Here is a 114,721-nt window from a genome sequence, read left to right as displayed (position 1 = left end):
AGTCCTCGCCGGTGTTCGCGGAGCGGTTCGCCGAGTGTGCTGAGGCTTTGAGTCCGTTGGTTGATTTTTCGGTGGTCGATGCGGTGCGTGGCGGGGTGGGTTTGGATCGGGTGGAGGTGGTGCAGCCGGTGTTGTGGGCGGTGATGGTGTCGCTGGCCCAGGTGTGGCGGAGCTTCGGGGTGGAGCCGGTCGCGGTGGTGGGGCATTCGCAAGGGGAGATCGCGGCTGCGGTGGTGTCGGGGGGACTGTCACTGGGTGATGGTGCGCGGGTGGTGGCGTTGCGTAGCAGGTTGCTGGCTGGGGTGGCGGGTCGGGGTGGGATGGCGTCGGTTGCTTTGTCGGCGCGGCAGGTGGAGGAGCGGATCGGGGCGTGGGGTGGGTTGTCGGTGGCGGCGGAGAACGGCCCGGCTTCGACGGTGGTGTCGGGGGAGGCGGGGGTGTTGGCGGGGTTTGTGGCCGAGTGTGAGGGAGCGGGGGTGCGTAGCCGTCTGATCGCGGTGGATTACGCCTCGCATTCGGCGCAGATGGAGGAGATCGGGTCTGAGGTGATGGAGGCGCTGGCGGGTATTTCACCGCAAGCGCCCCGGGTGCCGTTCTTTTCCACGGTGAGCGGGCGGTGGTTGGACGAGCCGCTGGATGGCGGGTACTGGTTCCGGAATCTGCGCGAGCGGGTGCGGTTCGCGCAGGCTACCCAGGGGTTGATCGAGGCGGGGCATCGGGTGTTTGTGGAGGTGAGTCCGCATCCGGTGTTGACGGTGGGGGTGGAGCAATCCCTGGAGGCGGCGGGGGTTGAGGGCGCGGCGGTGGGGACGTTGCGCCGCGACGAAGGGGGCATGGACCGCTTCCTGCTGTCGCTGGGTGAGGCGTTCGTCCACGGGGTGGAGGTCGACTGGAGTCCGGCGTTCGGGGACGCGCTCCCGGATCTGGACGCGGACCTGCCCACCTACCCCTTCCAGAGAAAGCACTACTGGCTGCGGCCGGTCGAGCCCGCCGTCGCGCAGGACACCTGGGGGTACGACGTCGCCTGGCATCCGGTCACGGACACAGCGGACACAGTTGACACGGCGGACACACCGGCCGGAGGCGCGCTGACCGGCGAATGGCTGGTGCTCGCCCCCGCGGGCGACCACGACCCCGTTCTCGTCCGGGCGGCGGCCAAGGCGCTGGAACGGCACGGAGCCCGGCCGGTGACCCTCGTCCTGGACGGCGCCGCGGACCGCGACGAGGTCGTGCGGACGCTCACCGGTCGCGACCGGCCCGCGGGCATCCTCTCCCTGCTCGCCTTCGACGAGGACCCCCACGCCCGTCACCCGGCCGTGCCCGCCGGGGTGGCCGGCCTGCTGGCCCTGGTCCAGGCGCTGGCCGAGACCGGATGGACCGTCCCGCTGTGGTCGATCACCTCCGGTGCCGTGTCCACCGGCTCCGGAGACCCGGTACGGCGCCCGGTCCACGCCGAGACCTGGGGACTGGCCCGGGTGGCCGCCCTCGAACAGCCCCGCGTCTGGGGTGGTCTCGCCGACCTGCCCGAGACGCTCGACGACACCGCCTGGGACCGGCTCTGCGGAGTGCTCGCCGGGCTCGGCGACGAGGACCAGGTCGCGATCCGCGACACCGGCGTCCTGGTCCGCCGCCTGGTCAGGGCGCCGCTCACCGCGCCCGCGAGGTTCCGTACGTCCGGCACCGCGCTGGTCACCGGCGGCACCGGCGCGCTGGCGCCGCACCTCGCCCGCTGGCTCGCGGCACGCGGCGCCGAGCACATCGTGCTCGCCTCCCGTCGCGGCACCGGGGCGGAGGGGGTGGACGCGCTGGCGGGCGAGCTGGCGGAGAGGGGAGTCACCGTCACGACCGTGAGCTGCGACGTCGCCGACCGGGACGCGGTCGCGGCGCTGCTGGACCGGCTGCGGGCGGACGGGCACTCCCCGCGTACGGTGGTGCACGCCGCGAGCGCGGCGCGGCTGGCCTCGCTGGCGGAGACCACGGTCGGGGAGTTCGCCGACGCCGTCGCCGCCAAGGTGCACGGCGCGACGCACCTGGACGAGCTGCTCGACCACGACCGGCTGGACGCGTTCGTCCTCTTCTCCTCGATCGCCGGGGTGTGGGGCAGCGGCGACCACGGCGCCTACGCCGCCGCCAACGCCTTCCTCGACGCGTACGCCGTGTACGGCAGAGGCCGTCCCGGACACCGCCCGACCTCGGTCGCCTGGGGCGTCTGGGACAGCGAACGCCTCTCCGAACAGGTGGACGCGGAACGGCTCCGCCGCCAGGGGCTGCCGTCCCTCGACCCCGCGACGGCCCTGGACCGCCTGGACCGGGTCCTGACCGGCGGCGCGGTCTTCGCCGCGGTCGCCGACGTGGACTGGGAGACGTTCACCCCGGTCTTCGCCTCCGCCCGGCCTCGGCCCCTGGTCGCCGACCTCGCCGACCTCGCCGACCTCACCGGCACGCGGCACCGCACCGACGAGTCTGAGAACCCGGACGAGACGTACGCCCGCCGCCTGGCCACGCTGCCGCCCGCCGAGCAGGAGCGCGAGCTGCTGCGGATGGTGATCGGCCACGTCGCGGAAGCGCTGGGCCACACCTCGCCCCGGGCGATCGGCGCGGACCGGGCGTTCAGGGAACTCGGCTTCGAGTCGCTCACCGCCGTGGAGCTGCGCAACCGGCTCAACGCCGCGACGGGCCTGCGCCTGCCGGTCACCGTGGTGTTCGAGCACGCCAACCCGGCCGCGCTGGCCGGGCACATGCGATCGCTGCTCGTCGGCGCCGAGCCGTCCCCGCACGCCGAGCTCGACCGCCTGGAGGCCGCGGTCACCTCCCTCAGGGGCGAGGAGCGTGCGGTCGTCGCCGAAAGGCTCACGGCTCTGCTGGCGAAACTCGGCACCGACGACAGCGCCCCGGGCGACAGCACCCCGGGCGACGAGGAAGACGACGACCTTTCGTCCGCGACCGACGACGAGATCTTCGATCTCATCGACCGAGAGCTCGGCGCCTAGGAATCGGGGGGATCACGGTGGTGGACGAGGACAGGCTGCGCGAGTATCTCAAGCGCGTCACCGGTGAGCTGCGCAGGGCGAACCGGAGGTTGAAGGAGACCGAGGACAGGAGCCGGGAGCCGATCGCCGTCGTCGCGATGGCCTGCCGGTACCCCGGTGGCGTGCGCTCCCCGGAGGACCTGTGGGAGTTCGTCCTCGCGGGCCGCGACGCCGCCGGCGACTTCCCCGCCGACCGGGGCTGGGACCTCACCTCCCTGTACGACCCGGACCCCGCGACCTCGGGGAGCACCTACGCCCGCGCCGCCGGCTTCCTGGACGACGCCGACCGGTTCGACGCGGGGTTCTTCGGGATCTCTCCGCGTGAGGCGTTGGCGATGGATCCGCAGCAGCGGTTGCTGCTGGAGACCTCCTGGGAGGCGTTCGAACGGGCCGGGATCGCCCCGTCCTCCCTGCGCGGCAGCCAGACCGGCGTCTTCGTCGGGATCAACCACCACCAGTACGGCCCCCTCTTCGAGCAGGCCCCGGCGAACCTGGAGGGTCACTTCGCGACCGGCGTCGTGCCCAGCGTCGCCTCCGGGCGGATCGCCTACGCGCTCGGCCTCGAAGGTCCCGCCATCACCGTCGACACCGCCTGCTCGACGTCGCTGGTCACCCTGCACCTCGCCTGCCAGGCCCTGCGCCAGTCCGACTGCTCCCTCGCGCTGAGCGGCGGCGCCACCGTGCTGTCCACCCCCGGGGCGTTCGTGGAACTCAGCCGCCAGCGCGTGCTGTCCCCCGACGGCCGGTGCAAGCCCTTCTCCGCGGACGCGGACGGCATGGGCATGGCCGAGGGCGTCGGCGTGCTCGTCCTGGAACGGCTGTCCGACGCCCTGCGCAACGGCCACCGCGTGCTGGCCGTGGTCCGCGGTTCCGCGCTCAACCAGGACGGCGCCTCCAACGGCCTGACCGCGCCCAACGGTACCGCCCAGCAGCAGGTCGTACGGCTGGCTCTGGCGAACGCCGGACTCTCCGCCGCCGACGTCGACGCGGTCGAGACCCACGGCACCGGCACCGCCCTCGGCGACCCGGTGGAGGCCCGCGCCCTCATGGCCACGTACGGTCGCGAACGGCCCGCCGACCGGCCGCTCCGGCTCGGCGCGCTGAAGTCCAACATCGGCCACACGCTGGCCGCCTCCGGCGTCGGCGGGGTAATCAAGACGGTCATGGCGCTGCGGCACGCCACCCTCCCGCGCACCCTCCACGCCGAGAACCCCACCCCGCACGTCGACTGGGCCGGTGGTGGGCTCGCCCTGCTGACCGAGACGATCCCGTGGCCGGAGACCGGGGCACCCCGGCGGGCGGCGGTGTCGGCGTTCGGGTTCAGCGGCACGAACGCGCATGTGGTGCTGGAGGAGGCGCCCGCGGAGGAGGAGGTCGTCGCTCCTGGTGAGAGCCCCGGGCTGGTGGTGTGGCCGTTGTCGGCCAGGAGCGGGTCGGCTTTGCGTGCGCAGGCCGAGCGGTTGTACGTGAAGGCTGCGCGGCTGTCGGCTGTGGATGTGGCGCACTCGTTGGCTGTGGGTCGTGCGGTGTTGGAGCACCGGGCGGTGGTGGTCGGTCGAGGCAGGGATGAGCTGGTGGGTCGGCTGGCGGAGCTGGCGGCGGGAGACGTTTCGGCCGGGGTGATCTCCGGGACGGCCGGTCCGGGTGGGCTGGGGTTTCTGTTCACCGGCCAGGGTGCGCAACGGGCGGGGATGGGCCGGGAGCTGTATGAGGCGTTCCCGGTGTTCGCGACCGCTTTCGACGAGGTCGACGGTCATTTCGGTGGGTCGTTGAGGGAGTTGGTGTTCGCCTCGTCGGATGCGGATCTGGATCGGACGGAGAACGCTCAGATCGCACTGTTCGCCATCGAAGTGGCGTTGTTCCGGCTGCTGGAGTCCTGGGGGATGCGGCCGGATCTCCTGCTGGGGCATTCGGTCGGTGAGTTGGCGGCGGCTCATGTGGCCGGGGTGATGTCGTTGCAGGACGCGGTTGGTCTGGTGGTGGCGCGGGGTGGGTTGATGCAGGCGCTTCCCGCTGGTGGGGCGATGGTGGCGTTGCAGGCCACCGAAGCCGAGGTCTTCCCTCTCCTCCCCGAGACCGTTTCGGTGGCGGCGGTGAACGGCCCGCAGGCGGTTGTCATCTCCGGCGACGAGACCGCGGTGGCGGAAATATCGGCTCATTTCACCTCCCAAGGCCGTAAGACCCGTCGCCTGCGGGTCAGCCACGCCTTCCACTCACCCCTCATGGAGCCGATGCTGGAGGACTTCCGCCAGGTCGCTCAGGCCGTGACCTACCATCCCCCGTCGATCCCGGTGGTTTCCAACCTGACCGGTGAACCGGTCACCGCCTTCTCCGCCGACTACTGGGTGCGACACGTCCGCGAGGCGGTGCGGTTCGCCGATGGCCTGGCCTACCTGCACTCCCACGGGGTGGAGACATTCATCGAGCTGGGCCCGGACGGTGTGCTGTCCGCGCTGGGTGAAGAGGGATTGTTCATTCCGGTGCTACGCAAGGGCAAGCCCGAGGTCGAAAGCCTGGTCACGGCGTTGGCGAAGGCATTCGTGGCCGGTGCGGAGGTCGACTGGAAGGCGTACCAGGCGGGCAGCGGCGGAAGGCTGGTGGACCTGCCCACCTACCCGTTCGAGCGTGAGCGTTTCTGGCTGTCGTCGTCGGGGTCGGCCGATCTGGCGGGTGCGGGTCTGGGGTCGGCGGATCATCCGCTGCTGGGCGCGGCGGTGTCGCTGGCCGATGGGGACGGGCTGCTGCTGACCGGGCGGCTGTCCCTGGACGACCAGCCCTGGCTCGCCGACCACGCCGTCCTGGACACGGTCCTGTTGCCCGGCACCACGTTCGTGGAACTGGCGCTCCGGGCCGGTGAGCAGGTCGGCTGCCGCCGGATCGAGGAACTCACGCTGGAGGCGCCGCTGACGCTGCCCGAGCACGGCGGGATCCAGGTGCAGGTCTCCGTGGGCGCGGCGGACGACGCGGGCCTGCGTACGGTGGCGGTCCACTCCCGGCCGGAGAGCGGTGAGGACGCCTGGGTGCGGCACGCCTCCGGCCTCCTCGGCCCCGGGGTCCTCGGGCCGCGCGCCGACCTGGCCGACTGGCCGCCGCCGGGTGCCGAGCCCGTCGATCTCGACGGCTTCTACGACCGGCTGGCCGAGCGGGGGTACGCCTACGGGCCCGCGTTCCAGGGACTGCGCGCCGTGTGGCGGCGCGGCGACGAGGTGTACGCCGAAGTCGGCCTGCCCGAGCGGGACCGCGCCGAGGCCGCGAGGTTCGGTGTGCATCCCGCGCTGCTCGACGCCGCCCTGCACGCCGGTGGGGCCGCCGCGCCCGAGCGTGTCGAGGAGGTACGGCTGCCGTTCTCCTGGTCGGAGGTCACGCTCCGGTCCGCGGGGGTGGGCGGCCTGCGCGTGCGGCTGGTACCCACCGGCGCCGACTCCCTGACGCTGGATCTGGCCGACGAGACCGGCGAGCCGGTGGCGTCGATCGGCTCCCTCACCCTGCGGCCGGTCTCCGGGGAACAGCTCCGCGCGCCCGACTCCCTCTTCCGCGCGGAGTGGACCCGCGTCACCGTCGAGCGGGAACCCGTCGGGGAAACCGTCTGGGAATCCGCCGCCACGGTGCTGCGCGTCCGCCCGTCGTCGTCAGGCGACATGCTTTCCTCGGTCCGTACGGCGACCCTGGAGGCACTGGCCGCGGTACAGAGCCGCCTGGCCGACGAACGGCCCGGCCCCGGCCCGCTGGTCATCGTGACGAGCGGCGCGACGGCCGTACGCCCGGACGAGAGCGTGGATCCGTCGGCCGCGGCCGTGTGGGGCCTGGTGCGCTCCGCCCAGCTGGAGCATCCCGGAGCGTTCACCCTGCTTGACCTGCCCGAGGGGGACGAACCGCCCGCCGCTCTGCCCTCCGGCGAACCCCAGCTCGCCCTCCGCGCAGGCGCCCTGTACGCGCCGAGGCTGGTCCGGGCTCGGGTGCTCCCCGCCCCGTCCCCCTGGAAGCCCGACGGCACGGTGCTGGTCACCGGTGGTACGGGGGCGTTGGGCGGCCTGGTGGCTCGTCATCTCGTCACCGAGCATGGGGTGCGTGATCTGCTGCTGGTGAGCAGGGGTGGGGAGAAGGCGCCGGGTGCCTCGGAGCTGGTGGCGGGTCTGGAGGAGTGTGGTGCCCGGGTCACCGTCGCGGCCTGTGACGTGGGTGATCGGGGAGCGTTGGCCGGGTTGCTGGGGGATTTGGATCGGCCGTTGAGTGCTGTGGTGCACGCAGCGGGGATCGTCGATGACGGGTTGATCGGTGGGTTGACGCCGGAGCGTTTGGATCGGGTGCTCGGGCCGAAGGCGGACGCGGCGTGGCATCTGCATGAGCTGACCCGGGAGATGCCGTTGGCGGCGTTCGTGCTGTTCTCTTCCGCCTCGGCGACCTTCGGCAACGCGGGGCAGGGCAATTACGCGGCGGCGAACGCGTTCCTGGATGGTCTCGCCGTGCGTCGTAGGGCTGAGGGGTTGGTGGGGGTTTCGTTGGGGTGGGGGTTGTGGGGGGAGCGGAGTGGGATCACGGGTGGGTTGGGTGAGGGTGATCTGGCGCGGATGGGTCGGGCGGGGTTCGGTGCGTTGTCCTCGGCGGAGGCGCTGAGACTCCTCGACGCCGCCGTCGGCGCCCCCGACCCGGTACTGCTCCCGCTGCCGCTCGACCTGGCCGCTCTCCGCGCCCACACCGGCGACGTTCCCACGCTGCTGCGCGACCTGGCGCGTCAACCGGCACGGCGTACGACGAGGCGGCCCGACACGCTCGTCCGGGGACTGGCCGACCTCCCCGACGCGGAACGGGCCGCCGGACTCCTGGAGCTGGTGTCCGGGAACGTCGCCGGAGTGCTGGGCTACACCGGCCCCGTCGACGCCCATCGGGCGTTCAGCGAGCTCGGCTTCGACTCCCTCACCGCGGTCGAACTGCGCAACCGGCTCGGCGACGTCACCGGCATGCGCTTGCCCGCCACGCTGGTCTTCGACTATCCGACCCCCACGAGCCTGGCCGCCCACCTGGCGGGCGAACTCTTCGGCACGTCCGCGAACGCCCCGGCACCGGACGCCCCGGTCAGGACCGACGACGATCCGGTGGTGATCGTGGGGATGGCGTGTCGTTTCCCGGGTGGGGTGTCGTCTCCGGAGGAGTTGTGGGAGCTGGTGGCCTCTGGACGGGATGCGGTGTCGGGGTTTCCGGTGGATCGTGGGTGGGATCTGGAGCGGTTGTTCGACGACGACCCTGATCGTGCGGGTACGTCGTACGCGCGGTCGGGGGCTTTCCTTTACGAGGCGGGGGAGTTCGACGCGGGGTTCTTCGGGATCTCCCCGCGTGAGGCGCTGGCGATGGATCCGCAGCAGCGGTTGTTGCTGGAGACCTCCTGGGAGGCGTTCGAACGGGCCGGGATCGACACGCCCTCGCTGCGCGGCACCGACACCGGAGTATTCGTCGGGCTGATGTACCACGACTACGCCGCGCGCCTGCTCACCACACCCGCCGATCTGGAAGGGCACATCGGCATCGGCAACTCCGGCAGCGTCGCCTCCGGCCGCCTCGCCTACACGTTCGGACTGGAAGGACCGGCGGTGACGGTGGACACGGCGTGTTCGTCGTCGCTGGTGGCGTTGCACTGGGCGATGCGGGCGCTGCGGCAGGGGGAGTGCTCGATGGCACTCGTCGGGGGCGTCGCGGTCATGGCGAAGCCCGACGCCTTCGTCCAGTTCAGCAGGCAGCGCGGCCAGGCCCCCGACGGTCGGTGCAAGTCGTTCGCGGGGGCTGCGGATGGTACGGGGTGGGGTGAGGGTGTCGGGGTGCTCGTGGTGGAGCGCCTTTCTGATGCTCGTGCGAAGGGTCATCGGGTGTTGGCGGTGATGCGTGGTTCGGCGGTGAATCAGGACGGTGCGTCGAATGGGTTGACGGCGCCGAATGGTCCGTCTCAGCAGCGGGTGATCGGTCAGGCGTTGGTGGATGCGGGTGTGGTGGCGTCGGGGGTGGATGTGGTGGAGGGGCATGGGACCGGTACCACGCTGGGTGATCCGATCGAGGCGCAGGCGTTGATGGCTGCTTATGGTTCGGGTCGTGAGCGTCCGTTGTGGCTGGGGTCGGTGAAGTCGAACATCGGTCATACGCAGGCCGCTGCTGGGGTGGCTGGTGTGATCAAGATGGTGATGGCGTTGCGGGCGGGGGTGTTGCCGCCCACGTTGCATGTGGATGAGCCGTCGCCGCACGTGGATTGGTCTTCGGGTGCGGTGTCGTTGCTGACGTCATCGGTGCCGTGGCCGGAGGTGGGGCGTCCGAGGCGGGCGGGGGTGTCGTCGTTCGGGATCAGTGGGACGAACGCGCATGTGATCGTGGAGGAGGCACCCGCGCAGGAGGTCGCCGTCCCCGTCGACGGGGTGCCGGTGGTGCCGCTGGTCGTGTCGGCCCGGTCGGCGGGGGCGCTGGCCGAGAGCGTGAGCCGGGTGTCGGGAGCGGCCGGGGATCGTGTGGACGTGGGGTGGACGCTGACCCGGCGCACGGTGTTCGAGCACCGGGCGGTGCTGCTGGACGGCGAGGTGGTCTCCGGGATGGCCGGTCCGGGTGGGCTGGGGTTTTTGTTCACGGGTCAGGGTGCGCAGCGGGTGGGGATGGGCCGGGAGCTGTATGAGGCGTTCCCGGTGTTCGCGACCGCTTTTGATGAGGTCGATGAGCATTTCGACGGGTCGTTGAGGGAGTTGGTGTTCGCTTCGTCGGGTGCGGATCTGGATCGGACGGAGAACGCCCAGATCGCGTTGTTCGCCATCGAGGTGGGGCTGTTCCGGCTGCTGGAGTCTTGGGGGATGCGGCCGGATCTCCTGCTGGGACATTCGATCGGTGAGCTGGCGGCCGCCCATGTGGCCGGGGTGATGTCACTGCGGGACGCGGTTGGGCTGGTGGTGGCGCGAGGCCGATTGATGCAGGCCCTACCCGCCGGTGGCGCCATGGTGGCGTTGCAGGCCACCGAAGCCGAGGTCCTGCCTCTCCTGCCCGACACGGTCTCGGTCGCGGCGGTCAACGGCCCGCAAGCCGTCGTCATCTCCGGCGACGAGAGCGCGGTGACGGAAATATCCGCTCATTTCACCTCCCAGGGCCGTAAGACCCGTCGCCTGCGGGTCAGTCACGCCTTCCACTCGCCCCTGATGGAACCGATGCTGGAGGATTTTCGCCGGGTCGCCGAGGCCGTGACCTACCATCCCTCGTCGATCCCGGTGGTTTCCAACCTGACCGGCGAGCCGGTCACCGCCTTCTCCGCCGACTACTGGGTGCGACACGTGCGCGAGGCGGTCCGGTTCGCCGATGGCTTGGCCTACCTGCATTCCCAGGGGGTGGAGACGTTCGTCGAGCTGGGCCCCGACGGGGTGCTGTCGGCGTTGGGTGAGGAGGGGGTGTTCCTCCCGGTGCTGCGCAAGGGCAGGCCGGAGGCCGAAAGCCTGGTCACGGCGTTGGCGAGGGCGTTCGTAGCCGGTGCGAAAGTCGACTGGAAGGCGTACTACGCGGGGAGCGGCGGGAAGCTCGTGGACCTGCCCACCTACCCCTTCGAGCACCGGCGCTACTGGCTGGAGGCCACCGTGGGCGGCGGGACGCGGCCCGGCGGGCATCCGCTGCTGGACGTGACGGTGCCGCTGGCCGACGGTGACGGTGTCGTACTGACCGGTGAGCTGTCCCGGACGGGTCGGCACGGATGGCTGGCGGACCACACGGTCGCCGGGAGCACGATGGTCCCGGCGACCGTCCTGGTCGAGCTCGCGGCGCACGCCGGTGACCGGGTGGGCTGCGAGCTGCTTGAGGAGCTGAACCTCGAACTCCCGCTGGTCCTCCCCGAGCGCGGTGCCCGCCAGGTGCAGGTGTCCGTGGCCGCGCCGGACGAGCGAGGGCGGCGGGCCCTGACCACGTACAGCCGCCTCGACGACGAGCCGTGGGAACGGCACGCGACCGGCACGCTGGCTCCGGCCACCCCGGTGGAGCCTGTCGAGCTGTTCGAGTGGCCTCCGCGAGGAGCGGAACCGGTCGACGTGGACGCCCTCTACGACGGTCTCGCCTCGGCCGGCCTCGAATACGGTCCGGCGTTCCAGGGGCTGAGGGCGGCCTGGCGGCGGGACGGGGTGCTCTACGCCGAGGTGACACTGCCCGCCGAGCGGGACACGACCGGGTTCCGCGTCCATCCCGCCCTGCTCGACGCGTGCCTCCACGTCCTCGCGGCGGATCGGGAGACGGCCGCGCTGCCGTTCTCCTGGCGTGGCGTACGGCTGAACGGCACGGACGCGACGTCCTTGCGTGTACGGATCGACGACGCGGGCGACGCGGGCGTGTCCCTGGTCGTGGCCGACGACACCGGGCGGACGGTGCTGACGGCCGAGTCGCTGCTCCTGCTGCCACCGGCCATGGACGAGATCGCCGGAGCCGCCCACCGCGACTCGTTGTTCCGGGTGGGGTGGGTGCCGGTGGTGGGTGGTGAGGTGGCGTCGCCGGGGGTGGTGGTGCGGGTCGGTGCGGATGGTGAGGGGGATGTGGTTTCGGGGGTGCGGGGTGTGTTGGGTGAGGTGTTGGGGGTGGTGCGGGGGTGGGTTGAGGATGTGCGGTCGTCGTCGTCGCGGTTGGTGGTGGTGACCTGTGGTGGGGTGGCTGTACGGCCGGGTGAGGGGGTGGATCCGGTGGCGGCGGCGGTGTGGGGGTTGATGCGGTCGGTGCAGGTGGAGTTTCCGGGGTTGTTCGCGGTGGTGGACGTGGCGGCGGAGGGGGGTGAGGTTCCGGACGGGTTGCCGGTGGGGGAGTCGGGGGTGGCGGTGCGTGGTGGTGTGGTGTACGCGCCCAGGCTGGTGCGGGCCGGTGCCGGGGTGGTGGATGGGCCGTCCTGGGGTGAGGGCACGGTGCTGGTCACCGGTGGTACGGGGGCGCTGGGCGGCCTGGTGGCTCGTCATCTCGTCACCGAGCATGGGGTGCGTGATCTGCTGCTGGTGAGCAGGGGCGGGGAGAAGGCGCCGGGTGCCTCGGAGCTGGTGGCGGGTGTGGAGGCGTGTGGTGTGCGGGTGGTGGTCGCGGCCTGCGATGTGAGTGATCGGGCGGCGTTGTGTGGATTGCTGGAGGGTTTGGATCGGCCGCTGAGTGCTGTGGTGCACGCGGCGGGGGTTGTCGATGACGGGTTGATCGGTGGGTTGACGCCGGAGCGTTTGGATCGGGTGCTCGGGCCGAAGGCGGACGCGGCGTGGCATTTGCATGAGCTGACCCGGGAGATGCCGCTGGCGGCGTTCGTGTTGTTCTCCTCGGCGTCGGCGACCTTCGGCAACGCGGGGCAGGGCAACTACGCGGCGGCGAACGCCTTTCTCGACGGTCTCGCCGCGCACCGCAGGGCCGAAGGGCTGCCCGCGACCTCTCTGGCCTGGGGACTGTGGGAACACGGCATGGGCTCCAGCCTCGGGGAGACCGAGCGCGCCCGGTTGGCCCGTTCGGGTGCCGTGCCGCTGACCGAGGCCGAGGCGCTGGCCCTCTTCGACGCGGCACTCACCCTGGACGATCCGGCGCCGCTGCCGATCCGGCTGGACCTGGCCGCTCTCCGCGCGCGACCGGATGACGTACCGCCGCTGCTGCGCGGCCTGGTGCGGCGCGCGGTGCGGCACACCGCCGAGACCCGAGGTGTCCGTCCCCTGGCCGACCGCCTGGCCGGGCTGCCCGCAGACGAACAGCGGCGAGTGGTGCTGGACCTCGTGCTCGGGCACGTCGCCGCAGTGCTGGGGCACGGGGGGACGGAACGGATCGAGGAGGACCGGCCGTTCAGGGAACTCGGCTTCGACTCGCTCATGGGAGTCGAACTCCGTAACAAACTCACCGCGGACAGCGGGCTGACGCTACCGGCCACGCTGGTCTTCGACCATCCGACTCCTGCGGCGATCGCCGAGCTTCTCCACGAGCATCTGTCCGCCAAGGACACCGAGCCGATTGACCAAGTCCTGGCCGTCCTGGAGGGGCTCGGCGCCGACGACCGCCCGGCGGTCGCCGAGCGGCTGCGCGCGCTCCTCGCGGGTTGGAAGGACGGTGACGGCGGAGCCGCCGATCTGTCGGACGCGAGCGACGACGACCTTTTCGACCTGGTCGAGAACCTGGGGAGCTGACACCACATGTCGAACGAGCAGCAACTCCGCACCTACCTCAAACGGGCGATCACCGAGGCCCAGGACGCGCAGCGGCGGTTGCGGGAGGTCGAGGAGCAGCACCGCGAGCCCGTCGCGATCGTGGGGATGGCGTGTCGTTTCCCGGGTGGGGTGTCGTCTCCGGAGGAGTTGTGGGAGCTGGTGGCCTCGGGCCGGGACGCGGTGTCGGGGTTTCCGGTGGACCGTGGGTGGGATCTGGAGCGGTTGTTCGACGACGACCCTGATCGTGCGGGTACGTCGTACGCGCGGTCGGGGGGTTTTCTGTATGAGGCGGGGGAGTTCGACGCGGGGTTCTTCGGGATTTCTCCGCGTGAGGCGCTGGCGATGGATCCGCAGCAGCGGTTGCTGCTGGAGACTTCATGGGAGGCGATGGAGAACGCCGGTATGGCGCCCGCCACCCTCAAAGGCAGCAGGACGGGCGTCTTCACCGGCCTGATGTACCACGACTACCACTCGCGGCTGAGGTCCGTCCCCGAAGAGCTCGAAGGCTTCATCGGCAACGGCAACGCGGCCAGCGTCGCCACCGGCCGCGTCGCCTACACGTTCGGTTTCGAGGGCCCGGCCGTCACCATCGACACCGCCTGCTCCTCCTCGCTGGTCGCGCTGCACCTGGCGATCCAGTCACTGAGACGGGGGGAGTGCTCCCTCGCGCTGGCCGGTGGTGTCACGGTGATGGCCTCCCCGGACACCTTCGTGGAGTTCAGTCGTCAGCGGGGGCTGGCGGTGGACGGTCGGTGTAAGTCGTTCGCGGGGGCTGCGGATGGTACGGGGTGGGGTGAGGGTGTCGGGGTGCTCGTGGTGGAGCGTCTCTCCGATGCTGTGCGTAATGGTCGTCGGGTGTTGGCGGTGGTGCGTGGTTCGGCGGTGAATCAGGACGGTGCGTCGAACGGGTTGACGGCGCCGAACGGTCCGTCTCAGCAGCGGGTGATCGGTCAGGCGTTAGCGGATGCGGGGGTGACGGCGTCGGAGGTGGACGCGGTCGAGGCTCACGGGACCGGTACCACGCTGGGTGATCCGATCGAGGCGCAGGCGTTGATGGCCGCTTACGGGCAAGACCGTGAGCGTCCGCTCTGGCTGGGGTCGGTGAAGTCGAACATCGGTCATACGCAGGCTGCCGCTGGGGTGGCTGGTGTGATCAAGATGGTGATGGCGATGCGGCATGGGGTGTTGCCGCCCACGTTGCATGTGGATGAGCCGTCGCCGCACGTGGACTGGTCCTCGGGTGCGGTGTCGTTGCTGACGTCGTCGGTTTCGTGGCCGGAGGTGGATCTTCCGAGGCGGGCGGGGGTGTCGTCGTTCGGGATCAGCGGTACGAACGCGCACGTGATCGTGGAGGAGGCACCCGCCCAGGATGTCGTCCCCGGTGAGGACTCTGGGCTGATGGTGTGGCCGTTGTCGGCCAAGAGCGAGTCGGCGTTGCGCGCGCAGGCCGAGCGGCTGGGGGCTTACGTAAAGGCTTCGGCGGTGTCGGGTGTGGATGTGGCGCATTCGCTGGTGGTGGGGCGTGCGGTGTTGGAGCACCGGGCGGTGGTGGTCGGTCGGGATAGAGATGAGTTGGTGGGTCGGCTGGCGGAGCTGGCCGCAGGGGGCATTGGAGACGGTGTCGTCACGGGGACGGCCGGGCGGGGCGGGCTGGGGTTTTTGTTCACGGGTCAGGGTGCTCAGCGGGTGGGGATGGGCCGGGAGCTGTATGAGACGTTCCCGGTGTTCGCGACCGCTTTCGACGAGGTCGATGGTCATTTCGACGGGTCGCTGAAGGAGGTGGTCTTCTCCTCGCGAGACGGGGTGCTGGATCGGACGGAGAACGCTCAGATCGCGTTGTTCGCCATCGAAGTGGCGCTGTTCCGGCTGTTGGAGTCGTGGGGGATGCGGCCGGATCTCCTGCTGGGACATTCGATCGGTGAGCTGGCGGCGGCTCATGTGGCTGGGGTGATGTCGCTGCAGGACGCGGCCAATCTCGTGGTGGCGCGGGGCCGGTTGATGCAGGCGCTTCCCGCAGGTGGAGCGATGGTGGCGCTGCAGGCCTCCGAGGCCGAGGTGCTGCCCCTCCTGCCCGGAACCGTCTCGGTCGCGGCGGTCAACGGCCCGCAAGCGGTGGTTATCTCCGGCGACGAGAGCGCGGTAACGGAAATATCCGCTTATTTCACCGCGCAGGGCCGTAAGACCCGTCGCCTGCGGGTCAGTCACGCCTTCCACTCACCCCTCATGGAGCCGATGCTGGAGGACTTCCGCCAGGTCGCTCAGGCCGTGACCTACCATCCCCCTTCGATCCCGGTCATCTCCAACCTGACCGGTGAACCGGTCACCGCCTTCTCCGCCGACTACTGGGTGCGACACGTCCGCGAGGCGGTGCGGTTCGCCGATGGCCTGGCCTACCTGCACTCCCACGGCGTGCGGACGTTCATCGAGCTGGGCCCCGACGGTGTGCTGTCGGCGCTGGGTGAGGAGGGGGTATTCCTCCCGGCACTGCGCGGAGAACGGCCCGAGGCCGAAAGCCTGGTCACCGCACTGGCGAGAGCGTTCGTAGCAGGTGCGAAAGTCGACTGGAAGGCGTACCAGGCAGGCAGCGGCGGGAAGCTCGTCGGCCTGCCGACCTACCCCTTCGAGCGTGAGCGTTTCTGGTTGCTGCCGTCGGGGTCGGCCGATCTGGCGGGTGCGGGTCTGGGGTCGGCGGATCATCCGCTGCTGGGCGCGGCGGTGTCGCTGGCCGACGGGGACGGTTTCCTGCTGACCGGGCGGCTCTCCACCCAGGCGCAGCCCTGGCTCGCCGATCACGCCGTGGCCGGTACGGCGCTTCTCCCCGGTGCCGCGTTCGTCGAGCTCGTCATCCGGGCGGGCGATCACGTCGGATGCGACCGGCTCGACGAGCTGACCCTGCACGCCCCGCTCGCCCTCGCCGCCTCCACCGGTGTGCAGGTGCAGATCCTCGTCGGCGCCTCGGACGGGGAGGGACGCCGCACGGTCGGCGTGTACGGATCGCCTGAGGGCGAGGACCACTGGACGCACCACGCCGGAGGCGTACTCTCCTCCGGCGGATCCGGCACGTCCGCCGTACCGGTGGCCGATCTCGGTGTGTGGCCGCCGCCGGGGGCGCGGCCGGTGAACCTGGACGGCTGCTACGAGTCGCTCGCGGACAGGGGGCTGGTCTACGGCGCCGCCTTCCGGAGGCTGCGGGCCGCCTGGCGGGCCGGGGAGACCGTCTACGCGGAAGTGGATCTGGGGGAGGACGCGGAGGCCGGCCGTTACGGTCTGCACCCCGCGTTGCTCGACGCCGCCCTGCACGCCCTCGCGGCGGTGCACGACACCGCCGAGACCCGGCTGCCGTTCTCCTGGGAGGGGGTGCGTCTGCACGCCTCCGGTGCCTCGGCCCTGCGCGTACGGCTGACGCCCACCGGAGACGGCACGCTGTCGATGGAGATGGCCGACGGCACCGGAGCGCCGGTGGCCTCGGTCAAGGCGCTGGTCATGCGGCCCGTCGGCGACGCCACGGCGTCCGGGCCGTCCCCCACCCGCCACGACTCCCTGTACCGGCTCGAATGGCAGGCGGTTCCGGTGGCGGACGACGGCACGCGGACCGGCCCGGCCGGCCGGATCGTGACGATCGACACCGGCGGGACCGTGACGGTAGGCGGCGGTTCCGGGGACGATCTCCTCGCGGTGACCCGCGCCGCGACCGGCCGGGCCCTCGCCGCCGTACAGGAGTGGCTGGAGGACGACGGCCCGGAGCCGCTCGTCGTCGTCACCCGGGGGGCCGTCATGCCCGGCGAACCGGCGGGCGCCGCGGTGTGGGGGCTGATCCGCAGCGCCCAGGCGGAGCATCCCGGCCGGATCATCCTGGTCGACACGGACACCGACGACCCCGGAGCGCTGGCGCGGGCCGTGGCGACCGGTGAGCCGCAGCTCGCCATCCGGGACGGCGAGGTGTACGTGCCCCGCCTGGCCACCCTGGCCTCGTACGACGGGCTGCTGCCGCCCGCCGGGGAGGGGGACTGGCGGCTGGACGTCTCGCCTCGCGGCAGCGTCGACAACCTGGTGCTCGCGGCCCACGACGGCGGACCGCTCGCGCCGGGGCAGGTGCGCGTCCGGGTGCGGGCCGCCGGGCTCAACTTCCGCGACGTGCTCCTCGCGCTCGGCATGTACCCCGACGACGTGCCGCTCGGCGGCGAGGGCGCGGGCGTCGTCACCGAGGTCGGCCCCGAAGTCACCGGTACGGCGCCGGGCGATCGGGTGTTCGGCCTGTTCGGCGGGGCGTTCGGCCCGAGCGCGGTCGCCGACCACCGGGTGGTCACGCGCATCCCGGACGGCTGGTCGTTCGAGCAGGCGGCCTCGGTGCCGATCGCCTACCTGACCGCGTACTACGGCCTGGTCGAACTCGCCGGTCTGCGGCGCGGCGAGGCCGTGCTCGTGCACGCCGCCACGGGCGGGGTGGGCACGGCCGCCGTCCAGCTCGCCCGGCACCTCGGCGCGGAGGTGTTCGCCACGGCGGGCCCCGCCAAGCACGACGTCCTGCGCGGGCTGGGCTTCGACGACGCGCACATCGCCTCCTCGCGCACCCTCGACTTCGAACGGCGGTTCCTGGAGGCCACCGGCGGCAGAGGTGTCGACGTCGTGCTGAACTCCCTCGCCGGAGACTTCGTGGACGCCTCGGCGCGGCTGCTCCCGCGCGGCGGCCGGTTCCTGGAGATGGGCAAGACCGACCTCCGCGACCCCGGTGACATCGCGGCCGACTACCTGCCGTTCGACCTCATGCGCGCGGAGCCGGAACTGGTCCGGCGCATGTTCGCCGCCGTGCTCGCCCTCTTCGCGGACGGCGCGCTGCGGCTCCCCCCGATCGACACCTGGGACGTACGGCGGGCACCCGACGCCTTCCGCCTCGTCAGCCGGGCACGGCATGTCGGCAAGGTCGTCCTCACCTTGCCCAGGCCGGTCGACCCCGACGGCACCGTGCTGGTCACCGGCGGGACGGGGGCGCTCGGCGCCGTGGTGGCGCGGCATCTGGTGGAGGCGTACGGGGTGCGCCGCCTGGTGCTGGCGAGCCGGAGCGGTGAGCGGGCGGCGGGCGTGCCGGAGCTGGTGGCGGAGTTGCGGGGGCTGGGGGCCGAGGTCGGCGTGGCCGCCTGCGACGTGGGTGACAGGGAACGGCTGCGAGCGGTGGTCGAGGGGATCGGCGCCGACCTGGCGGGAGTGGTGCACGCGGCGGGGGTCGTCGACGACGGCGTCGTGGGCTCCCTGTCGCGAGAGCGGCTGGACGGGGTGCTGCGGGCGAAGGCCGATTCCGCGTGGTACCTGCACGAGCTGACGCGAGACCTGGACCTGTCGTTCTTCGTGCTGTTCTCCTCGGCGTCGGGGACGCTGGGGAGCGCGGGGCAGGGGAACTACGCGGCGGCGAACGCGTTCCTGGACGGTCTTGCCGCGCGTCGTAGGGCTGAGGGGTTGGTGGGGGTTTCGCTGGGGTGGGGGTTGTGGGGGGAGCGGAGTGGGATCACGGGTGGGTTGGGTGAGGGTGATCTGGCGCGGATGGGTCGGGCGGGGTTCGGTGCGTTATCCTCGGCGGAGGCGCTGAGACTCCTCGACACCGCCCTGACCGTGGACGAGCCGGTCCTGGTGCCGACGAAACTGAACCTTAACGCCCTGCGCGACCGCGCCGACGACCTCCCCGCGATGCTGCGCGGCCTGGTGAGGACCCCCGCGCGCAGGGTGGCGAGGCGGGCGGACCCGGGCACCACGTTCGCCGCGACCCTGGCCGCCATGACCGAGCCGGAGCGCGGGCGCGCCCTCCTCGGCGTGGTACGCGAACACGTCGCGGCGGTGCTCGGCCATTCCTCACCGGAGGCGGTCGGCGTCGACAACGGGTTCAAGGACCTCGGCTTCGACTCCCTGACGGCCGTGGAGTTCCGCAACCGGCTGGGCGCCGCCGTCGGCACGCGGCTGCCCGCCACGCTGGTCTTCGACTACCCGACCCCGGCCGGCCTGGCGACCTTCCTGCGCGAGGAATTGCTGGGCACGACCCCGGCCCCGACCACGGCTCCGGCCCCGGCCGGTCCGGTGGACGACGATCCGATCGTCATCGTCGGCATGGCCTGCCGCCTCCCCGGCGGGGTCACCTCCCCGGAGGAGCTGTGGGAGCTGGTGGCCTCGGGCCGGGACGCGGTCTCGGACTTCCCCACCGGCCGGGGCTGGAGCCTGGACGCCCTCTTCGACGACGACCCCGACCGCCCGGGCACGTCGTACGCGCGGTCGGGGGCCTTCCTGCACGAGGCGGGGGAGTTCGACGCGGGGTTCTTCGGGATCTCTCCGCGTGAGGCGCTGGCGATGGACCCGCAGCAGCGGTTGTTGCTGGAGACCTCCTGGGAGGCGTTCGAACGGGCCGGGATCGACCCCTCGTCCCTGCGCGGCACCGACACCGGGGTCTTCGTCGGCGGCATGTACCAGGAGTACGGCCCCCGCTACGACCAGGCGGACAAGGGATCGGACGGTTACCTGCTGACCGGCGGTGCGACGAGCGTGATGTCGGGACGCCTCGCCTACACGTTCGGCCTGGAGGGGGCGGCGGTGACGGTGGACACGGCGTGTTCGTCGTCGCTGGTGGCGTTGCACTGGGCGATGCGGGCGCTGCGGCAGGGGGAGTGCTCGATGGCCCTCGTCGGCGGAGTGACGGTGATGGCCTCCCCCGGCATGTTCGTGGAGTTCAGTCGTCAGCGGGGGCTGGCGGTGGACGGTCGGTGTAAGTCGTTCGCGGGGGCTGCGGACGGTACGGGGTGGGGTGAGGGGGTGGGGGTGCTCGTCGTCGAACGTCTCTCTGACGCCGTGCGTAACGGTCGTCGGGTGTTGGCGGTGGTGCGGGGTTCGGCGGTGAATCAGGACGGGGCGTCGAATGGGTTGACGGCGCCGAATGGTCCTTCTCAGCAGCGGGTGATCGGTCAGGCGTTGGTGGATGCGGGGGTGGTGGCGTCGGGTGTGGATGTGGTGGAGGGGCATGGGACGGGGACGCGGTTGGGTGATCCGATCGAGGCGCAGGCGTTGATGGCTGCGTACGGTTCGGATCGGGAGCGTCCGTTGTGGTTGGGGTCGGTGAAGTCGAACATCGGTCACACGCAGGCCGCTGCTGGGGTGGCGGGTGTGATCAAGACGGTGATGGCGATGCGGCATGGGGTGTTGCCGCCCACATTGCATGTGGACGAGCCGTCGCCGCACGTGGACTGGTCCTCGGGCGCGGTGTCGTTGCTGACCGCACCCGTGCCGTGGCCGGAGGTGGGGCGTCCGAGGCGGGCGGGGGTGTCGTCGTTCGGGATCAGTGGCACGAACGCACATGTGATCGTGGAAGAGGCACCCGCGCAAGAGGAGGTCGTCGTCCCGGTTGAGGAGTCCGGGCTGGTGGTGTGGCCGTTGTCGGCCAAGAGCGAGTCGGCGTTGCGCGCGCAGGCCGAGCGGCTGTACGTGAAGGTTTCGCGGCTGTCGGCTGTGGATGTGGCGCATTCGCTGGTGGCGGGTCGTGCGGTGTTGGAGCACCGGGCGGTGGTGGTGGGCCGGGATCGGGATGAGTTGGTGGGGCGGTTGGCGGAGCTGGCGGCGGGGGGTGTTTCGGCCGGGGTGGTCTCTGGGTTGGCCGGTCCGGGTGGGTTGGGGTTTTTGTTCACGGGTCAGGGTGCGCAGCGGGTGGGGATGGGCCGGGAGTTGTATGAGGCGTTCCCGGTGTTCGCGACTGTTTTTGATGAGGTCGATGGTCATTTCGGTGGGTCGTTGAGGGAGGTGGTGTTCGCTTCGTCGGGTGCGGATCTGGATCGGACGGAGAACGCTCAGATTGCGTTGTTCGCCATCGAAGTGGCGTTGTTCCGGCTGTTGGAGTCCTGGGGGGTGCGGCCGGATCTCCTGTTGGGGCATTCGGTGGGGGAGTTGGCGGCGGCTCATGTGGCCGGGGTGATGTCGTTGCGGGACGCGGTTGGTCTGGTGGTGGCGCGGGGCCGGTTGATGCAGGCCCTACCCGCTGGTGGAGCGATGGTGGCGCTGCAGGCCACCGAAGCCGAGGTGCTCCCTTTCCTTTCTGGCACGGTCTCGGTGGCGGCGGTCAACGGCCCGCAAGCCGTCGTCATCTCCGGCGACGAGAACGCGGTGGCGAAAATATCCGCTTATTTCACCTCCCAAGGCCGTAAGACCCGTCGTCTGCGGGTCAGTCATGCCTTCCATTCACCGTTGATGGAGCCGATGCTGAAGGATTTCCGCCAGGCCGCTCAGGCCGTGACCTACCATCCCCCCTCGATCCCAGTGGTTTCCAACCTGACCGGCGAACCGGTCGCCGCCTTCTCCGCCGATTACTGGGTGCGGCACGTTCGCGAGGCGGTGCGGTTCGCCGATGGCCTGGCCTACCTGCACTCCCAGGGGGTGGAGACGTTCGTCGAGCTGGGTCCGGACGGTGTGCTGTCGGCGTTGGGTGAGGAGGGGGTGTTCCTCCCGGTGCTGCGCAAGGGCAGGCCGGAGGTCGAAAGCCTGGTCACCGCACTGGCGAGAGCGTTCGTAGCCGGTGCGAAAGTCGACTGGAAGGCGTACCAGACAGGCAGCGGCGGGAAGCTCGTGGACCTGCCGACCTATCCCTTCGAGCACCGGCACTACTGGTTGTCGTCGAGGTCGGCGCCGTCGGCCGGGCATCCGCTGCTGGACGTGACGACACCGCTGGCCGAGGGCGACGGCGTGGTGATGACCGGACGGCTCTCGGCGGGGGCTCAGCCCTGGTTCGCCGATCACCTCGTGGCCGGTCTCACCGTGGTCCCCGCCACCGCGCTGGCGGAGCTCTCCCTGCACGCGGGGGACCAGGTCGGTTGCGACACGCTCGACGAGCTGGTCGTGGAGGTGCCGTTGCTCCTGCCGGAGGCGCGGACGCGGCTGTTGCAGGTGTCGGTGGGCGCGCCGGACGGTACGGGACGGCGGCCCCTGGGCGTCTTCTCCCGGGAGGAGGGCGCGTCGGAGGACCTCCCGTGGACCCGGCACGCGCGGGGCACGCTGGCCGTCGGCGGTGCGGAGGAGGCGGAGGAGACCGCCGACCTGACGGCATGGCCCCCGCCGGGAGCCGCCGAGATCGACGTGGACGGGCTGTACGACGACATGGCCGCCGCCGGGCTCGACTACGGTCCCGCCTTCCGGGGGCTGCGAGCCGCCTGGCGGGACGGCGACCGGCTCTACGCCGAGGTGGCCCTGCCCGAGGAGCTGGACGTGGAGGGCTTCGGCGTCCACCCGGCGCTCCTCGACGCCGCCCTGCACGCGGCCGGGCTGGGTCTGCTGCCGGGTACCGAACAGGGGAGGCTGCCGTTCGCCTTCGACCGGGTACGGCTGCACCGTACGGGAGCGCGGTCGTTGCGCGTGCTGATGACCCCGGACGGCGCGGACGCCGTGTCCCTCGTCCTGGCCGGTGACACGGGTGAGCCGGTGGCCACGATCGGCAGGCTCGCCCTGCGCCCCTTCGCGCCCGAACGGCTGCGCGAGACCCCCGACTCGTTGTTCCGGGTGGGGTGGGTGCCGGTGGTGGGTGGTGAGGTGGTGTCGCCGGGGGCGGTGGTGCGGGTCGGTGCGGATGGTGAGGGGGACGTGCTGTCGGGGGTGCGGGGTGTGTTGGGTGAGGTGTTGGGGGTGGTGCGGGGGTGGGTTGAGGATGTGCGGTCGTCGTCGTCGCGGTTGGTGGTGGTGACCTGTGGTGGGGTGGCTGTACGGCCGGGTGAGGGGGTGGATCCGGTGGCGGCGGCGGTGTGGGGGTTGATGCGGTCGGTGCAGGTGGAGTTTCCGGGGTTGTTCGCGGTGGTGGACGTAGCGGCGGAGGGGGGTGAGGTTCCGGAGGTGTTGCCGGTGGGGGAGTCGGGGGTGGCGGTGCGTGATGGTGTGGTGTACGCGCCCAGGCTGGTGCGGGCCGGTGCCGGGGTGGTGGATGGGCCGTCCTGGGGTGAGGGCATGGTGCTGGTCACCGGCGGTACGGGGGCGCTGGGCGGCCTGCTGGCCCGCCACCTCGTCACCGAGCACGGCGCGCGGGACCTGCTGCTGGTCGGCAGGCGGGGCCGCGACGCCGAGGGAGCCGCCGAGCTGGAGGGGGAGCTGGCGGCGCTGGGCGCCCGGGTCACGGTCGCGGCCTGCGACGTGAGCGACCGGGCGGCGTTGAGTGTGCTGCTGGAGAGTCTCGACCGGCCGCTGACCGCCGTGGTGCACGCGGCGGGCGTCCTCGACGACGGGGTCCTCACCTCGCTCACCACCGAGCGTTTCGACCGGGTGCTCGCGCCGAAGGCGGACGCCGCCTGGCACCTGCACGAGCTGACCCGGGAGATGCCGCTGACCGCGTTCGTGTTGTTCTCCTCGGCGTCGGCGACCTTCGGCAACGCGGGGCAGGGCAACTACGCGGCGGCGAACGCCTTCCTCGACGGTCTCGCCGCATATCGCAGGGCCGAAGGGTTGCCCGCGACCTCCCTGGCCTGGGGACTGTGGGAACACGGCATGGGCTCCGGTCCCGCCGCGACCGGACGGGCGACGCTGAGCTCCGGTGAGGGGCTGGCGCTGTTCGACGCCGCCCTCGCGACGGACGAGGCCCTCCTGGTACCCGTACGGCTGGACACCGCCGCGCTCCGCGACGGTGACGTCCCGGCCCTGCTGAGCGGGCTGGTCCGGGGCCGTCCCCGGCGTACGACGGGTGAGACCACGCTGGCCCGGCGGCTGGCGGCGGCGAAGGAGGGGGAGCGCGCGAGGATCGCCCTCGAAGCCGTCCGCTCCCTGGTGGCCGCCGTGCTCGGCCACCCCACGCCGGACGGCGTGCCGCCGGGGAGCAAGTTCTCCGAGCTGGGCCTCGACTCGCTCACCGCCGTCGAGCTGCGCAACCGGCTGAACACCGCCACCGGCATGCGACTGCCCGCCACGCTGGTCTTCGACCACCCCACCCCCGCCGCGCTGGCCGCCTTCGTGACGGCCGAGCTGTCCGGCACGCCCGCCACCTCCGTCCCCGCCGTACGGGCGTCCGCCGTGGACGAGCCGATCGCGATCGTCGCCATGAGCTGCCGCTATCCCGGCGGCGTACGGTCCCCCGAGGATCTCTGGGAGCTGCTGGCCTCCGGTGGCGACGCGATCTCGCTGTTCCCCGCCGACCGGGGCTGGGACCTCGACGCGCTGTACGACCCCGACCCGGACACGCCGGGAACCAGCTACACGCGAGAGGGCGGGTTCCTCTACGACGCCGACCGGTTCGACGCCGAACTGTTCGGGATCGGCCCGCGCGAGGCGCTGGCGATGGACCCCCAGCAGCGGCTGCTGCTGGAGACCACGTGGGAGCTCTTCGAACGGGCGGGCATCGACCCGCTGTCGCTGCGCGGCAGTGACACGGGCGTCTTCGCCGGAATGATGTACCACGACTACGGGACCCTGCTGCCCGCCGTCCCCGGTGAGCTGGAGGGCTACCTCGGGACCGGCACCGCGGGCAGCGTCGCCTCCGGGCGGCTGGCCTACACCTTCGGCCTGGAGGGGCCCGCGGTCACCATCGACACGGCGTGCTCCTCCTCGCTGGTGGCGTTGCACCTGGCCTGCCGCGCGCTGCGGCACGGCGAGTGCTCGCTCGCGCTGGCGGGCGGTGTGACCGTCCTCGCGACGCCGGGCACGTTCGTGGAGTTCAGCCGTCAGCGGGGGCTGGCCCCGGACGGGCGCTGCAAGTCCTTCGCCGCGTCCGCCGACGGTACCGGCTGGGCCGAGGGGGTGGGTGTCCTGCTGCTGGAGCGGCTCTCGGACGCCCGTCGCAACGGTCACCAGGTGATGGCCGTGATCAGGGGCAGCGCGGTCAACCAGGACGGCGCCTCCAACGGCCTGACCGCGCCCAACGGCCCCTCCCAGCAGCGGGTGATCCACCGCGCGCTGGCCGACGCGGGCCTCACGCCCGGTGACATCGACATGGTCGAGGCACACGGGACCGGCACGCCGCTGGGAGACCCGATCGAGGCCCAGTCGCTACTGGCCACCTACGGCCGGGACCGCGAACGGCCGCTCTGGCTCGGATCGGTGAAGTCGAACATCGGGCACACCCAGGCCGCCTCCGGGGTCGCGGGCGTGATCAAGTCGGTGATGGCGATGCGGCACGAACTGCTGCCGCCCACCCTGCACGTGGACGAGCCGTCGCCGCACGTGGACTGGTCGTCGGGCGCGGTGTCGCTGCTGACCTCACCCGTGCCGTGGCCGGAGACGGGTCGTCCGAGGCGGGCGGGGGTGTCGTCGTTCGGGATCAGCGGCACGAACGCGCACGTCATCGTGGAGGCCGTCCCGGCCGAGGCGCCCGTGCCCGCTCCCGTCGAGGACGGTGAGGTGGTGGTGTGGCCGCTGTCGGCCAAGAGCGGCTCGGCGTTGCGTGCACAGGCCGAGCGGCTGGGGGCTTACGCAAAGGCCTCGCGGCTGTCGGCTGTAGATGTGGCGCATTCGCTGGTGGCGGGTCGTGCGGTGTTGGAGCACCGGGCCGTGGTGGTCGGGCGGGGCAGGGATGAGCTGGTGGGTCGGCTGGCGGAGCTGGCGGCGGGGGGCGTTTCGGCCGGGGTGATCTCTGGGTTGGCCGGTTCGGGTGGGCTGGGGTTTCTTTTCACCGGTCAGGGTGCTCAGCGGGTGGGGATGGGCCGCGAGCTGTATGAGACGTTCCCGGTGTTCGCGACCGCCTTCGACGAGGTCGATGAGCATTTCGACGGGTCGTTGAAGGAGGTGGTCTTCTCCTCGCGAGAGGGTGTGCTGGATCGGACGGAGAACGCCCAGATCGCGTTGTTCGCCATCGAAGTGGCGCTGTTCCGGCTGCTGGAATCCTGGGGAGTGCGACCGGATCTCCTGCTGGGACATTCGATCGGTGAGCTGGCGGCCGCCCATGTGGCCGGGGTGATGTCACTGCAGGACGCGGTTGGTCTGGTGGTGGCGCGGGGCCGGTTGATGCAGGCCCTCCCTGCAGGTGGGGCGATGGTGGCGTTGCAGGCCACCGAAGCCGAGGTGCTGCCCCTTCTCCCTGGCACGGTCTCGGTGGCGGCGGTGAACGGCCCGCAGGCGGTCGTCATCTCCGGCGACGAGAGCGCGGTAACGGAAATATCCGCTTATTTCACCTCCCAGGGCCGTAAGACCCGTCGCCTGCGGGTCAGTCACGCCTTCCACTCTCCCCTGATGGAGCCGATGCTGGAGGACTTCCGCCAGGTCGCTCAGGCCGTGACCTACCATCCCCCCTCGATCCCGGTCATCTCCAACCTGACCGGTGAACCGGTCAGCGTCTTCTCCGCCGACTACTGGGTGCGACACGTCCGCGAGGCGGTGCGGTTCGCCGATGGCTTGGCTTACCTGCACTCCCAGGGGGTGGAGACGTTCGTCGAGCTGGGCCCGGACGGGGTGCTGTCGGCGCTGGGCCAGGACTCGGTGGACGATGCCCTGTTCGTCCCGGCACTGCGCGGAGAACGACCCGAGGTGACGGCCCTGTACACCGCCGTCGCGACGGCCTACGCGCGGGGCGCTCTGCCGGACTGGGCGGCCGTGCTCGGCGGACGCGGCAGGCGGGTGGACCTGCCGACCTACGCTTTCCAAAGGCAGCGCTACTGGCTCGAACCACCCCGGACGCCTCCCGCCGAGCGGGCCGGAACGTGGCGGTACCGGGTCGAGTGGCGGCCGGTGAGTGAGACCGGCACACCGGTGCTGAGCGGCACCTGGCTGCTCGCGGCCACCGAGGGCGAGCCGCTGGCCGATGCCTGCGAGGCCGCCGTACGACGGCATGGGGCCGAGGTGGTGCGGATCTCCGCGGACGCCCCCCGCCTGCCCGCGGACGCCGGGACGATCAGCGGGGTGTTGTCCCTGCTCGCGCTCGACGAGGAGCCGCATCCGTCCCACCCGATCGTCCCGCGCGGGCTGGTCCGCACGCTCGACCTGGTCAAGGCACTCGACGCGGCCGGAGTGACGGCCCCCCTGTGGCTCGCCACCCGGGGCGCCACCGACCTCGGCGGTACCGATGTGAGCCGGACCGACGTGGATCGGACCGACGTGGACGGGACCTACACGGGTCGGACCGGCATGGACCGGCCCGGCGTCAACCGGACCGATGTCGGCGGTACCGATGCGGACCGGGCTGATGTCGGCACCACCGATGTGGACGGGACCGGCGCGGGCGGCACCAGGACCGGCCCCGGCACCAGGACCGGCGTCGGCGTGTCCAGGGGGGCCGGGTCCCTCGCCCAGGCGCAGACATGGGGGCTCGGCCTCGCGGTCGCGCTGGAGTATCCACGACTCTGGGGCGGCCTGGTCGACCTTCCCGAGTCGCTCGGCCACCGGGAGGCCGACCACCTGATCCGTGTTCTGGCGGGTTCTCTGGGAGAGGGCACGAGGGGAAACCCGTCGGAGAGCCAGTCAGGGAGCATCGACGGCGGCGCCGAGGACCAGGTCGCCATCCGCCCGGCGGGCCCACTGGTCCGCCGCCTCGTCCGCGCGGCCGCGCCGGTGCGGCGGCGGGACTTCCGGCCCACGGGGACCGTCCTCGTCACGGGTGGCACCGACGGCCTCGGCGCGGCCGTCGCCCGCCGCCTGGCGGCCGAGGGCGCCGAACACCTGCTGCTGACCCGCACCGCCGACGCTCCCGGGCACCCGCCACGGCCTCTTCCGGCCGGAGCCGGAGAGCACACGCCACCGCCCCGCCCCGCCGACGCTCCCGGGACCGGAACCGAGGCCGGAACCGGAACCAGAACCGAGATCGGAACCGGAAGCGTGGACCGGCTGGTGGCCGAGCTGGGAGAGCTGGGCGCGCGGCGGGTCTCGGTCGTCGGGTGCGACCTGGCCGACCGGCGCGCGGTCGGGGAACTGCTCGGCACGGTGCCCGACCTCACCGCCGTCTTCCACGCCGCGGGCGTGCCGGGGGTGGCCGCGCTCGCCGACCTCGACGTACCGGCTCTCGCCGGAGCGCTCGGGGAGAAGGCGGCGGGCGCCGCGAACCTGCACGACGCGCTCCTCGGCCGGGACCTCGACGCCTTCGTGCTGTTCTCCTCCGTCGCAGGCGTGTGGGGCGGCGCGGGCCAGGGCGCCTACGCCGCGGCCGACGCCTCCCTGGACGCGCTCGCCGCGCGCCGGAGGGCGCTCGGCCTGACCGCGACCTCGGTCGCCTGGGGGCTCTGGGAGGAGCCGGGGCAGGCGGACGCCGAGCGGCGCGACCAGCTCCGCCGCCGGGGGGTGACCGCCATGGCGACCGAGGCCGCCCTGGCCACGCTGTGGCAGGCCATCGAGGAGGACCGGGCCACCCTCACGGTCGCCGACGTCGACTGGGCGCGTTTCGCCCCGGTGTTCACCGCACTGCGGGCCCGCCCGCTGATCTCCGAGCTTCCCGAGGTACGGCTGGCGCTGGGCGAGGCCGCGAAGGAGCCCGGCGACGGGCGGTCCCCCGAGCTGGTGACACGGCTCGCCGGACTGTCCGAGGGGGAGCGGCGGCAGCGGCTGCTGCGCGTCGTCCGGGCCGAGGCGGCGGCGGCGCTCGGCCACGACTCCCCCGACGCGGTCCCTCCGGCGCGGCCCTTCCTCGACCTCGGCTTCGACTCGCTGGCGGCCGTCGGCCTGCGCAACCGGCTGGCCGCGGCCACCGGCCTGAAACTGCCCGCGACCGTGGCCTTCGACCATCCGAACGCGGAGGCGCTGGCCGCCTATCTCGACAGCAGGCTGGACCCCGCGGCCGGGCCGTCGATCGACGCCGGGCTCGACTCCCTGGCCGCCACGCTCGGCGCGCTCGACACGGCCGACCCGGAACGGCTGCGCCTCACGGAACGGCTCCGGACGCTGGTCGCGGAACTGACCGGGGACCCGGCCGACACCGGGCCGCGGAGCATGGCCGAGCTGGTCGAGGAGGCCTCGGACAACGAGCTCTTCGGGCTGCTGGACGCGGAATTCGGCGAGGGAGGCCCCGGGCTGTGAACGAGGACAAACTGCGCGCGTACCTCAAGCGTGCCACGGTCGAGCTGCACGAGACCCGCCGACGGCTGCACGAGCTGGAGCAGCGGCGGTACGAACCCATCGCGATCGTCGCGGCGAGCTGCCGCTATCCCGGCGGCGTGCGCTCCCCCGAGGACCTGTGGGAGCTGGTCGCGGGCGAGGTGGACGCCGTGGGGCCCTTCCCCGAGGACCGGGGCTGGGACATGGAGGCGCTCTACCACCCCGATCCCGACCACCCGGGCACGTCGTACGTCCGCGAGGGCGGGTTCCTGGAGACGGCGGGAGACTTCGACGCCGCGTTCTTCGGGATCTCCCCGCGCGAGGCGCTGGCCATGGACCCGCAGCAGCGGCTGCTCCTGGAGACCTCCTGGGAGCTGCTCGAACGCGCCGGCATCGACCCGGGCACGCTGCGCGGCGGCCACACCGGCGTCTTCATCGGCTCCAGCGGCCAGGACTACGGCGCGCTGCTCCAGTCGGCGGACGAGGACGTCGTGGGCTACCAGATGACCGGCGTGGCGGCCAGCGTGCTGTCCGGCCGGCTGTCCTACAGCTTCGGCTGGGAGGGGCCCGCGATCACCGTGGACACCGCGTGCTCGGCGTCCCTGGTGGCCCTGCACCTCGCCTGCCAGTCGCTGAGGCTGGGCGAGTGCCCGCTCGCCGTCGCGGGCGGTGTGGCGGTGATGTCAATCCCCGCGGGGTTCGTGGAGTTCAGCCGTCAGCGGGGGCTGGCCCCGGACGGGCGCTGCAAGTCCTTCGCCGCGTCCGCCGACGGTACCGGCTGGGCCGAGGGGGTGGGTGTCCTGCTGCTGGAACGGCTCTCGGACGCCCGTCGCAACGGTCACCAGGTCATGGCCGTGATCAGGGGCAGCGCGGTCAACCAGGACGGCGCCTCCAACGGCCTGACCGCGCCCAACGGCCCCTCGCAGGAGCGGGTGATCCGCGCCGCGCTGGCGGGCGCGGGGCTGGCGGCGGGCCAGGTGGACGCCGTGGAGGCGCACGGCACGGGCACCCCGCTGGGAGACCCGATCGAGGCCCAGGCGCTGCTCACCGTCTACGGCGAGAACCGTCCCGCGGACCGGCCCCTGTGGCTCGGCTCGATCAAGTCCAACATCGGCCACAGCGCGGGCGCGGCCGGTGTCGCGGGGGTGATCAAGATGGTGATGGCGATGCGGCACGGCGTCCTGCCGCGCACGCTGCACGTCGACGAGCCCACGCCGCAGGCGGACTGGTCCTCCGGTGCCGTCGCCCTGCTCACCGGGTCGCGCCCCTGGCCCCGGGGCGACGAACCGCGCCGCGCCGGGATCTCCTCCTTCGGCGTGAGCGGCACCAACGCCCACACCATCCTCGAAGAACCCCCGGCGGACACCCCCGCCCCCGCCGCACCGCCCCTCACCGCCCCCGCCGCCGTCCCGCGCCCGGTCACCTCGGCGTCTCCCGCCGACGTCGCACCCGGGACGGGGCGGGCGTACGGCGGCCCGGTGCCCTGGGTGCTGTCGGCGCGCAGTGCCACCGCGCTGCGCGCGCAGGCCGCCCGCCTTCACGCGCACCTGACCGAGCACCACGGCCGGAGCGAACTGGACGAGCCGGACGGACAGAACGGACAGAACGGACGGGAAGGACCGGACGCGGCGACCAAAACGAACACAGCGAACACAGTGGACGCGACGGACACGGCGGACACGGCGGTGGCGGACGTGGCCTGGTCGCTGGCCACCACCCGCGCCTCCTTCGAGCACCGGGCCGTCCTCGTCGGCACGGGACGGGAGCGGTTCGGCCGCGCGCTGGACGCGCTGGACGCGCTCGCCGGGCGGCGGCCCTCCGCCGACGTCGTCGAGGGCGTGGCGCCATCGGACGGAGCCCGGGTGGCGTTCGTCTTCTCCGGGCAGGGCGCGCAGTGGCCGGGCATGGGCGCCGAGCTGCTGCGCGCGTCCCCGGTGTTCGCCGAGGAGATCGCCCGCTGCGCCGAGGCGCTCGCCCCGTACGTGGACTGGTCCCTGACCGGTGTGCTCCGGGGTGACGAGGGCGCGCCCGGCCTGGACCGGGACGACGTCGTCCAGCCCGCGCTGTGGGCCGTGATGGTCTCGCTGGCGGGCCTGTGGCGGTCGCTGGGCGTGCTCCCGGCCGCGGTGGCCGGCCACTCGCAGGGCGAGATCGCCGCCGCCACCGTCGCGGGCGCGCTGTCCCTCGACGACGCGGCCAGGGTCGTCGCGCTGCGGTCCGCGGCGCTGGCCGGGCTGACCGGCGGGTACGGCATGCTGTCCGTCGCGCTCCCCGCCGAGCGGGTGGCCGGACTGCTGGCCCGCTGGGACGGCCGCCTCTCGCTCGCCGCGGTGAACGGCCCCGCCTCCGTCGTCGTCGCCGGGGACACGGACGCGCTGGCCGGGCTGCTGGCCGGGTGCGAGGCCGACGGGGTGCGCGCCAGGACGGTCCGGGTCGCCTACGCCTCGCACTCGCCGCAGGTCGAGGCCGTCCGCTCCCGGCTGCTGGCCGACCTGGCGCCGATCGTGCCCAAGGCGTCCGAGGTGCCGTTCTACTCGACCGTCACCGGGCGGCCCGCCGACACCACCGGCCTGGACGCCGCGTACTGGTACCGCAACCTGCGCGAGCAGGTCCGCTTCGCCGACGCGGTCGGGGCGCTGCTCGGCGACGGGCACACCCTGTTCGTTGAGTGCGGCCCCCACCCGGTACTGTCCGTCGGCGTCCAGGAGAGCGCCGAGGCGGTGGGCGCCGAGGTGGCGGTGGTGCCCACCCTGCGGCGCGACCAGGCGGGACCGGACGACTTCCTGCGTTCCGCCGCGCGGGCCCACGTCCACGGCGCGCGGGTCGACTGGACGCGGGTGCTGACCCCGGCCCGCCGGGTGGACCTGCCGACCTACCCCTTCGAGTCGCGGCGCTACTGGCTGTCGGCCGGGTACACCGCCCGCGCGCTCGGGACGGACTTCACACAGGACCCCGCCGAGGAGGCCGCCCTCGCCGAGCGGCTCGCCGGGCTCGACCGCGACGGGCGAGAAGAGGTCCTGCTGGACCTGGTACGCGCCCACGCCGCCGCCGTGTTCCGGCTGGACACCCCCGGCACGATCGGCGCGGACCACCCCCTTCCCGACCTCGGGCTCGACTCGCTGACGGCGATGGAGCTCAGGAACCGGCTGAGCCGGGCCACCGGGCTGCCGCTACGGGTGGCCCTGGTTTTCGAACATCCGACCCCCAGAGCGCTCGCCCGGCATCTGCTGGCGGGCCTCCCCACGGTGCCAGAGGTGCGAGAGAGATGAACACGAGCAAGGTGCTGATCATCGGGGCCGGGCCCTGCGGTCTCATGACGGCGGTCGAGCTGACCCGCCGGGGCGTCGCGGTGACGGTGGTGGACGCCGAGGAGGAGGGGGCCACCGGGTCGCGGGCGGTGCTGCTGTGGCCGTACTCCCTGGAGCTCTTCGACGGGCTGGGGCTGCGCGCCGAGGCGGACAAGCGGGGCCTGGCCGTCCAGGCGCTCAGCTACCACACCGCGCCGGGCACCGTGCTGCGGCTGCCGCTGGACTCCCACCACGCGCCGCTGGTGCTGCCCCAGCAGGACACCGGCGAGCTGCTGGAGGAGGAGCTGCGCAGGCTTGGCGGCACGGTGGAACGCGGCCTGCGGGTGACCGGCCTGGTCACCGGCCCCGACTCCGTCACGGCCACCGCGCGCCGGGCCGACGGCACCGAGGTCGTCCTGATGGCGGACTGGCTCGTCGGCGCCGACGGCCACCACAGCACGGTCCGCGAGAAGCTCGGCATCGTGTTCCCCGGCGAGCAGGTCCCCACCTCGTTCCTGATCGCCGAGGGCCCGCTGGAGGGCGCCTTCGACACCGATTCGGTTAACTACTACCTGGGCCGTACGGGCGTGATGCTCATCGCGCCGCTGCCCGGCGGCAAGGCCCGCATCTCCGGCACCCTGAACGCCGGTGACACCGTCGTCACGCCCGAGACGGCGCAGCGCATGCTGGACGAGCGCGGGCCCGGCGGGCTGCGCTTCACGGAGGTGACGCTGGTCTCCGTCTTCACCAGCAGCGAGCGCGTCGCCAACACCTTCCGCGCCGGCCGCTGCTTCCTGGTGGGCGACGCCGCGCACGTGCACACCCCGACCGGCGGGCAGGGCCTCAACCTCGGCTTCGCCGACGTGCGCAACCTGGCGTGGAAGCTGGCCGGCGTGATCGAGGGCAGGTACGCCCCGGAGATCCTGGACAGCTACGACGCCGAGCGGCGCGCGGCGGCCGAGCAGACCGTCGCGGCTACCAGCAGGATGACCCGCAACGCGGTGCTCGGGCCGGTGGCCCTCGTGGTGCGCAACACGCTCATGAGCCTGGCCCACCGCACCGGCGTGCTGGCCAGGCAGCTGGTCCCCATGCTCGCCGGATGGCAGGTGCGCTATCCCGACGCCCTCGGCCTGGCGGGCCAGAAGACGCCCAAGGGCCTGCCCGCACCGGGCTCCCGCAGCCCCGCGTGGCCCCTCGAACCCGACCCCGACCCGATCGGGCGCTTCCAGCTCGTCAGCATGGGCCCGGCGGACGGCACGATGAGCCGCCGCGGGCGCGAGCTCGCCGAGGAGGAGTCCGCCCTGGTCACGCACCGCCACCGCACCACCGCGGGCAGCGGGTTCGTCCTGCTGCGTCCCGACGGCTACGTCGCCGCGGCCGGCCGGGAGACCGACTTCGTCCCGCTCGTCCGCGCACTGAAGCGGATCCTCCCCACTCCCACCCTGGAGCGATAGCCATGTCATCCGAAGAGTTCCCCCCGGTCCTCGGCGGCTTCGACCTGTCGGACCGGAGCAGATACGCCGAGGGCTTCCCGCACGACGTCTTCACGAGGTTGCGCCGGGAGGAGGGCATCCTGTTCCACCCGCCCGGCAAGACCGCCGACGGCGAGGGTTTCTGGGTGCTGAGCCGCTACGAGGACATGGTCGCCGCCGCGCACGACCCGGTCTTCTCCTCCCAAGGAGGCGGCGGCCGCACCGGCGGCGGCACGCACATCGACGACCTCGCCCCCGGGGTGCACGCCGGGACGCTGCTCAACATGATGGACGACCCGCGCCACCAGCTGATCAAGGACCAGGTCCGGCCGGGCGCGACGGGCGACACGCTGGCGGCCGTCGAACCCGAGCTGCGCGCCCTGGCCGACTCCGTGGTGGCCGACGCGGTGGCCAAGGGCGAGGGCGAGCTGATCGGCGACATCGCCGGGCAGTTCGCGATCAAGTCGGCGCTGCGGCTGCTCGGCGCGCCCCGCCAGGACTGGGACGCGCTGCTGGGGTGGGTGGACGTCAGCACCGGCTTCGACGACCGGGAGGCGGGCGAGGACAACGAGCGCTCGCAGATGGCCCGGCTGGCGCTCTACCAGTACGGCACGGGCGTGCTGAAGGGCAAGCAGGCGGCCCCGGAGGCCGACCTGATGTCGGCCGTGGGCCGGGCGGAGATCCCGGCCGGCTCCGGCCAGCCGCCGCTGGGCCAGTACGAGCGTGAGGTGTTCTTCAACCTGACGCTCGGCGCCGGCACCGAGCCGCCGCGCAACGCGATCGCGCTGGGCCTGCTCGCCCTCGCCGAGCACCCCGACCAGTGGGAGGCGCTCCGCGCCGACCGCTCCCTGCTGCCCGGGGCCATCGAGGAGATCCTGCGGTGGGCCTCGCCCACGCCGTACAACCGGCGGACGGCCACCCGGGACGTGGAGTTCCGCGGCGCGAAGATCAAGGCCGGGGACAAGGTGACCTTCTGGTGGGCGTCGGCCAACCGGGACGAGACCGTGTTCGACGACCCGTTCACCTTCGACATCCGCCGCGCGCACAACCCGCACCTCGCCTTCGGCTTCGGGAGTCACAGCTGCATGGGCGAGCAGATGGGACGGCTCGACGTCCGGCTCGTCCTGGAGGCCCTGCTCGACCGGGTGGAGCGGATCCGGCTCACCGGCCCCGTCGAGTGGGCCAAGGACAACAAGCACACCGTGATCCTGCGGATGCCGGTGGCCTACGAGGGCGTGAGCGCCGTGCCCGCGCCCGCCGCGGCGGAGCTGCCGCCCTCGTCCCTGCCGCAGCAGGCCGGGCAGTACATCATCTCGCAGATGCTGCCGTTCAACCCGTTCGACCCGGCCTTCCGCGACGACCCGTACCCGATCTACCGGCGGATCGCGGAGAAGGGGCCCGTGGTGCGCACCCCGGCGGGCACCGTGGTCGTGACCGGGCACGCCGAGGTCACCGAGGCGCTCGCCGACCCCCGCAACGGCTGGGGTGACGGCCACCTCGTGGCCGACCACTTCGCCAAGGACGCCGAGGGCAACCCGGTACGGCAGTTCGCCTTCATGGACCCGCCCGACCACACCCGGCTCCGGGGCCTGGTGAGCAAGGCGTTCACCGCCAAGGTGGTGGAGGGGCTGCGGCCCAGGGCCGAGCAGCTGGTCGCCGAGCTGGTCGCCGAGGCCCGCGAGGCCGGGACGACGGGCCCCGTCGACCTCATGAAGGCGGTCGCCCACCCGCTGCCCAGCATCCTGCTTGCCGAGCTGATGGGCGTCCCGGCCGACAACCTGGAGGAGTTCCGCGCCTGGTCCACCGCCATCGGGCGCGGCCTCGACCCGGACTTCGTGCTCACCCGCGACCAGGTGGGCCAGCGCCAGGGCGGGCGGGAGCGGTTCAACCGCTACTTCGCGGGACTGGCCGCCCAGCGGCGCGCCGAGCCCGCGGACGACCTGATCAGCGCGCTGGTGGCCGCGGAGCAGGAGGGCGACAAGCTCACCGAGAGCGAGCTGGTCACCACCTGCACCCTGCTGATCAGCGCGGGGTACGCGCTCACCGTGCACCTCATCGGCAACGGCGTGCTCGCCCTGCTGCGCAACCCCGGCCAGCTCGCCTGGCTGCGCGACAACCCGGGGGAGGTCGCCGGGGCGGTGGAGGAGCTGCTCCGCTTCGACGGGCCGACCCAGATGATCTCCCGGCTGGTGCTGGAGGACACCCGGGTCGGGGACACCCCGGTCAAGGCGGGGGAGACCCTGCTGCTCGTGCTCGGCGGGGCCTCCCGCGACCCCAGGGTCTACGAGAACCCGGACGAGCTGGACCTGACCCGGCGCTCCGGGGCGCGCAACCTCGGCTTCGGCCACGGCATCCACTACTGCATCGGCGCGCCGCTGGCGAGGGTGACCGCCCAGGTGGCGGTGGGCGCGCTGGCGCGGCTCGACATGCGGCTCGCCGAGGAGAACCCGGCGCGCAACGAGGGCATGGTGGTACGCGGGCTGGCCGAGCTCCCCGTCGTCCTGAAGTGATCATGGAGTGAGCGTGAAGCGGCCCTGTCCCGTCCTCGCCGTGTACGGCGAGGACGGGACAGGGCCGGGGCGTGGCTAGATCGGGAAGTGGCCGCGGCGGATCCGCCAGTGGCGGCCGGACTTCAGGTGGTCGACGATCGCGCGCTGGAGCACGGTACGGCGCGGCAGCTCGTCGAGCGGCGTGGTCAGGCTGCGGAACACGAACCGCAGCACCTCGACGTCGGCGTCCAGCCCTTCCGGCTCCTCGTAGGGCTCCAGCTCGAACCTCCGCTGGAACCGGACGATGTTGGAGTCCTCGGGCAGGTACTCCAGCAGCTGCGGGTCGAGCAGCCACGAGCCGCAGGAGAACGCCGAGTAGCGTTCGCCGGGAAAGTGACGCGGGAAGAACGCGCGGGCCTCGTCGAGCGACGCCGCGACCGCCTCCGGGGTCATCGGCCCCGACTCGGGGATGTGCAGGTCGATGGTGGCGCCGCCACGGTGGTACTGCAACCGGCCCAGCTCGTAGATGGCGCCGCGCGCGTGCAGCGTCAGCCAGCTCTGCATGACCGGCCAGCCCTCGCGGCGCATCCGCCGGTCGACCGCGAGGTTGCGGCCCAGGTCCGCGAGGGTCGCCCACGACACGGCGTCGGCGACGCCGTGGTCGCGGTGGTACTCGATGACGACGCCGGTCAGGGCCAGGTACGCGTACACGTAGAGATGCCGCCAGGCGGGCCCCCGTTCGCGCGGCAGCTCCGGACCGGGCGGCAGCCAGCCGTGGCCCCCGAGATCGGCGCGGACCAGGGCGATCGAGCGGTCGAGCAGCCAGCGCAGCTCCGGGGTCCACAGCGGGGAACCGGGGTCGGGCCAGCCCGCCATGATCTCGGCGGCGTCGTCCGGCGGCACCGCGAGCCGGTCGAGGATCGCGGGCGCGTCGGCCTTGGCGGGCAGCGGGGCCGACGGCCGGTCACCGGCGAGCCGGTGCACGCGGTCGACGTCGTCGAGGGGCACCCCGAGCCGGGCGGCGGTGGCGTCCAGATCCACGCGGACGATCCTACCGGCCCGCGCGAAGACCGGCGGCGAGAGGGCGGTGGCGAGGGGCCGCGGCCCGGGGAGCTCCACCTCGGCAACCGATGCGGACTGAGGCGGACCGAGGCGGTCTGAGATGACCAAGGCGGACCGAGGCAGACCAGGCGGGCCAGGCCGAACCGATGCGGACCGAGGTGGGCCAAGGCGGACCAAGGCGGACCGAGACGGACTGAGGCGGACCAAGGCGGGCCAGGCGGACCGAAGCGAACCGAAGCGGAGCACGCCGCGCTCACGTTGCTCGCGTTGAGTATGGGGATACTCATGGCTTTTGCCGGTCCATGGCAGACGCTGAGGCAACTTTCCCGAATATGCCGAGGTGTCCCATGACCATCACAACGACGAGACGGCGGCCGATCGCCCTCTCGCTCGCCGTAGTGTTGCTGGCCGCGCTGTTACCGATGCTGACCGCCCTGCCCGCCGCGGCCGCCACGACCATCTCGGTGACGTTCAGCATCGACTACTTCCAGCGGTTCGAGATCCCCGACGACGGGATCGCCGAGGAAGGGGAGTTCCTGCCCGAGGTCAGGATCGGGGACGCCGCCGGGACCCAGCGCAGGGCACCCGTGGCGGACGACGTGTTCCGGCCGAGCCAGGCGCACTTCGGCGACCAGAAGTGGGTGTTCACCCAGAACGTCACCCTGCAGGACGACCAGACGAAGATCCCGGTCCTCGTCCGCATCTGGGACGACGACGACACCGGCGGCCTCGGCGACGACAGGATGGACGTCTCGCCGGCCAACCGCGACGTCGAGCTCAACGTCGAGTACGACCTGGTCACCGGCGGCTGGTCGGGTGACGGGGTCGAGCCGGCCGCGCCGTGTGACAACGATCCCGAGCTGGGACAGACCTGCGCGAAGGGCGACGGCGACTCGAACTTCCCCGAGTTCGGCGACGGCAAGGAGGTCAGGATCGGCTTCAGCCTCGAACACTCGCCCCTCGTCGACCGGGACCAGGACGGCATCCCCGACCTGGTCGAGCGCTTCGGCGTCAAGGACGTGAACGGCGCGATGATCGCCGATCTCGCCCGGCTCGGCGCGGACCCCTGCCGCAGGTCGGTCGTCGTCCAGCTCGACTACATGACCGGGGCCGCGAACGGCCACTCGCACCAGCCCAAGCAGGCCGCCGTCGACGAGGTCGTGAACGCCTTCGACGTGGCGGAACTGCCGAACACGGCCGCGTCGTCCTGCCCCTATCCGGGCGTGCACAAGCCCAAGGGCATCGACTTCGTCCACGTGCCCGGCAGCCCGGTCACCGAGCAGCCGACCATGACCGAGGACGACGCCGCCTTCGCGACGGCGCGACGGAACAACCTGCACCACCGGCTGCGCCCCTATGCCCACTACGCGATCCTCGCGCACGACCTGCAGAACGCCAGCAGGACCTCGGGCCGCTGCTGCTCCGACGTGAAGGACTTCGTCGTCACGCTCGGGTCCTGGCGGCTGGCGGGCGTGTCGGCCGGGGCGAACGGCGTCCTGGAGACGACGCCCTCCGGCGACGACGTGGTCGGCCGCGGCAGCGAGATCACCCCGGGCCCCGACGGGAACCTCGACTCCGTCCCGGCGGGCAACGACGTGATGACCGGCACGTCGATCTTCCCCGGCCCCGGCGGCGTCCTGGAGACGGTCCGCGCGGGCGACGACGTGGAGCTCGGCATGACCGTCGAGGTGGGCCCCGACCGCGACATCGACACCACGGCGAACACCACGTTCCCGGCCGACGACGAGCAGCTCTACGACATCGGGACCGGTTCGGAGTACGCCCAGGTCGGGACCAGGCGCGACCAGGCGGGCACGATCATGCACGAGCTGGGGCACGCGCTGGGCCTGGAGCACGGCGGCGACGAGAAGACGAACAACAAGCCGAACTACCTCAGCGTGATGAACTACAACTTCGACCCCGGCGGCATCCCGATCGCGCCGCCCGCCGCCCGGCTCAGGGACAACATCGACATCACCTCCGCGCAGCGCCGCCTCGACTACTCCAACGTCTCGCTGCCCCCGCTGAACAAGGCGAGCCTGGACGAGTCCGCCGGGATCGGCGACGGCACCGACTTCACGTTCTGGACGGACCCGGCCGGCCGCTACCGCGTCGGCCGGGGCAACGGGCCGCTCAACTGGAACTGGAACCTCACCCCGGCGGGAACGCCGATCTTCGACACCGGCACGGTGGCCGTCGACGTCAACGCCGACGACGACGCGCCGGCCCCGCGCAGGACCACGCTCTTCGGCTTCCGTGACTGGAACAACCTCAAGTACCGCGCGGGCACCCTGTCCGACGGCACGGCGAACACCGACCACGGACTCGAGATCGACTTCACCGGGGTCATGCGGCGGGAGATCGAGTTCTTCCGCTTCTACGACCCCGACCTCGCCGTCTCGAAAACCGTCGACCGGGCCGACGCCCTGCCCGGCGACACCCTCGCCTACCGCGTGAAGACGGACAACATCGGCACGGGCGCCGCCACCTCGATCGAGCTGACCGACACCCTGCCCGACGGCACCACGGCGACCAGGACGACCCCCTACCTCGACGCGTCCAGATCGGCGACCGAGACCTTCGGCCACCGCGTCCCGTGCGACACCGCCGACAGGACCGTCCTGACCAACAGGGCGGCGGTGACCGCGAAGGACGCCGGCGGCGACCCCGAGGTGAACACGGCGAACAACACCGCGACGGCCACGACCACCGTGCACGCCCCCAAACTCGCCCTGACCAGGAGCGCGCCGCGGACCGTCAACGCCGGTGAGGCCATGACGATCGACCTGACGGTGACCAACTCCGGCAGCGCCACCGCCACCGGCGTGACCCTCACCGACACCCTCCCCGCCGAGGTTTACTACAACCAGGCCCTCGACAGGGGAACCGGTCCCAGACCCTCGTCCGTGACCGCCAATCCCAACGGCACGACCACGCTGAACTGGTCCCTCGGCACGCTCGACGGCGGCCAGAGCCGCAGGATCCAGTTCACCGCGCGGCCCGGCCTGCTCTTCGCCGGCGGCAGCACGATCTCCGGCACCGCCGTCACCGCGTACCGGAACGCGAACGGGTGCGTCTACCCGCCGGTGAGCGCCACGGCCTCCACCGAGATCACCGAGGTCACCCCGACCCGCAACCCCTGGCCGCAGCTCACCTGGCAGTTGCACGGCGACCGGCAGAGCGCCGAACTCCTGGCCCGTGTCCAGGCGACCGACACCCGCTTCGACGGAGCCGACGGCTCGGCCCCCGACGGGGTCCTCACCCGCGCCGAGGTGAGGGACGTCTTCGGCCTCTCGCTCAGCCAGTCGCAGCTCCTGCGGGCCCAGCTGCTGACGACCTACCTCAACCTCGCCGACCGGCGCGTCAACGCCACCACGAGGATCGTCTCGCTGGTGGCGGCCAGGCTGGACCTCCGCTCCGTGGGCCAGGCCGTGCGCCACGCCCACGCCACCCTCAGGCTCCCCGACAACCTCGCCAACCTGCTCAGGTACGGCGAGGCGAAGACCGTGCTGACCGAGATCAATCTCAACCTCAGCGAACGCTACTGACCCCCGGCCCCGGCATCCCGATCGCCCGGTGCCCGTCCAGATCTCCTGGACGGGCACCGGGCGACGTTCCGCGACAGACGTTCCGCGGCAGGCGTTCCGCAGAAGCAGCAGGCGTTCCGCGGCAGACGTTCCACAGAAGCGGCAGACGTTCCGCGGCAGGCGTTCCGAAGCGAGCGTTCCACGGCGGGCGTTTACCGTGGGCGTCCGGCGGGCCGGGTCCGGGGCTTCGCCGCCGTCAGCGGCCGAGGGCCCGGTCGACGAGCTCGCGCAGCCGCTTCGCCTCCTCGGAGTCGCCGATCCGGCCGAGCTTCAGCTTCCCGGCGATGGGCGCGAACCACCAGGCGGGGAGGACCACCGCCGCGCGGCCCAGCGCCGCGAGGGTGGCGGGGGTGTCGTCGAGGTCCCTTCCCTGCACCAGCGAGAACAGCTCGCCGGCGAGGTAGCGCTGGGTCTCGATCGTGACGCGGCCCGCCGGCCTCGCGAAGAACTCGACGAGCAGCGGCACCACGCTGCCCTTGGGCCGCACGTTCTGGACCGCGAACGCGCAGTACGAGGCCACGATGCTGTTCCGGTACCGCGCGATGTCGGCGTCCTCGGTGTTCGGGACGCGGGCCAGCGCCTCCAGGTGCTCGTTCACCGTCCCGAGCGTGAGCGCGGCGAGATCGACCTGCGTCTTGCCCGGCCCCTTCGCGCCCGGGGGCGTGCTGGCCGCCAGGTGGCCGAACGCGTAGAAGCACTCGACCATCGTCTCCTTCGACTCGTGGCCGGGATTGATGCGCGCGTACGGCCCCGGGATGCCGCCGACGTACGACGTCCGCAGGAACGAGAAGCTGTCGCGCCGATCGATCATGACGAGGTTCCTGAACAGGTCGTCGACCTTGCCGGTGGGCGTCCCGCGCAGGAGCAGCGGGATGCCCTCCACGTACGAGGACCCCTGCCTGCGGTCCGACCGGTCGATCGGCCAGCAGAACTCGTCCACGAACCTGGCGTTCCCGGCGGCGCTGCGCACCAGCGCCAGCTCGTCGCGATGACCGTGCCTGAGCATGTGGATCACGAGCTGCGCCTCGTCGTGCCGGGCGAGATCGAGGTCGAGGTCCTGCAGCAGCGCCTCGGACCGCGCGAACGCGGACGCGAGATTGCCCTTCATCGACAGCATCGTGAGATCGCCGGCGGCCACCTTGCCGGTGCCGAACGAGGCGTACTTCTGGAAGCTCTTGCACAGGAAGACCTCCAGCCTGCCGTCGGCGACGGCGTCCTTCAGGCCGGAGAGCACGACGTCGAGCTGGGTCTGGTCGCCGGGCGACTTGGGCGTGACCTCGATGGTGGTGTCGAGGATCAGCGCGAACGGCGCGTCACCCTTCTTGTGCGTCTCCAGGCCCTTCAGCACGTCGACCACGAGTTTGGCCGCCGACGGCGCGTCGAAGGGCGTGCTCGGGTTCAGCGCCGCGATCAGGACGTCCTCGCTCGGCGCCGCCGTCTCGCCCTTCTTGAGCTTGCCGAGCAGCAGCCCGGTCTCGAAGTAGTCGATCTCCTCGGTGGGACGCGAGACCTGGTCGTGGCCCCGCGACGACAGCGCGATCCACAGTGCCGTCCCGAGCGAGTCCATGCCGCTCGACATGAGGTGGCTGTCGAGCTGGATCCGCTTGTCGACCAGCGGCGCGATGCCCGGCGCCCGCTCCAGCAGGACCTGCCGCATCGTCTCCCGGTAGTCGGTCCACGTGTAGTTCTTGGCCGTGGCGACCACGATGCCGATCTCGTCCATCATGAGGTCGACCGCGCGCATCGCCACCGACGGGTTCTCCTCGTTCTCCACGACGATGTCGAGGAGCCGGCTCAGCGAGCCCAGGGCGTTGGCGGTCAGCGCGTCGAAGCGATCCGGGCCGAGCTCGTCGGTGAGGCCCAGCACGAGGTGCTCGACCATGGCGCACACCGGCGCCAGCCCGCCCTTGCCGCGCGCGATCTCCTGCAGGCGGGAGAACGGGCTGCAGGTGATGAGCTCCACGAGGTCGGCCCGCGTGTCGACCGTGAAGTCCGTCGGGGGCGGGTTCTTGCCCATGTCCATGAGCTCGTAGAGCTGGTACGCCGACGGCGTCGCGCCGAGCTCCTCCAGGATGACGTCCCACGCGACGCCGGTGTGCTTGTCGGTGCCGCTCAGCACGCTGATGCCCGACGTCCCGGAGAGTGGCGTGATCTTGAGCCCGGACAGCACCTCCGGGCCCACCATCATCCCGAGCTTGCGCAGCACGCGCGGGCTGTTGACCAGGAGGTCGCTCGGCCCCGGCTTCCCGCTCACCCGCAGCTTGTTCAGGAAGTCCTTCAGGGTGTCGCGGAAGTTCGTGCGCCAGTAGGTGGCCGCGAGCTGGTTCTGGGTCGACAGGCCGCCCTTGTCGAGGCGCTGGGTCTTCGCCGCGCGGAAACCGATCTGCTCGACGATGTGCTCCTGCGTCGTGTCCGCCACCTTCGGCCCCAGCTCGGCGCGGCGCTCCTTCGAGTACGCCGCCTTGCCGCCGATGGAGTTGACGAGCTCCAGCGCCTCCAGGAGGTGGCCCACCGACGAGGCGTCGCGCACGTCGTCGGTGCGCCGCTCCAGCTCGACCAGGTCGACGGTGACCTTGCCCGCCGCGGCGAGGTCGAGCGCCTCGAACTTCTGCCGGTCGCGGCCGTGCGGGGTCGTCGCGGGGACTTCCTGGAGCTTCTTCGGCGGCAGGAGGTCGAGGCTGTGCAGCACGTTCCCGCTCTGCGGCACCGGCTGCTCCTTCGGCGTCTCCAGCGTCGAGTGGGCGAGACGGACCGCGGCGGTCGCCTTCAGGAAGCCGCGGGCGACGTCGCCGCTGAGCCGGGACGCGACGAGCCGGGACATCGCGCTGCGCTCGCCCGCCGAGCGCTTGGCCAGCGCCTCGGCGACGAGCCGCATGGACGCGAGCGCGTCGGTCAGGCTCATGTCCTCTTCCAGCGCCTTCGCCACCGCCCCGGCGGTGGTCGCGTCGGGCTTCGCGACGAACGCCTGCCAGCCCTTCGGCAACGCCACGGGAGTGGTGGCCTGCGTTTTCTGCTGGGTGCCGGTGGTGGAGGCCGAATCGGAGTGCGACATTGTGATCCTTCTTCTTCCGGGAAAGGTGGAAGCGATCTATCGGGGAGAGGTGGAAACGATTCGCGTCCCACCGCGATGCCTTTCCGCGTGGATTCCCACGGAACTCCCGAAGCCTCCACCCCGGTAATCAAGAAGGAATTGCAGGACGATTTACATGTCCTTTTTGTCGCGAATATCCTTGCCTGCCGGGCGGGCCGTCCGGGGAGGACGTCCGGACGCGGCGGGCATGGGCGTCAGCCGAACCGGTTCCACCGGACCCGGGGGGTGCCGGGTGACACGGCCGCCCGTACCTCGTCCACCAGGACGGCCGCGTCGGCGACGACCCGCTCGATCCGCTCCGCCGACTCGCCGACGTGACCGAGCAGCCTCCGCGCCCGCGCCGCGAAGTCCCGCGGGGCGACGGGCAGTCGGCCGGCCGAGGCCACCATGCCCTTCTCGTTGATCAGCCATTCGCCCGCGTGGCCGTGCAGGGCCTGGCAGGCGACGCCGACGGCGCGGAACAGGCAGCCGGACGCGTAGGCGGGGTCGGTGCCGGCCGCACCGTACCGGGCCAGTGCCACGGAGAAGTCCGCCTCCCACAGGCCGCCCACGAGCGCGGCGCCCAGCGCCGCGGGGTAGACGCGGGTACGTTCCCGCAGGTCGGCGAGCTCGCCGGTGGGATCGGCCAGCACCCGGCACAGGGCCACCTCACCGGCGTAGGCGTGGGAGTAGAAGCCCAGCGGATGCCCGGCCTGGACGCCGACCTCGTAGCGGCCCTCCCGGCAGGCGGCCCAGACCCGGTGGACGCGGTCCAGGTCACGGTAGATCCAGTCGACCTGCCGGCCGCCGACGGTGAGCCAGCCGCCGCCGTCGACCCAGGGGCCCCAGCCACCCGGCTCGGTCAGCTCGACCGGCTCCCCGGTCTCCCGCGCGGCCAGCGCCCGCAGCGCCGTCACGTCCAGGTCGCCCCGGTAGTACAGCCCCAGATCGATGTCCGAGTCCGGGCGGTGCGTGCCACGGGCCCGGCTGCCGCCGAGCACCACCGCGACCACCCCGTGGACCTGTGCCAGCCGCTGCGCGAGCGCCTCCAGCGCCGTGTCGTCCATGTCGTCCATGGGGACGTATTCGACCACACAGCGGAAGGGCCCCTCCACCGGAATCGGTGGAGGGGCCCTGGGGCCAGGGGATCAACCCGGGAAGCCCGGGAGGATCACCGGGGGATCAGCCCGGGGGGAAGTTGCCGTTCTTGGCGACCGGCAGGGCGATCTGGCTGGCGCCGCTGAGGACGGCCTGCTCGATCGGGAGACCGGCGAGGACGGGGTTGATGTGCCGCAGGGTGAGCGAGACCGCGGGCAGGGCCGGGGTGGAGAGGTCGAACTTCTCCAGGTCGATCCACCGGACGACCTTGAGCACCTCGTCCGGGATGACGTCACCGGCCTTCTGCACCGGCACGCACAGCTGGCGGGCGTTGAGGACCACCGCGCCGTGCGTCGGGATGATCGGGGTCAGGACGGGGTTGAGCTGGCGCAGGGACAGCTGCTGGTTCAGCGGGGTGTTGGGGGTGATGCCGTAGCACTTGAGGTCGATGTGGCGGACGAGCGACAGCACCTCGGCGGGCGGGAGCACGTTGTTCTTGATGACCGGCACGCACAGCTGCTGCGGGGTGTTCAGGGAGACCTGCGTGCGCGGCAGGCTCTGGAACAGCGGGTTGAGGTGGCTGAGCACGAGGCCCGTGGTCACCGTGGTGCCGGAGATCCTGTAGCAGGCCAGGTCGATGAACCTGATGAAGTTGAGCGCGGACGACGGCGGCAGCTGGTTGTTCTTGGCGACCGGGACGCACAGCTGCTCGCGCGGGCCGAGGGTGACGGTCTCGATCGGCAGGTTGCCGAGCACCGGGTTGATGTGCCGCAGCGTGAGCGTGGTGGCGGGCGGCTGGTACGGGCTGGTCTTGAAGCATTCGAGGTCGAGGAAAGCGGTCAGATCCTTCGGCGTCGGCAGCGCGAGGGCGCTGGCGGGCGGCACGCAGAGGAACGCCACGGAGAGGATCGCGGCGGCGGCGGCCGTGAGGCGCCGGAGCATCGTTTTCCTGCGCCCGCGAATTCCGGTTACGGATCGGTCCATTGTGGCTCCAAAGGCTGGGGGGTGGGCCTTCTCCACGCCGAGTGTGTGCCGCCACAGCCGGACTTTCAATATAAATGTCAATTTTTTGTCACATACAAAATTCGGGCCGACGGGCCGAGGAGTTACCACCAGGCATAAAAGCACCGCCGGTTCGCCGGTAATCGAAATGTGATGGTTTTATCGAAAAGACGGCAAGCCGACGGCCCAGGTCATTGGAAAGGCGCACCGAGGTAAGTTGACACGAGAACAGGATTCCGATAAACAGCGATCGGTCAGGACCTGTCGCCCCGACCGTAGGTCCTCGTCACTGCCTCGCCCTGCCGTCGGACCGCGCCCTGGTCCAGTCCGGCCCGCCCCGGGTGCACCCGACACCCGCCGCCGACGAACGATGCCGAACCGCGGACGATGACCCGCTCGCCATTGAGGTCGACGTCGGTCCAGCGCGGGTGTCGTCGGCTCGCCTCTTCGGCCGTCACCCGACGAATGATCCTTCGAAGGCAGGGGCCCAGCTTCGCGCCTTTCACGAGCCGACCTGACAGGCCCGGCGGAAAATCATGCTCGCCGACACTCTCAGGAGAGTGTCGGCGACCGGCGTCACGTCGAGGTTTCTCACCTCGACGTTTGTGGGGATCGCCATCCGGTTCGCTCGAATGCCGACCGACCCCATCTGAAGATTTCTGGTCAGCCTCCGATTGTCCATCTTGTGCCGTAACAGATCGGCGGACCATATGTGTAAGACTTTCCTGTCTTCGTGCTGGTCGCCACGAGGACGTCGGTCGCCTCAGGCTGATGGCACATGGAGTCCGGCAGGCTGATGCCGACGTCCTCTCCCGGAGCGAGGACGGCGAAGGACCCCTTGTTAAGCTTCCCCTTCACCGTGACGGTTTCTTGCGTGGCGTTGATGATGATGAATTGTTCTCCATCGCGAGGCGTACCGCAGGCGCTGAGGAGGAGCGCGGTGACCGTCGTCAGTCCTATGAGACGAACACCGGTCAGAGTAGCCGTCGTGAACGACGTCGAATTCCGGATGCCCATGGCGACCTCCTTGAGGGACTTCGCCATCAGGCGCGATAGCGGATCGGCTTCGTCTGCTGGTCATAGGGGGCGAGGAGTCAGCGAACAGGTGGTGCCGGGAATCGGACGGCCGTCGTCCCGGTGGGTGGGGCAGTAAGTTCGCTGCCCGGAAGGCCCTGCTCCCAACGCCGGACTGCCGCCCTTGATGTGGGGTGAAAGGCGTGACGGGCCCGTCGAGAGGGAAACGAGAACGGGAGGCCGTCATGGTCGCCAGCGCATCTCGCGCGTTCACGACGGCCTCCCGGTGTCACGGGTTTTTCCAGTCAGAGTCTATGACCACGATTCCTACTGGACGGTGGCACAGGTCGGGTTGGATTTGTTTCCCTCACCGCTGAGGTTTTCCGCGGCGACCTGGAAGCAGTAGTACTGTCCTCCTGGCAGGGGGTACATGGGAGCGCTGCGCTGGTCGGCTCCCCACGGACCAAGCCTTACGGGAGTTTGGGACCCGGTCCAGTAATAGATGTAGTAGTACACGGCACTGCTGGGGAAGGTGACCCCGTTCCAAGCCACGTTGAGCTTGTAGGGGCCCGCTGGGGTGGCGGTGACGCCGGTCGGAGCAGCCGGCTTGGCCAATTTGATCACACCGCTGGCGGTGTTCGACTTGGTGGCGGCCAACTCGGGATGACTTCCGCTGGCGTAGGGCACGACATACCACTCGAATCGGTGCCCGTGATTGGCGGCACCATCGAGTGGTGCCAGATCGGCGTTGGGTTTCGTTGTCCAGATATCGAACTTTTTCCAGCTCTGGCCTGCGGTGGCGTCGCGCTGGTAGATCCAATACCAGACGCCCATGCCGACATCGTCCCAGTTCAGTTTGGCGTTGGCCAATGGCTGGACGGCAGCGGTCAGGCCGCTGCCCTGCAGGTCCTGGATCCGCGGACAGCCGGCGTTGCTCTTCTGCGGCTCGACGGTGTTGTCGTACCAGGAATTGTCCGGAGCCGCCGCCACGGCAGCCAGGGTCTTGGCGGCCTCCTGTGCGCTGGTTCGCGGGATCTTGCCATCCGGCGGCGGAGCGGGGGCGTTGGGCGGACGCCCGGTGTCGGTGAAGGCGGGCGGGTGGATACCGCGGCCCCCGGTGGAGTCGGCGGGCGCCGACCCGGGTTCGGCCATCGCCGGCGCCGCGGCCTTGAAGGAGGTCGGGGAGAAGAAGGCGGTGACGGGAACGTCGATGAACTTGGGCCGGTAGGTGTCGGCGTTGTAGTCCGTCAACGGTCGGCAGCCGATGTTCACCGCGTTGGTGTTGACGTTGTACGAGATGACGATCTTGCTCGGATCCGACGACAGCCCCTCATGGACGCGTGCCTCGTACACCATGGAGAAGTTGGGGCTGACATGGCGCTCCGGCGGGTCGTACAGTTTGATCCGGTTGTTGGTGAATCCCCACGGGGTTGTGGATGGGTTGGCGACGATCTGCCCTGGAGTGACGTGCGGATCGGCATGGTGAACCAACCAGAACCGGTTGTTGAGGTCGATGACGCTGAATCCCGCCTCTGCCAGCACCCCCAGAGGCCGAGAGGCGGAACACGAGGTACCCCACTGGGGATTTCCCGAACTATCGGTTCCGGTGAAATAACGCCAGAGGGACTGATCGGTCAGGTCCAACGTGGCCGGGACACGTGCCAGAAAGATTCGCTTGCCGAGTGCCGTTTTGGATTCGTGGCCATAGATATAGGTATAACCGCCCTGCTCCACCAGGGCCGTTCCCCAGATGATCGGATCGGGGGCGGAGACGAAGCAGTCGGCCAGCGCGGTCGGGGTTTTCCTGATGACGGTGTTGTTGTCCAGCTCGCTGTTGGGGAAGATCGCGTACGCGCCACGGGTGTCCACACCGCCCAGGCCCCTGTAATAGAACTTCACGACTCTGTCGCCGTTGACCTTGGCGTCGCCGGTCCAGTACTGCGAGCCGTTTCCGACCGGGGTGTGAGCGTAGCGGGACCAGAAGTCGACTGACTGATCGGTTTCCTTACACGTGTTCCCCCCGGTGATCGTCCGCAGAGCGGAGCCGTTCTGGATGACGATCGAGTTACGCAGGAAGCTGGTCTCGAATCCCCCCGGCCGCTTGCTGGGGTGGTTGAGGAAGGTGTCGGAGAAGAACCAGGCCCGCTTGCCCGACGGCAACCGCACGGACTGGGTGGCGTCGCCTCCGCTCCAGTCCGCGCATCCGGCGTTGTCCCCGTAGTTCTTGAACATGTTGGTCAGGGTGGAGTTGACCTGCACGCCCGTTTCGGTGGACATCGAGGCTGACCACGTCACCTGCTGCGCGGCGGTTCCGCTCTGCGCGTTGCCGCTGTCGGCATAGGTGTCGACCCGCGGCATGATCAGAGTGGCGATCTCCGTGGAGGAGATGGACAGTGACGCCGATCCACCGGCATCGGTCCGGACCCAGCGCGACGGTGACATCGTCGGCGCTCCCGAGCTTTTCGGCCAGACGACCAGTAACGGCCGAACATCCCCGTATGGAATGTTGTCCTGGACGTTGACTCGAACCGTGACTCGGCCCGATCCGCTCGTGGGCGGTGTCAGTTCAACATATGACGTACCACCCGGATGGATGAGCACCAGGCCGTTGGTCGACCCACCCCAGCTCAAGGACCTCTCGGCCGACCGTTTGGGCCTCGAGGCTAAGCTTCCCGGGAGAAAATTGCGCCAGGTGGTGGAAGCGTCTGGGTCGGCGTAGCCGTCGGCCGCCCCCAGAAATCCGCTCAAGTTCGTCGTCTTGTTGGTTAGGCGATAATTGGCCACTGCGAAGCCCTGCAGCTCCGTTTTCAGGTTGCGGCCGTAGCCGTTCAGCACCTGTTCAATGGCCTCAAGCGGAAGTTTGCCACTCATCACCTGCCACGTTTGTCGGACGAAGTCGAAAGTGGTCCGTTCGGTCAGGTAGTTCGCCAGGATGAACGCTCCGTACTGCCGCTTGGACGAGGGGCTCCATACTTCCTGCGCCGTGTTCAGAGCCTCGGTCGGCTCGCCCAGGAACAGTGGTAGCGACGAAGCATAGGCGCCGTTGCCCGGCCCGGAGGGGTTGAGTTTTTTGTACAGCTCGTGAGTGGCCCACTCGGCGGTTGCCTCCATCCACCAGTTGATCGAGGTCAGATTGGCGCCCAGTTCCAGGTTGGACAGATGATGGTATTGCACCGCGTGGAACATCTCGTGGTACGGAAGATAGGTGTATTTCCAATCTCGCCGCGTCGAGGAGCCGGAGCTGGGATCGCCGGGGTCAGGAGGCAACAAGATGACCGGACCGTTGGATGACGGGCCTCCGGTCGGGATAGTGACGCCCGGATGGTTGGGGTTGAAGCCGAAGAAATCGAATCCGACGTAGGTGACCACGCTTTGTCCGGTCAATCCGTACCCCCAGGCACGGTACTGTTCCCAGGCCTTGGTGAGGTTGGTGGTCATGGTTTCCACCGCGTCGGGGACGCCGTTGGCGTTGGTGTCCGTGGCCTGCACGCCGTCGGGGCCGCCGATGCCGTCGATGTTGTAGTAGACGTCGAACCGGGTCGTGGTGGTCACGGTGTGCCGACAGTAGAAGGTGCTGTCCAGGAAGGTATGGCCCGCGCCGCATTCCGTCCATGGCGCGGCCGCCGAAGTGGAGGGAAGAGTGGGCGCGGATCGGGCCGGGGCCGGATCGGGTTGTTTGAACATCTCGGCCAGCCAGGCCTTGGTCTCCGGTGAGGCCTGCCGCTCGGCCAGGGACAGCGCGTAGTGAAGTGCTAGACCCGCCTCGTGCGGCACGCCCTCCTTGGCGCGATACTTCGCCGGCACGTTGTCCGGGCCGGCCAGACGCTCGACCGAATGGCGCACGTACTCGTCGATGCCGATCTCGCCGCGATTCCACGCCTGCGACAGCGGATCCTCATCGCCGAAGTCAGGTTTCTGGGCCGCGAGCTTCTTGTGCAGCTCGCTTTCCGGCCGCTCGACCGGCTGATATGGCTTGGGTTGGTCTTCGGGCGGTTTCGGCTGCTGGGGCGCGGTCGATGGAATGGGGGTTGGCGACGATTCCTCAGCCGTTTCGGACAGTGCGGACAACTGCATAGGGCCCGCGAGGAGACCGGCGATCGCCAAGGTCGTGACCCATACCCGGGAACGACTTCTGGTAAGAAACAAAAATCCTCCATCCATCAACAGGGAGTCGCGGATCGCCGGAAAAGCATAGGGAGGGCGATTTGCGTAACAAACTTTTGAGAGCGTTACCGCGCTTGGGTGATCGCCGAACCGGCCGTATCGCCGAAAATTTTGGCAGCGCTATCATGAAGCGCATACGGTGACCTGCCGGCTTGGTGTTCCAATGTCGAGGGCTCCGGAAAGTCACGATGGGGCTTTCCTGGGCAGCAAGAAAGCGGCGTACGAACATAACGCCAGACCTTCGAAGTGTCAGAGGTGACATCCGCGAGTCGCGGACAAGGAAGTCAACGGTCGCGAACGGTGCGTGTTCGCCGGCCTCATCTGGTTATCGTCGGCGGTGACGGTGCGCCCGTTGCACCGGTTGACATTCCATTACCGACGGTGACGTCACCGATTCAACGGGGTGATTGCTCAAGAAATGGGCAAGCTCCCGCGGGGCCTGTTCTCTCCGTTTACTTCCCGGTCCTCCTCTCGTGACGATGCGCTGATCGGCCCACAGCCCTCCGTGTGCGACGCGAATGTCTCCACGTCATCCTTGACGAAGGATCGTGACTGATACCACTGATCTGCAAAATTATCCTAAATAGGATGGCCGCTTGACGGGTACCGAAGCGGCTCATAGGTTCCCTCTCATCACGCAGATGCGAATAAAGGGAGAACACATCGTGCAGGTCGATTCCAGCCCTCAATGGATTCTCGCTTTCGACGCCTCCTGCGGCCAATGTCGAGGGCTGGCCGACAAGGTGAAGAAATTCGCCGGGCAACGCCTTGAGATCGTTCCGCTCATGCATCCAGAGGTCGTCGCATGGCGGAAGCAAGCACTCGGCGACGACGCGCCGTACACGCCGACCCTCATCAGGGTCGGACATGACGACGTGCGCGCGTGGACGGGCGCGGCCATGGCGATCCGGCTCGCCGCGCGTCTGGGAGTCCGCGGGACGTACGGCCTGCTGACCGCCCTTGGCGAGAACCGAAAGGAGGAGCGGCACGCCACCTCGTCCGCCGACGCGGGCGGGGGCCGTCGCAACTTCCTGCGACTGGCCGGCCTCGGTGTCGCCGTGTCCGTGATCGCCGGGAGAACATCGCTCGCCCAGGCCGCCGTGGCCGACCCTTCGCCCGCGGAGAGGTGGGTCCAGGCCAACAAGGCGAACCTTCCGCAGACCTATGAGGCTTTCGGCGCCCACGATCTGGAGCACCGCCGGGCCATCTTCAACGCGCTCCCACCTCAGACACGTAGCCGTCTGTGGGTCGACCACCTGAGGGAGCACCGCGGCTCCCAGCCCAACACGAGTGCGGAGCAGAACGCGGTGTTCGACGCCGTCATGGAACTGGCCGGCGACAGCAAGACCTTCGCCGCCCCGATCGCCGAGGAAACGCATCACCGACTCGTCTCGCTGCAGGAGAAGGCGGTCGCCGCCTTCGGCGAGAAGGACGCCGCCGCCCTGTTCGCCAACCTCGGTCCCCGGCCGGCCTCCACATCATCGGATCAACCGCCCCATGCCCACGCTGCCGCGGCGGGTGTGTGTGAGTGCTCGACGAGCAGCCCTCTGTGTGGAGGCATGAGTTGCTATCGAGGAGCTTTCGGCTGCTATCAGGAGACCGGTTGCGGATTTCTGTGGGACTTCCTCTGTAACGGCCTGTGTTGCACGCAGACAACCCAGGGGCTGATTTGTTATTAGCCGGGGTCGGCGTGGCATGCCGCGATCTTCGTCCGGGCGCGGAGGCGGCGTCGAGAGCGCGTTCTGATTCCAAGGCCGCGTCTCGCCGTGGATATCGTCGCTGATCACAGCGTCTCGACGCCGGGCCGAACTCATTGATATTCTTCCGCTTTCCTGCCATGGGGGTGGCCGACTTCCGTCGTCGTCCATCCCCACGGTGCTGTCCGTTGCCCGCGTCCCATTCCGGATCGGGACACCCGTGTGGTGCTTTCGGCGCTTCCCGCCAAAACACGCTCGGCACATGAAAGACTAGGTTCGATCATGTCTCGAGTTTTTCGATCTGGTGTGATTAGGTGATCATCCGCCGGACAAATATCGAGGACTCGTCAAACTGCTCCGCAATACCGCATCGCTCGGAAAGGAGCGCACGTGGTCGAATCGTCGCCGGTGCGTGCACCGGCTGTCGTCCGTCACTTTGCCAGGATCGTCGATCTCGGGATCGCCGCGCTCACCGTGGTGGTCTTCGTCGCCATCGCCCTGGCCACGGGGGTGCGCTCGCCCTGGCCGGCCGTGATCCCCGTCGCCCTGGTCCTCGGTGCGCTTCTGCTCGTACGGCGTCGGTGGCCGATGACCGTGCTGCTGCTGTCGATCGTCGCGATCTTCGTCTACCACCTGGTCTCCTGGTCCCCCCCGGGCTGGATCTGGCCGATCGCGGCCGCCTACGTCACCGCCGCGGCCACCTCCCGCGTGCGATGGGTAGCCGTCATCGGCGTAGCCCAACTCCTCTACTCCGCGATCGACGCCTGGTGGGTCATCGACGTGAATCCGCCGGTCTACTTCCTGCACGTTCTCGGTGAGGGACTGCTGCTGGCGGCATTCCTCGGCCTGGGACTCGCTTACGCGGCCTGGCTGCGCTGGCGCGACCGGCCCGACCTCAGGGACGACTCAGGCTCCTGACACGGGCGTACAGCGACGAGAGCCGAATCAGGACCCGACGTCGAGGTGAGTGACGAGCCGGCCCTCTGATAGGGATACCGGTGGACGACCTCGCTTCGTCGGGTGGCCTCGGCGAGGCTCCGTCCCTCTTCGACCGTCGGGCGGTGGCTCCGTCCGAAGACGAGGGAAGCGGGTTATGGGCGTGGCGCGGTTGGTTCTCCCGGCGTCGTCTTCGTGTCAGGAGTCGTAAGAGGGAACCCGGTGTGATTCCGGGACTGCCCCGCGGCGGTGAGTGGGAACGAACGCCGTCATCGGCACTGGGTGCGTGTGCATCTGGGAAGCGACTCAGTAGGAAGTGTGTAAGACGCCTGCGAGTCCGGAGACCTGCCAGTCGCCTGTGCGCCGTCCGGTGTGGTGATCCGTGACCTCGTGGGAGCGCCTGGGATGCGTCTTTCCCGGATGTGAATCCGGAGCGCGGGCCGCGCCCCCGGGTGAGGCTGAGATCCCAGGGGCGCGGCCGCGTCGGTTCGATCGCGACCTTTCCGTGCCTAGTTCTTCGGCACGTACAGCCGGATGTTGTCGATGCGGGCCTGGCCCTCACCGACGTTCGTGTACGGCTCACCGATGACGAAGTAGTCGGGGTAGGCCGAGCCGGCCGGCCACTGGTTGTCCCACGTCTTGGAGCCGAACGCGCCCTGCGCGGTGTGCGACGTGTTGAACTGGCCGTTGTACTCCCCGGCGTCCACGTTGTAGTGGAAGATCGGGACGTTCGCCCCGATCACGCCGGCGTCGTCGTCGATGAAGCCCCGGGTGAACCGGTAGGTCTGCTTGCCGACGTTCTTGAAGACGCCGCTCACCTCGAGCGTGTAACCCGCCTCGGTGCGCTCGATGGCGAACGCGTAGTCCTTGTGGGGCATCAGCTCGGGCTGCAGTTCCACGGCCGACTTCTGCACGCCGGAAACCGGCCGACGGTCGCAGCTCGTCACGAACGTCTGCGACTGACCGAGCGAACCCGTGAAGTAGAGCATGTTCACCGTGGTGCGGTTGCTCGTGTCCCAGGGGTACTTCTCACCGGTCGCCGAGTTGCAGACGTCGTAGCCGTTCGTGTTCCGGGACGGGGCCGGGCTGAACTGGTCCATGAGCACCTTGCGGTGCCAGTGGTACATCGCCAGGTTCCGAGGCATCGCCGGGAAGTCCAGGATCGACATGAAGTGGAACGCGTTGTACGCCTCGTTGCTGTCCTCCCGCACGGAGCGGGTGGCGCAGGGGTCGGCCGGGTCGATGTCGTTCGGGTTGCTGACCCAGGGGTAGAACGTCTTGCACTCCCCGAGGGTGTACCCGTTGTACTTGCCGTCGTAGAACAGCGAGCCGTTGCGCAGGCCGCCGAAGTCGAGCGTCTTGAGGTCGTACTCGATGCGGTAGTACTTCGGCAGCGGCTCGGTGTTGCGGATGATCGCGCCACCTGTGTAGTGAGGCACGCTGATCTTGGCGACGGCGCCCACGGTCTCCAGCTTCTCCGTCTTGATCGACGGACGTTCGGCGGTGTCGGTGTAGCTGTCGTCGACCCGCCCGCCGCTCTCGCGCGTGGAGAGGGACGCCGTGAGCCAGCCGTCCTTGCCGAACTCGGTCTCCTGCCGGTAGGTCCGCATGGTCGCCATCGCCGCGTCGAACTTCGGACCGAGCTGAAGGCGGTAGAGGTCGCCGTTGTCGTCGTTGAAGTCGTCGACCGGATCGCTGTAGTCGTCGCGCACCCACGGGCTCGCCTCAGTGCGGATCTTCTTCTCGAACGGCTCGTCGTACTTGAGCCGCCAGCGGATGGGGGTGGGTTCCGGCTCGGGATCGGCGGCCGCGCACGGCGGGGTCACGCCGTCGTCGTTCTGGATGATCGTCAACTTCACGTTGTTGAAGGTCACCCCGGTCGTGCCCGCCTCGACGCGGAAGTCGGCGCCGCCGTTCTCGCGGTTGGCGAACCGGGCGTCCATCAGCTCGAAGCCCGCCGTCTTCCACGTGTTCGACCCGGTGCGGTTCACCGAACCCGTCCCGGCGTACGCGCTGCTGGTCGAGTCGTACTGGACGCGGAACGTGGCCCCGCCCTCGTCGAAGTACTCGACCTGCAGGCACGCGACGAACGCGCCGTCGAAGGCGACCGCGTCGTCGACCTGGAAGTACATGTGTTGCGCCGGTGCCGAGGTCTGCACGGTCTTGCGTGCGCTCCGCCCGCCGACCGTCACGGGAGCGGTCGTGCCGTCGCCCTGCTCGATCTGGCGGAGACCGTTCTCCTCGTTGACCTCGCCCAGGATGATCGAGGCGCTGAGCTCGTCCGCGGCCGACGTCGAGGCGCCGAGCCCGTCCGCGGCGGCCGACGTCGAGGCGAAGAGCAGAGATGCCCCCAGGGTGATCACGCTCAGGGCCGCCACGGCCGAGCGACGTCTGCGATTGCGAGTTGTTGCTCTCATTGCGTTTCCTTCTTCGTTGAGCAAGGCGTCCGTTCGTGCCGCTCCGGGCCTCGGGGCCGCGCGTGAGGCGCGGTCCCCGTCACGGGTGCCGATGTGCGCTGGTTCGGTTCACTCATCGGTCGCGCTCGCGCGCGGTAACTCCTTCCCGCCACCATCGGTGGGCACGAGCGTCGCGGTCGCACCCGACTCGACAGGTGCCGGGAAGTTCGTGCGAGACGTACGCGTCACCCGTGAGTCGCACTCGTCGGCGTGCTTCCGGTCGAGTCGTCGACCAGGGCGGCCGTCACGTCCTGGCCGATGGGGGTTGTGAAGCCGTGCCTGCGGACGCCACCGTCTCCAGCGGCCCGAACGCCTTGGTCGTGCTCGACGACTTCCTCGTCGTCGCCATTCCTGTCGTTGCCATTCGAATAACTCGAATCCTCTTCGATTTGGTACCCGATCACAGCCTTGATAAATGCGAGACCCTTTGTCAAGGGTTTCGATTCGTAAACTTTCCTGACTGATCGACGGATTCCTCATCGAGAATTCGAGAATGTCGAATCAACGGTTCGTCTCGACGCCGGCGCGGGCCGTCGACGGTCGCGGCCACGGTGACGGGCGCCGCGGCAACCGGTTACGCCGCTTGTCACAAGGGGGGACAGGCCCCCGCCGCACGTCGGGCGCGAGCCAGGTCACCGGCGGGCGCCGTTCGGAGGACGTCAGGCGCACGCCTGCTCGTGCCACCCTTGAGGTCCCCCCGGTGGACTTGGCCACCGGCCGCGTTGTCAATGGCCAATTGCCAAGTGAATCAGAACAACTTTAGAATGGCCTTGCATTAATTGTGAAAGGCCTTCAGATCGCTGTGAAGCAGGATTTTCCCGATCTCGTCCGTGTGGCAACGGTGAACTTCGGCTGTCCTTCACGAACCGCCTTCATAGGCGTTCGTGTCGACGTGCGCCGGCCTCGATTCAACTTTGATTCCTTCGGGACGAAGAGGCCGCAGATTCATCTGCGTCATTGAAGCGTCAGCGCTCCGCGCCGCGGTCCGGCGCGGAGCGCCCGTCCGCGCCGCGCGGACATCGGGGCCGGGCATGCGTCCTGGAGGCCGGTCCCGTCCCGCGCCCGCCCGGCGCGGACGGCCGGACCTCGCCGCCCGCCGCACCGGCCCGCCCGCCGCACCGAACACCGCGCCGACCGTGGACGCACTGCCGCCCGCTTCGACCACTAGCCCAACCGCTACGCGGCCCCTCCGGGGTCTTTCGGATTGCGCCGGCCGCTCCGCTCGTGTTCATCAGGAACGCTCGAATGGTGGGAGTGACATTTCTGTCGCCCCGCTTCTGATGCTCGGGTCTGGCGGCCTTGTGCTTCTGGTCGGGTTGCCAGCGGATGACATGGCTACCAACAGCAAGAGGAACCTATCCCCGCTGCCGTCAGATGTCCCTGGTCTGCCGTAGCCGGTCTAATGCGTCGTTGACTAAGCGACCGAGGTTTCCCAGTTCGTACGCCATTCGGTGACGTTCCTTGTCCTCCCAAGCCCTGATGGCCGCCCCGAGGTTGCCCGATCGCCCGGCAGTGATGATGATCTCTTGGCCGTTGACGCGCTTCGTGGCCGCGTCGCCCAGGATGACCCAGCCGTACACGGTCACGCCCCTCGGGCAGCCACGATCAGGGCAACCACCTGTTCGGGATGCTCGCTTCTCACCGTCTGGGTGCCGGAGCCGTCGCGTAGGGAGACCAGGTAACTGCCCGAGCGCGGCCCGATGGTCACCGTGGCTATGCGCCAGCCCTGCGGACCTTTCACGGTCAGCTCGGGCGGGTGTCGCTCCATCCACGACCGAAGCGGCGGCTGGTCGGGCCAGGCGGCCTCACTGTTGGCGAACAACCCTAGGCTGATCGTGTGATGGCGGTGGGCACGGATTCCCTGCTCGGTGAGAAGTCGCTGAACGACGGCCAGCGCCTTGTCGTGGCTCTCCACCGTCGCCTCGTCAACGGCGGGCGGGACGGCTCTACAGTTGTCCATGGGTCGCACCTCCAGTGTGCGATCAAGGACCCGCCGAACGAGTGGTGTCGTTCTGGCGGGTCCGCCATTTATGCGTTGCGCCAATCTCCGGTTCTGTTGTGCAGCCACTTGGAAGCATGTGTGATTGGTATCTCTCCGAACGAGGGGTTGCCTGAGCGAGGCAACGTGGCAACAGGAAGAGGCAACGATGAGCTTCGGGGAACAATTGCGCCGGTACCGCCAGCAACGGAAGATTTCGCTATCCGGCCTTCACGCCGTGACCTACTTTTCCAAGAGCTATCTCAGCCGCGTTGAACAGGGAAAACGCAACCCGGAACGGGTATTGGCCGAACTCGCCGACGATGCCCTTGGGGCAGGGGGGAAGCTCGTCGAAGCATGGGTGAACCAATATGGAAGCCCGTTGCCTATGCTGGAGACGAGCACAGGAGGTAGGGCAACGAAGCGACGCATGTTCATCAAGAGCGCGGCGATTGCTGCGGGAGTCGGGCTGACCGATGGAGTCGGACAGCCGGACCAGAGCGCGGCAGCGGTTGCGCGCCTGCGTGATGCCCTCATTCCCAACGAGCCCACCTCGGGACCTGTCCTCACGCATGCGTCGTTCGCCCGTGCCGTCACCCGTGCCCGGCGAGACTTCACCGCCGCCCGTTACGCCGATCTCGCTGGTGATCTCGCCGAGCTGATCCCTGTTGCCCGCGACGCGTCCGCCCCGGCTGATCTCGCCACAGCCGCACAGGTCTACCACCTGACGACCCGCACGCTGATCAAGCTGAGCGCCTCACCGTACGCGTGGGTGTCCGCCCATCAGGGCGAGCGGGCCGCGCACGCCAGCGGTGATCTCCAGGCCATAGGGGAAGCACGTCGAGACCTGGCCAGTCTTTTCCACCGGGCGATGGACTACGGCAAGGCCCGTGACATCACCGTGAGCACGGCGGAACTACTGCGCCCGCAACTGCCTTCCGCCTCTGCCTCTGCTTGGGGGTCGTACGGGGCGCTGATGTCTACCGGCGCCATCGCTGCAGCTCGGTTGGAAGACCGTGACAACGCCCTTGGCATGCTGGAAGAAGCCGAAGAGGCCGCACGACACGCGCCCAAGCTCGTGCTCAGCGCGGGCCATGTGGCCACCTACAAGATCGGTGTGTCCATCGTTCTTGGAGACGCCGGAACAGCCATCGAGCATGCCAGGGACATCGTTCCGGAAGAGATCCCGACCCTGGAACGTCGAGCCAGCTATTACACGGGCATCGCCGAGGCTTACACGCTCTGGGGGAAGACCGATCGCGCCGTGCGTGCGCTCCTGGTCGCCGAGAAGATCGCCCCTTCCGAGGTACGGCGGACCGGCCCCCGGCAGGTGATCACCGATCTGCTTCACCGGGACCGCCACGGCAAGCTCTCCGGTCTGCATGCTCTGGCGCGTCGCTCCGGTGTGACTTTGTGATCATTTTCTGAGTGACGAACTGGGTGGCACTTGAATAGCCGAACAGACCTATCAAGTCCGTACGATTCATTCGTCAGTCCCCCATGATCTTTATGAAGATGTCCGCTCCTTAGCGATCTGACGAGCGGTGGCGTTGCCGTGCCGGATCGGTCCAGAAGGGGGCGCCGTGTCGGTGGCTGCTTCCTGCGTAGCGTCGCTCGGACAGGGTGATCGTGATCTCTTCGGCAGGGCGGGTTATGCTCGTGGCGCGGTTGGTTCTCCCGGCACCGTTGCGGTGTTGGGAGTCGTAAGAGGGAACCCGGTGTGATTCCGGGGCTGCCCCGCAGCGGTGAGTGGGAACGAACGCCGTCATCGGCACTGGGTGTGTGTGCATCTGGGAAGCGACGGTCAGTAGGGGTTGTGTGTGATGCCCGCGAGTCCGAAGACCTGCCAGCCGCTCGTGCGCCGTCCGGTGTGCGGTGATCCGTGGCCTCGTGGGAGGGCCTGGGATGTGTTTTTCCCGTGGGTTCCTTCCGTGTGGCTGTGGGTCGGCATGGCATGAGCCGAGGGAAGGACGCCATGAGTCAGATCACCACGACCGTTTTGGGGTACCCGCGTATCGGGGGCCGTCGCGAGTTGAAGCGGGCGACGGAGGATTACTGGGCCGGGCGGGTCGACGCCGCCGGCTTGCAGGAGACGGCCGCCGGGTTGCGGCAAGGGGTGTGGCGGGAGTTGTCGGGGGCGGGGTTGGATGCGGTGCCGTCCAACACGTTCTCGTTGTATGACCACGTGCTGGACGCGATCGCGCTGGTGGGTGCGGTGCCCGAGCGGTTCGCCGGGGCCGCGGACCCGTACTTCGCGATGGCCCGGGGCGCCGAGGGGGTCGCGCCGCTGGAGATGACCAAGTGGTTCGACACCAACTACCACTACCTGGTTCCCGAGCTGGGCCCCGAGACCCGCTTCCGGCTCGACTGGAGCAAGCCGCTGGCCGAGCACGCCGAGGCGCGGCGGCTGGGGGTCGAGACCCGGCCGGTGCTGGTCGGGCCGCTGTCGTTCCTGCTGCTGGCCAAGTCCACCGAGCCGGGCTTCGAGCCGCTGCGGCTGCTGGACGGCCTGCTGGAGACGTACGCCGAGCTGCTGGAACGGCTCGCCGCGGCGGGGGTGGCCGAGGTGCAGCTGGACGAGCCGGTGCTCGCCGCCGACCGTACGGACGAGGAGCTGGCCGCGCTGCGCCGGGCCTACGTGCGGCTGGGTGAGCTGAGCAGCCGCCCCCGGCTGATGGTGGCCACCTACTTCGGCGAGATCGGGCCCGCGCTGGAGATCCTGGCCCGCAGCCCGGTCGAGGCCGTCGGCCTGGACTTCGTCTCGGCGCCCGGCAACCTGGAGGCGCTGGCCGCCGCCGGGGGGCTGCCCGGCAAGACCCTCGTCGCCGGGGTCGTCGACGGCCGCAACGTCTGGCGTACCGACACCGCGAAGGCGCTGGCGACCTGCGCCGCGCTGCTCGGCCTGAGCGACCGGCTGGTGGTGAGCACCTCCTGCTCGCTGCTGCACGTCCCGCTCGACCTGGACGCCGAGACCTCGCTGGACCCGCGGCTGCGCGAGCGGCTCGCCTTCGCCAGGCAGAAGGTCGACGAGGTCGTACGGATCGGCAGGGCGCTGAACGGCGAGGAGGTCGTCGCGGGGGAGCGGAGCGTCGAGCGGTTCCTCAACCCCCGGGTGCGAGCCCGGCTGGACGCCCTGGGCGAGGGCACCCCGCGCGCCCCGCACGCCGAGCGGCTCGCCGTGCAGAACGCCGACCTGGGCCTGCCGCCGCTGGCCACCACCACCATCGGCTCCTTCCCGCAGACCGGCGAGGTGCGCCAGGCCCGCGCCGCCGTGCGCTCGGGCGAGATCGACAGGGCCGGGTACGAGCGCAGGATGGAGGCCGAGATCGACCGCGTCATCGCGCTCCAGGAGGAGATCGGCCTGGACGTGCTGGTGCACGGGGAGCCCGAGCGCAACGACATGGTCCAGTACTTCGCCGAGATGCTGGAGGGCTACGCCGCCACCGAGCACGGCTGGGTGCAGTCGTACGGCAGCCGCTACGTCCGCCCGCCGATCCTGTTCGGCGACGTCTCCCGTCCCGAGCCGATGACGGTGCGCTGGGCCTCCTACGCGCAGTCGCGGACGAAGAAGCCGGTCAAGGGCATGCTCACCGGCCCGGTGACCATGCTGGCCTGGTCCTTCGTCCGCGACGACCAGCCGCTGGGCGAGACCGCCAGGCAGGTGGCGCTGGCGCTGCGCGACGAGACCCGCGATCTGGAGGCGGCGGGCATCAGGATCATCCAGGTCGACGAGCCCGCGCTGCGCGAGCTGCTGCCGCCGCGGCGGGCCGACCGCGAGGCCTACCTGGAGTGGGCGGTCGCGGCGTTCCGGCTCGCCACCAGCGGGGTGGCCGACAGCACGCAGATCCACACCCACATGTGCTACTCGGAGTTCGGGGAGATCATCGGCGCGATCGGCGACCTGGACGCCGACGTGACCAGCGTCGAGGCGGCCCGTTCCCGGATGGAGCTCCTGGACGACCTGCGCGACTTCGGCTACACGCGCGGCATCGGGCCCGGGGTGTGGGACATCCACTCGCCCAGGGTGCCCTCGACCGGGGAGATCGAGACAGCTCTGCGTACGGCCGCGGCCACGGTGGATCCGGCCCTGCTCTGGGTCAATCCCGACTGCGGCCTGAAGACCCGCGGTTACCCGGAGACGGAGGCCAGCCTCAGGAACATGGTCCAGGCGGCTCTGCGCGTCCGCGCGGAAACGGTCTAGACGAGCAGGTCCTGGAGCTGGGAGCGAGTACGGCTGCGCCGGCGACGGGATGAGCCAGCTCGCCGGGCGCGTGGGTGACGAGCCGGACCTCACCCATCCGGGCCGGACCTCGCCCATCTGGGCCGGACCTCGCCCATCCGGGTCGCGCGTCGCGGGCGGACCGGCCCGCGACGCCGGGACGACGGCGACGAGGGGGGTCGAGGATCGGTGCGTGACGAGGGGTGTTGAGGATCGGTGCGTGACGAAGGGTGTCGAGGTTCGATGTGTGACGAACGACCTCGACACCCTCCGATCGCGCCGTACGTCGGAATCGGTGACCGGCTCGGCGCCGCGGGACGCTTCGCCGTGCCCCGTGCCCCGTGCCCCGTGACCGGTAGCGCGGTGGGCCGGAGGGCGATGAGCCGAGATCCTCCCGCACCCCGCCGTCCGTGAGCGGTGCCGGTTGACGGCCCAGCGGTGTCCGGCCCGCCCGCACGCCCCCGGTCGGCCCTGCCCGCACGCCCCCGATCGGCCGGGAGCCGGTGATTCTGCGGCCCGGCCCGCTCGGCCGATTCATCCAGGCATACCTCCTGCCGGACATGGTCTGTGCCCGGGTTCACCCGGGGCTGTCGCTGGACAGCGAGTGTTGCGTCATATTGCCGAAACTTCAGGCGGCGAACCGGGCCAGTAGAGGGTGCTTCTTGTGATCAGGGCGATCCTGGCCTGTGGAGTGCCGTATTTGTTAGCGCTCACATCGAGCGCCGGTTTTCGTCGGGCCCCTCTCTGTCCGAGTGGTGGAGGTGGTGGTGATGGTGCGGATCACACACGAGAAGTGAAGCCGCTGTCAAGGACCGGAAGACGCCTTCGCGTCGGTAGTACGAGGCTGATCATGGATCCACCTGGTCTTATCGCGACAGCTCTGCGAATCGGCGAGAACTCGCGATGAAACGTTCACGCACGTCCTCGGCGTGAAGTGGGCCACGGCGGGATTTTCGGAATGCCGATTCCGCTTCGTGCGAGCTGTTAAGCGCCGGAGACGAATGTGGTGGCCGAAAGTTTCGTATCTGTCTTGACAAGTTTCGGGCATGTTTCCACACTGAGTCTTCGAGGCGGTCCCCCTGCCGGGTGATTCGGCGGAGGACCGCGTCCTTGACGCCTTGGTGGTGTGCGCCCGAGGGCAGGCGCGGTGTCGAGTCCGTAGGAACGTCCCCGCATTTCCCTTCACCCCTGATGGAGTTATGGAGGCTCAGAAATGGGCGCAATCGTCATACCCCTGCTCCGAACTCGCCTGCGCCGGGCGATGGTCGTCGGCGCGCTCGGCGTCCTCGGCGCGGCCACGGCACTGGTGGCGACGACGGGTCCGGCCGACGCGGCCGCGTCCACACTCGCCGCGGCGGCCCAGCAGAGCGGGCGATACTTCGGCACCGCGATCGCCGCGGGCAAGCTCGGTGATTCGCAGTACACCACGATCGCGAACCGCGAGTTCGACATGATCACGGCCGAGAACGAGATGAAGATCGACGCCACCGAGCCGAACCGGGGGCAGTTCAACTTCACCAACGGCGACCGGGTCTACAACTGGGCGGTGCAGAACGGCAAGCGGGTGCGGGGGCACACCCTGGCCTGGCACTCCCAGCAGCCGGGCTGGATGCAGTCGTTGTCGGGCAGCAGCCTGCGTCAGGCGATGATCGACCACATCAACGGCGTGATGGGCCATTACAAGGGCAAGATCTACGCGTGGGACGTCGTGAACGAGGCGTTCGCCGACGGCAACTCCGGTGGCCGGCGTGACTCCAACCTGCAGCGGACCGGCAACGACTGGATCGAGGTCGCCTTCCGCACCGCGCGGGCCGCCGACCCGGCCGCCAAGCTGTGCTACAACGACTACAACATCGACAACTGGAGCTGGGCCAAGACCCAGGGCGTCTACAACATGGTCCGCGACTTCAAGTCCCGGGGCGTGCCGATCGACTGCGTGGGGCTGCAGTCGCATTTCAACAGCCAAAGCGCCTACAACAGCAACTACCGCACCACGATCTCCAGCTTCGCCGCTCTGGGGGTGGACGTGCAGATCACCGAGCTGGACATCCAGGGCGGCTCGGCCCAGACCTACGCCGCGGTGACCAACGACTGCCTGGCCGTGGCCCGCTGCACCGGCATCACCGTGTGGGGCGTGCGTGACAGTGACTCCTGGCTCGGCGCCAACACCAGCCCGCTGTTGTTCGACAGCGGCGGCAACAAGAAGGCCGCCTACACCTCGGTCCTGAACGCCCTCAACGCCGCCGACCCCAACCCCGATCCCGACCCGACGCCCACCCCGACCCCGACGGTCCCCTCCGGGAACGGGCAGCTCAGGAACGTCGGTTCCGGCCGCTGCGTGGACGTGCCGAACGCCTCGACGACCGACGGCACCCAGCTGCAGATCTGGGACTGCCACACCAACTCCAACCAGCAGTGGGCCCTTACCTCCGCGCAGGAGCTGCGTGTCTACGGCAACAAGTGCCTGGACGCCGCCGGTACCGGCAATGGGGTCAAGGTCCAGATTTACAGCTGCTGGGGTGGCGACAACCAGAAGTGGCGCGTCAACACCAACGGCACCATCACCGGCGTGCAGTCCGGACTGTGCCTGGACGCCGCCGGTAACGGCACCGCCAACGGCACCCTGGTCCAGCTCTACAGCTGCCACGGCGGCAACAACCAGAGGTGGACCCTCGCGAGCCAGTCCTGACGCCGCACCACCCATGACGGCCTGATGGCCGGGGTCGCCACGGCACCCCGGCCATCAGGCTCGTGCGCTGCGCTGGGTTCGACCGGGTTGGGCCGGGTGCCGTGGTTCGCTCGGAACGCGGTGACGATCCGTCCGGCGGCATCGAATCAGCCGTCGAACCTTCGCCGTCCGTTCTCGGACTCGGCGGCCGTCGTCGGCGAAAGCGGGGCCGACATCGTGAATCGGCACATGTCACCGGGAAAACGGTACGCGGCCGATCGCGGTCCGGGTTGTGTCTCCGAAACAAGGTCGGCGATTGTCGCCGCTGACATTTCAACACGGGATCGCGCGTTATGAGAAGCGCGGGAAAGTGAAGCCGTCAAACAAGGGGGCGGATTTCGCGCGTGGGTCCAGCCGGAGGGGGTGAAACCTTCGTCGCGGGCCAGTGGGACAACGGCGGGCGACTCCGGTCAATGACGAGAACGCGCTTCGTGGCGTCCGAGCACCACGAAGCGCCGTCCCGACGGACACCCCGACGCCGGCGAGCCGACCTCGCCGGACGCACTCCGCGAAACCATCCTTCACGCGGACGGTCGAGAGGTGGCTCGGCCGACAGGGTCTCGTCGGCGACAACGATCGAGGTGTTCGCCGCTCCGGGGTGACATCGGTGAGAACAGGCCAGGCTTCCGCGGCGTCAGGGCGGCTCGGCTGACAGGGCGTCGGTGACATCGCCCGCGCGACACTCGTTCTCGCCCATCCCGAGTACGGCAGGCTCGTTCAAGGGTCAACGAGATCATCTCGGCGTCCTCGATGTCCATCCGGTGACCGCGACGCCTGTCGGGGAGCGCGTCTCCGACTGCCGCGATGACCTCCACGTTGTCCTCGTACCCCTCGGTGTCCGCTCCCGGATCGGGGGCGGCGTGCCCCCGCGCGTCTGACCCGATCCCGAATCTTCCGTGACTCGAATGTTTACTGTTAGGAAACTTTCTTTTATATTCGAGTCAACCCCCCAGCGAAGGAGCAGGATATGCGCAGAACGGTCACCTTCCTCGCGATGGCGATCACCGCCATCGCCTCGACCGTGTTCATCGCCTCACCGGCCAACGCGCACGGCTACATCTCGTCTCCGCCGAGCCGTCAGGCCATGTGCGCCCAGGGCAGGGTCACCGGCTGCGGCGACATCATCTACGAGCCCCAGAGCGTGGAAGGCCCCAAGGGCCTGAAGAACTGCCACGGCAACGTCGGCCGGTTCTCGCAGCTCAGCAACGAGAGCAAGCCCTGGCCGGCGACGAGCGTGGGCAACTCGGTCACCTTCAACTGGGTGCTGACCGCCCGCCACGCCACCAGCACGTGGGAGTACTTCATCGGCAACACCCGGATCGCGGTGTTCAACGACGGCGGCAGGCAGCCCGGCGCCACCGTCTCGCACAACGTGAACCTGGGAGGCAGGACCGGTCGCCTGAAGGTCCTCGCCGTCTGGAACATCGCCGACACCGCCAACGCCTTCTACTCCTGCGTCGACCTGCAGCGCTAGTCCAGGCCGATCCGCGACCCACCGAAGACCCGCGACCTCACGGTCAGACCTGATCGCGAAGGCCCGGACCCCGCAAGACCTGAACCGCTCCCGCGCCCTTCGTGGCCAGACGGTGTTCCCCGCCGTCTCCGGCCCGATGGGCGCGGGAGCGGTTTCGCCGTTCCCGCGCCTTCCCGTCCCGTCTCTCCCCTTGACCCCTTGCCGGGCCAGTCCCTCCCCGCGAACCCGTGAACCCGTGAACCCGCGAACCCTGCATGCTCGCCCCCCGCGGCCCTTGCCGGTCTACCCCCCGCGACCCCCGTCGACCAGGCTCCCGAACAGTACGAGAGAGGTCACCATGGGCGACCGCGACGTCACGGAAAAGGATCTCCGTTGAATGGGAGCCGGAATGGCGGGTGTGACCTCGTGGACATAGCAGCTCAAAGTGTGCAACACGGCTTTTCGCCTGCGCTTTAATTGCCGGAACCTCGGTGATTCAACTCAAAGGCAATGGGGAACAGATATCGTGCCTCCAGGGTTCCCGGCGCCCGTCGGGGCAGGGGTCGGCACTGTAGGGGTGGGCGGTGGCTCGTCGCACAAAAAGAATCACAGATGTCGCCACGGCGATTCTGGTGGTTTTAGGAATCCTGGTCGGACTTCCGGTGCGAATGGTCGAGGAATATCTTCCGGACACGGTCGTCGAGCACCGGATCGAATGGGTCGCGATTTTCGGATTAACCGCCTCCCTTGTCGTCCTGCTGGCATGGATGACGCCGAAACTGAGGGCGTCGCGCACGCGCGGCGGGCTCTTCCTGGTGCCGGACCGGCAGCCGGGCTGGGTGCGCAGGACCGAGCTGGACGACGTCGTCTCCACCCTGACGATGAGGGGCTCCGGCACGGTCGGGCTGACCACCGGTCTCGCCGGGGCGGGCGGGTTCGGCAAGACCTCCCTGGCGCTGGAGGCGTGTCACAGCGACGAGGTGCGCAAAAGGTTCGGCGGCGGTGTCGTCTGGGTCACCGTGGGCCGCGACCGCGCCGGTGCCGACATCGCGGCGCTCGCCAACGACGTCACCGAGGCCGTGCTGGGCGTCCGGCCGGAGTTCTCCAGCCCCGAGCAGGCCGGTCACCGGATGGCCGAGGCCCTGGCGGAGCGGGGCCGCGTGCTGCTCGTGGTCGACGACGTGTGGAGCCTCAAGCAGCTGCGCCCCTTCCTGTCCGCGGCCGTGAGGTCCCGGGTGCTGGTGACGACCCGGCTGCCCCGGGCGCTGCCGTCGAAGGCGATCGCGATGATCGTCGACGAGATGGCGCCGCGGGTGGCCGTCCAGGTGCTGAGCCGGGGGCTGCCGCCGATGAACCCCGGGGTCGTCAGCGACCTGGTCGGCCTGACGGGGAGATGGCCGCTGCTGCTGTCCCTCGTCAACGCGCGGCTGCGCGACGAGCACGGCACGGGGACGAACGCCGACGTCGCCGCGCGCCGGGCGGCCGAGCGGCTCGGCCGTACGGTCCCCGCCGTCCTGGACGTCACCGTCGCCGCCCAGCGGGAGACCGCGGTGCTCGCCACCGTCGAGCACAGCCTCGAGGCGCTCGGCGCGTTCGACCGTGCCCGCTTCCTGGAGCTGGGCGTCTTCCCCGAGGACACCGAGATCCCGCTCACCGTTGTCGAGCTTCTCTGGCGGGGCACCGCCGGGCTCACGTCCAAGCAGGCCGAGCGGCTCTGCGGAAGGCTGCAGGACCTCTCGCTGGTCGGCAGGCGCCACGCGAAGGGAACGACGCCGTCGATCACGATCCACGACGTCGTCCGTTCCGCCGTCCGCTCTGAGGGCGGCCTGGGGAAAGAGCGCGCCGAGGCCGCCAACCGCGATTTCCTCGACGAGGCGAGGAGCCTGATACCCGACGACGACCTCACGGCGGACGCCGAATGGTGGAGGCTGCCCAAGACCGTTCCCTACCTCTGGGACCACCTGCTGTTCCACCTCTCCGAGGCGAGGAGATACCGGGAGCTGGAGTCGCTCCTGCACGACGTGCGGTGGTTCGTCGCCCGCGTACGCGCGTTCGGGGTGGCCGCGGCGGAGTCGGACCTGGCGCTGTCGACCTCCCGTTCCGTCGCCGGGGTCCGCCGGTTGATCTCCCGCAGCGCCCACCTGCTCACCCCCTTCGAGTCGGACGCCGTCTCCACGGCGAACCTGCTGGCCCGCCTCTACGCGTTCCCGCCGATGCGCGCGTCGGTCGAGCGCTACAGCCAGGAGAACGAGACCACCTTCCTGAGGGCCCGCTGGCCGCTGCCCGACGACGGAGCCACCTGCCTCCTGCGGACCCTGACCTCGGCGACGCGACGGCTGGAGGAGGTGTCGGTCACTCCGGACGGATCACGGTTCGTCGTGCACGCCCGCGACGGCGGCGCGCAGGTCTGGAAGGCCGACGGCACCACCCGGACCACGCTGGCCACCCACGGCAGGCGGGTCCACGAGGTCGTCGTCGCCCCTGACGGTTCGTGGCTGGTGACCCGTTCCGGGAGCAGGAGGGTGCAGATATGGGGGATCGGCGGCACCGAGAAGGCCGTCCTGCGCACCGGGACGGGAAGGCTTGTCAGGACGGTGGCCGCGTCCGACGGCTCGTGGCTGGCGACCCTCTCCGCGAGCGGGAAGGGCCGCCTCTGGAATCCCGACGGCAGCAGGCGCGCCGTCCTGCGCAACGGGATGGGGAAGCTCGCCGGGATGGTGGCCGCGCCGGACGGCTCGTGGCTGGCGACCCTCTCCGCGACAGGAGGGGCCGTTCTCTGGCGCCCCGACGGGGGGAGACGGCTGGTCCTCAGGAGCCGGGTCAGGGTGAGGACCAAGTCGCGAAGCCTGAAGGACGTCCTGAGGATGCGCGGCTGGAGCCAGGAGGACGAGAAGGTCTCCGGCAGGAACAGGCCGATCCGCAAGGTCTCCAGAATAGCCGTCTCACCCGACGCCTCCTGGCTGGCGACCCTCTCGAGAGACGGGAGCGTGCGCCTGTGGGGAGTCGACGGCGTCGAGCGGGCCGTCCTGACGGGACACACCGGGACGACACCGGGGATGCGGATCTCGCCCGACGGTTCGTGGCTGGCCACCTGGGCGTCCACCGGCCCGGTGCGCCTGTGGGAGGCCGACGGCAGGCAGCGGGCCGTCCTGGCGGGTCACGCGGGGGAGGTCCGTCAGGTCGTGATCGCGCCGGACGGGAGCTGGCTGGCGACGCTTTCCGGTGAGCGGAGTGTGCGGTTGTGGGAGGCCGACGGTGCCGAGCGGGCCGCTCTGACGGGTCACGCGGGGGAGGTCCGTCAGGTCGTGATCGCGCCCGACAGCAGCTGGCTCGCCGCCTGCTCCGACGAGGGGACGATCCGGATCTGGCAGTCGGAGCGCGCCGCGCGGCAGAGCCGCAGGGGCCGGACCGGGACGGTGCGCCAGGTGACGATCTCCCCCGAGGGAAGCTGGATCGCCACGCACTCCGGCGACGGGTCGGTGAAACTCTGGAACGAGGACAGGATAGAAGGGGCGACCCTCACCGTTCCCCTGGAGAACGGCCACCGGGGCGCGGTCTCACCGGACAAGACGTGGCTCGCCGTCTGGTCGGCCGACCACGTCGTCCGGATACGCGGCGCCGGTGGCCGCAGGCGGGCCATCCCGACGGGACACGCGGGCCGCCTGCGCGGGGTGGCGATCGCCCCCGACAGCACCTGGCTCGCCACCTGGTCGGCCGACCGGACCGTACGGCTGTGGGGCGCGGGCGGCAGCAGGAGGGCGGTGCTGGCCGGTCACACCGGGCCGGTGCGCGAGGTGGTGATCGCCCCCGACAGTAGCTGGCTCGCCACCTGCTCGGAAGACGGCACCGCCCGCGTGTGGTGGGCCGACGGCACCGAGCGCGCCGTCCTGGTCGCGAACGTGAGGGCGACGGCCCACCTCCTCATCTCCCCGGACGGCGGCTGGCTCGCGACCCTGTCCATCTACGGGAAGATCCAGCTCTGGAAACCGGACGGCCGCAGGTACGCCACCCTGAGGAACAGGGTGGAGGACATCGGCGAGATCACCGTGGCGCCGAACGGCAGATGGTTCGCCATCTTCTCCGCCAACGGGACGGCCGGCCTGTGGGGAGCCGACGGGGAGGCGCGGGCCTCGCTCAAGGGGTGCCCGGGACCGGCCCGGGGGGTGACGATCGCCCCCGACGGCACCTGGCTGGCCGCCTGCTTCGACGACGGGAGCGCCCGCGTCTGGTCGGCGGGCGGCAGGGAGCGGGCGAGGCTGTCCGGCGGCGAGGGCAGGATCCGCGGCGTGGCGATCTCCCCGGACAGCAACCTGCTCGCCACGTGCTCCGACGACGGCACCATCCGGGTGTGGGACAGGTACGGCGAGTCGTCCGCCGCCGGGGCCCGGGTCGAGGCGGGCCTCAACTGCCTCGCCTGGTTCCCCAGCGGCTTCGCCCTCGCCGCGGGCGGCGACCAGGGCCTGTACGGGTTCGACCTCTACCCCCCGCCCGGATAGCGGCCGGGACGGCGTACGCGACGGGCGGGGGCGTGCGGTTCGGGACCACGGCGGGGGAGGGCCGCTCCGGCTCGGCGTTCCCCCTTTCGCCAAGCGCGGGCGCGGGCACGCGGTTCGGGGCCGGGGCCGGGCGGAGGGTGGGCCGCCGCGGCCCGCCCCGGCCACTGCCCCGGAGCGGCCGACCGCCCACTGGCTCGTCGTCGTGTCCAGACCGAACTCGGCCTGGATCGACGGCAGCGCGACGACGACCACGACGGTGTCGATGATCAGCGTGAACTGGGCCGCGCCGAGCACCCCCAGCAGCAGCCGGTTCGATCCGGAGGTCATCGGTAGTCCTCCGGGGCGACACCCCCGACGCCGTCGCCGTGGCGCTGGGTCGCGGCGTAGTAGCCGCCCCAGTCGGGCCGGGAGCCGTCGGCGTCGGTGAAGCCGTACTCCTTGACCAGCTGCCAGGTCGACAGCGACCGCCCGCTCCAGCGGTCCACCTTCGGGTCGGCGGCGAGCGCGGCCACCGCGCGGCCGAGGTAGACGGGCGTCTCCGACAGGGCGAAGTAGGGATCCTGCTCGATGCCGTCGCGCCAGGTGGCCTCGGTGACGCCGAAGTGGTCGAGCATTGCCTCCGACCGCAGGAAGCCGGGCGTGATCGCGAGGGCGGTGACGCCGTGCGGCCGCAGGTCGCCCGCCTGCGCCCGCGCCATCCGGATGACACTCGACTTGGCGAGGTCGTAGAAGAAGGTGCCCCGGTAGTCCTGCTCGTCGGTGCCGTCGGTGACCTCCACGACCAGGCCGCGGCGGCGGGCCACCATCAGCGGCAGCGCGTGCCAGCTGGTGATGATGTGCGTGTGCACCGCCTGCCGCTGCAGCTGCAGGCCGCCCTCGAGGGGCTGCTCCCACAGCGGCTTGTCCCACACCGTCAGCGGGTCCCCGCCCCAGACGTTGTTGACCAGGATGTCGAGCCTGCCGTCCTGCTCGCGGCCGATCCGCGCCACCAGCTCGCGGACCTGGTCGACGTCCAGGTGGTCGGTGGGGACGGCGATGCCGTGACCGCCGGCGGCGGTCACCAGGGCGGCGGTCTCCTCGATGGTCTCGGGGCGGTTCATCGGCGATCTCGCCGCCGTCGTGCTGCGGCCGGTGACGTAGACGGTCGCGCCGGCCGCGCCGAGCTGGACGGCTATTCCCCGGCCTCCGCCGCGGGTGGCCCCGCTCACGAGGGCGACCCGCCCCGCCAGCGGCCTGTCCGTCACTGGTTTGTCTGTCATTGGCTTGTCCGTCGTCGGCTGGTCTGTCACTGATTCGTCCGTCACCGGTCCTCCTCGTCGCGCCTGTAGGGGGTGAGCAGCGTGCTCAGGTCCCGGCGGAGCGCCTCGGCCAGCGGCTCCGACCTGGTCATCGCCCAGGTGAGCTGGGTGCCGTTGCGGATGGAGTCGACGGCGGCGGCGAGCGCCTCCACGTCGGCGTCCGTCACCACGTGCCCGCTCACCACGGCCGACCTCAGGTAGGCGGCGAGCTCGGCGCGGACCGCCGCGTCGTGCTCGCCCAGGAGCCCGCGGAACTCGGGGTCGGCCAGCTCCAGGTGCAGGAACGCCAGGTGGTTGGCGAACTCCTCCGGCTCGACGTCGGGTCCGGCGCCGCGCACCACCGCCCGGATCAGCCCCTCCACCGGATCGGCGGCGGACTCGAACGCGGTCCGCATCCGCTGGACGAACGCCTTCTCCGCCAGCCCCCACCGGACGAATCCGAGCAGCAGGTCGCGCTTGCTGCCGTACCGCCCGACGAGCACGCCCGTCGAGACCCCGGCCTCCCGGGCGACGTCGGCGAGCGTCAGCCGGCCCGGTCCCACCCGTCCGACCGCCGCGGCGAGCGCGGCCATGATGCGCTCCTCGCTGATCGTGCGCGGTCGCCCCGCCATGAACCCTCCCCATTAAATAATGAACAGTCATTATTTATAGCATCCTGGGTGACCCCTCGATCGACGGGATCCGGATCGGCTCGGAGGTTACGTTGTTCGCGAGTCCGTACGGCCGGACGCGTTCCCCGCCGTCACGGTCCGCTGTGGGGCGCCGTCCCGCCGGGGCGCCCCACAGCGGAGGTCCTCAGGGGACGGCGAGCTCCGCGGCGAGGGCGGCGGCGCGTCCGGTGGTGAGCCGCCCGTCGGCGACCACGACGGTGATCGCGCGGTCCAGCCGGTCGGGGACGGTCAGCGGCACCTCCCAGGCCAGGGCCGGTCCGACGCCCGGGTACTCGTCGACGCGGACGAACCACGGGTCGAGCCCGACGGTCTGCACGAACAGCAGGCTCCAGTCGTCGGAGGTGAGCGCGAGCCAGGGCGAGAGGGTCCCGTGCACGGCCCGCTCGCCGGAGGCGCCGGCGGCGAAGACGTCCAGGCCGGGGGAGTCCTTGGGCGCGCGCCAGAAGAACCCGCCGTAGCCGGCGCCGGTCCGGCCCTTGCAGGCCGAGCTCTGGATCGACAGCGGCTCGCCGGTCCGGTTGTGCAGGGTGAAGGCGACATCCAGCGCCCAGGCGCCGGGCAGGGCGCGGGCCGTGAGGGTCCGCTCCTCGGCGGCGAGGACGGCGCCGTCCGGCCCGGTCCAGTCAAGGCGCTCGGCGAAGCCGCCGTCCACGGGGCGCAGCGAACGCCGACGCTGCCGCCCGTGGTTGGGGAGGATCCTCGGCCCGGTGCCGGGCACGTAGGTGGAGCCGCCCCAGAAGTTGACCCCGTTGACGTCCGCGATCGCCACGCCCGCGCCGAAATGGTGCACGTGGTCGTCGGGCTGGGTCTCGGTCACGACCGTCCCGCCGAGGGTACGGACCGGATGCAGGTGGGGCCGGGGTGCGTCGGTCGCCCGCAGGTCGCCCCGCTGGACGTAGGTCGCGACCTCCCGCGAGCCGACGCGCAGCACCGTCTCCGGCCAGGTGGCCGGCGGAGGGCCGCCCGGTTCGGAGGCGTCAGCGGTATCGAAGGCGTCGGCGGCGTTGGCGACGTCGGTGGGGTGACGCGGTCCTCGCGGCACCGTCTCCGGCATCGGCTCCGGCGCCGTCTGCGGCATCGGCTCCGGCCGGGTGGCCGGACGGGAGCCGAGACCGCCGGGGAAACCGACCTCCGAGAGGGTCTTCAGCTCCGCCGCCGCGCGCACGGCCAGGCCGTCGATGCCCGGCAGCACCAGCCGGGACGCTTCCACGCGGGAGCCGTCGACGAACAGCGGGTCGGGCGCGCGCCGGATCTCGTCGAGCAGCCGGGTGAAGCCGCCGGTCCGCTCCAGCGGCACCAGCAACTCCTCGCCCTCCCTGACGTGCGCCAGGAGGTTGCCGAGGAGGTCGACCCGGTCGAAGCCGGTGCGGACGCCGTCCACCTCGATCTCGTCCAGGGTGTAGAAGAGCAGGGCGGAGCGCGTCTCGCCGTGCAGGTGCAGGTAGGGCTCGGTACGGCGGTCGCCGCAGAGGCTCACGGTGATCGCGATGACGGTTCCGTCGGCGAGGCGGAGCCGCGCGCTGGAGGTGTCGTCGGAGGAGATCGCGTTGGCCCGGTACAGCTCCAGCTCGATCCCCTCGACCGAGGAGACCGCGTCGGCCTCGGCGACGGCGAGCGCGGTGGCCACCGCGTGCGCGAACGGGTTGGTCAGCGCGCCGTCCATGACGTCCACGCCGTCCAGCCGGCGGTGCCCGGCCCAGGGGGCGCGCGAGTAGTAGGTGAACGGGCGCGTCCAGGTCCCGGCGACGCCGATGCCGCGGATCGGCTCGCCCAGCATCCCGGCCGCGGCGGGGACGGCGGCAGAGCCGAGCGACTGGAAGCCGACCTGGCAGGCCAGCCCCGTCTCGGCCACGACGGCGGAGATCCGCTCGAACTCCTCCACCGACGGCGCGGGCGGCTTCTCCAGCAGCACGTGCGCCCCGGCCCGCAGGGCGGCGACCGTGAGCGGGGCGTGGGTGTGGATCGGCGTCGCGATCACCGCGACCTCCGCCCCCGTCTCGGCGATCAGCGACGGCAGGTCCGACGACCACGGCACGCCGAGGCCGGGCGCCGGGCGGGTGTCGCAGACCCCGGCGAGCTCGGCCCGGCCGGTCGCGGCGAGCCGCCGGACGTTCTCCACATGGTTCCGTCCGTGGCCGTGGATCCCGGCGACCACCACGCGCACCGGCTTCACGGCGCCCACCTCGTCGGTGCTCCGGTCGCGCGCAGCTCCGGCCCGGCGATCTCCACGGGGAAGGGCGGGGCGAGCAGCCCGAGGTCGGTCAGCGCGGCGTCCTCCACCATCTCCACCATCGCGGGATGGTGCAGCGCGAGGGCGAGCTGGCCCGACAGCTCGGTGAGCAGATGCGGGTAGACCGGGACACCGAAGGCGCGGGCGAGCCCGGCGATCCGCAGGAACGGCGTGATCCCGCCGACGCGCACCAGGTTCGGCTGGACGACGTCGCAGGCGCCCCCGGTGAGCAGGTCGCGGAACCCGTGGACGGTGGCGACGTTCTCGCCGACCGCGACCGGGACGCCGACGCTCCGCCGCAGCTCCACCTGGGCGGCCAGATCGTCGGCGGGCAGCGGCTCCTCGATCCAGAACAGGTCGTACCTCTCCAGGGCCCGCAGCGCGGTCCTGGCCCGGTGCAGGTCCCAGCGCTGGTTGGCGTCGATCATCAGCAGCCGGTCGGGGCCGATCACCTCGCGGACCGCCGCCACCCGCTCGACGTCCTCGGCGAGCGAGGGGCGGCCGACCTTGATCTTGACCGCGGTGTATCCGGTGGCGACCCATCGTTCGGCCTGCGCCCGGAGTTCCTCCAGCGAGTAGTGGAGGTTCACCCCGCTGCCGTAGACGGGGACGCTCTCGCGCCGCGCGCCGAGGACCTCGACCAGCGGGCGCTCGCCGCAGCGCAGGTCCCACAGCGCGAGATCCACCCCGGCCAGGGCGATCGGCACGATCCCGGACCGCCCGGCCTCGCCGAGGTGGGCCGACAGCCGGTCCCAGACGAGCTCCGGATGCGCCGGCAGGCCGATCACCGCGTCGCGGACGTCGTGCTCCAGCAGGGCCTTGATCGCCTGGGCCCCGATCTGCGGCGTCCACGCCGCCCCGGTGCCGCGCCGCCCGTCGTCCAGCGTGACCGTGACGAGCAGCGCGTGGTTGAAGGGCACGTCCGCGCCCCAGGGACGGGTCAGGGGCACCGAGCGCAGCGTGACCGCCAAATCCTTGATCATGGCGCTACCAGGGCGAGTCCAGACTTGATCAGCGCCTCGAGCTCGGCCTCGTGCTCGGGGGCGACCGGGACCAGCGGCGGCCGGACCGCGCCGGCGTCCAGGCCGCGCAGCCGTACCCCCGCCTTGACCAGCGACACCGCGTAGCCCGGCACCTTGGAGCGCAGCCGCACCAGCGGCGCGTAGAACTCGGTGAGCAGCCGCTCGTCGCCGCCCAGGTAGGCGTTGGCGATCTCGGGCGCGAAGCAGAACACCGCGCTGGAGTACAGGCCGACGCCCAGGGCCCGGTACGCGGGCTGGGTCAGCTCGGCGGTCGGCAGCCCGTTGAAGAACAGGAAGTCCGGGTGGGCCTCCCGGACGGCCAGCACGATCCGCTGCATCCGATCGATGTCGCCGAGGCCGTCCTTCAGCCCGATGACGCCGGGGATCCCGGCCAGCGCGACCGCCGCCTCCGGTTCGAGCGCGATCGGCCCGCGCTGGTAGATGATCACCGGGAGCTCGGCGGCGATCGCCCGTACGTACTCGGGGAAGCCGGGTCCCTGGGCGAGGTAGGGCGGCATGAGCAGCAGCCCGTCGGCGCCCGCCTCGCGGGCGGCCCGCGCCTGGGCGAGCGCCGCGCCGATCGGCCCGCCCGCACCGGCGAACACCGGGACGGTCCCGGCGACCGTCTCCGTCGCCACCCGGACGACCCGGGCGTGCTCGGCCTCCGACAGCGCGGTGAACTCGCCGGTCCCGCAGGCGGCGAACACGCCGCCGGGCCGGTGGTCGAGTCCCCGCCGGATGTGGTCGGCCAGCACGCCGGGCGCGAGCTCGCCGTCCGGGCCGAAGGGGGTCACGGGGAAGAAAAGGACACCTTCGAGATTCATGGTCGGGCTCTCTTTCGGGCTGTCAGGAGAGTTCGGTACGCCAGCTGCGCTTGGCGGTCCAGCCGAGCAACCGCTCCGCCTTGGCGGTGGAGAAGGCGGGGGCGGTACCGGTCAGGTGGGCGGCGAACGCCTTCGTCTCCGGCATGACGGCCGGCAGCAGCTCGGCCAGCGGCTCGCGCGCCAGGGCGTCGGCGGCGCCCGCGAAGAAGACCTCGCCGTTCGTCTCCAGCAGCGGGAGCCTGGTGAGCAGCGTGTCGACGAAGTCCCCGGCGTCGCGGGCGTCGAGGTAGTTGAACAGGGAGACCCCGCCTATCTCGGGCCGGTTCAGCCGCTCGGTGATCGTGTGCCCGGACTGGGTGGGCGCGCCCTCCCACTCCTCGGGCGCGACGACGAAGCAGGGGCGGACCGCGGCCATCCGGGTGGTCTCGGTGGTCCTGGCGAACGTCCGCATGGTCTCCTCGGCCACGACCTTCGAGAGGTTGTAGGCGTTCCAGGGCTCCGTCGGGTGGTCCTCGTCGAGGGGCAGGTAGGCGGGGGTCCAGCCGCCCGGCGCGCCGTACCCGATCACCGTGGGACTGCTCGCCACGATGAGCTTCTCCACGCCGAGGGCGACCGAGGCCGCGCAGACGTTGAAGGCGAGCTGGGTGTTGACACGGAACGTGGTGGGCTCGGAACGGCTGAACGGCACCGCGATGGCCGCCAGGTGGACCACCGCCTCCGGCCGGTACCGCGCGATCACCGCGTGGGCCTCACCCAGGTCGGTGAGGTCCGCCGGAAGGGAGGAGGCGGCCTCGCGGGGGGTGCCCGGCGCGCTGTCCACGCCGATCACCTCGTGTCCGGCCGCCGCGAGCGAGGTGACCACGCTGCGGCCGAGCCGGCCCGCGCTGCCGGTGACGAGCACTCTGCTCACCGTGTGGACTCCTTTAGAAGACTGCAATCAGTTGCAGTAAACAATCGCGTCCGGCGAGACAATACGTCAAGTGAGCGGGGTCAATCACCGGCAACCGGTCTCATTCTGGTTGACCGACCTGCAAACGATTGCGTTAAGGTGTGCGGCATGTCAGTGACCATCCGGGACGTCGCCCAGGCATCGGGTGTCCATGTGTCGACGGTTTCCCGGACCTTCTCGGCGCCCCATCTGGTGAACGCCGAGACCCGGACCCGGGTGCTGGCGGCGGCCGAGCAGCTCGACTACCGGCCCAACCGGGCGGCCCGCTCGCTCAAGACGGGCCGCACCAACAACATCGGGCTCATCGTCGCCGATCTGGCCAACCCGTTCTTCCCCCCGCTGATCAAGGCCGCGCAGGCCGCCGCGCGCCGCCAGGACTACCACCTGTTCGTGGCCGACACCGGCGAGGACCCCGTCGAGGAGGAGAACCTCGTCCTGGCCTTCTCCAAACAGGTCGACGGCATCGTGCTGTGCAGCCCGCGACTGTCCAACAAGGCCCTGGAGAAGCTCTCCGAGCAGGTCTCGTTCGTGCTGGTCAACCGGCGCATCCGCGGGCTGACCACGGTCGTGATGGACGTCGCGAACGGCGCCCGCGCCGCCATGGAGCACCTCGTGGAGCTCGGCCACCGGCGCGTCGCCCTGGTCGCGGGCCCCGCGGGGTCGTGGACCAGCGCCGAGATCCGCAAAGCCGTCTCGGAGATCCCCGGGCTCGACACGGTCGTCATCGGCCCCAACTCACCCACCGAGGAGGGCGGGATCGCCGCCGCGCCCAGGGTCGCCGAGGCGGGGGTGACCGGGGTGCTCGCCTACAACGACCTCGTCGCCATCGGCCTCATCGAGGGGCTGGAGGTCCTCGGCGTCGACGTGCCGGGCGACGTCAGCGTGATCGGCTTCGACGACAGCATCACCGGACGGCTGCACCGCCCCAAGCTCACCACGGTCGCGATGCCCGCGGGCGACGCGGGCCGGATGGCGGTCGACCTGCTCATCCAGTCGATGAGCGCCGCGACCGTCCTGGAGACCCACCTGGTGGTCCGCGAGTCCACGGCGCCACCCAGGACTTCCGGAGACCGCGGCGCCACCTGAGTTTTTCGGGGTGCACCGGTTCATCTGAGTCTTCCGGGATCCACCGGTTCACCTGGGGGACGCGTCCCGGCCGAAGTCGCGGCGGACGCCGAACCTCTGCTGCGGCCGCGCAGGAGGGTGCGAGCGGATGGTCCGAGACGGCCGGGAGGCCCCCGTACGCCGGGAGGCCCCCGCCTGGGCCTCCCCGGACCCGCCGGGCCGGGCTCCGTCCCGGCGGCGCGGGCGGATCCCCGCGCTCCTGGGTTCCCGTGCCTCTAGGTTTCCGTGCTCCTGGGTTCCCGTGCTCCCGGGTCCTCGCGTTCCCGTGCTTTCTCGTGAACGTGACGGCCTTGGCGGAGACCGGAACTCTCCCGTCCCGTGAGAGTTCCGGTCTCCCGGGGAGGTCTCGGCGCCCCGCGACGCCCTGATGTCCCGCGCGCATCGAGGGGCGTTCGCGGGAGCGGCGCGCCTCGCGCGGGTGCCTCGCCCCGAGGGCGGCCACCAGGCGTTTCCCGCTCGTCGCGCCGGAGAACGATCACTGTCTGCAGCTGCAATCGGTTGTACTAACTCGGGTTCGGGCGAGATTTTTCCATCCGGCCCCTGACAGGGCATAACCCTTCTGACCTGCGATAACGATAAAACCGAAGGTTACGATTCGTGAGCTAGCTCACTGCAAAGGGTTGACGTCTTAGTTTGTGAAGCTATAGGAAAAGCGCATCCCATTCACAACTCCCCGAAGGGCCAGTGATGACGCTGAGTCCCGCACCGGCGGGGACGACCGAGGTGCCGGTCGCGCCCCCGGAGAAGGCGGGCGCCCCCCAACCAGGGCGTCTCAAAAGCCAACGCAGCCGATCGCAGGCGCGGGCGGCCTACCTGTTCCTGGCCCCTTGGTTCATCGGCCTGTTCGCGATCACACTCGGCCCGATGATCGCCTCGCTCTACCTGTCGTTCACCGACTACAGCCTGCTGACCGAGGCCAAGTGGGTCGGGTTCGACAACTACGAGAAGATGTTCGTCCAGGACGACCGGTTCATGGCGTCGCTGCAGGTGACGACGACCTACGTGCTGGTGTCCGTCCCGCTGCAGCTGGCCTTCGCCCTCGCGCTGGCGCTCGTGCTGGACAAGGGCCTGCGCGGCCTGCCGTTCTACCGCTCGATCTTCTACCTGCCGTCGCTGCTCGGCGGCAGCGTGGCGATCTCGATCCTCTGGCGGAAGATCTTCGGGACCGACGGCATCGTCAACTCGTTCCTCGGCCTGTTCGGCTACGAGGGGCAGGGCTGGGTGACCAGCCCCGACACCGCGCTGTGGACGCTGATCGTCCTGCACATCTGGACGTTCGGCGCCCCGATGGTCATCTTCCTGGCGGGCCTGCGCCAGATCCCGCAGAGCCTGTACGAGGCGGCCTCGGTCGACGGCGCCGGCAGGTGGCGCAACTTCCGCTCGATCACCCTGCCGCTGCTCACCCCGATCATCTTCTTCAACCTGGTGCTGGAGGTGATCAAGTCGTTCCAGTCCTTCACCCAGTCGTTCATCGTGAGCGGCGGCAACGGCGGGCCGGTCGACTCGACCCTCTTCTACACGCTCTACCTCTACATCAAGGGCTTCAAGAACTACGAAATGGGTTACGCGGCCGGAATGGCCTGGGTGCTGCTGCTCATCATCGCCGCGCTGACCGGTGTCAACTTCCTCATGTCTCGATTCTGGGTTTTCTATGGCGACGACAAGTAAGCGCGTGCCGGTCCTGTTCCGGCCCGCTCCGCGCCTGCTCAGGCACGTGCTCCTCATCGGCGCGGGGCTGTTCATGCTCTACCCGCTGCTCTGGATGGTCTCCAGCTCGTTCAAGCCCGAGGAGCTGATCTTCCGGGAGCCGGGGCTGATGCCGACCGCGGTGACGACGGCGAACTACACCGAGGGCTGGGACGCCCTCAAGCACTCCTTCGGCTACTACCTGTGGAACTCGGCGGTCCTCACCGCGCTCGCGGTGCTCGGCAACCTGGTCGCCTGCTCGCTCGCCGCCTACGCCTTCGCCCGGCTGGAGTTCCCGCTGAAGAAGATGTGGTTCGCGATCATGCTCGGCTCGATCATGCTGCCGCACCACGTCACGGTCGTCCCGCAGTACATCGTGTTCGCCAAGATCGACTGGATCAACACGATCTGGCCGATCGTCGCGCCGAAGTTCCTCGCGACCGACGCGTTCTTCATCTTCCTGATGGTGCAGTTCATCCGCACCCTCCCCCGGGAGCTGGACGAGGCGGCGGCGATCGACGGCGCGGGCTACTGGCGCACGTTCATCCGGGTGATCATGCCTTTGTGCGTCCCGGCGCTGGCGACCACCGCGATCTTCACCTTCATCTGGACGTGGAACGACTTCTTCACCCAGAACCTCTACCTGACCAACTCCGACAACCTCACCGTTCCCGTCGCGCTCCGGCAGTTCATGGACTCCAGCGGCGAGTCCTCCTGGGGCCCGCTGTTCGCGATGTCGATCATCTCCCTCGGCCCGATCTTCGGCTTCTTCCTCGCGGGCCAGAAGTATCTCGTCCGCGGCATGGCGACCACCGGTCTCAAATAACCCCTCCTCATCCCCCATCCCCCCGGAGGTATCTCGATGAAGCGCATCCTGGCGGCCACCGCCATAACACTGATCGCCGTGTCGGCCACCGCGTGTGGCAGCGACGACGGCGGCGGCGAAGCCAGCGGGAAGACGAAGGTCGTCTTCTCGTACTGGGGCAGCGACGCCCGGCAGAAGCTGACGGAGACGGCGATCGCCGCGTTCGAGAAGAAGAACCCGACGATCGACGTCGAAGGCGACTTCTCCGACTGGGACAGCTACTACGAGAAGCTGGCCACCAAGACCGCGGCCGGCGACGCCCCGGACGTCATGTCCATCGAGATCCGCGGCCTCGCCGAGTACTCCGGCCGCGCCACCCTCGCCGACCTCAACGGCAAGGTGAACACCACCGACCTCGACCAGGACGTGCTCAAGGCCGGCCAGGTCGACGGCAAGCAGTACGCCATCCCGACCGGCGTCAACACCTTCCCGATGATCGTCAACAAGGCGGCGATCGAGAAGGCGGGCCAGAAGGTCCCCGACGACACGACCTGGACCTGGGACGAGTACATCTCGATCGCCCAGCAGGTGACCGAGAAGGGCGACGGCAAGGTCTGGGGCACCGAGTACAACGAGAACCCCGCCTTCCTGCAGCTGTTCGCCGCCCAGCGCGGTGAGCAGTTCTACAAGGACGGCAAGATCGGCCTGTCGGAGCAGACCATCAAGGACTGGTGGGCCCTCCTGCAGAAGATCATCACCACCAAGGCCGGCCCGGACGCCGCCCTGATGCTGGAGACCGGGACCAAGGTCGACCAGGCCCTGCTCGCCACGAACGCCAGCGCGTTCGGCAGCTGGTGGAGCAACCAGCTCACCGCGCTGAGCAAGGGCTCCGGCCAGGAGCTCGACCTGCTGCGGATGCCGAAGGCCGAGGGCGCGACCACCGCAGGGATGTTCCTGCAGCCGGCGATGTACTACACGATCTCGTCGAAGACCGAGCGGGCCGAGGCCGCCCAGAAGTTCGTCGACTTCCTCGTCAACGACCCCGAGGCCGGGGCCATCCTGCTCAGCGACCGCGGCCTGCCGACCAACGCCAAGGTCGTCACCGCCATCAAGGACAAGCTCACCCCGACCGACCAGAAGGTGCTGGCCTTCATCGACTCGATCAGGAGCGAGCTGAGCCCGATCTCGATCCCGCCGAAGGGCGCCATGGAGATGGAGGACATCCTCAAGCGCGCCACCGACTCGGTGCTGTTCAACAAGACCTCCGCCGACGAGGCGGCGAAGGCCTTCCTCACCGAGGCGAACGCCGCCATCACCAAGTAGCCGGCGGCAGGCAGGATCCGCCGACGTGCCGTACGGCTCGCGCCGAGCCGTACGGCACTCCACCGTTCCTCTCATGGAGTGCTTGATGCGATACGCCTTCGTCGGGCTCGGTCACCGGGTACAGCTGTACATCGACGCGCTGCTCGGCGGGTGGGGCGACACCGGTGAGATCGTCGCCCTCTGCGACGTCAACCGGACCCGGATCGGCTACTACCTCGACCGGATCGGGCACGAGGTCCCGTGCTTCGCGCCGCACGAGTTCGGCGAGATGCTCCGGCTCGCGGACGCCGTCGTGGTCGCCACCGTCGACGCCACCCACGCCCGCTACGTCGTCGCCGCGCTGGAGGCGGGCAAGGACGTCATCGTGGAGAAGCCGCTGTGCACCACCGCCGAGGACTGCGCGGCCATCACCGAGGCCGCCGAGCGGAGCACCGGCCGGCTCGTCGTCACCTTCAACTACCGCTACTCGCCGCGCAACAGCGCCGTACGCCGGCTGGTCGCCGACGGGGCGATCGGCGACGTCACCTCCGTGCACTTCGAGTGGGTGCTGGACACCATCCACGGAGCCGACTACTTCCGCCGCTGGCACCGCGACAAGGCCAACTCCGGCGGCCTGCTGGTGCACAAGTCCACCCACCACTTCGACCTGGTCAACTGGTGGCTGGGCGACACCGCCCGCTCCGTCCACGCCCTTTCCGCGCTGCGGTTCTACGGGGCCGAGAACGCCCGCGCCCGGGGTCTGCGCGACCGGCCGGGACGCGCCCACGGCGCGCCGGAGCTCGGCACCGACCCCTACCTCCTCGACATCTCCGCCGATCCCAGGCTCAAGCGCCTCTATCTGGACGCCGAGCACGAGGACGGCTACATCCGCGACCAGGACGTGTTCGACGACGGCGTGACCATCGAGGACAACATGGCCGTCCTCGTCGGCTACTCCCGGGGGGCGGCGCTCACCTACTCCCTCAACGCCCACGGCCCCTTCGAGGGCTACCGGGTGGCGATGAACGGCACCGAGGGACGGCTGGAGCTGGAGGTCGTCGAACGCGCCTGGACCCCGCCGCGGGCCGCGGTCGACCCGACCGCCGCCGACAAGGCGCACGCCACCGGCGCCTTCGAGCGGCTCGTCCTGCGACGGCACTGGCGGGAGCCCGAGGAGATCGCCATCTCCTCGGGGGCGGGCGGCCACGGCGGCGGCGACGCCCTCATGCTGGACGACGTCTTCCGCGGGGCGGGCGAGGACCCGCTGGGCCGCCAGGCCGGGCACCGCGCGGGCGTGGCCAGCGTGATGGTCGGGGTCTCGGCCAACCGGTCCGCCGCGAGCGGCACCCCCGTGCTCCTGGAGGACGACGGCACCCGGTACGCGAGCTGACCCTCCGTCGTCCTCGCGAGGGCCGACAGCATCCGGTACGCGGGCCGATCCTCCGCCGTCCTCCCGCGGGACGACGGCCCCCGGCGGGCGAGCCGACTCCTGGCTCCTGGCATCCGGGATCCGGCTCCCGGCGTCCGGTGGAACCCCGGTCTTCCCCGACCAGGCCTGCCCGGTGAGGAGGTCCCCCCGGCCCCGGTGCTCCGGCGGCCACCGTAGAGTGGGCCGGTCCGCAGGGCTTTTTTCGGAAAACGGGTCGAAATCCATGGATGAAAAGCTGACGTTGATGGCCGTGCACGCCCATCCCGACGACGAGGTGATCAGCACCGGCGGGATCCTCGCCAGGTACGCCGACGAGGGCGTCCGTACCGTCCTGGTCACCTGCACGAACGGCGAGCAGGGCGACGGCCCCGGCGGGGTGAAGCCCGGGGAGCCCGGCCACGACGAGGTGGCGGTGAGCGCGCTGCGGCTGGAGGAGCTCCGCGAGTCGGCGGCCCACCTGGGGATCTCCCACGTGGAGCTGCTCGGCTACCGCGACTCGGGCATGGTCGGCTGGGCCGCCAACGAGGCGCCGGAGTCCTTCGCCAACGTCGCCTTCGAGGAGGCCGTCGGCCGGCTCGTCGCGCTGATGGAGCACTACCGCCCGCAGGTCGTCGTGACCTACGACGAGAACGGCGGCTACGGCCACCCCGACCACATCCAGGCTCACCGGGTCGCGGTGGCGGCGGCCGAGGCGAGCGGGATCCCCGGCAAGCTCTACTACACGGCCGCGTCCCGCGAGCGGATGGCCGAGATGTTCGAGTACCTCCGCTCGACCGGTGAGGCCCCGGACGACTTCGAGCCCTCCGACGACTTCGGCGTCCCCGAGGAGCGGATCACCGCCGTGGTCGACGTGTCCGCCCAGGTGGAGCGCAAGCTCAAGGCGCTGAAGGCGCACGCGAGCCAGGGGGACAGCATCTTCTTCCTGCGCATGCCCGCCGAGGTCCAGCACCGGGTGTTCGAGCAAGAGACCTTCGTCCGCCACATCAACCGCGTTCCCGCCGCGGCCGACCGCGAGGACGACCTCTTCGACGGCCTCCGCTAGGAAGCGGGCTCCCACCAGGACGACGGCCCGCACCGGGAGGACGCGCCCAGGGGGCGTCCGGGGGGCGGATCGCGGGGCGGACGGTCTCCAGGGGGCGGGGCGCCGTCGCGGTCGGGCCCGCCGAGGGCTACGGTGTCATACCGAAGTCCGGAAAAACCTGGTTAATCGCTTCTCATCACCTTTACGATCTTTTCTCTGGTATGCAACTCTGCAAACCCGGGGGAGTAAACGGTATGCGTGATCGACGGCTCGTCGCGCTGATCTTCTCCGCGACCGCGATCCTCGTCTTCGGCGTGTACGGGGTGGTGGCCGCGCCGGGGGCGGTGGTGGCCTCGCCGTCGCCGCGTCCCACGCCGGCCGGCGACGCCGACGACGCGGAGACCCCCGAGGCCGACGCGCCGGTGACGAGGGCCGGGAACACGCCCAGCCCGGTCCCCGTCTCACCGGCGCCGAACCTCGTCACGCTGATCCCGGTCACGCCGACCCCGCAGGGCGGCCCCGGGGCGACCGCGGCGAACTACCTGACCGCCTGGCAGAACGGCGACTTCACCGGCATGACGGGCATGGTCGTCGACCCGCCGGTGGACTTCGGCGTCCGGCACCGCGGGTTCGACGCCGACCTGCGGGTCGCGTCGCTCTCCCTCACCCCCGGTGAGCTGCGCGTCCACGGCGAGGAGCAGGCCGAGATGCTGTTCAGCGGGGTGCGGAGGATCAACGGGCTGGGCGACTGGCCGTTCGACTCCGTGCTGCGCCTGGAGCTGCGGTTCGGGGTGTGGAAGGTGCGCTGGAGCCCGGAGACGATGCACCCCTCGCTCAAGGACGGCGGGAGCCTGCGGCTGAGGGAGACCGAGGTCCGGCGCCCGGCCACGCTGACCCGCGAGGGGGAGCCGTTCCCCCGCGACAGCAGGGCGGGCCACTACTTCGACGGGCTGAGCAACACGGCGGTCGAACTGAAACTGGAGGAGAGTCCCTCCGGCAAGGTGCTGCTCGCCTCAGAGCCCTCGCCCGAGTCGGGGGCGAGGACCACGATCTCCCAGCCCGTGCAGGCCGCCGCGGCCCGCGCCCTGGACGGTGTCGAGCAGTCCGCCGCGATCGTGGCCGTGGACGTCCAGACGGCCCAGGTGCGCGCGGTGGCGGACACGCTGGGCGGCAAGCAGGCGTTCGGCGGCCTCTACCCGCCCGGTTCGACGTTCAAGGTCGTGACCGCCGCCGCGCTGCTCCGCGCCGGTCTCACCCCGGAGTCGCCGGTCCCCTGCCCGGCCGCCTACACCATCCCGAACGGCAGGAGCTTCAGCGACTCCGACGGCGTCGACCACGGGAGCGTGGCCCTCACCACGGCCTTCGCGCTCTCCTGCAACACCACCTTCGCCCAGCAGACGTACGAGCGGCTGCGCGACGACCGGCTGCGCGCCGAGGCGGCCGACCGGTTCGGCTTCCGGGAGAAGCCGGGGCTGAGCGCCTGCCGGATCCAGCCGTACGGGAGCCCGGACCAGCTGGGGTCCGACGCCATCGGCCAGAACTCGGTGCAGGCCAGCCCGCTGTGCATGGCCGAGGTCGCCGCCGCGGTCGCGAGCGGCGTCTGGAAGCCCGCGATCCTCACCGAAGCGCCTCCCGCGGACTCGCCGGCCCCGGTGCCGCTGGACGAGGGGGTGGCCGCGGGCCTGCGGACGATGATGGGCGCCGTGGTCACCCAGGGGACGGCCGCGCAGGCCGGGCTCCCGCCGGACACCGCCGGCAAGACCGGCACCGCCGAGGTCGAGGGCGCCGGGGACCACGCCTGGTTCATCGGCTACCGGGGTTCCCTGGCCTTCGCGGTGTTCGTCCGGCACGGCGGCGCCGGGGGCAAGGTCGCGGCGCCGATCGCCGCGAGGTTCCTGAACGCCCTCTGAGCGTGCCCGGGGTTCCGGGCACGCTCAGATCGTCCGTGCCGCCCGGCCTGTCTCCGGCGGGGCGCGTCAAAGCCGGTTCGCTTGGTGTCAGTCCGCTTCGTATCGGTTCGTGCCGAGGGGGTTCACACCGAGCCGGTCCGTTTCGAGGGGCGTCCGAATCCCCGGTTGGCGAACGAGCGGAGCGCGCCGACCCCGGCCCCCGCGACGATCGAGGCGTTGACCGCGAAGTGGATCGCGGTGAAGTAGCCGAGGAACCCCGCCCCCCGCTGCTTCAGGACGAAGCGGGAGAGTTTCGGGTCGGCGGCGGAGAAGACCGCGAGACCCGCCAGCGGCAGCGCCGCCAGCCTGCGCGACAGCAGCGGGGCGGGCAGCGTGGCCATGGTGAACGCGGCGGCCATCACGCCGGTGCGGCTGTTGAGCCACAGCGTGCCGGGACGGCTGCGGTGTGCCGCCGCGAACGGGACCAGCAGCTGCGCGCGCCGGTACTGCTCGCGCAGGAGGGGCAGCAGCCGGTCCGCCTCGTCGTGGTACATCACCACCTGGTCGGTGAGCAGGATCTCGTACTTCTCCGAGAGACGGTCGCTGTACTCGATGTCCTCCATGTCCCGGAGGTTCTCGTCGAAGGGGCCGATCTCGTCGAAGACGTGCCTGGGCATCGCGGCGGCGACGAAGTGGGCCGTCACGGTGGGACCGAGGTTGCGGACGCGCCCGTAGTAGGTGTGGAGCGTCCGGTACCACTCCACCGGCCCGTCGTCGATCAGCGGTTCCGGCGCGAAGATGCCGTGGACGCACCCGTACCGCTCGTTCTCCTCCAGCAGCCGGACCGCGTTCTCGATCGCGTCCGGGGCGAGCGCCGCGTCCGAGTCGACGAAGAACAAGATGTCGCCCGTGCTCGCCGCCACCCCGGCGTTGCGCGCCGCGGACACTCCCCTGTTGTGCGGCGCGCTGACCACCCGACAGGGGAACCGCGCCGCGACCTCGCGCGAGCCGTCGGTGCTGGCGTCGTCGGAGACGATGACCTCGTACGGCCGCATGGTCTGCGCGAAGACCGACTCCAGGCATTTGCCCAGTGTCTTCTCGTAGTTGTAGTTGGGGATGACGACCGAGACGCGGGGGGCGGTGTCAGGCATTGGAGTTCCTCGCCTTTCTTGGCTGGGTGGGGTGGCCCGAGGTCAGCGACAGGAACGCCTCCTCGTAGGCGTCGAGATACGACTCCCCGCCGAACAGTTCGATCGTCCTCGCGCTGCCCTCCGCGCGCCGCGACGCCGGCATGTCCGCCGTCTCCAGGAGGGCGAGGCGCAGCGCCTCGGGGTCGCGCGGGGGGACGACCCTGCCGAAACCGGAGGCGAGGACCGGATACCGGCCCCCGGGCAGGTCGGTGGTGACCGAGGGCACCCCGGCCATCATCGCCTCGACCTGGACGATGCCGAACGACTCCGCGATCGAGGGCAGGGCGAACACGTCGATGGAGGCGTAGAAGTCGTTGATCTGCCGGTCCCGCAGCATGCCGAGGAACCGGATCCGCGGGTCGTCGCGGGCCTCCGCGCGCAGCCGGTCGATGTTGCTGCCGCCCGCGACGCCCTGGTAGTCGCCGGCGATGAGCAGCCGGGCCTTCGGGTCGTCGATCGCCAGGAACGCGCGCAGGAGATACTCGATGCCCTTCTCCTCGGCGACGCGGCCCATGAACCCCACGTGCAGCCCGTTCCCGTCCCGGTAGGCGGGGTCGCCCCCGCTGCGGTCGGCGCACGGGGCGGGGATGTCGCGGACCGCGCGCCGCCTCAGGATCGGCCAGAGCCTCGACCCCCTCGCCTGGTCGTGGCTGTTGACCACCACGAGGTCGGAGCGCCGCAGCGCGACGCCCGCCGAGCTGTCGGCCGCGCGCATCCCGAACGCGTTCACCAGGCCGGGCGGCAGGAAGGCGTCGATGTGGTGGGTCGTCACCGTCGGCACCGAACGCGACAACCAGGCCACCGCGGCGGCCTCCGGCATCGGCACGTGCAGGTGGAGCAGCGACGAGCGGGCGGCCAGCCGGGACGCCAGCAGGGGCAGGCCGGGGCTGAGCACGCCCTTCCTGACGGAGGCGAGGACCGGCGCGCGGAACACGTGGACGCCGTTGATCCGCTCGTACCGCCTCAGCTCGCGACGGTGCCCGGCGCAGGCCACGGCGATCCGCCAGCCCCGGGCCGCGAGTCCTTCGGCGATCATCCGGGCCGACTCGGTGAGCCCGCTGACGTAGGGGGCGTAGTAGTCCAGTGCGACCGTGACGTCGAACCGATCGGCTGTCCGCATCGAGGCTCCTTTTCGTCAGTTCGTGAGTTCGTCGGTTTCGTCAGCTCGTGAGTTCGTGAGTTCGTCAGTTCAGTGACACGTACAGTTCCTGGGCGAGGTGGTCGGAGATGCTGGGCACGAGGCGGTACCGGGGCACCCTGACCTCCTCGGTGGTGAAGACCCAGTCCAGCCGCCACAGCCGGGGCAGGGGGATGGCGAAGGCGGACGTCGGCCAGGTCAGCGGGAGCGCCGAGCCCTCGGGATCGAGGCGCCGCAGGCCCTCGCCGGGCGGGATCAGGTTCATCCAGGCGGAGTTGAAGTCCCCGGCGACCACCGCCGGGTTCGGGTTGCGCGCCAGGTCGGCGCGGAGCGCCGCGAACTCGCCCCGCCTGCGCTGGTACTGGTCGCGGACGAACTCGTAGAAACCCGCCGTCAGCGGGCTGCGCTCGGTCCTGATCGGCACCGGCAGGTGCACGTTGTACAGGGACAGCACGCGGGTGCCGGACCGCACGTCGACGCGGAGGGCCTTGTTCCCCCGCCAGTACCAGTCGGTGCCGGTCGGCGAGGTCCTCCTCGGGTACGTCGCGACGATCGGCAGCCGGGAGATGGTGATCAGCTCGCCCTCGGTGGCGATGTGGTAGCCGGGGAAGGCCGCGCGGACCCGCGCCAGGTCGTCGACCCGCAGCGGCCCGTCCCCCCAGTGCAGATACTCCTGCAGCAGGTAGACGTCGGCCCGCTGGGCGCGCAGGTAGTCGTAGAACCTCACGGGGTCGTCGCTCATCTCCCAGACGTCGGTGCTCCAGGAGAAGACCTTCAGGGCGCCGCCGGGCGGCCCGTCCCCCTGCGCCAGGCCGAGCGGGCTGACACCGGCGAGCTGCGCGCCCAGCAGCAGCAGGGCCAGCAGGACGACGGACAGCCGGCGGCGCACCGGACGGGCCAGGGGGGTGACGGCGAGCAGCAGCAGCGGGACGACGACCAGCGTCACCGGCGGCATCGACTCGACGACGAGCCAGAACCACCAGCGGCCGGTGAGCAACACGTGAGCGGCCACGAAGACCGCCCAGGCCGCGGTGCCGGCCACCAGCAGCCGGGTGCCCAGGCACCAGCGGGCCCGGGAACGGCCCGCGCTCCCCGCCTCCGTACCCGCCCCGGCCGTGGCTCCGGCGGGAACCTCGTCCGTTCCGGCCCCGGCCGGGGCCTCGGCGGACGTCTCCACGCCGGTCAGTCCGTCCGCAGGTGCAGGCCCGTGTACAGCCGCACCGCCTTCCAGGCGAGGCGGGGGATCCTGACCTCGCGGGCGAGCCTGAAGTGCGAGCGCAGAGCCGGCTGGAGCCTCTGGCGCCGGTCCGCGAAGATGCTCGGGCTCTCCCGCGTCGCCACCCGCAGCGCGAGGTCCCACAGGGGCGTGTCCCCCGGGGTGACGACCGCGAGGGTGCCCCCCGGGCGCAGCACGCGCCGTATCTCCCGGCAGGCGGCCTCGATGTCCGGTACGAACTCCAGCGAGCTCACCGCCACCACGCAGTCGAAGTGTCCGTCCTCGTACGGCAGGGATTCGGCGCCCGTCCGGGTCAGGTCGGCCTTGACACCGTGCAGGGCGAGGTTCTCGGCCACCTCGCGTGGTTTGGAGTTGGGGTCGATCCCGTAGATCTCGTCGCAGCGTCCGGCGAGCTCGGGCATGAACACGCCGCTGCCGTAGCCGATCTCCAGCAGCCGGTCGTAGTGCCTGTCGCCCAGGATCTCCAGCACGATCTGGAAGCGCAGCCGCTGGATGGTCCCGAGCAGCGGCCGGTAGTTCCAGTCGGGGTGGTCCACCGGGCTCGAACGCAGCAGCGCGGACTCGGGGAGCAGCTTGAGCGGGCGCGAGGGAACTCCGATCATCGGTGAGGCTCCTTTTCCAGCGTCGTGAGCCGCCGGGGCGTGGTCGCCGACGGTCATCGCGGGGGCCGCGGCGTCCGGGACCGGAAGGGCGTCCCGGCCGCGTCGCGGCGACCCCCGAATCATGACCAACGGTGATCCGCCCGCGCGAGGCGCCAACGCTCGCTCGAAGGAGGTAGCCGTTCGGCCATCCCCGCGCGGGACCCCGTGCGGCCGGTGCGGCTGACCCCGTCGGCCGGGGTGCGGCCGTCCCCGCGCGGTGCCGGTGCGGCCGGTCCTACGCGGTGCCGGTGCGGCCGGTCCTACGCGGTGCCGGTGCGGCTGGCCCCGTACGGTGCCGGTGCGTGCCCGGCACCGCGGTGGCCGTGCGCCCCGTGTCCCGCACGGCCCGGACGGGGTCAGCCGGTCAGGAGGCCTCCTCGCCGAGGGGCTTCGCCTCGGGGGCGGTCCGCGCGTCCTTCAGCACCTCCTCCAGCTGGTCGAACTCGTCCCGGCTAAGCGGCCCGAACTGGAGCGCTCCGGCGTTCTCCTCGGCCTGCGCGACGGTGCGGCACCCGGGGATCGGGATCGTCGTCTCGCTCCGGGCCCACAGCCAGGCGAGGGCGCCCTGGGCGAGCGTACGGCCGCCGGAGGTGAGCAGCTCGCGCGCGGCCTCGATGTGGGGCAGCCACTCCGGCGCGATCGCGCCGTCCCTGAAGTAGATCTGCCATTCGAAGTTCTGGCTGCGGACGTCGTCGCGGCCCACCGTGCGGCCGTCGTTGTACTTGCCGCTGAGCAGGCCCATCGCCAGCGGGCCCCGGTTGATGCTCGCCTGACCGGTCGCCTCGCACACCGCGATCACGTCGGCCGCGTCCCGCAGCACCGAGATGTCGTGCTGGATGGCGGTGCAGTGCGCCCCCGCGATCGCGAACGCCCTGGCGTGCTCGGCGTTGTCGGTGCTCCAGCCGTACGACCGGATCCGCCCGTCGGTCACCAGGTCCTCGAGCGTCTCGACCAGGTCGAGCGCCTCGGTGATCGGCAACTCGTTGATGTGGAGCTGGTAGAGGTCGATGTAGTCGGTGCCGAGCCGCCGGAGCGACCCCTCAAGACACTCGCGCAGGTAGGCGGGGCTGGCGTCCGAGCCGCCGGCCTCGCGCGTGCGCTCGTCGAAGGTCCACCCCCACTTGCTGGCCACGACGACCTCCTCGCGGCGCCCCGCCAGAGCCCGGCCCAGCACCGTCTCGCTGTGCCCGGCGCCGTAGTTGCTCGCGGTGTCGAAGAAGGTCACCCCGAGGTCGAGGGCCCGGTGGACGGTGCGGATCGACTCGTCGTCGTCCACCGCGCCCCAGCCGAACTGGTCGTCGCCGCCCTTCCACGGGCCACTGATCACCCAGCACCCCATGCCGAGCGCGCTGGTCTCGATACCGCTGCGACCGATGATCCGCCTCATTGTCCGCTCTCCAAGGTCGTCGGGATTCAACGGGTTCCACTTTTCCCGCTGGAGTGGGCTCCAGGTCAACCCCGAAAGGGAAATCGGAAGGGTCGTCTCTCCGGCGGGACTGGCCGAACGGCTACCTCCTTCGAGCGAGCGTTCGCACCTCGCGTGGTGGATTGTGGTTGGTCATGCTTTTGGTGCTGCACAACGGGTCGGATATCCGGTTCGCCGGGTGCCGGGTGATGTTTCCGAGCGCCGGGCATCGCACGTCCGCGGGATCACCACTTACATCCCGGCGCCTCGGCACCTCGTAAACGCCCGCCACGACCATGACGATTCGTCGCGTTCTTGCTCCGCGTCCCCTCGGCCTCACCGGGTCTCCGCCTCGTTCGCGTGCGTTCACGCGCCCGCGTTCGGATCCGGTTCGGCGGGGGACGCCGTCGGTGGAGAAGGGAATCACATGTCCGAGCTTCTCAGTCTGGAACAGACCGAACAGCTTGGTATCGGTCAAATCCATGATCTGTACCGGCGGTACATCAACCGCAGCCAGGTTTCGCTGATGACCTCGTTCGGCTTCGGCCGCGAGCTGGTCGACCACGCCGAGGGCGCGTACCTGCACCTCAAGGACGGCCGGCGCGTCCTCGACCTCACCGGTGGCGTCGGGGTGCTCAACCACGGCCACAACCACCCCCGCATCCTGGCCGCCCGTACCAGGTACCAGCGGGACCGCCGGATGGAGGTCCACAAGACCTACTTCTCGCCCTATCTCGCGGCCCTTGGATACAACCTCGCCCAGATCCTGCCCGGCGACCTGAATATGTCGTTCTTTCCCAACTCGGGGGCCGAGGCGGTCGAGGGCGCCGTGAAAATGGCCTACAAATACCATCGTGGCCGCCGCAACACCATTCTCAGGTCCGACATCGGTTTCCACGGAAAGCTCCTGGGTTCCGGCGGCCTGACCGGCAGCACGCAGAACCGTTTCGACTTCCCCACCATTCCGGGAATCGTCACCTTCGAGTACGGGAACCTGGAGTCGGTCCGCGCCGCCGTACGGGCTCATCGCGGCGATGTGTACGCCCTGCTCATCGAGCCTTTCAGCGCCTCGACCATGAACTGGTGCTCGGAGGAGTTCCTGCGCGGGGTGCGGGACATCTGCACCGAGGAGAAAATCATCCTCGTCTTCGACGAGATCTACACCGGATGGGGAAAGACCGGGAGCCTTTTCTACTTCATGCGCTACCCGGACCTCGTCCCCGACGTGCTGACGACCTCCAAGTCCTTCGGCGGCGGGAAGTCCTCGATATCCGCGTTCATCACCAGGGAGCCGGTGTTCCGCAAGGCGTACGACAACATGTCCGACGCCCTGATGCAGAGCACCAGCACCACGTACTACGGGTTCGGCGAGGAGACCGCCACCGCCATCGAGGCCGTCAACATCGCGATCGAGGACGACTACGCGGGGCGCGCCAGGGACCTCGACCGCGTCCTGCGGCCGGGGCTCGAACGCATCCAGAAATCCCACCCCGACTACGTCGAGGAGGTCCGCGGGTCCGGGGCCCTGTGGGGGATCTTCCTTTCCGGCGGGCCCAGGCTGCTCGACCTGGCCGGGAGGTTCTCGCCCCTGAAGGACCCGCAGCTGCGCACGAAGCTCGTCGCGTGCTCCGTGATCGACGCGCTCTACCACGAGCACGACGTCTACGCCTACTACACCCTCAACGGCCGCAGCCCGCTGGTCGTGGGCCCGCCGCTCGTGGCGGAACCGGCCGACATGGAGCGTTTCCTGGAGGCGCTGGACGCCACCCTCGCGCAGGGACTGCCCCGGTTGCTGACCCGCTTCCTCAAGGAGAAGGTGAGCTCACTGTGGTGAACCCCTCCGCGCGCGTGGTGGTGACGGGAGCCGCGGGGATCCTCGGCTCGCACCTGGTCGGCCGCCTCCTCGCCGACGGGGCCGCCCCGTGCGGGATCGACGTGCGCGAGATCCCCCCCGCCCCCGGTCTCACCTCGCGCGTGGCCGATATCCGCGACACGCGGGCGATGTCGGAGGCCCTCGCGGGGGCGGACACGGTCGTGCACTGCGCGGCGGCGCTCCCCAGCTACCCCGCCGAGCAGATCCGGTCCATCATCGTCGACGGCACCGCCTCCGTCCTGCGCGCGGCCGACGCCGCCGGGGTGCGCAGGGTCGTCCACATCTCCTCCACCGCGGTGTACGGGCTGCCGAAGACGGTGCCCACGACGGAGGACCACCCCCGCGAACCGGTCGACACCTACAGCGCGGCCAAGGCCGAAGCCGAGGAGATCGCCGAGAAGCACCGCGCGGGCGGGCGGTGCGTGAGCGTCCTGCGGCCCAAGACGTTCCTCGGCGCGGGGCGCATGGGCCTGTTCTCGATGCTCTTCGAGTGGGCCGAGGAGGGGCGCAACTTCCCGGTCCTCGGCCGCGGTGACGTCCGCATCCAGATGCTCGGGCTCGAAGACCTGGTCGACGCGGTCACGACCGTCATCGCCGCTCCCGACGACGTCGCCAACGACACCTACAACCTGGGCGCGGCGCGCTTCGGCACCATCCGGGAGGACTTCCAGGCGGTGCTCGACGCGGCGGGGCACGGCAGGCGGGTGATCTCGGTGCCCGGCCGCCCGGCGGTGGGGGCGCTGCGGCTCCTGGAGCGCTGCAGGCTCTCCCCGGTGTACGGCAGGCTGCTGCACAAGCTGCTCGCCGACTCGTACGTGAGCACCGACAAGGCACGGGAGCGGCTCGGGTTCACCCCCCGCCTCTCCAACCGGGACGCCATCCTGGGCACCTACGACTGGTGGCGGCGCAACCGGGCCGAATCGGGGAGCCGCGCCACCGGCCGTACCAGCAGGGACCCCTGGAGCCAGGGTGTGCTCGCACTGTCCAAGGTCTTCTTCTGAGCGTTCCCGGAGGTGAGGTATGTCCAGCACACCGCTGGAACTGCCACCGGCACTGGCCGTCCCCCCGGCGTCGTCGCGCCGGAGCCGGTCGCGTGACCTGCTCGTTCTCGTACGGCCCCACCAGTGGCTGAAGAACCTGCTGGTGGTACCGCTTCCCCTGGTGGCACCCGCGGCCTGGACGGCGGTCTCGGTGGCGCGGCTCGCCGTCGCCGTGGTGGTCTTCACCCTGGCGTCGGCCCTCGTCTACATCGGCAACGACATCGCCGACCGGGAGCGCGACCGCAGCCACCCGGTCAAGTGCGGCCGCCCGATCGCGGCCGGGCACGTCTCGGTGGCGCTGGCCGCCGCCTTCGGCTGCGTCCTCGCCGGGGTCCTGGCCACGCTGCTCGTCCTGGTCGTCCCCCGGCTGGCCTGGCCGGTCGCGGGCTATTTAGTACTGAACGTCCTCTACAGCACCTGGCTCAAGCACGTGCCGCTCCTCGACCTCTTCGTCGTGGTGCTCGGCTTCGAGCTGCGCATCGTCACCGGGTACCGGGCCGTCGACGTGACGCCGTCGACCTGGCTGCTCCTGTGCGTGTTCTTCCTCTGCCTCATGCTGATCCTCGGGAAGCGCCGCAGGGAGCTGGAGGACTCGGGGGCCACCCACCGGCCGGCGCTGGCGGGATACTCGCCCGGCCTGATCGATCAGATGCTCACCCTCAGCGCGGGCCTGACCGCGGTGGCGTTCCTGTTCTTCCTCAGCCGTACCCCGTCCGCGACCGGCTTCGACGACCTGGCGGCGCTGTTGCTCACCCCCCTCGGCCTTTTCGGCCTCTTCCGGTACCTGCAGATCCTCGCCGTCCACCGAGCCGGGGGAGACCCGGTGCGCGCGCTGCTGCGCGACCGGGCGATCGTCCTCACCGCCCTGCTGACCGCCGCGCTGCTCGCGGGCCTGGTGGTCACCGGGCACGTGGCGGGCGCGGGGTGGCTGCCGTGATCCCCGACGGGTTCGGCGACCTCGTGTCCCGGGACGTGCCGCCGGTTTCGGCGACGACCGCTCGCGATCGCGCGTCCGCTTCCGAGCGCGCGTCCGTCCGCGAGCGCGTGTCCGCTTCCGAGCGCGTGTCCGCTTCCGAGCGCGTGTCCGCTTCCGATCGCGCGTCCGCTCGCGATCATCGTGCGTCCGTGCGCGATCGTGCGTCCCTCCACGGCCGTCCGTTCCTTCGCGTACGCCCGTACGTCCGGCCGGCTCCGTCGGTGAGAAGATGATCAAAAAGATTCGCCTGGCACTGACGCTCCTGGCCGTGCTGACCGTCGTGGCGTTCGTCGCCGTGACGGTCGGTGAGCAGGACTGGTCGCTGCTCGCCGCCCTCGCGGAGCCGAGGGCGCTCGCGCTGGTCGGCGCCGGGCTCGTCGCCAACGCGGCCGGGCTGTTGCTCGGCATGCTGTCGTGGCGGGCGCTGATCGTCGGCGGCGGGGCACCGGTCGGGATGTGGGCGGTGGCCCGCATCTACTTCGTGGGGTTCATGACCAAGTTCGTGCCCGGCCGGGTCTGGACGCTTCTCGCCAACATCCAGATGGGAAAGGCGAGCGGCATCCCACCGGCGAGGACGGCGACGGTCTACGTGGTCAACATAGTCGTCGGAACCCTGACGGGGCTCACGACGGGCCTGGTCGCGGCGCCGGCCCTCCTCGGCGAGCACGGCGCGTGGATGGGGCTGGCGGCGGTACCGGTCGTCGCGTGCGTCGTCCGCCCGGATCTCACGCACCGCGTCGCCACCGCCGCCGCCCGGGTGCTGCGGCGCCCCGGGCCGCTCACCAGGACGTCGGACCGGGCCGTGCGCCTGTCGATCGTCCTGCAGACGCTCTCCTGGCTGGTCTCCGGCCATCACCTCTGGTTCCTCGCCGTCGCGGCGGGCGCCCCGCCGCTGCGGTCGTACGTGATATGCGTGGGCTCCTTCGGCCTGGCCGTCGTGGCGGGCCACCTCATGGTGCTCGTCCCCGACGGCCTCGGCGTCCGCGAGGCGATCCTGCTGGCGGCCCTCACGACGGTGCTGCCCCTCCCCGTCGCGGGCACCATCGTGCTCACCAGCCGGCTGGTGTGCACCGTCAGCGAGGTGGGCCTGGCGGCCGCCGTGCTCGGGGTCGCCCAGCTGCGGGTGCGGGCCGAGAAGGGGAGGGCACAATCTCCGGGAGCGGTTCCCGGCCCGCCGTCGTCCTTGTCCGAGGTTTCCCCGGCATCGGGGCAACCACGGGAGGAACGGGAGGCACGGGAACCGCAGGAACCGCGGGAATCATCGGAGGATTCACCGGGGGAGAGCCGTCCCCTGACGCCGGCACGAGCGCCGGAACGGGAAAAGGGGGTGGGTGCCACCCCCTGATCCGGACCCGCACGGAAAGCGTGTCACCCCCCGAGTAGTCCCGTGCGGGAAAGTCGTCATTCGGAAAGATCGGATGGGAAAGCCCGCTGCGGAGGGCTCATCCGGAAAGCCGTACTATTTTCTTTCGCCGACCAGACCGTAACGCATCGCGAGAACGACGGCCTGGGTTCTGTTGGGACAATTAAGCTTGAGGAGTATATTGCCGACAAGACGTTTCGCGCCGTGCAGGGAAATGTTGAGACTTTTCGCGATCTCCTTGTTGCTGAGGCCGTCGGCGAGGAGTTCGAGGGCCGACTTCTCCCTCGACGTCAGCTCGATGAAGCGCAGGTGTGACGTCTTCAGCACGCGGGCCGCCGAGTCGAAGACCTCCGAGATGATCTCGGCGGGAACGGCCGTCTCGCTCCGTGACACCTTGACCAGTGCCTCCTCCAGCGTGTTCTTGTTCAGCTCGCGCTGCAGGATGAACCCGTCGGGCCGCAGGGACACCAGCTTCTCGGGATCCTTGGCGCTCGTGTCGTCGATGAAGGCGAGAACCCGCACGTCAGAGGCGTGGGCGGCGGAGACGACCCGCTGGGCCGTCGCCCACTCCGTGTAGGAGACCATGACGACGTCGAGAGACCTGAACGTCTCGTTCACGGATGTCGCGTTGTTGGGCCGGAGCTCCCTCAGGCTCTCGACCACCTTGAGGTCGGTGAGGGCTACCCTCAGTCCGAAACGAAGTATTTCATTCTCGCAGACTATTCCGACGTTAAGCTTTTGATGTGCAATCTTGACGCCCGATCCTCGATTTTGTCCTATCACTCCGGCCCCCGATTGTTTGGGCGGATATCGCTCCACTCGTTCATTATGGGCACAAGGTCAAGATGTTGCAATAACGGAACTAAACTCGTCCAGCATGCGGACGGCGCCTCGCTTCGAGGTGCCCGGTTGTGTTTTGTGAAGTTTACGGTCGTCCCTAAGAGGGTTACGTATCAGTGCCTTAGCGGCTGTCGTGGTCGCGGTCGTACGGTTTCAGATCGGAGGTCGGGCCGTATTTCGCGGTCGGTGGAACGACCCGCGAACGCCTCCTTGTCAGAATGTACTCGACAGGGTGGCGATAAGGGACGCGCATATTTGTTTGGGATGGGCCGTAACCGATATCGCGCGGGTGGGCGACCGTGCGGGGGTCGCCGTCCGGAATGTTCTCTCGTGATGTCCGCCGCGGTCGCCGGGCGGGACGATCGCCGCATCGTGTGCCCCCGAGTTCCTCCTTGGGTGGGAGAGCGCTCTCTGACCTCTATAGATTCAACATTTGTGGCGGATGATGTCAAGGGTGATCCGGAGGCGGGAAAGTCCGCCGGGGGCCGTCGGGGGCAACTGAGTGCCGTCGGCCGTCGTCGAGGGCCGTCGCGGGTGCGGGACGGGCTACCGTACACAGGGTGTACGTGAAGATCTGCGGGCTGCGCGAGCCCGGACATGTGACGGCCGCCGTCGAGGCGGGAGCCGACGCCATCGGGTTCGTCCTCACCAGGAGCTCGCGGCGGGTCACCCCCGCGCGGGCGCGGGAGCTGGCCTCGGCGGTCCCCCCGCACGTGCTGACCGTGGGGGTGTTCGCGGGCGAGCCCTCCGAGGAGGTGAGGGCGGCCACGCTGGAGGCGGGGCTGCGCGCCGTCCAGCTGCACGGCGACCACCCGCACGAGGACTTCCTCGCGCTGAAGGACCTCGGGGTCACGCTGGTGCGCGCCGGGGCCGCGAGCACCGACCTGCGCTGCGGCGCCCTCGACGAGGACCTGCTCATCGTCGACGCGCCCCGGCCGGGGTCGGGGGAGCCGTGGGACTGGGCGGCCGTGCGCGGGCGCCCGGAGGGCCGCTGGATGCTGGCCGGTGGGCTGGCCCCGTCGAACGTGGCCCAGGCGATCGCCGCCGCCCGGCCCTGGGGGGTCGACGTGTCGAGCGGGGTCGAGGTCGCGCCCGGGGTGAAGGACTCCGTTCTCATCAGGGACTTCGTCGCCGCCGCCCGCGGCGGCTGAGCGCCGCGGCCGGGCTCGCCGGGCTCGCCGGGCCGGTGTCCGGCCCGGGTCGGCGTTTGTTCGGCCCGGGCCGGCGTTGCCAAAGTCGTCAACCGTCTTTACTATATAGACAACCTCGTTGACGACATTGCCCTGAGTGCGATCGCGCAGCCCGCGTCCGAGGACCCGGAGAACAAGAGAGAAGGCCCCCATGTCCCATGCCGTCTTCGTCACGCACACCGCCGAGAGCGCCCCGCCCGAGGCCCGCGCCACCATCGAGGGCGTACGGCGGAAGTTCGGCCACGTCCCCACGCCGGTCGGCCGGATGGCCACCTCCCCGCAGCTGCTCAAGGGCTTCCTCGCGGCGAGCGCCGCCTTCGAGCAGAGCACCCTCGCCCCGGTCGACCGCGAGATCGTCGTCATGACGGTCGCCACCCGCAACGGCTGCCACGTCTGCGTCGCGATGCACACCGCCACGCTGGTCGGGCTGGAGGCCCCGCCCGAGCTCGTCGAGGCGCTCCGGACGGGCAGGCCCCTCCCGGACGCGCGCTCGGAGGCGCTGCGGTCGTTCACCGTCGCCGTCATGGACCGTCGCGGCGCGGTCGGCGACGAGGAGACGCGGGCGTTCCTCGACGCGGGCCACAGCGCGCGGAACGCCCTGGAGGTCGTCCTCGGCGTCGGCGCGTACACGATCTCGACCTTCGCCAACCGCCTGATCGACGCCCCCCTCGACCCGCCGTTCCACGCCTTCGCCTGGGAGGACCACGGTCACGGCGCCGGCGGGTGAACCCGGACCGGCCCGCACGGCCGGGGAACGGTTGACGTGGGCGGGAACGGTCAGCGCGGATGCGGACGCTCAGCGCGGCCGGGGACGGTCAGCGGGGCGGGGCGGTCAGCGCGGCCAGGGACGGTCAGCACGGCCGGGAGACGGTCAGCGGGGGCGGCGGACCCCGACGACGGTGCTGAGGTTCCCGGACAGCGGGAGGTCGACGGCGCGGAGCGCCGGATGTTCCAGCCAGTGCACGCGGGCGGAGTCGGGCCGACCGAGATGCTCGGGCGGCCAGGTGGCAGACGGCATGAAGTCGTCGACGACCAGCACGCCACCGGAGGTGAGGAGCCGCTCCGGATCGGCGGCGGCCTCGCCGTTCTTGCCCTGGCCACCCCCGTCCAGCACCAGGAGGTCGTAGGGCCCGTGCGCGTACACCTCGGTCCAGTCGGCGTGCAGGACGCGGACCCCCGGGACCCCGGCGAAGAGCTCGGCGGTGACCCTCGCCTGATGCTCGTCCCGCTCGACACTCACCATCTCGACCCCGGGCCGCGCTCCGGTGGCGAGCCAGGCCAGGCCCACCCCGTACCCCGTTCCCGTCTCGGCGATCCGGTGGGCGGCGCCGCCCGCGAGGGCGCGCAGCAGGCGGCCCTGCTCGGGCAGGCAGGAGAACGCGAACCCGTGCCGCTCGGCCGCCGCGACCGCGCGCGCCACGAGCGGCGGGAGGCCGGTTTCGGTCCGGTACGCCTCGGTGCCCAGCGGTGACATGAGGGCATTATCAGGAAAAATCGTGATCGCCTGGGTCCGTTTCGCGAAAACGATCACTGTCCGCACGTTCCGCCCCGGCGGACACGGGAACGAACACCGGATCAGCTGGACGACATATCGCCTGGTCGTGCGGCGCCCGCACCTGTGGGCGGCCGCGCGCCGGGTGCCAAGGACGTGACGCATGCACATCGATCTCACCGGTAAGACGGCGCTGGTCACCGGATCCACCCAGGGCATCGGGGCGGCCATCGCCACCGGTCTCGCGCGGGCGGGCGCGACCGTCGCCGTCAACGGCCGCAAGCCCGACAAGGTCGAGGCCGCCGCCGACGCGCTGCGCGCGCAGGTCCCCGGGGCGCGGGTCGTCCCGCTCGCCGCCGACCTCGCCACCGAGGAGGGCGCGGAGCGCGCGGTGGACCTCCTGCCGGACGTCGACATCCTGGTCAACAACCTCGGGATCTTCGAGTCGAGGGACGCCCTGGAGATCACCGACGACGAGTGGCGCCGCTACTTCGAGGTGAACGTCCTGTCGGCGGTCCGTCTCACCCGCGCCTACCTGCCGGGGATGACGGCGCGCTCCTGGGGCCGCGTCCAGTACATCGCCAGCGACTCCGCGATCGTCACCCCCATCGAGATGATCCAGTACGGGATGTCCAAGACCGCCCTCCTCGCCGTCTCGCGCGGCTTCGCGAAGAAGGCCGCGGGCAGCGGCGTCACCGTCAACTCCGTCATCGCCGGTCCCACCCACACCGGCGGCGTGGAGGACTTCGTCTACGGGCTCGTCGACCGGGACCTGCCCTGGGAGGAGGCCCAGCGCGCCTTCATGCGCGAGCACCGCCCGCAGTCGCTCCTGCAGCGGCTGATCGAGCCGGAGGAGATCGCCAACATGGTCGTCTACCTCAGCTCCCCGCAGGCCTCCGCCACCACGGGCGGCGCCCTGCGCGTCGACGGGGGATACGTCGACGCCATCCTCCCCTGAGCACGGCGATCCGATGCCCCCGCTCTTCCGGCGGGCCGCCGGACGGCTGACCGACGCCGCACCCGGCTGGCTGGTCGAGACGGTGCGGCCCGCGCCCGCGCCGCTGCGGTGGTGGCCGATGCTGCGCCTGGCCGTGGCGGTGACCGTCCCGCTCCTGCTGGGGTTCGCCTCGGGGAACGTCACGGCCGGCCTGCTGCCCGCCCTGGGCGCGATCAACGCCGGGATCGCCGACCGGGGCGGCCCGTACCGGGTCAGGATCGTCCTGATGGGCGCGGCCGGTGCCGCCGGGGCGCTGGGGTATCTCGTCGGGTCCGCGGCGCGCGGCCACGGCTGGTGGATCGTGCCGGTCGTGGTGGCCGTCGCGGTGGTGTCCGCGCTCGTCAGCACGGGCGGGGCCACTGGCTCGGCGGCCGGGCTGCAGCTGCTGGTGATGACGGTGATCGCCACCGGTATAGGGCTGCCGGGGGCGTCGGGGGCGAACGCGCTCGCGTTCCTGCTGGGCGTGCTGTGGGTGATCGCGCTGGCGGTCGCCGACTGGCCGTTCCATCCCCGGGCGCCGGAACGGGGCGCCGTGATCGAGGTCTACCGGGCTCTCGACCGGCTGTTCTCCGAGCACGACGCCCCCGCGCTGGCGGCGTTCGACACCGCTCTCAAGCGCGGCTACGACGTCGTGCTCGGCGCCCGCTCCCCGGCGGCGGGGCTGGACCCCGGCCGCACCCGCCTGGTCGCCCTGCTGAACCAGGCCTCGCTCATCCGTAACGCGCTGCTCTCGCTGCGCTACGAGGGACGCGAGCCGCCAGCCGGGGCCGCGTCCGCCGTCAGGGCCGTCGCCGGGGCGCTCGCCGGTGGGCCCGCGCCCCGGACGCCGCCCCGCGAGCTCGGCTCGCCCGCCGTGCTCGCCCTCTGCTCCGCCGTGCGGGGGGCCGTCGAGCTGGTGTCCGGCGGCGACGTCGCGGCGGACCAGCTGCCCTACGAACCGGTCGGCTACCGCTCCCGCATCCTGGCCGTCCTGGAGCAGATGTGGCGGGGCCACCTCGTCCGCGTCTACACGGTCCGGCTCGCGCTCTGCATGGGCGTCGCCGCCGCGTTCAGCGCGTCCGGCCTGCTCGAACGGTCCTACTGGATGATGCTCACCGTCGCGCTGGTGCTCAAGCCCGACTTCGGGTCGGTGTTCGCGCGAGCTGTGCAGCGCGCCCTCGGCACCGTCGTGGGCGCGCTCGTCGGCACCCTCGTGCTCGTCCTGGTGCCGTACGGCCCGCTGCTCCTGGTCCCCATCGCGGTGTGCGCGGCGCTCATGCCGTACGGCCTGCAACGCAACTGGGGGCTGATGTCGACCTTCCAGGCGGCGCTGGTCCTGCTCCTGGTGGACCTGCTCACCCACGGAGGCCCCGACCTGGGCAGGATCCGGATGCTGGACACGCTGATCGGATGCGTGATCGTCCTGGTGCTGGGCTACCTGCCGTGGCCGGCGAGCTGGGAGGCGCCGGTCGGGCCGAGGCTCGCCGACACGGTGGCGGCCACCGCGAACTACCTGCGGCACGCGTTCGACGCGGGACACGCAGGCCGGGCGCGGCTGCGCCGCGGGGTGTACGACGCCCTGGGCGACCTGCGGACGGTCTTCCAGCGGGCCATGGCAGAACCGCCCGTGATCAGCCGCCGCGTCACCACCTGGATGCCCGCGATGGCCGCGCTGGAACAGGTGGCCGACGCGATCGCCGTCACCGTCGCGCGCACCGAGCGCGGCGCGCCGCCACCGTCGGAGGCGGCCGTACGGGCACTCGCGGACCGCCTGGAGGACATCGCCGGGGACATCCGCGAGGGAAACGACCCCGGCGACCCCGGGCTCTGCGTCGAGGAGGCCCTGGAGCGGGTCCACTCCGCGGTCCGGAGCCTGCGCGACACGGTGTCGGGTGACCGCCGGGGCTGACCGGCACCGCGCCGCGCGAGGGTTGTGACGGGTGCCTGCGAACGAGGGCCTGTGACCTGTGAACGAGGGTTATAGGAACAGGCTCAGCAGCAGGACGAACACCAGGCCGGTCACCGAGATGATCGTCTCCATCACCGACCAGGTCTTGATGTTCTGGCCCACGGTGAGCCCGAAGTACTCCTTGACCAGCCAGAAGCCCGCGTCGTTGACGTGGGAGAAGAACAGCGAGCCCGCGCCGATGGCGAGCACGAGCAGCGAGGTCTCCCCGACGCTGAGGTTGGCGACCAGCGGGGCGAGGATCCCCGAGGCCGTGACGGTCGCGACGGTCGCCGAGCCCGTGGCCAGCCGGATGAGCACGGCGACGAGCCAGGCGAGCAGCAGCACCGACAGGCCGCTGTTCTCCACCCAGGTGGCGATGAGGTCGCCGATCCCGGTGTCGATCAGCGTCTGTTTGAAACCGCCGCCGGCGGCCACGATCAGCAGGATGCCCGCGATCGGCGGCAGCGACTGCTCCAGGGACTTCGCGACCGCCTTCCTGTCCATGCCCGCGCCGAGGCCCAGGGTGAACATCGCCACGATGACGGCGATGAGCAGCGCCACCAGCGGCGTGCCGAGGAAGTCGAGCACGGTGCGCAGGACGTTGCCCTCGGGGACGAGGATGTCGGCGAGGGCCTTGCCCATCATCAGCACGACCGGCAGCAGCACGGTGGCGAGGGTGACGCCGAACGACGGCCGCCGGGTGTCCTCGTCGGGGGTCCGGGCCTCGTAGAGCTCCGGTGCCGGCACGTCCACCCAGCGGGCCGCGTACTTGGAGAACAGCGGACCGGCGATGGCGACGGTCGGGATCGCGATGAGCACGCCCAGGCCCAGCGTGATGCCGAGGTCGGCCTTGAGCGCGTCGATGGCGACGAGCGGTCCCGGGTGCGGGGGGACGAGCCCGTGCATCACGGAAAGGCCCGCGAGCGCGGGGATGCCCACCCGGATCAGCGAGACGCCGGAGCGGCGCGAGACCAGGAAGATGACCGGCATCAGCAGTACGAGGCCGATCTCGAAGAACATCGGCAGGCCGATCAGCGCGCCCACCGCGGCCATCGCCCAGGGCAGGGAGCGGGGGCTGGACCGGCCGACGATCGTGTCCACGATCTCGTCGGCCCCGCCGGAGTCGGCGAGCAGCTTGCCGAACATCGCGCCGAGCGCGATGAGCGTGCCGACACCGGCCGCGGTGCTGCCGAACCCGTCGGTGAAGGCGGCGATGGTGTCGGTCATCGCGAGGCCCGCGACGGCCCCGACCGCGAGCGAGCCGAGGGTGAGGCTCAGGAAGGGGTGCAGCTTGAAGTACGTGATCAGCACGACGATCAGCGCGATGCCGACGAGCGCGGCGGGGACGAGCCTGCCGGGGGAGGTGGCGGCGGGCTCGGCGAGCGCGGTCAGGAGGGGGCTCACCTCGCGCTCCCGGCCTCGTCGTCGTCCTTGCCCGCGTCCCGGTTCGGCGTGGCCGTCGTCGTCTGAGCAGTCGTCTGATCCGTCGCGGCGAGGTAGGCGTCCACGAGCTCGCCGACGGGCTTGGCGAAGTCGAGGACGATCCCCTGCTCGTCGGGCTCCAGGGGCTCCAGGGTCTTGTACTGCGACTCGACCAGCGAGGCGGGCATGAAGTGCCCGGCCCGGCCGGCCACTCTCCGGCGTACGGCGTCCATGTCGCCGTGGAGGTGGACGAAGGTCACCGTCGGTGCGGCCTCGCGCAGGATGTCGCGGTAGCTCCGCTTGAGCGCGGAGCAGCTCGCCACGCCGCCGGTGGCGGCGTGCTCGGCGAGCCAGGCGCCGATCGAGCGCAGCCAGGGCAGCCGGTCCTCGTCGTCGAGGGGGATCCCGTCCGACATCTTGGCGACGTTGGCCTCGCTGTGGAAGTCGTCGGCGTCGGCGAACGGCAGCCGTAGCCGCTGGCTGAGGGCGGCGCCCACGGTGGTCTTTCCGGAACCGGTCACCCCCATGACGACGAGCAGCGCGGCGCCGGGGGGTGGTGCGGCGGGATCCTGAGCGGGGTTCATGGAGAGGGCCTCCCATGTCGATCTTCGCGACAGCCTGACTGGATCAGTGATCTGCACCCAGGGTTAACATTGATAAATCATATTTTGTACTACTTTGTCCCTATTTGGGATGTTTATTCGCCATGAGGGCGACCGGACGCCTATGAGACTGCACCGGAGCGCCCCGAATAAACTCGGCACGCTGGTCGCGTCGGGTGACCTCGCCGCCGGTCAGGTGCCGGAACGCGGAAAGCCCCGGCTCCGCGCGGGCCGTCAGGCGGGCCGGGGAGCCGGGGCGAGGAAAGATCGTCAGGCGGGGCCGGGGGGCCCGGACGAGGGTACGGCCCTCGAAGGGGGAACCCGGAAGGGGCGGGGGCGCGTCAGGGTTTGCGGGCGACGCCGCAGAACTGGGAGACCTCCGCGGGCTCGCCCCACGGGGTGTGTTCCGGGCGCCACCGCGAGCAGGAGACCACGCCGGGCTCCAGGAGCTCCAGGCCGTCGAAGAACGAGGCGAGGTGGTCGCGGTCGCGCGCCACGATCGGGGTGCCGCCCCGCTCCATGAACCGCCGCATCGCCTCGTGCATGGCGTCGCCGTGCACCTCGGCGGTGGCGTGCGCGATCACCAGGTGACTGCCCGAGGGGACGGCGTCGACCAGTTCCTGTACGACCTTCCTGGCCTCGCCGTCGTCGGTGAGGTGGTGCAGGATCCCCAGCAACATCAGCGCGACGGGCTTGGTGAAGTCGAGGGTCTCCGCCGCAGCCCGCAGGATGTGGTGGGGGTCGCGCAGGTCGGCGTCGATGTAGGTGGTGACGCCCTCGGGGCTGCTGACGAGCAGGGCGCGGGCGTGCACCAGGACCAGCGGGTCGTTGTCGACGTAGACGACCCGGGACTCCGGGGCGAGCCGCTGCGCCACCTCGTGCGTGTTGTCGGCGGTGGGCAGGCCCGTGCCGATGTCGAGGAACTGGTGGATCCCCGCGTCGGTGACGAGGTGCTTGATGCAGCGGCCGAGGAACGCCCGGTCGGCGCGGGCCGAGTCGACGATGCCGGGGATGAGCCCCTCGACCATGTCCCCGGCCTCGCGGTCGGCGGGGTAGTTGTCCTTCCCGCCGAGCCAGTAGTTCCAGATACGGGCCGAATGCGGCCGGTCGGCATCGAGTTCCACGGGCTGCCAGTCGGATTCGCGAGAGGTACTCATGGGGGCGGGATCCGTTCATGAGGTATTCGCATCGAATGGGACGGGAGGTAGTGGATCACAAACGCGATGTTCGAGGCAAATCAACTACTCATCTACAGTCATCGCGAAACTAGCGCGTAACTGCTATTCCGGGTGATGGAGAGGGATGAACCTCCCACGCTCTCCGGAGCACGGGAAAGGCGGCGATCCGGGTGCGGCGCCGTCGCTGCGGCACGCGAACGCCCGCCGCTCCTCGCCCTTCGCCCGTCTCTCCTCGGGAACTGCATTCCTCCGGACCCGCGACTCGTTCGCCTCACGGTGGAGGCGGCGGAGTATTGGAACGAAATATACGACATCGCAGGCGCCCAAAAGGCGTTCGCGCGGCGCGGGACTTTTGCCGTAATGAATGCGCGACCCGAGGACGGGATCCCACGGGTCCGGCCGAGCGCGTACGGCGGATGACCGCCTCCCGGGAGGCGGTGAGAAGCGGTGAGAAACGGGTGTCCGGAACGGGGCCGACGGCTCCGACGTCTCCGCCGAGTGGCGCCGCAGGGGTGCCCGGCGAGGAGACAGAGCCGTGAAGTACAAACTGCTGGCGTGCGGCGTCGTCGCAGGCCCGCTGTTCGTCGCGGTGGTGCTGATCCAGGCGTTCACCCGCGAGGGGTACGACCTGGGCCACCACCCGATCAGCCTGCTGAGTCTCGGGGATCTGGGATGGATCCAGATCGTCAACTTCACCGTAACCGGCGTGCTGTACGTGGCCTGCGCGGCCGGCATGTGGCGGGCGCTGCGTCCCGGCCGGAGCGGCACCTGGGGTCCACTGCTGGTCGGTCTCCTCGGGGCCGGGCTGGTCGTGGGCGGGGTCTTCGTCACCGACGCGGGCGCCGGATACCCGCCGGGCGCGCCGGCCGGGGCACCCGAGATCAGCTGGCACGGTGCCGTGCACGGGCTCGGGCCGATGCTGGCGGTCGGCGGGATGACGGTGGGGTGCCTGGTGTTCGCCCGCCGGTTCGCCGCGCTCGGGTGGTGGGGCTGGGTCGCGGTGTGCGTCGTGACCGCCGTGGCGGCCCTGGCGCTCACCGCGTGGCCCGATCCGGAGGGCCTCAGCGTGCGGCTGCTGCTCGCGTCGGCGGTCCTGTTCGCGTTCGTGGCGGCTCTGGCGCTCCGCGTGATGCGCGGCCTTCCGGACGCGGCCGTCGCCGGCCGTACCTAGAGCCGGAAGCCCGTACGGGAACGGGAAAGGCCGGGGCTCCCTCGCGTCACGAGGGAGCCCCGGCCCGTGCAGGCGGTCCCGGTGGAGTGTGGCGTACGGCCTGACGGAGCGTACGGCCTAGCGGAGCGCGGCCCGCTTGTCGGCCGCCACCACGGAGATCCACACCATCGCGGTGATCGCGCCGACGGCCAGGGTCAGGGAACCGGCCCGCCCGCCCGACATCGCCCAGCCGTCGCCGAGGGCGAAGACCAGGCCGCTGAACCGCGAGGCCGCGGCGAAACCGGGGCGACCGGCGCGGGAGAAGTGGCGGCCCAGGACGAAGCAGGCGACGATGAGGGCGGTGAACGCGATGGACCCGGCGACCAGGTGCATGAGCGCGTGCCAGCTCAACGTGCCCGTCTGGCCCAGGGGAGTGCCCGCCGGGAATCCGTCGGCCGGGTCCATCACGAAGACTCCGGCGGCGGCCATCGTGACGCCGTTGACCAGGATCAGCCGGGGCGCCCACGTACCGCCGGGCGTGCCGCGCATGACGCGGCGCAGGCCGACGGCCCCGGCGACCGTCAGGGCGCCGCTGATCAGGAAGGTGGCGATCTGGAGCCAGCCGAGGTCGCCGGTGGCGAGCATGCTCAGGGGGTGGCGCGTCAGGTCGAACCCCTCGCGGGTGAAGGCCTGCGCCAGCGACACGACCGCGAATAGGGGAGCGGCGGCGACGGAGCAGGCGAGCAGCACGCGCGTCGCGGGGGTGACGGAGCCGGTGACGGGGCGGGTGACGGTGGCGCCGGTGGAGCTGATGGAGTCAGTGGAGCTGACAGAGCCGGTGGAGTCGGGGGAGCTGGGGAAGTCGGTGGAACCGGTGGCGGTGCCGGGCCGGATGGCGGTCATGTCTGTTCCTCTCGGCGCGACGGAGGTCCGTCGCCGTTCTCGGTCCGCCGGTTCGCCCGGCCTCGCTGACGCGTCGAACGGACCGGCCGGGAATCGACGCCTCCCCTCCGGCGCGCCTCCATCACGCCCCTGAGCTGCGATTACCTGGAACGGACCCACATTCCCTGTCACATCGCATTCCCTGTCACATCGGGCCGCCGCCCAGGTCGGGCGGCGCGTGTCGATTTCCGGCCGGTCCGTTCGACGCGTAGCCGAGGACCGGCGAGGATCGGTCCCTGACCACCCGAAGGAGATATGGCGATGCGATTCCTGATGACGACCATGGGCGGCGACATGGCACCCCCGACCGAGGCGATGCACGCCGAGATGGCCGCCTTCGTCGAGGAGATGACCAGGGCGGGAGTGCTGCTGGCGACCGGCGGCCTGGACCCGGCCGGCACCCACATCTCGTCCTCCGGCGGCGAGATCACCGTCACCGACGGGCCGTTCACCGAGGCCAAGGAGGCGATCGTCAGCTTCGCGCTCGTCGAGGCGCGCTCGAAGGAGGAGGCCGTCGAGCTGGCCCGGGGCTTCTGGAAGATCGTCGGCGACGGCGAGGGGAACATCCAGCAGGTCTTCGGCCCGGAGGACTGACCGGGCGCTTGCGTACCCGGTCCGGAGGGTGCTCTGATCGAGCGCGTGATGTCCGGGGACGCCCACCGCGCGGTCGACGCGGTCTGGAAGATGGAGTCGGCGAGGATCGTCGCCGGGCTCGTCCGGATGGTGGGCGATGTGGGGCTGGCCGAGGAGCTCGCGCAGGACGCGCTCCTCGCCGCCCTCGAACAGTGGCCGGAGGCGGGCGTACCGGACAACCCGGGCGCCTGGCTGATGGCCGTCGCCAAGCGCCGCGCCATCGACCACCTGCGCCGCGAGGAACGGCTCGGTCTCCGGCACGAGCGGCTCGCCCACGACCTCGCCACCGGGCAGGAGACCGCCGGGGTCCCCGGGGCTGCGAGGACCGCCGAGGACGACATCGACGCGGCCCTCGACGGCGAGGTGGGCGACGACGTCCTGCGCCTGATGTTCGTCTCCTGCCACCCGGCGCTGCCCGCGGAGTCCCGGGTGGCCCTGACGCTGCGGCTGCTCGGCGGGCTGCGCACCGAGGAGATCGCGCGCGCGTTCCTCGTCTCCGAGCCGACCGTCGCGCAGCGCGTCGTCCGGGCCAAGCGCACCCTCGCCGCCCTCAAGATCCCCTTCGAGGTCCCGGAGGGCCCGGACCGGGAGGCGCGCCTGTCGTCGGTCCTCGGGGTCGTCTACCTGGTGTTCAACGAGGGGTACGCGGCGAGCGCCGGCGACGACCTGATGCGCCAGGACCTATGCCGGGAGGCGCTGCGCCTGGGCCGCCTGCTGGCCGGACTCGCGCCCGGCGAGGCCGAGGTGCACGGCCTGGTCGCGCTGATGGAGCTCCAGGCGTCGCGGTCGGCCGCCAGGACGGGAGCGTCGGGGGAGCCCGTCGCGCTGCACGAGCAGAACCGCGGGCGCTGGGACCAGCTCCTCATCCGCCGGGGGTTCACGGCCCTGCTGCGCGCCAGGCAGTGCGCCGCGCCCTTCGGCCCGTACGTGCTGCAGGCCGCCATCGCCGCCTGCCACGCGCGGGCCCGTACGGCGGAGGAGACCGACTGGGCGCAGATCGCCGCCCTCTACGAGGCGCTCGCCCGGGTGCTGCCCACTCCCGTCGTGCAGCTCAACCGCGCGGTCGCGCTCGCCATGGCCCGGGGCCCGGAGGCGGGTCTGGCGCTCGTCGACACGCTGGTCGGCGAGCCGGTGTTCAAGGGCTACCACCGCCTGCCCAGCGTGCGCGGTGATCTGCTGGCCAGGCTCGGCCGCCACGACGAGGCACGGCGGGAGTTCGAGCGCGCCGCCGCCCTCACCCTCAACGGCCCGGAGCGCGCCATCCTCACGGGCCGCGCCGCGGCCTGCGCCGACATCACCGCGCGGGAAACGGCCGGAGCGGGAAGGGGTACGCCGAGGGCGGTCGTCACCTTGGCCGAGGCCGCTGACGCCTTCCTCGCCCGTGACGACCTGGACGCCGCGACCGTCCGCTCCTACCGCCAGACCATGAACCGGCTGCGCCGCGACCTCGGTGACGACATCCCGCTGCCGGACGTGACCGCCGCGCGGGTCGCGGAGATCTTCGGTGCCGCGTGGGGGGACGCGGCTCCCGCCACGTGGAACCGCCACCGAGGGGCCGTCCGCTCCTTCTGCGCCTGGGCCGCCGCCGCCCAGGAGTCGATTGCTGGCCGGGGACCGTCGACCGGCGGCGAGGGCTTGTCGGCCGCCCAGGAGCCGGCCGCCCAGGAGCCGGCGACCGCCGCTGGGGGGCCGCCGACCGTCGCCCGGGGTTCGTCGGCCGACGCCCCAGGGGTGTCGGCCGCCGATCAGGGTTCACCGGTCGGTGATCCGGTCCTTGACCAGGGCGGCGGCCCGGTCGGCAGCGTGGGCGGCGGCTCTGTCGACGGCCCGGGTGGTGGAGTGCCCGGTGACCTGGCCGCCGGGATCGGGCGCAGGCCCGAACCCCGGGGGCGCACCCGTCCCATGGACCGGCCGCAGGTCGAGGCGCTCTGGGAGCGTCCGGACATCGCTCCGCGCGAGCGCGCCCTGTGGCTGCTGCTCCACGAGAGCGCGGCCGGGACGGGCCACGTGCTCTCGCTCAACGTCGAGGATCTCGACCTGGCCGGGAGGCGCGGGAAGGTGGCCACCGGATCCGGCTGGGTGCACTGGCGCTCCGGGACCGCCGAACTCCTCCCGTACCTCGTCGCGGGCCGTCGCCGGGGCCCGCTCTTCCTGTCCGACCGCAGGCCCGGCCCCGGCCGGCCCCCGGCACCCGGCGACCTGTGTCCGGAGACCGGCCGTCGCAGGCTCTCCTACGAACGGGCCGAATACCTGTTCAAGCGGGCCACCGGCCACACCCTCGACCAGCTCAGAACCCGCTAGGGGTCCGTCCCTCCCGCCGGACGGACCCCGCGGCACGCGTCCCCGCTCCTCACGACCCCCCTGGCTCGCCGGGCGCCGCGAACTGGACGAGGAAGGGCTGCGCGCCGGAGACCCGGACCCGCTGCACGCGCAGCGGGACGAACCGCCGCCCGATCCCGGCCGCGATGTCACCGGCGTCGGGGAGCAGGACCACGGCCATGCCACCGGGCGCCAGGACGCGGCGCAGCTCCGCCCACCAGTGCGAGGAGGAGCCCGAGAGCCGGCCCCGCGCGGCGACCTGGCCGTTCCAGGGTGGATTGCACAGGACGCGGTCGACGCCGCCGCCCGGCAGCGGCAGGTGACCGGCGTCGGCCCGGTCGATGGAGATCGGCAGCCCCGCCGCGTTCTCCTTCGCCGCCCGCAACGACTCCGCGGCCAGGTCGAAGCCGTGGAAACGGGCACGCGGCTGGTGGAGCCCGGCCTCGATCAGCAGGGTTCCCGCGCCGCAGCAGGGGTCCAGGACCGTCTGCCCGGGGTGGATGTCGGCCATCCGCACCATCGCGGCGGCCAGCGGGGGATGCAGGGTCCCCGGGATGGAGTGCCGTTTGTAGGCACGCCGGTGCAGGGGCCGGTCGGTGATCCTCAGCATGAGGGTGGCCCGCGTGCCGTCGAGGGTCAGCCGCCACCCGCTGTGCGCGGGCGGGGGTCCGACGCCCGCCCGCCGCGAGTGGTAGCCGATCCCCAGCCGCCGTGCCAGGACCTGGCCGACGGCGTCCTCGGCGTCGTACCGGTTGAAGGTACGCCTGCCCAGGAACGACGCCGACACCTCGACCCCGGTGACCGCGCCGGAACCTCCCTGCTCCTCCCGCAGCCGCATCAGCGCGCCGATGTCGGCGGTGTCGGCGAGCCGGGCGAGCACGGTGAGGTCACGCTTGGTCGTGCCGATGTCGGGCCGCTGCGCGGCGAGCAGGAACACGTCGTCCGCCGTGCTCAGGCCGAGCGCTCGCGGTCCCGACGAGAACGTGCGGAAGTGGACTTCGCGATGCCCCAGATGGGTGACCGTTCCGAGTCCGAGCTGGAGTATCTCGGCCGCGACCGTCGATTCCAGCCCGTGAACGCACCGCGCCACCAGGCGCGCCGCCGTCACGAGACGGCGAGGGCGCTGGGACGCGGTGCGGTGAGAAAACTCGCGCGAATGCGCATAGTGATCGTTCTTCTCCCACGTCAGCCCGGGACGGCGCCTCGCCGCCCCGCGTCGTCGACGACGGGGTCTGCCTCGCTTCGCCGACGGGGGGTCAGCGCAGGTTGAAGAAGAACGAATACGTCATGCCGAGAATCTTAGCTACCGGAGCCGCGTACGCAACGGGATAGGGACGCTCTTCAGCGGCACGGCCACGGGTGCTTCGGCAGGGGCTTTGCCGGTGGTGTACCGGGACCCGGCGCTGGAGCCTGGCGTGGGAGAACGGCCGGTGTGCCGGGTGTCGTGTCGTCGTGTCGCTTTATCGCCGTGAAGTGTGTGGCGGACGGTGAGGGGGTCCTAGTAGTACTTCGTTAGGTTGGTTCGGGTGGGTGGTGTTCTGGTCGTACGGCGGTGGCGGGTATGTCGCGGTGGCAGGTGGGGCATGTGCCG

Annotated in this window: 58 protein-coding genes, 1 pseudogene and 2 riboswitches; of the genes and pseudogenes, 32 read left to right on the top strand and 27 right to left on the bottom strand. The window is 70.8% G+C overall.

Features of this window, described 5'->3' with window-relative positions; translation table 11 throughout:
- Positions 1-11: 11 nt before the first annotated feature.
- From ABT053_RS37760 to ABT053_RS37735, 6 genes are read left to right on the top strand one after another with little or no spacing between them, the layout of a single operon-like run.
- The gene (locus ABT053_RS37760; RefSeq protein WP_350975917.1) at positions 12-2,990 is read left to right on the top strand and encodes a type I polyketide synthase; all 2,979 of its coding nucleotides are present in this window, start codon (positions 12-14) and stop codon (positions 2,988-2,990) included.
- Between the two features lie 20 nt (positions 2,991-3,010).
- Entirely contained in the window at positions 3,011-13,153 is a 10,143-nt protein-coding gene (locus ABT053_RS37755; RefSeq protein ID WP_350975913.1) for an SDR family NAD(P)-dependent oxidoreductase, read from the top strand.
- A 6-nt stretch (positions 13,154-13,159) separates the two neighbouring features.
- Positions 13,160-29,098, top strand: coding sequence for an SDR family NAD(P)-dependent oxidoreductase (locus ABT053_RS37750; RefSeq protein WP_350975912.1), 15,939 nt, complete (start codon positions 13,160-13,162; stop codon positions 29,096-29,098).
- Entirely contained in the window at positions 29,095-32,385 is a 3,291-nt protein-coding gene (locus ABT053_RS37745; RefSeq protein ID WP_350975910.1) for a type I polyketide synthase, read from the top strand. Before ABT053_RS37750 ends, ABT053_RS37745 begins: the two co-directional genes overlap by 4 nt.
- Complete coding sequence (locus ABT053_RS37740) at positions 32,382-33,857, top strand: FAD-dependent oxidoreductase (protein ID WP_350975909.1); 1,476 nt, start codon at positions 32,382-32,384, stop codon at positions 33,855-33,857. The genes ABT053_RS37745 and ABT053_RS37740 overlap by 4 nt, the downstream gene beginning before the upstream one ends.
- Before the next feature lie 2 nt (positions 33,858-33,859).
- The gene (locus ABT053_RS37735; protein WP_350975908.1) at positions 33,860-36,385 is read left to right on the top strand and encodes a cytochrome P450; all 2,526 of its coding nucleotides are present in this window, start codon (positions 33,860-33,862) and stop codon (positions 36,383-36,385) included.
- 75 nt (positions 36,386-36,460) lie between these two features.
- Here ABT053_RS37735 and ABT053_RS37730 read toward each other — a convergent pair whose 3' ends face one another.
- Positions 36,461-37,405 (bottom strand): acyltransferase domain-containing protein, encoded by a 945-nt coding sequence (locus tag ABT053_RS37730; RefSeq protein WP_350975906.1) that lies wholly within the window; start codon positions 37,403-37,405, stop codon positions 36,461-36,463.
- A 368-nt stretch (positions 37,406-37,773) separates the two neighbouring features.
- Here ABT053_RS37730 and ABT053_RS37725 point away from each other — a divergent pair, with 368 nt between their 5' ends.
- On the top strand, positions 37,774-40,974 hold the full coding sequence (locus tag ABT053_RS37725; RefSeq protein WP_350975905.1) for a hypothetical protein: 3,201 nt from the start codon (positions 37,774-37,776) through the stop codon (positions 40,972-40,974).
- A gap of 235 nt (positions 40,975-41,209) precedes the next feature.
- Here ABT053_RS37725 and ABT053_RS37720 read toward each other — a convergent pair whose 3' ends face one another.
- The 5 genes from ABT053_RS37720 to ABT053_RS37700 form a co-directional block, all read right to left on the bottom strand.
- A complete protein-coding gene (locus ABT053_RS37720) occupies positions 41,210-44,065 on the bottom strand; it encodes a hypothetical protein (RefSeq protein ID WP_350975903.1) in 2,856 nt (951 codons plus the stop codon).
- 233 nt (positions 44,066-44,298) lie between these two features.
- Positions 44,299-45,159: a nucleotidyltransferase domain-containing protein gene (locus ABT053_RS37715; RefSeq protein ID WP_350975901.1), complete on the bottom strand. Its 861-nt coding sequence runs from the start codon at positions 45,157-45,159 to the stop codon at positions 44,299-44,301.
- A 106-nt stretch (positions 45,160-45,265) separates the two neighbouring features.
- Entirely contained in the window at positions 45,266-46,123 is an 858-nt protein-coding gene (locus ABT053_RS37710; protein WP_350975900.1) for a hypothetical protein, read from the bottom strand.
- 723 nt (positions 46,124-46,846) lie between these two features.
- Positions 46,847-47,227 (bottom strand): hypothetical protein, encoded by a 381-nt coding sequence (locus tag ABT053_RS37705; RefSeq protein ID WP_350975898.1) that lies wholly within the window; start codon positions 47,225-47,227, stop codon positions 46,847-46,849.
- A gap of 297 nt (positions 47,228-47,524) precedes the next feature.
- Positions 47,525-51,271: a DUF5005 domain-containing protein gene (locus ABT053_RS37700; RefSeq protein ID WP_350975896.1), complete on the bottom strand. Its 3,747-nt coding sequence runs from the start codon at positions 51,269-51,271 to the stop codon at positions 47,525-47,527.
- Between the two features lie 755 nt (positions 51,272-52,026).
- Between ABT053_RS37700 and ABT053_RS37695 the strand changes: the two genes are divergently transcribed.
- Together ABT053_RS37695 and ABT053_RS37690 are read left to right on the top strand one after the other, a co-directional pair.
- Entirely contained in the window at positions 52,027-53,040 is a 1,014-nt protein-coding gene (locus ABT053_RS37695; protein ID WP_350975895.1) for a bacteriocin fulvocin C-related protein, read from the top strand.
- Positions 53,041-53,448: 408 nt separating this feature from the next.
- The gene (locus ABT053_RS37690; protein ID WP_350975893.1) at positions 53,449-53,976 is read left to right on the top strand and encodes a hypothetical protein; all 528 of its coding nucleotides are present in this window, start codon (positions 53,449-53,451) and stop codon (positions 53,974-53,976) included.
- Between the two features lie 174 nt (positions 53,977-54,150).
- A riboswitch (cobalamin riboswitch) is annotated at positions 54,151-54,361 on the top strand.
- A 142-nt stretch (positions 54,362-54,503) separates the two neighbouring features.
- Here the strand turns inward: ABT053_RS37690 and ABT053_RS37685 are convergent.
- The 3 genes from ABT053_RS37685 to ABT053_RS37675 all read right to left on the bottom strand — a co-directional run bounded on the left by ABT053_RS37685 (position 54,504) and on the right by ABT053_RS37675 (position 58,410).
- Positions 54,504-56,411 (bottom strand): hypothetical protein, encoded by a 1,908-nt coding sequence (locus tag ABT053_RS37685; protein ID WP_350975891.1) that lies wholly within the window; start codon positions 56,409-56,411, stop codon positions 54,504-54,506.
- 1,409 nt (positions 56,412-57,820) lie between these two features.
- On the bottom strand, positions 57,821-58,030 hold the full coding sequence (locus ABT053_RS37680) for a hypothetical protein (protein WP_350975889.1): 210 nt from the start codon (positions 58,028-58,030) through the stop codon (positions 57,821-57,823).
- Positions 58,031-58,032: 2 nt separating this feature from the next.
- Positions 58,033-58,410: a hypothetical protein gene (locus ABT053_RS37675; RefSeq protein ID WP_350975887.1), complete on the bottom strand. Its 378-nt coding sequence runs from the start codon at positions 58,408-58,410 to the stop codon at positions 58,033-58,035.
- Between the two features lie 187 nt (positions 58,411-58,597).
- Here ABT053_RS37675 and ABT053_RS37670 point away from each other — a divergent pair, with 187 nt between their 5' ends.
- From ABT053_RS37670 to ABT053_RS37650, 5 genes are all read left to right on the top strand, one after another.
- Positions 58,598-59,845, top strand: coding sequence for a helix-turn-helix domain-containing protein (locus ABT053_RS37670; protein WP_350975885.1), 1,248 nt, complete (start codon positions 58,598-58,600; stop codon positions 59,843-59,845).
- A gap of 235 nt (positions 59,846-60,080) precedes the next feature.
- Positions 60,081-60,293: riboswitch (cobalamin riboswitch) on the top strand.
- A gap of 110 nt (positions 60,294-60,403) precedes the next feature.
- Positions 60,404-62,629, top strand: a complete 2,226-nt coding sequence (gene metE, locus ABT053_RS37665) for a 5-methyltetrahydropteroyltriglutamate--homocysteine S-methyltransferase (protein ID WP_350975884.1) — start codon at positions 60,404-60,406, stop codon at positions 62,627-62,629.
- Between the two features lie 1,231 nt (positions 62,630-63,860).
- The gene (locus tag ABT053_RS37660; protein WP_350975883.1) at positions 63,861-65,336 is read left to right on the top strand and encodes an endo-1,4-beta-xylanase; all 1,476 of its coding nucleotides are present in this window, start codon (positions 63,861-63,863) and stop codon (positions 65,334-65,336) included.
- A 1,006-nt stretch (positions 65,337-66,342) separates the two neighbouring features.
- Positions 66,343-66,849, top strand: coding sequence for a lytic polysaccharide monooxygenase auxiliary activity family 9 protein (locus ABT053_RS37655; protein ID WP_350975882.1), 507 nt, complete (start codon positions 66,343-66,345; stop codon positions 66,847-66,849).
- A 746-nt stretch (positions 66,850-67,595) separates the two neighbouring features.
- Positions 67,596-71,324: an NB-ARC domain-containing protein gene (locus ABT053_RS37650; protein ID WP_350975880.1), complete on the top strand. Its 3,729-nt coding sequence runs from the start codon at positions 67,596-67,598 to the stop codon at positions 71,322-71,324.
- A 323-nt stretch (positions 71,325-71,647) separates the two neighbouring features.
- Here the strand turns inward: ABT053_RS37650 and ABT053_RS37645 are convergent, their stop codons facing one another.
- The 6 genes and pseudogenes from ABT053_RS37645 to ABT053_RS37620 all read right to left on the bottom strand — a co-directional run bounded on the left by ABT053_RS37645 (position 71,648) and on the right by ABT053_RS37620 (position 78,279).
- Positions 71,648-72,583, bottom strand: a complete 936-nt coding sequence (locus ABT053_RS37645) for an SDR family oxidoreductase (protein WP_350975879.1) — start codon at positions 72,581-72,583, stop codon at positions 71,648-71,650.
- Between the two features lie 41 nt (positions 72,584-72,624).
- Positions 72,625-73,233, bottom strand: coding sequence for a TetR/AcrR family transcriptional regulator (locus ABT053_RS37640; protein ID WP_350975877.1), 609 nt, complete (start codon positions 73,231-73,233; stop codon positions 72,625-72,627).
- A 184-nt stretch (positions 73,234-73,417) separates the two neighbouring features.
- Positions 73,418-75,466 carry a DUF6807 family protein gene (locus ABT053_RS37635; protein WP_350975876.1) on the bottom strand — a complete coding sequence of 683 codons (2,049 nt, stop codon included), beginning with the start codon at positions 75,464-75,466 and terminating at the stop codon, positions 73,418-73,420.
- A complete protein-coding gene (locus tag ABT053_RS37630; RefSeq protein ID WP_350975874.1) occupies positions 75,463-76,506 on the bottom strand; it encodes a mandelate racemase/muconate lactonizing enzyme family protein in 1,044 nt (347 codons plus the stop codon). Before ABT053_RS37630 ends, ABT053_RS37635 begins: the two co-directional genes overlap by 4 nt.
- Positions 76,503-77,417, bottom strand: a pseudogene (locus tag ABT053_RS37625) (5-dehydro-4-deoxyglucarate dehydratase); the annotation flags it as partial. The gene ABT053_RS37630 and the pseudogene ABT053_RS37625, both read right to left, overlap by 4 nt.
- A complete protein-coding gene (locus tag ABT053_RS37620; RefSeq protein ID WP_350975872.1) occupies positions 77,392-78,279 on the bottom strand; it encodes an NAD-dependent epimerase/dehydratase family protein in 888 nt (295 codons plus the stop codon). The pseudogene ABT053_RS37625 and the gene ABT053_RS37620, both read right to left, overlap by 26 nt.
- Positions 78,280-78,426: 147 nt before the next feature.
- Between ABT053_RS37620 and ABT053_RS37615 the strand changes: the two genes are divergently transcribed.
- The 7 genes from ABT053_RS37615 to ABT053_RS37585 all read left to right on the top strand — a co-directional run bounded on the left by ABT053_RS37615 (position 78,427) and on the right by ABT053_RS37585 (position 87,596).
- Entirely contained in the window at positions 78,427-79,404 is a 978-nt protein-coding gene (locus ABT053_RS37615) for a LacI family DNA-binding transcriptional regulator (protein ID WP_350975871.1), read from the top strand.
- A gap of 726 nt (positions 79,405-80,130) precedes the next feature.
- The gene (locus tag ABT053_RS37610; protein WP_350975869.1) at positions 80,131-81,111 is read left to right on the top strand and encodes a carbohydrate ABC transporter permease; all 981 of its coding nucleotides are present in this window, start codon (positions 80,131-80,133) and stop codon (positions 81,109-81,111) included.
- Entirely contained in the window at positions 81,095-81,955 is an 861-nt protein-coding gene (locus ABT053_RS37605) for a carbohydrate ABC transporter permease (RefSeq protein ID WP_350975867.1), read from the top strand. The genes ABT053_RS37610 and ABT053_RS37605 overlap by 17 nt, the downstream gene beginning before the upstream one ends.
- A gap of 36 nt (positions 81,956-81,991) precedes the next feature.
- Positions 81,992-83,257, top strand: a complete 1,266-nt coding sequence (locus ABT053_RS37600) for an ABC transporter substrate-binding protein (protein WP_350975865.1) — start codon at positions 81,992-81,994, stop codon at positions 83,255-83,257.
- Positions 83,258-83,342: 85 nt separating this feature from the next.
- A complete protein-coding gene (locus ABT053_RS37595) occupies positions 83,343-84,626 on the top strand; it encodes a Gfo/Idh/MocA family protein (protein WP_350975863.1) in 1,284 nt (427 codons plus the stop codon).
- A gap of 262 nt (positions 84,627-84,888) precedes the next feature.
- On the top strand, positions 84,889-85,707 hold the full coding sequence (locus ABT053_RS37590; RefSeq protein WP_350975862.1) for a PIG-L family deacetylase: 819 nt from the start codon (positions 84,889-84,891) through the stop codon (positions 85,705-85,707).
- A 233-nt stretch (positions 85,708-85,940) separates the two neighbouring features.
- On the top strand, positions 85,941-87,596 hold the full coding sequence (locus ABT053_RS37585) for a penicillin-binding transpeptidase domain-containing protein (protein ID WP_350975860.1): 1,656 nt from the start codon (positions 85,941-85,943) through the stop codon (positions 87,594-87,596).
- A 122-nt stretch (positions 87,597-87,718) separates the two neighbouring features.
- On the opposite strand, the gene ABT053_RS37580 is transcribed toward ABT053_RS37585, so the two are convergent.
- The 5 genes from ABT053_RS37580 to ABT053_RS37560 form a co-directional block, all read right to left on the bottom strand.
- Positions 87,719-88,726, bottom strand: coding sequence for a glycosyltransferase family 2 protein (locus ABT053_RS37580; protein WP_350975858.1), 1,008 nt, complete (start codon positions 88,724-88,726; stop codon positions 87,719-87,721).
- A complete protein-coding gene (locus tag ABT053_RS37575) occupies positions 88,719-89,885 on the bottom strand; it encodes a glycosyltransferase family 4 protein (RefSeq protein WP_350975856.1) in 1,167 nt (388 codons plus the stop codon). The genes ABT053_RS37580 and ABT053_RS37575 overlap by 8 nt, the downstream gene beginning before the upstream one ends.
- A 64-nt stretch (positions 89,886-89,949) precedes the next feature.
- Positions 89,950-91,080, bottom strand: coding sequence for an endonuclease/exonuclease/phosphatase family protein (locus tag ABT053_RS37570; protein WP_350975854.1), 1,131 nt, complete (start codon positions 91,078-91,080; stop codon positions 89,950-89,952).
- A 5-nt stretch (positions 91,081-91,085) separates the two neighbouring features.
- Positions 91,086-91,742 carry a class I SAM-dependent methyltransferase gene (locus ABT053_RS37565; protein WP_350975852.1) on the bottom strand — a complete coding sequence of 219 codons (657 nt, stop codon included), beginning with the start codon at positions 91,740-91,742 and terminating at the stop codon, positions 91,086-91,088.
- Positions 91,743-92,145: 403 nt separating this feature from the next.
- The gene (locus tag ABT053_RS37560) at positions 92,146-93,168 is read right to left on the bottom strand and encodes an aldo/keto reductase (protein WP_350975851.1); all 1,023 of its coding nucleotides are present in this window, start codon (positions 93,166-93,168) and stop codon (positions 92,146-92,148) included.
- Between the two features lie 544 nt (positions 93,169-93,712).
- On the opposite strand from ABT053_RS37560, the gene ABT053_RS37555 reads away from it, so the two are divergent.
- The 4 genes from ABT053_RS37555 (at position 93,713) to ABT053_RS37540 (ending at position 98,420) form a co-directional block, all read left to right on the top strand.
- Entirely contained in the window at positions 93,713-95,020 is a 1,308-nt protein-coding gene (locus ABT053_RS37555; RefSeq protein WP_350975849.1) for an aspartate aminotransferase family protein, read from the top strand.
- On the top strand, positions 95,014-96,060 hold the full coding sequence (locus ABT053_RS37550) for an NAD-dependent epimerase/dehydratase family protein (protein WP_350975848.1): 1,047 nt from the start codon (positions 95,014-95,016) through the stop codon (positions 96,058-96,060). Before ABT053_RS37555 ends, ABT053_RS37550 begins: the two co-directional genes overlap by 7 nt.
- Before the next feature lie 19 nt (positions 96,061-96,079).
- A complete protein-coding gene (locus tag ABT053_RS37545; protein ID WP_350975846.1) occupies positions 96,080-97,036 on the top strand; it encodes a UbiA prenyltransferase family protein in 957 nt (318 codons plus the stop codon).
- Positions 97,037-97,304: 268 nt separating this feature from the next.
- Positions 97,305-98,420, top strand: coding sequence for a lysylphosphatidylglycerol synthase domain-containing protein (locus tag ABT053_RS37540; protein ID WP_350975844.1), 1,116 nt, complete (start codon positions 97,305-97,307; stop codon positions 98,418-98,420).
- 114 nt (positions 98,421-98,534) lie between these two features.
- On the opposite strand, the gene ABT053_RS37535 is transcribed toward ABT053_RS37540, so the two are convergent.
- Positions 98,535-99,101: a response regulator transcription factor gene (locus ABT053_RS37535; protein WP_350975842.1), complete on the bottom strand. Its 567-nt coding sequence runs from the start codon at positions 99,099-99,101 to the stop codon at positions 98,535-98,537.
- A 737-nt stretch (positions 99,102-99,838) separates the two neighbouring features.
- Here ABT053_RS37535 and ABT053_RS37530 point away from each other — a divergent pair.
- Together ABT053_RS37530 and ABT053_RS37525 are read left to right on the top strand one after the other, a co-directional pair.
- Complete coding sequence (locus ABT053_RS37530; protein WP_350975841.1) at positions 99,839-100,429, top strand: phosphoribosylanthranilate isomerase; 591 nt, start codon at positions 99,839-99,841, stop codon at positions 100,427-100,429.
- A gap of 190 nt (positions 100,430-100,619) precedes the next feature.
- Entirely contained in the window at positions 100,620-101,195 is a 576-nt protein-coding gene (locus tag ABT053_RS37525) for a carboxymuconolactone decarboxylase family protein (RefSeq protein WP_350975840.1), read from the top strand.
- Between the two features lie 144 nt (positions 101,196-101,339).
- On the opposite strand, the gene ABT053_RS37520 is transcribed toward ABT053_RS37525, so the two are convergent.
- Positions 101,340-101,942 (bottom strand): O-methyltransferase, encoded by a 603-nt coding sequence (locus ABT053_RS37520; protein ID WP_350975839.1) that lies wholly within the window; start codon positions 101,940-101,942, stop codon positions 101,340-101,342.
- Between the two features lie 181 nt (positions 101,943-102,123).
- On the opposite strand from ABT053_RS37520, the gene ABT053_RS37515 reads away from it, so the two are divergent.
- Together ABT053_RS37515 and ABT053_RS37510 are read left to right on the top strand one after the other, a co-directional pair.
- The gene (locus ABT053_RS37515) at positions 102,124-102,918 is read left to right on the top strand and encodes an SDR family NAD(P)-dependent oxidoreductase (RefSeq protein ID WP_350975837.1); all 795 of its coding nucleotides are present in this window, start codon (positions 102,124-102,126) and stop codon (positions 102,916-102,918) included.
- Positions 102,919-102,931: 13 nt separating this feature from the next.
- Positions 102,932-104,845 carry an FUSC family protein gene (locus tag ABT053_RS37510; protein ID WP_350975836.1) on the top strand — a complete coding sequence of 638 codons (1,914 nt, stop codon included), beginning with the start codon at positions 102,932-102,934 and terminating at the stop codon, positions 104,843-104,845.
- Between the two features lie 69 nt (positions 104,846-104,914).
- On the opposite strand, the gene ABT053_RS37505 is transcribed toward ABT053_RS37510, so the two are convergent.
- From ABT053_RS37505 to ABT053_RS37495, 3 genes are all read right to left on the bottom strand, one after another.
- Positions 104,915-106,288: a GntP family permease gene (locus ABT053_RS37505; protein WP_350975834.1), complete on the bottom strand. Its 1,374-nt coding sequence runs from the start codon at positions 106,286-106,288 to the stop codon at positions 104,915-104,917.
- Complete coding sequence (locus ABT053_RS37500) at positions 106,285-106,890, bottom strand: gluconokinase (protein WP_350975832.1); 606 nt, start codon at positions 106,888-106,890, stop codon at positions 106,285-106,287. The genes ABT053_RS37505 and ABT053_RS37500 overlap by 4 nt, the downstream gene beginning before the upstream one ends.
- A gap of 359 nt (positions 106,891-107,249) precedes the next feature.
- Positions 107,250-108,065, bottom strand: a complete 816-nt coding sequence (locus ABT053_RS37495; protein WP_350975830.1) for an SAM-dependent methyltransferase — start codon at positions 108,063-108,065, stop codon at positions 107,250-107,252.
- Between the two features lie 556 nt (positions 108,066-108,621).
- Here ABT053_RS37495 and ABT053_RS37490 point away from each other — a divergent pair.
- Entirely contained in the window at positions 108,622-109,257 is a 636-nt protein-coding gene (locus tag ABT053_RS37490) for a DUF998 domain-containing protein (protein WP_350975828.1), read from the top strand.
- A 117-nt stretch (positions 109,258-109,374) separates the two neighbouring features.
- Here ABT053_RS37490 and ABT053_RS37485 read toward each other — a convergent pair whose 3' ends face one another.
- On the bottom strand, positions 109,375-110,139 hold the full coding sequence (locus tag ABT053_RS37485; protein ID WP_350975826.1) for a DUF998 domain-containing protein: 765 nt from the start codon (positions 110,137-110,139) through the stop codon (positions 109,375-109,377).
- A gap of 300 nt (positions 110,140-110,439) precedes the next feature.
- On the opposite strand from ABT053_RS37485, the gene ABT053_RS37480 reads away from it, so the two are divergent.
- Both ABT053_RS37480 and ABT053_RS37475 read left to right on the top strand, forming a co-directional pair.
- Positions 110,440-110,772, top strand: coding sequence for a YciI family protein (locus ABT053_RS37480; protein WP_350975824.1), 333 nt, complete (start codon positions 110,440-110,442; stop codon positions 110,770-110,772).
- Between the two features lie 48 nt (positions 110,773-110,820).
- Positions 110,821-113,112: a sigma-70 family RNA polymerase sigma factor gene (locus ABT053_RS37475; protein WP_350975915.1), complete on the top strand. Its 2,292-nt coding sequence runs from the start codon at positions 110,821-110,823 to the stop codon at positions 113,110-113,112.
- A 49-nt stretch (positions 113,113-113,161) separates the two neighbouring features.
- On the opposite strand, the gene ABT053_RS37470 is transcribed toward ABT053_RS37475, so the two are convergent.
- Entirely contained in the window at positions 113,162-114,238 is a 1,077-nt protein-coding gene (locus tag ABT053_RS37470; RefSeq protein ID WP_350975823.1) for a methyltransferase domain-containing protein, read from the bottom strand.
- Positions 114,239-114,721 lie beyond the last annotated feature (483 nt).

This window comes from Streptosporangium sp. NPDC002524 (assembly GCF_040295985.1).
Taxonomy (GTDB): domain Bacteria; phylum Actinomycetota; class Actinomycetes; order Streptosporangiales; family Streptosporangiaceae; genus Streptosporangium.
Note: the sequence above shows the minus strand (reverse complement) of the source record. Positions and strands in the feature narration are given on the sequence as shown.

What these genes read in the sequence shown, in the direction of transcription:
- ABT053_RS37750 (WP_350975912.1), top strand. Translation starts at nt 13,160, where the DNA reads ATGTCGAACGAGCAGCAACTCCGCACCTACCTCAAACGGGCGATCACC.
- ABT053_RS37740 (WP_350975909.1), top strand. Translation starts at nt 32,382, where the DNA reads ATGAACACGAGCAAGGTGCTGATCATCGGGGCCGGGCCCTGCGGTCTC.
- ABT053_RS37735 (WP_350975908.1), top strand. Translation starts at nt 33,860, where the DNA reads ATGTCATCCGAAGAGTTCCCCCCGGTCCTCGGCGGCTTCGACCTGTCG.
- ABT053_RS37725 (WP_350975905.1), top strand. Translation starts at nt 37,774, where the DNA reads ATGACCATCACAACGACGAGACGGCGGCCGATCGCCCTCTCGCTCGCC.
- ABT053_RS37720 (WP_350975903.1), bottom strand. Translation starts at nt 44,065, where the DNA reads ATGTCGCACTCCGATTCGGCCTCCACCACCGGCACCCAGCAGAAAACG.
- ABT053_RS37715 (WP_350975901.1), bottom strand. Translation starts at nt 45,159, where the DNA reads ATGGACGACATGGACGACACGGCGCTGGAGGCGCTCGCGCAGCGGCTG.
- ABT053_RS37710 (WP_350975900.1), bottom strand. Translation starts at nt 46,123, where the DNA reads ATGCTCCGGCGCCTCACGGCCGCCGCCGCCGCGATCCTCTCCGTGGCG.
- ABT053_RS37705 (WP_350975898.1), bottom strand. Translation starts at nt 47,227, where the DNA reads ATGGCGAAGTCCCTCAAGGAGGTCGCCATGGGCATCCGGAATTCGACG.
- ABT053_RS37700 (WP_350975896.1), bottom strand. Translation starts at nt 51,271, where the DNA reads ATGCAGTTGTCCGCACTGTCCGAAACGGCTGAGGAATCGTCGCCAACC.
- ABT053_RS37685 (WP_350975891.1), bottom strand. Translation starts at nt 56,411, where the DNA reads ATGAGAGCAACAACTCGCAATCGCAGACGTCGCTCGGCCGTGGCGGCC.
- ABT053_RS37675 (WP_350975887.1), bottom strand. Translation starts at nt 58,410, where the DNA reads ATGGACAACTGTAGAGCCGTCCCGCCCGCCGTTGACGAGGCGACGGTG.
- ABT053_RS37670 (WP_350975885.1), top strand. Translation starts at nt 58,598, where the DNA reads ATGAGCTTCGGGGAACAATTGCGCCGGTACCGCCAGCAACGGAAGATT.
- metE (WP_350975884.1), top strand. Translation starts at nt 60,404, where the DNA reads ATGAGTCAGATCACCACGACCGTTTTGGGGTACCCGCGTATCGGGGGC.
- ABT053_RS37660 (WP_350975883.1), top strand. Translation starts at nt 63,861, where the DNA reads ATGGGCGCAATCGTCATACCCCTGCTCCGAACTCGCCTGCGCCGGGCG.
- ABT053_RS37655 (WP_350975882.1), top strand. Translation starts at nt 66,343, where the DNA reads ATGCGCAGAACGGTCACCTTCCTCGCGATGGCGATCACCGCCATCGCC.
- ABT053_RS37650 (WP_350975880.1), top strand. Translation starts at nt 67,596, where the DNA reads ATGACGCCGAAACTGAGGGCGTCGCGCACGCGCGGCGGGCTCTTCCTG.
- ABT053_RS37645 (WP_350975879.1), bottom strand. Translation starts at nt 72,583, where the DNA reads ATGACAGACAAACCAGTGACGGACAGGCCGCTGGCGGGGCGGGTCGCC.
- ABT053_RS37640 (WP_350975877.1), bottom strand. Translation starts at nt 73,233, where the DNA reads ATGGCGGGGCGACCGCGCACGATCAGCGAGGAGCGCATCATGGCCGCG.
- ABT053_RS37630 (WP_350975874.1), bottom strand. Translation starts at nt 76,506, where the DNA reads ATGATCAAGGATTTGGCGGTCACGCTGCGCTCGGTGCCCCTGACCCGT.
- ABT053_RS37615 (WP_350975871.1), top strand. Translation starts at nt 78,427, where the DNA reads ATGTCAGTGACCATCCGGGACGTCGCCCAGGCATCGGGTGTCCATGTG.
- ABT053_RS37610 (WP_350975869.1), top strand. Translation starts at nt 80,131, where the DNA reads ATGACGCTGAGTCCCGCACCGGCGGGGACGACCGAGGTGCCGGTCGCG.
- ABT053_RS37605 (WP_350975867.1), top strand. Translation starts at nt 81,095, where the DNA reads ATGGCGACGACAAGTAAGCGCGTGCCGGTCCTGTTCCGGCCCGCTCCG.
- ABT053_RS37600 (WP_350975865.1), top strand. Translation starts at nt 81,992, where the DNA reads ATGAAGCGCATCCTGGCGGCCACCGCCATAACACTGATCGCCGTGTCG.
- ABT053_RS37595 (WP_350975863.1), top strand. Translation starts at nt 83,343, where the DNA reads ATGCGATACGCCTTCGTCGGGCTCGGTCACCGGGTACAGCTGTACATC.
- ABT053_RS37590 (WP_350975862.1), top strand. Translation starts at nt 84,889, where the DNA reads ATGGATGAAAAGCTGACGTTGATGGCCGTGCACGCCCATCCCGACGAC.
- ABT053_RS37585 (WP_350975860.1), top strand. Translation starts at nt 85,941, where the DNA reads ATGCGTGATCGACGGCTCGTCGCGCTGATCTTCTCCGCGACCGCGATC.
- ABT053_RS37580 (WP_350975858.1), bottom strand. Translation starts at nt 88,726, where the DNA reads ATGCCTGACACCGCCCCCCGCGTCTCGGTCGTCATCCCCAACTACAAC.
- ABT053_RS37575 (WP_350975856.1), bottom strand. Translation starts at nt 89,885, where the DNA reads ATGCGGACAGCCGATCGGTTCGACGTCACGGTCGCACTGGACTACTAC.
- ABT053_RS37565 (WP_350975852.1), bottom strand. Translation starts at nt 91,742, where the DNA reads ATGATCGGAGTTCCCTCGCGCCCGCTCAAGCTGCTCCCCGAGTCCGCG.
- ABT053_RS37560 (WP_350975851.1), bottom strand. Translation starts at nt 93,168, where the DNA reads ATGAGGCGGATCATCGGTCGCAGCGGTATCGAGACCAGCGCGCTCGGC.
- ABT053_RS37555 (WP_350975849.1), top strand. Translation starts at nt 93,713, where the DNA reads ATGACCTCGTTCGGCTTCGGCCGCGAGCTGGTCGACCACGCCGAGGGC.
- ABT053_RS37545 (WP_350975846.1), top strand. Translation starts at nt 96,080, where the DNA reads ATGTCCAGCACACCGCTGGAACTGCCACCGGCACTGGCCGTCCCCCCG.
- ABT053_RS37540 (WP_350975844.1), top strand. Translation starts at nt 97,305, where the DNA reads ATGATCAAAAAGATTCGCCTGGCACTGACGCTCCTGGCCGTGCTGACC.
- ABT053_RS37525 (WP_350975840.1), top strand. Translation starts at nt 100,620, where the DNA reads ATGTCCCATGCCGTCTTCGTCACGCACACCGCCGAGAGCGCCCCGCCC.
- ABT053_RS37520 (WP_350975839.1), bottom strand. Translation starts at nt 101,942, where the DNA reads ATGTCACCGCTGGGCACCGAGGCGTACCGGACCGAAACCGGCCTCCCG.
- ABT053_RS37515 (WP_350975837.1), top strand. Translation starts at nt 102,124, where the DNA reads ATGCACATCGATCTCACCGGTAAGACGGCGCTGGTCACCGGATCCACC.
- ABT053_RS37510 (WP_350975836.1), top strand. Translation starts at nt 102,932, where the DNA reads ATGCCCCCGCTCTTCCGGCGGGCCGCCGGACGGCTGACCGACGCCGCA.
- ABT053_RS37500 (WP_350975832.1), bottom strand. Translation starts at nt 106,890, where the DNA reads ATGAACCCCGCTCAGGATCCCGCCGCACCACCCCCCGGCGCCGCGCTG.
- ABT053_RS37495 (WP_350975830.1), bottom strand. Translation starts at nt 108,065, where the DNA reads ATGAGTACCTCTCGCGAATCCGACTGGCAGCCCGTGGAACTCGATGCC.
- ABT053_RS37485 (WP_350975826.1), bottom strand. Translation starts at nt 110,139, where the DNA reads ATGACCGCCATCCGGCCCGGCACCGCCACCGGTTCCACCGACTTCCCC.
- ABT053_RS37480 (WP_350975824.1), top strand. Translation starts at nt 110,440, where the DNA reads ATGCGATTCCTGATGACGACCATGGGCGGCGACATGGCACCCCCGACC.
- ABT053_RS37475 (WP_350975915.1), top strand. Translation starts at nt 110,821, where the DNA reads ATGTCCGGGGACGCCCACCGCGCGGTCGACGCGGTCTGGAAGATGGAG.